The sequence below is a fragment of the Roseomonas sp. BN140053 genome, assembly GCF_047690175.1.
In the GTDB taxonomy this organism is placed as follows: domain Bacteria; phylum Pseudomonadota; class Alphaproteobacteria; order Acetobacterales; family Acetobacteraceae; genus Roseomonas.
This window is the reverse complement of sequence record NZ_JBLLEB010000002.1, coordinates 55,354-165,248: the sequence shown is the minus strand read 5'-3', so window position 1 is coordinate 165,248 and position 109,895 is coordinate 55,354. Positions and strand designations below refer to the sequence as shown.

Annotated in this window: 107 protein-coding genes (2 of these 107 only partly in view); 52 read left to right on the top strand and 55 right to left on the bottom strand. The window is 72.5% G+C overall.

Annotated elements, in window-relative coordinates; translation table 11 throughout:
* Positions 1 to 882: the 5' portion of a sensor domain-containing protein gene (locus tag ACLIBK_RS02930; RefSeq protein WP_415385721.1), read on the bottom strand. It extends 282 nt beyond the left edge of the window; only the first 882 of its 1,164 coding nucleotides appear in the window; its start codon is at positions 880 to 882; its stop codon lies off the left edge, out of view.
* Positions 883 to 1,036: 154 nt separating this feature from the next.
* Between ACLIBK_RS02930 and ACLIBK_RS02925 the strand changes: the two genes are divergently transcribed.
* From ACLIBK_RS02925 to ACLIBK_RS02895, 7 genes are all read left to right on the top strand, one after another.
* Positions 1,037 to 3,073, top strand: a complete 2,037-nt coding sequence (locus tag ACLIBK_RS02925) for a methyl-accepting chemotaxis protein (RefSeq protein WP_415385720.1) — start codon at positions 1,037 to 1,039, stop codon at positions 3,071 to 3,073.
* A 240-nt stretch (positions 3,074 to 3,313) separates the two neighbouring features.
* The gene (locus ACLIBK_RS02920; protein WP_415385719.1) at positions 3,314 to 4,429 is read left to right on the top strand and encodes an amidohydrolase family protein; all 1,116 of its coding nucleotides are present in this window, start codon (positions 3,314 to 3,316) and stop codon (positions 4,427 to 4,429) included.
* Positions 4,426 to 5,532, top strand: coding sequence for an amidohydrolase family protein (locus ACLIBK_RS02915; protein WP_415385718.1), 1,107 nt, complete (start codon positions 4,426 to 4,428; stop codon positions 5,530 to 5,532). The genes ACLIBK_RS02920 and ACLIBK_RS02915 overlap by 4 nt, the downstream gene beginning before the upstream one ends.
* Positions 5,529 to 5,984, top strand: coding sequence for a Rieske (2Fe-2S) protein (locus ACLIBK_RS02910; RefSeq protein ID WP_415385717.1), 456 nt, complete (start codon positions 5,529 to 5,531; stop codon positions 5,982 to 5,984). The genes ACLIBK_RS02915 and ACLIBK_RS02910 overlap by 4 nt, the downstream gene beginning before the upstream one ends.
* Before the next feature lie 40 nt (positions 5,985 to 6,024).
* Positions 6,025 to 6,354, top strand: a complete 330-nt coding sequence (locus ACLIBK_RS02905) for a non-heme iron oxygenase ferredoxin subunit (protein ID WP_415385716.1) — start codon at positions 6,025 to 6,027, stop codon at positions 6,352 to 6,354.
* The gene (locus ACLIBK_RS02900) at positions 6,351 to 6,758 is read left to right on the top strand and encodes a VOC family protein (protein ID WP_415385715.1); all 408 of its coding nucleotides are present in this window, start codon (positions 6,351 to 6,353) and stop codon (positions 6,756 to 6,758) included. The genes ACLIBK_RS02905 and ACLIBK_RS02900 overlap by 4 nt, the downstream gene beginning before the upstream one ends.
* 33 nt (positions 6,759 to 6,791) lie before the next feature.
* The gene (locus ACLIBK_RS02895; RefSeq protein ID WP_415385714.1) at positions 6,792 to 7,811 is read left to right on the top strand and encodes a Bug family tripartite tricarboxylate transporter substrate binding protein; all 1,020 of its coding nucleotides are present in this window, start codon (positions 6,792 to 6,794) and stop codon (positions 7,809 to 7,811) included.
* A 38-nt stretch (positions 7,812 to 7,849) separates the two neighbouring features.
* Here the strand turns inward: ACLIBK_RS02895 and ACLIBK_RS02890 are convergent, their stop codons facing one another.
* Positions 7,850 to 11,332, bottom strand: a complete 3,483-nt coding sequence (locus tag ACLIBK_RS02890) for a DUF3971 domain-containing protein (protein WP_415385713.1) — start codon at positions 11,330 to 11,332, stop codon at positions 7,850 to 7,852.
* 14 nt (positions 11,333 to 11,346) lie between these two features.
* Between ACLIBK_RS02890 and ACLIBK_RS02885 the strand changes: the two genes are divergently transcribed.
* The 4 genes from ACLIBK_RS02885 to ACLIBK_RS02870 all read left to right on the top strand — a co-directional run bounded on the left by ACLIBK_RS02885 (position 11,347) and on the right by ACLIBK_RS02870 (position 17,314).
* Positions 11,347 to 14,301: a bifunctional [glutamine synthetase] adenylyltransferase/[glutamine synthetase]-adenylyl-L-tyrosine phosphorylase gene (locus ACLIBK_RS02885; RefSeq protein WP_415385712.1), complete on the top strand. Its 2,955-nt coding sequence runs from the start codon at positions 11,347 to 11,349 to the stop codon at positions 14,299 to 14,301.
* A gap of 11 nt (positions 14,302 to 14,312) precedes the next feature.
* Complete coding sequence (gene bcp, locus ACLIBK_RS02880) at positions 14,313 to 14,759, top strand: thioredoxin-dependent thiol peroxidase (RefSeq protein WP_415385711.1); 447 nt, start codon at positions 14,313 to 14,315, stop codon at positions 14,757 to 14,759.
* Positions 14,760 to 14,857: 98 nt separating this feature from the next.
* Positions 14,858 to 16,699: an LCCL domain-containing protein gene (locus ACLIBK_RS02875; protein WP_415385710.1), complete on the top strand. Its 1,842-nt coding sequence runs from the start codon at positions 14,858 to 14,860 to the stop codon at positions 16,697 to 16,699.
* Between the two features lie 249 nt (positions 16,700 to 16,948).
* The gene (locus tag ACLIBK_RS02870; protein ID WP_415385709.1) at positions 16,949 to 17,314 is read left to right on the top strand and encodes an HPF/RaiA family ribosome-associated protein; all 366 of its coding nucleotides are present in this window, start codon (positions 16,949 to 16,951) and stop codon (positions 17,312 to 17,314) included.
* Between the two features lie 126 nt (positions 17,315 to 17,440).
* On the opposite strand, the gene ACLIBK_RS02865 is transcribed toward ACLIBK_RS02870, so the two are convergent.
* Together ACLIBK_RS02865 and ACLIBK_RS02860 are read right to left on the bottom strand one after the other, a co-directional pair.
* Positions 17,441 to 18,409: an ATP-grasp domain-containing protein gene (locus ACLIBK_RS02865; protein ID WP_415385708.1), complete on the bottom strand. Its 969-nt coding sequence runs from the start codon at positions 18,407 to 18,409 to the stop codon at positions 17,441 to 17,443.
* Positions 18,410 to 18,526: 117 nt separating this feature from the next.
* Complete coding sequence (locus ACLIBK_RS02860; RefSeq protein WP_415385707.1) at positions 18,527 to 19,279, bottom strand: creatininase family protein; 753 nt, start codon at positions 19,277 to 19,279, stop codon at positions 18,527 to 18,529.
* A 129-nt stretch (positions 19,280 to 19,408) separates the two neighbouring features.
* On the opposite strand from ACLIBK_RS02860, the gene ACLIBK_RS02855 reads away from it, so the two are divergent.
* The 3 genes from ACLIBK_RS02855 (at position 19,409) to ACLIBK_RS02845 (ending at position 21,127) form a co-directional block, all read left to right on the top strand.
* Positions 19,409 to 19,873: a hypothetical protein gene (locus tag ACLIBK_RS02855; protein WP_415385706.1), complete on the top strand. Its 465-nt coding sequence runs from the start codon at positions 19,409 to 19,411 to the stop codon at positions 19,871 to 19,873.
* A gap of 25 nt (positions 19,874 to 19,898) precedes the next feature.
* Positions 19,899 to 20,528, top strand: coding sequence for an arylsulfatase (locus ACLIBK_RS02850; RefSeq protein WP_415385705.1), 630 nt, complete (start codon positions 19,899 to 19,901; stop codon positions 20,526 to 20,528).
* Between the two features lie 131 nt (positions 20,529 to 20,659).
* Positions 20,660 to 21,127 (top strand): DUF5991 domain-containing protein, encoded by a 468-nt coding sequence (locus ACLIBK_RS02845; protein ID WP_415385704.1) that lies wholly within the window; start codon positions 20,660 to 20,662, stop codon positions 21,125 to 21,127.
* A 229-nt stretch (positions 21,128 to 21,356) separates the two neighbouring features.
* On the opposite strand, the gene ACLIBK_RS02840 is transcribed toward ACLIBK_RS02845, so the two are convergent.
* Together ACLIBK_RS02840 and ACLIBK_RS02835 are read right to left on the bottom strand one after the other, a co-directional pair.
* Positions 21,357 to 22,418 carry an amino acid ABC transporter substrate-binding protein gene (locus tag ACLIBK_RS02840; protein WP_415385703.1) on the bottom strand — a complete coding sequence of 354 codons (1,062 nt, stop codon included), beginning with the start codon at positions 22,416 to 22,418 and terminating at the stop codon, positions 21,357 to 21,359.
* Positions 22,419 to 22,520: 102 nt separating this feature from the next.
* Entirely contained in the window at positions 22,521 to 23,537 is a 1,017-nt protein-coding gene (locus ACLIBK_RS02835; RefSeq protein WP_415385702.1) for a LacI family DNA-binding transcriptional regulator, read from the bottom strand.
* Between the two features lie 99 nt (positions 23,538 to 23,636).
* Between ACLIBK_RS02835 and ACLIBK_RS02830 the strand changes: the two genes are divergently transcribed.
* The 6 genes from ACLIBK_RS02830 to ACLIBK_RS02805 all read left to right on the top strand — a co-directional run bounded on the left by ACLIBK_RS02830 (position 23,637) and on the right by ACLIBK_RS02805 (position 29,270).
* Entirely contained in the window at positions 23,637 to 24,521 is an 885-nt protein-coding gene (locus ACLIBK_RS02830; RefSeq protein WP_415385701.1) for a dioxygenase, read from the top strand.
* Positions 24,518 to 25,258, top strand: a complete 741-nt coding sequence (locus ACLIBK_RS02825; protein WP_415385700.1) for an SDR family NAD(P)-dependent oxidoreductase — start codon at positions 24,518 to 24,520, stop codon at positions 25,256 to 25,258. The genes ACLIBK_RS02830 and ACLIBK_RS02825 overlap by 4 nt, the downstream gene beginning before the upstream one ends.
* On the top strand, positions 25,255 to 26,244 hold the full coding sequence (locus ACLIBK_RS02820) for a quinone oxidoreductase family protein (RefSeq protein ID WP_415385699.1): 990 nt from the start codon (positions 25,255 to 25,257) through the stop codon (positions 26,242 to 26,244). Before ACLIBK_RS02825 ends, ACLIBK_RS02820 begins: the two co-directional genes overlap by 4 nt.
* Positions 26,241 to 26,597 carry a cupin domain-containing protein gene (locus tag ACLIBK_RS02815; RefSeq protein ID WP_415385698.1) on the top strand — a complete coding sequence of 119 codons (357 nt, stop codon included), beginning with the start codon at positions 26,241 to 26,243 and terminating at the stop codon, positions 26,595 to 26,597. Before ACLIBK_RS02820 ends, ACLIBK_RS02815 begins: the two co-directional genes overlap by 4 nt.
* Before the next feature lie 36 nt (positions 26,598 to 26,633).
* Positions 26,634 to 27,620 (top strand): tripartite tricarboxylate transporter substrate-binding protein, encoded by a 987-nt coding sequence (locus ACLIBK_RS02810; protein ID WP_415385697.1) that lies wholly within the window; start codon positions 26,634 to 26,636, stop codon positions 27,618 to 27,620.
* Positions 27,621 to 27,764: 144 nt separating this feature from the next.
* The gene (locus ACLIBK_RS02805; RefSeq protein WP_415385696.1) at positions 27,765 to 29,270 is read left to right on the top strand and encodes an amidohydrolase family protein; all 1,506 of its coding nucleotides are present in this window, start codon (positions 27,765 to 27,767) and stop codon (positions 29,268 to 29,270) included.
* 206 nt (positions 29,271 to 29,476) lie between these two features.
* Here the strand turns inward: ACLIBK_RS02805 and ACLIBK_RS02800 are convergent, their stop codons facing one another.
* The 7 genes from ACLIBK_RS02800 to ACLIBK_RS02770 form a co-directional block, all read right to left on the bottom strand.
* Complete coding sequence (locus ACLIBK_RS02800) at positions 29,477 to 31,168, bottom strand: amidohydrolase (RefSeq protein ID WP_415385695.1); 1,692 nt, start codon at positions 31,166 to 31,168, stop codon at positions 29,477 to 29,479.
* Positions 31,169 to 31,267: 99 nt separating this feature from the next.
* Positions 31,268 to 31,759 (bottom strand): aromatic-ring-hydroxylating dioxygenase subunit beta, encoded by a 492-nt coding sequence (locus tag ACLIBK_RS02795; protein WP_415385694.1) that lies wholly within the window; start codon positions 31,757 to 31,759, stop codon positions 31,268 to 31,270.
* Positions 31,756 to 32,982 (bottom strand): aromatic ring-hydroxylating dioxygenase subunit alpha, encoded by a 1,227-nt coding sequence (locus tag ACLIBK_RS02790; protein ID WP_415385693.1) that lies wholly within the window; start codon positions 32,980 to 32,982, stop codon positions 31,756 to 31,758. The genes ACLIBK_RS02795 and ACLIBK_RS02790 overlap by 4 nt, the downstream gene beginning before the upstream one ends.
* 138 nt (positions 32,983 to 33,120) lie before the next feature.
* Entirely contained in the window at positions 33,121 to 33,984 is an 864-nt protein-coding gene (locus tag ACLIBK_RS02785) for an IclR family transcriptional regulator (RefSeq protein WP_415385692.1), read from the bottom strand.
* Between the two features lie 81 nt (positions 33,985 to 34,065).
* Complete coding sequence (locus ACLIBK_RS02780; protein WP_415385691.1) at positions 34,066 to 35,637, bottom strand: hypothetical protein; 1,572 nt, start codon at positions 35,635 to 35,637, stop codon at positions 34,066 to 34,068.
* 12 nt (positions 35,638 to 35,649) lie between these two features.
* Positions 35,650 to 36,318: a cysteine hydrolase family protein gene (locus ACLIBK_RS02775; RefSeq protein ID WP_415385690.1), complete on the bottom strand. Its 669-nt coding sequence runs from the start codon at positions 36,316 to 36,318 to the stop codon at positions 35,650 to 35,652.
* 320 nt (positions 36,319 to 36,638) lie between these two features.
* On the bottom strand, positions 36,639 to 37,217 hold the full coding sequence (locus ACLIBK_RS02770) for a YqaA family protein (protein WP_415385689.1): 579 nt from the start codon (positions 37,215 to 37,217) through the stop codon (positions 36,639 to 36,641).
* A gap of 218 nt (positions 37,218 to 37,435) precedes the next feature.
* Here ACLIBK_RS02770 and fdhA point away from each other — a divergent pair, with 218 nt between their 5' ends.
* Positions 37,436 to 38,626: a formaldehyde dehydrogenase, glutathione-independent gene (gene fdhA, locus ACLIBK_RS02765; RefSeq protein ID WP_415385688.1), complete on the top strand. Its 1,191-nt coding sequence runs from the start codon at positions 37,436 to 37,438 to the stop codon at positions 38,624 to 38,626.
* Between the two features lie 149 nt (positions 38,627 to 38,775).
* Entirely contained in the window at positions 38,776 to 39,822 is a 1,047-nt protein-coding gene (locus tag ACLIBK_RS02760) for an SIS domain-containing protein (protein WP_415385687.1), read from the top strand.
* Between the two features lie 26 nt (positions 39,823 to 39,848).
* On the opposite strand, the gene ACLIBK_RS02755 is transcribed toward ACLIBK_RS02760, so the two are convergent.
* Positions 39,849 to 40,895 (bottom strand): Bug family tripartite tricarboxylate transporter substrate binding protein, encoded by a 1,047-nt coding sequence (locus tag ACLIBK_RS02755; protein WP_415385686.1) that lies wholly within the window; start codon positions 40,893 to 40,895, stop codon positions 39,849 to 39,851.
* Positions 40,896 to 40,935: 40 nt separating this feature from the next.
* The gene (locus tag ACLIBK_RS02750) at positions 40,936 to 41,805 is read right to left on the bottom strand and encodes an IclR family transcriptional regulator (protein ID WP_415385685.1); all 870 of its coding nucleotides are present in this window, start codon (positions 41,803 to 41,805) and stop codon (positions 40,936 to 40,938) included.
* Positions 41,806 to 41,889: 84 nt separating this feature from the next.
* On the opposite strand from ACLIBK_RS02750, the gene ACLIBK_RS02745 reads away from it, so the two are divergent.
* Positions 41,890 to 42,855, top strand: a complete 966-nt coding sequence (locus ACLIBK_RS02745) for a cupin (protein WP_415385684.1) — start codon at positions 41,890 to 41,892, stop codon at positions 42,853 to 42,855.
* Positions 42,856 to 43,005: 150 nt separating this feature from the next.
* On the opposite strand, the gene ACLIBK_RS02740 is transcribed toward ACLIBK_RS02745, so the two are convergent.
* From ACLIBK_RS02740 to ACLIBK_RS02665, 16 genes are all read right to left on the bottom strand, one after another.
* Complete coding sequence (locus ACLIBK_RS02740; protein WP_415385683.1) at positions 43,006 to 43,437, bottom strand: hypothetical protein; 432 nt, start codon at positions 43,435 to 43,437, stop codon at positions 43,006 to 43,008.
* Between the two features lie 8 nt (positions 43,438 to 43,445).
* Positions 43,446 to 43,817 (bottom strand): RidA family protein, encoded by a 372-nt coding sequence (locus ACLIBK_RS02735; protein WP_415385682.1) that lies wholly within the window; start codon positions 43,815 to 43,817, stop codon positions 43,446 to 43,448.
* Between the two features lie 65 nt (positions 43,818 to 43,882).
* Complete coding sequence (locus ACLIBK_RS02730) at positions 43,883 to 44,971, bottom strand: Rieske 2Fe-2S domain-containing protein (RefSeq protein WP_415385681.1); 1,089 nt, start codon at positions 44,969 to 44,971, stop codon at positions 43,883 to 43,885.
* A 4-nt stretch (positions 44,972 to 44,975) separates the two neighbouring features.
* Positions 44,976 to 45,206, bottom strand: coding sequence for a recombinase-like helix-turn-helix domain-containing protein (locus tag ACLIBK_RS02725; RefSeq protein ID WP_415385680.1), 231 nt, complete (start codon positions 45,204 to 45,206; stop codon positions 44,976 to 44,978).
* Positions 45,203 to 45,538, bottom strand: a complete 336-nt coding sequence (locus ACLIBK_RS02720; RefSeq protein WP_415385679.1) for a hypothetical protein — start codon at positions 45,536 to 45,538, stop codon at positions 45,203 to 45,205. Before ACLIBK_RS02720 ends, ACLIBK_RS02725 begins: the two co-directional genes overlap by 4 nt.
* A gap of 7 nt (positions 45,539 to 45,545) precedes the next feature.
* Positions 45,546 to 46,514, bottom strand: a complete 969-nt coding sequence (locus ACLIBK_RS02715; RefSeq protein ID WP_415385678.1) for a PDR/VanB family oxidoreductase — start codon at positions 46,512 to 46,514, stop codon at positions 45,546 to 45,548.
* Positions 46,515 to 46,540: 26 nt separating this feature from the next.
* Positions 46,541 to 47,368 (bottom strand): aspartate dehydrogenase, encoded by an 828-nt coding sequence (locus ACLIBK_RS02710; RefSeq protein WP_415385677.1) that lies wholly within the window; start codon positions 47,366 to 47,368, stop codon positions 46,541 to 46,543.
* A 1-nt stretch (position 47,369) separates the two neighbouring features.
* Positions 47,370 to 49,058, bottom strand: coding sequence for a thiamine pyrophosphate-binding protein (locus ACLIBK_RS02705; protein ID WP_415385676.1), 1,689 nt, complete (start codon positions 49,056 to 49,058; stop codon positions 47,370 to 47,372).
* Between the two features lie 11 nt (positions 49,059 to 49,069).
* Positions 49,070 to 49,855, bottom strand: a complete 786-nt coding sequence (locus ACLIBK_RS02700; protein WP_415385675.1) for an SDR family oxidoreductase — start codon at positions 49,853 to 49,855, stop codon at positions 49,070 to 49,072.
* A 5-nt stretch (positions 49,856 to 49,860) separates the two neighbouring features.
* A complete protein-coding gene (locus ACLIBK_RS02695) occupies positions 49,861 to 50,790 on the bottom strand; it encodes a VOC family protein (protein ID WP_415385674.1) in 930 nt (309 codons plus the stop codon).
* The gene (locus ACLIBK_RS02690) at positions 50,787 to 51,635 is read right to left on the bottom strand and encodes an IclR family transcriptional regulator (protein ID WP_415385673.1); all 849 of its coding nucleotides are present in this window, start codon (positions 51,633 to 51,635) and stop codon (positions 50,787 to 50,789) included. The genes ACLIBK_RS02695 and ACLIBK_RS02690 overlap by 4 nt, the downstream gene beginning before the upstream one ends.
* Positions 51,628 to 52,458: an alpha/beta fold hydrolase gene (locus tag ACLIBK_RS02685; RefSeq protein ID WP_415385672.1), complete on the bottom strand. Its 831-nt coding sequence runs from the start codon at positions 52,456 to 52,458 to the stop codon at positions 51,628 to 51,630. The genes ACLIBK_RS02690 and ACLIBK_RS02685 overlap by 8 nt, the downstream gene beginning before the upstream one ends.
* Entirely contained in the window at positions 52,455 to 53,246 is a 792-nt protein-coding gene (locus ACLIBK_RS02680) for an SDR family oxidoreductase (protein WP_415385671.1), read from the bottom strand. Before ACLIBK_RS02680 ends, ACLIBK_RS02685 begins: the two co-directional genes overlap by 4 nt.
* Before the next feature lie 11 nt (positions 53,247 to 53,257).
* Complete coding sequence (locus ACLIBK_RS02675; protein WP_415385670.1) at positions 53,258 to 54,112, bottom strand: ABC transporter permease; 855 nt, start codon at positions 54,110 to 54,112, stop codon at positions 53,258 to 53,260.
* Entirely contained in the window at positions 54,099 to 55,085 is a 987-nt protein-coding gene (locus ACLIBK_RS02670; RefSeq protein WP_415385669.1) for an ABC transporter substrate-binding protein, read from the bottom strand. The genes ACLIBK_RS02675 and ACLIBK_RS02670 overlap by 14 nt, the downstream gene beginning before the upstream one ends.
* 44 nt (positions 55,086 to 55,129) lie before the next feature.
* Positions 55,130 to 55,963 (bottom strand): ABC transporter ATP-binding protein, encoded by an 834-nt coding sequence (locus tag ACLIBK_RS02665; RefSeq protein WP_415385668.1) that lies wholly within the window; start codon positions 55,961 to 55,963, stop codon positions 55,130 to 55,132.
* Between the two features lie 318 nt (positions 55,964 to 56,281).
* Here ACLIBK_RS02665 and ACLIBK_RS02660 point away from each other — a divergent pair, with 318 nt between their 5' ends.
* Genes ACLIBK_RS02660 through ACLIBK_RS02625 form a run of 8 tightly spaced genes read left to right on the top strand, consistent with a single transcriptional unit; the run spans position 56,282 to position 64,539 of the window.
* Entirely contained in the window at positions 56,282 to 57,883 is a 1,602-nt protein-coding gene (locus tag ACLIBK_RS02660; protein WP_415385667.1) for an ABC transporter substrate-binding protein, read from the top strand.
* A 9-nt stretch (positions 57,884 to 57,892) separates the two neighbouring features.
* Complete coding sequence (locus tag ACLIBK_RS02655; RefSeq protein ID WP_415385666.1) at positions 57,893 to 58,870, top strand: ABC transporter permease; 978 nt, start codon at positions 57,893 to 57,895, stop codon at positions 58,868 to 58,870.
* Position 58,871: 1 nt separating this feature from the next.
* Positions 58,872 to 59,825, top strand: coding sequence for an ABC transporter permease (locus ACLIBK_RS02650; RefSeq protein WP_415385665.1), 954 nt, complete (start codon positions 58,872 to 58,874; stop codon positions 59,823 to 59,825).
* Entirely contained in the window at positions 59,822 to 61,519 is a 1,698-nt protein-coding gene (locus ACLIBK_RS02645) for an ABC transporter ATP-binding protein (protein ID WP_415385664.1), read from the top strand. The genes ACLIBK_RS02650 and ACLIBK_RS02645 overlap by 4 nt, the downstream gene beginning before the upstream one ends.
* Complete coding sequence (locus ACLIBK_RS02640) at positions 61,516 to 61,641, top strand: hypothetical protein (protein ID WP_415385663.1); 126 nt, start codon at positions 61,516 to 61,518, stop codon at positions 61,639 to 61,641. The genes ACLIBK_RS02645 and ACLIBK_RS02640 overlap by 4 nt, the downstream gene beginning before the upstream one ends.
* On the top strand, positions 61,641 to 63,098 hold the full coding sequence (locus tag ACLIBK_RS02635) for an FAD-dependent oxidoreductase (protein ID WP_415385662.1): 1,458 nt from the start codon (positions 61,641 to 61,643) through the stop codon (positions 63,096 to 63,098). Before ACLIBK_RS02640 ends, ACLIBK_RS02635 begins: the two co-directional genes overlap by 1 nt.
* A 14-nt stretch (positions 63,099 to 63,112) precedes the next feature.
* Positions 63,113 to 63,655, top strand: coding sequence for an L-2-amino-thiazoline-4-carboxylic acid hydrolase (locus ACLIBK_RS02630; RefSeq protein WP_415385661.1), 543 nt, complete (start codon positions 63,113 to 63,115; stop codon positions 63,653 to 63,655).
* Between the two features lie 53 nt (positions 63,656 to 63,708).
* Positions 63,709 to 64,539: an IclR family transcriptional regulator gene (locus ACLIBK_RS02625; protein WP_415385660.1), complete on the top strand. Its 831-nt coding sequence runs from the start codon at positions 63,709 to 63,711 to the stop codon at positions 64,537 to 64,539.
* A 277-nt stretch (positions 64,540 to 64,816) separates the two neighbouring features.
* Here ACLIBK_RS02625 and ACLIBK_RS02620 read toward each other — a convergent pair whose 3' ends face one another.
* Positions 64,817 to 65,305, bottom strand: a complete 489-nt coding sequence (locus ACLIBK_RS02620) for a cupin domain-containing protein (RefSeq protein WP_415385659.1) — start codon at positions 65,303 to 65,305, stop codon at positions 64,817 to 64,819.
* Between the two features lie 120 nt (positions 65,306 to 65,425).
* On the opposite strand from ACLIBK_RS02620, the gene ACLIBK_RS02615 reads away from it, so the two are divergent.
* From ACLIBK_RS02615 to ACLIBK_RS02575, 9 genes are all read left to right on the top strand, one after another.
* The gene (locus ACLIBK_RS02615) at positions 65,426 to 66,313 is read left to right on the top strand and encodes a LysR family transcriptional regulator (RefSeq protein ID WP_415385658.1); all 888 of its coding nucleotides are present in this window, start codon (positions 65,426 to 65,428) and stop codon (positions 66,311 to 66,313) included.
* Between the two features lie 204 nt (positions 66,314 to 66,517).
* Positions 66,518 to 68,821: a glycogen debranching protein GlgX gene (glgX, locus tag ACLIBK_RS02610; protein WP_415385926.1), complete on the top strand. Its 2,304-nt coding sequence runs from the start codon at positions 66,518 to 66,520 to the stop codon at positions 68,819 to 68,821.
* Between the two features lie 115 nt (positions 68,822 to 68,936).
* Positions 68,937 to 69,908 carry a glutathione S-transferase family protein gene (locus ACLIBK_RS02605; RefSeq protein ID WP_415385657.1) on the top strand — a complete coding sequence of 324 codons (972 nt, stop codon included), beginning with the start codon at positions 68,937 to 68,939 and terminating at the stop codon, positions 69,906 to 69,908.
* 148 nt (positions 69,909 to 70,056) lie between these two features.
* A complete protein-coding gene (locus tag ACLIBK_RS02600; RefSeq protein ID WP_415385656.1) occupies positions 70,057 to 71,229 on the top strand; it encodes a hypothetical protein in 1,173 nt (390 codons plus the stop codon).
* Positions 71,229 to 71,786 (top strand): exonuclease domain-containing protein, encoded by a 558-nt coding sequence (locus ACLIBK_RS02595; protein ID WP_415385655.1) that lies wholly within the window; start codon positions 71,229 to 71,231, stop codon positions 71,784 to 71,786. Before ACLIBK_RS02600 ends, ACLIBK_RS02595 begins: the two co-directional genes overlap by 1 nt.
* A 72-nt stretch (positions 71,787 to 71,858) precedes the next feature.
* The gene (locus ACLIBK_RS02590; protein ID WP_415385654.1) at positions 71,859 to 72,494 is read left to right on the top strand and encodes a histidine phosphatase family protein; all 636 of its coding nucleotides are present in this window, start codon (positions 71,859 to 71,861) and stop codon (positions 72,492 to 72,494) included.
* Between the two features lie 121 nt (positions 72,495 to 72,615).
* Positions 72,616 to 73,317 carry a lipid-binding SYLF domain-containing protein gene (locus tag ACLIBK_RS02585; protein WP_415385653.1) on the top strand — a complete coding sequence of 234 codons (702 nt, stop codon included), beginning with the start codon at positions 72,616 to 72,618 and terminating at the stop codon, positions 73,315 to 73,317.
* A gap of 112 nt (positions 73,318 to 73,429) precedes the next feature.
* Complete coding sequence (locus ACLIBK_RS02580) at positions 73,430 to 74,608, top strand: thiolase domain-containing protein (protein ID WP_415385652.1); 1,179 nt, start codon at positions 73,430 to 73,432, stop codon at positions 74,606 to 74,608.
* 3 nt (positions 74,609 to 74,611) lie between these two features.
* A complete protein-coding gene (locus ACLIBK_RS02575; protein ID WP_415385651.1) occupies positions 74,612 to 75,022 on the top strand; it encodes a Zn-ribbon domain-containing OB-fold protein in 411 nt (136 codons plus the stop codon).
* A gap of 31 nt (positions 75,023 to 75,053) precedes the next feature.
* Here ACLIBK_RS02575 and ACLIBK_RS02570 read toward each other — a convergent pair whose 3' ends face one another.
* Positions 75,054 to 75,878 (bottom strand): SPFH domain-containing protein, encoded by an 825-nt coding sequence (locus ACLIBK_RS02570; protein ID WP_415385650.1) that lies wholly within the window; start codon positions 75,876 to 75,878, stop codon positions 75,054 to 75,056.
* 208 nt (positions 75,879 to 76,086) lie between these two features.
* Here ACLIBK_RS02570 and ACLIBK_RS02565 point away from each other — a divergent pair, with 208 nt between their 5' ends.
* The 5 genes from ACLIBK_RS02565 to ACLIBK_RS02545 all read left to right on the top strand — a co-directional run bounded on the left by ACLIBK_RS02565 (position 76,087) and on the right by ACLIBK_RS02545 (position 80,480).
* A complete protein-coding gene (locus ACLIBK_RS02565; RefSeq protein WP_415385649.1) occupies positions 76,087 to 76,386 on the top strand; it encodes a hypothetical protein in 300 nt (99 codons plus the stop codon).
* Positions 76,387 to 76,563: 177 nt separating this feature from the next.
* Positions 76,564 to 78,039, top strand: a complete 1,476-nt coding sequence (locus ACLIBK_RS02560; RefSeq protein WP_415385648.1) for a protein adenylyltransferase SelO — start codon at positions 76,564 to 76,566, stop codon at positions 78,037 to 78,039.
* Positions 78,040 to 78,220: 181 nt separating this feature from the next.
* Complete coding sequence (locus ACLIBK_RS02555) at positions 78,221 to 79,000, top strand: hypothetical protein (protein ID WP_415385647.1); 780 nt, start codon at positions 78,221 to 78,223, stop codon at positions 78,998 to 79,000.
* Positions 78,997 to 79,392 (top strand): phage holin family protein, encoded by a 396-nt coding sequence (locus ACLIBK_RS02550; RefSeq protein ID WP_415385646.1) that lies wholly within the window; start codon positions 78,997 to 78,999, stop codon positions 79,390 to 79,392. The genes ACLIBK_RS02555 and ACLIBK_RS02550 overlap by 4 nt, the downstream gene beginning before the upstream one ends.
* Positions 79,389 to 80,480: a DUF3618 domain-containing protein gene (locus ACLIBK_RS02545; RefSeq protein ID WP_415385645.1), complete on the top strand. Its 1,092-nt coding sequence runs from the start codon at positions 79,389 to 79,391 to the stop codon at positions 80,478 to 80,480. Before ACLIBK_RS02550 ends, ACLIBK_RS02545 begins: the two co-directional genes overlap by 4 nt.
* Before the next feature lie 152 nt (positions 80,481 to 80,632).
* On the opposite strand, the gene ACLIBK_RS02540 is transcribed toward ACLIBK_RS02545, so the two are convergent.
* The 3 genes from ACLIBK_RS02540 to ACLIBK_RS02530 all read right to left on the bottom strand — a co-directional run bounded on the left by ACLIBK_RS02540 (position 80,633) and on the right by ACLIBK_RS02530 (position 84,188).
* Complete coding sequence (locus ACLIBK_RS02540; RefSeq protein WP_415385644.1) at positions 80,633 to 82,288, bottom strand: FAD-dependent monooxygenase; 1,656 nt, start codon at positions 82,286 to 82,288, stop codon at positions 80,633 to 80,635.
* A gap of 293 nt (positions 82,289 to 82,581) precedes the next feature.
* The gene (locus ACLIBK_RS02535; RefSeq protein ID WP_415385643.1) at positions 82,582 to 83,313 is read right to left on the bottom strand and encodes a class II aldolase/adducin family protein; all 732 of its coding nucleotides are present in this window, start codon (positions 83,311 to 83,313) and stop codon (positions 82,582 to 82,584) included.
* Between the two features lie 152 nt (positions 83,314 to 83,465).
* A complete protein-coding gene (locus ACLIBK_RS02530) occupies positions 83,466 to 84,188 on the bottom strand; it encodes an IclR family transcriptional regulator (RefSeq protein WP_415385642.1) in 723 nt (240 codons plus the stop codon).
* Between the two features lie 262 nt (positions 84,189 to 84,450).
* Between ACLIBK_RS02530 and ACLIBK_RS02525 the strand changes: the two genes are divergently transcribed.
* Positions 84,451 to 85,431 carry a Bug family tripartite tricarboxylate transporter substrate binding protein gene (locus tag ACLIBK_RS02525; RefSeq protein WP_415385641.1) on the top strand — a complete coding sequence of 327 codons (981 nt, stop codon included), beginning with the start codon at positions 84,451 to 84,453 and terminating at the stop codon, positions 85,429 to 85,431.
* Between the two features lie 168 nt (positions 85,432 to 85,599).
* On the opposite strand, the gene ACLIBK_RS02520 is transcribed toward ACLIBK_RS02525, so the two are convergent.
* From ACLIBK_RS02520 to ACLIBK_RS02485, 8 genes are all read right to left on the bottom strand, one after another.
* Positions 85,600 to 86,442, bottom strand: coding sequence for an ABC transporter permease (locus ACLIBK_RS02520; protein ID WP_415385640.1), 843 nt, complete (start codon positions 86,440 to 86,442; stop codon positions 85,600 to 85,602).
* Between the two features lie 6 nt (positions 86,443 to 86,448).
* On the bottom strand, positions 86,449 to 87,363 hold the full coding sequence (locus tag ACLIBK_RS02515) for an ABC transporter permease (protein WP_415385639.1): 915 nt from the start codon (positions 87,361 to 87,363) through the stop codon (positions 86,449 to 86,451).
* Positions 87,360 to 88,436 (bottom strand): ABC transporter ATP-binding protein, encoded by a 1,077-nt coding sequence (locus tag ACLIBK_RS02510; RefSeq protein WP_415385638.1) that lies wholly within the window; start codon positions 88,434 to 88,436, stop codon positions 87,360 to 87,362. Before ACLIBK_RS02510 ends, ACLIBK_RS02515 begins: the two co-directional genes overlap by 4 nt.
* Positions 88,437 to 88,467: 31 nt before the next feature.
* Entirely contained in the window at positions 88,468 to 89,646 is a 1,179-nt protein-coding gene (locus tag ACLIBK_RS02505; protein ID WP_415385637.1) for an extracellular solute-binding protein, read from the bottom strand.
* Positions 89,647 to 89,747: 101 nt separating this feature from the next.
* On the bottom strand, positions 89,748 to 90,467 hold the full coding sequence (locus ACLIBK_RS02500; RefSeq protein ID WP_415385636.1) for a ribonuclease activity regulator RraA: 720 nt from the start codon (positions 90,465 to 90,467) through the stop codon (positions 89,748 to 89,750).
* Between the two features lie 23 nt (positions 90,468 to 90,490).
* On the bottom strand, positions 90,491 to 92,287 hold the full coding sequence (gene araD / locus ACLIBK_RS02495; protein WP_415385635.1) for an L-arabinonate dehydratase: 1,797 nt from the start codon (positions 92,285 to 92,287) through the stop codon (positions 90,491 to 90,493).
* Between the two features lie 26 nt (positions 92,288 to 92,313).
* Positions 92,314 to 93,291 carry a 2-hydroxyacid dehydrogenase gene (locus ACLIBK_RS02490; RefSeq protein WP_415385634.1) on the bottom strand — a complete coding sequence of 326 codons (978 nt, stop codon included), beginning with the start codon at positions 93,289 to 93,291 and terminating at the stop codon, positions 92,314 to 92,316.
* Between the two features lie 118 nt (positions 93,292 to 93,409).
* The gene (locus tag ACLIBK_RS02485; RefSeq protein WP_415385633.1) at positions 93,410 to 94,393 is read right to left on the bottom strand and encodes a Bug family tripartite tricarboxylate transporter substrate binding protein; all 984 of its coding nucleotides are present in this window, start codon (positions 94,391 to 94,393) and stop codon (positions 93,410 to 93,412) included.
* A 73-nt stretch (positions 94,394 to 94,466) separates the two neighbouring features.
* Between ACLIBK_RS02485 and ACLIBK_RS02480 the strand changes: the two genes are divergently transcribed.
* A complete protein-coding gene (locus tag ACLIBK_RS02480) occupies positions 94,467 to 95,177 on the top strand; it encodes a GntR family transcriptional regulator (RefSeq protein WP_415385632.1) in 711 nt (236 codons plus the stop codon).
* Positions 95,174 to 96,103, top strand: coding sequence for a dihydrodipicolinate synthase family protein (locus ACLIBK_RS02475; RefSeq protein ID WP_415385631.1), 930 nt, complete (start codon positions 95,174 to 95,176; stop codon positions 96,101 to 96,103). The genes ACLIBK_RS02480 and ACLIBK_RS02475 overlap by 4 nt, the downstream gene beginning before the upstream one ends.
* A 20-nt stretch (positions 96,104 to 96,123) precedes the next feature.
* Here ACLIBK_RS02475 and ACLIBK_RS02470 read toward each other — a convergent pair whose 3' ends face one another.
* The 6 genes from ACLIBK_RS02470 to ACLIBK_RS02445 form a co-directional block, all read right to left on the bottom strand.
* A complete protein-coding gene (locus tag ACLIBK_RS02470) occupies positions 96,124 to 97,269 on the bottom strand; it encodes a helix-turn-helix transcriptional regulator (protein WP_415385630.1) in 1,146 nt (381 codons plus the stop codon).
* 224 nt (positions 97,270 to 97,493) lie between these two features.
* Positions 97,494 to 98,645 (bottom strand): molecular chaperone DnaJ, encoded by a 1,152-nt coding sequence (gene dnaJ, locus ACLIBK_RS02465; RefSeq protein WP_415385629.1) that lies wholly within the window; start codon positions 98,643 to 98,645, stop codon positions 97,494 to 97,496.
* A gap of 194 nt (positions 98,646 to 98,839) precedes the next feature.
* Positions 98,840 to 100,786 (bottom strand): molecular chaperone DnaK, encoded by a 1,947-nt coding sequence (dnaK, locus tag ACLIBK_RS02460; protein ID WP_415385628.1) that lies wholly within the window; start codon positions 100,784 to 100,786, stop codon positions 98,840 to 98,842.
* Between the two features lie 183 nt (positions 100,787 to 100,969).
* Positions 100,970 to 101,722: an alpha/beta fold hydrolase gene (locus tag ACLIBK_RS02455; RefSeq protein ID WP_415385627.1), complete on the bottom strand. Its 753-nt coding sequence runs from the start codon at positions 101,720 to 101,722 to the stop codon at positions 100,970 to 100,972.
* A 61-nt stretch (positions 101,723 to 101,783) separates the two neighbouring features.
* Entirely contained in the window at positions 101,784 to 102,287 is a 504-nt protein-coding gene (locus ACLIBK_RS02450) for a GNAT family N-acetyltransferase (RefSeq protein WP_415385626.1), read from the bottom strand.
* Entirely contained in the window at positions 102,284 to 102,865 is a 582-nt protein-coding gene (locus tag ACLIBK_RS02445) for a nucleotide exchange factor GrpE (RefSeq protein ID WP_415385625.1), read from the bottom strand. The genes ACLIBK_RS02450 and ACLIBK_RS02445 overlap by 4 nt, the downstream gene beginning before the upstream one ends.
* Before the next feature lie 182 nt (positions 102,866 to 103,047).
* Between ACLIBK_RS02445 and hemH the strand changes: the two genes are divergently transcribed.
* Genes hemH through hemJ form a run of 3 tightly spaced genes read left to right on the top strand, consistent with a single transcriptional unit; the run spans position 103,048 to position 105,331 of the window.
* Positions 103,048 to 104,187, top strand: coding sequence for a ferrochelatase (hemH, locus tag ACLIBK_RS02440; RefSeq protein ID WP_415385624.1), 1,140 nt, complete (start codon positions 103,048 to 103,050; stop codon positions 104,185 to 104,187).
* Positions 104,184 to 104,891: an HAD family hydrolase gene (locus ACLIBK_RS02435; RefSeq protein WP_415385623.1), complete on the top strand. Its 708-nt coding sequence runs from the start codon at positions 104,184 to 104,186 to the stop codon at positions 104,889 to 104,891. The genes hemH and ACLIBK_RS02435 overlap by 4 nt, the downstream gene beginning before the upstream one ends.
* Positions 104,888 to 105,331 (top strand): protoporphyrinogen oxidase HemJ, encoded by a 444-nt coding sequence (gene hemJ / locus ACLIBK_RS02430; protein WP_415385622.1) that lies wholly within the window; start codon positions 104,888 to 104,890, stop codon positions 105,329 to 105,331. Before ACLIBK_RS02435 ends, hemJ begins: the two co-directional genes overlap by 4 nt.
* Positions 105,332 to 105,371: 40 nt before the next feature.
* Here hemJ and ACLIBK_RS02425 read toward each other — a convergent pair whose 3' ends face one another.
* The 4 genes from ACLIBK_RS02425 to ACLIBK_RS02410 form a co-directional block, all read right to left on the bottom strand.
* Entirely contained in the window at positions 105,372 to 105,704 is a 333-nt protein-coding gene (locus tag ACLIBK_RS02425) for a hypothetical protein (protein WP_415385621.1), read from the bottom strand.
* 73 nt (positions 105,705 to 105,777) lie between these two features.
* Positions 105,778 to 106,614, bottom strand: a complete 837-nt coding sequence (locus ACLIBK_RS02420) for a substrate-binding domain-containing protein (RefSeq protein WP_415385620.1) — start codon at positions 106,612 to 106,614, stop codon at positions 105,778 to 105,780.
* Between the two features lie 35 nt (positions 106,615 to 106,649).
* Positions 106,650 to 107,372 carry an ATP-binding cassette domain-containing protein gene (locus ACLIBK_RS02415; protein WP_415385619.1) on the bottom strand — a complete coding sequence of 241 codons (723 nt, stop codon included), beginning with the start codon at positions 107,370 to 107,372 and terminating at the stop codon, positions 106,650 to 106,652.
* Complete coding sequence (locus tag ACLIBK_RS02410; protein ID WP_415385618.1) at positions 107,372 to 108,076, bottom strand: ABC transporter permease; 705 nt, start codon at positions 108,074 to 108,076, stop codon at positions 107,372 to 107,374. Before ACLIBK_RS02410 ends, ACLIBK_RS02415 begins: the two co-directional genes overlap by 1 nt.
* 279 nt (positions 108,077 to 108,355) lie before the next feature.
* Between ACLIBK_RS02410 and ACLIBK_RS02405 the strand changes: the two genes are divergently transcribed.
* Positions 108,356 to 109,099 (top strand): NTP transferase domain-containing protein, encoded by a 744-nt coding sequence (locus ACLIBK_RS02405; protein ID WP_415385617.1) that lies wholly within the window; start codon positions 108,356 to 108,358, stop codon positions 109,097 to 109,099.
* A 122-nt stretch (positions 109,100 to 109,221) separates the two neighbouring features.
* Here the strand turns inward: ACLIBK_RS02405 and ACLIBK_RS02400 are convergent, their stop codons facing one another.
* A protein-coding gene (locus tag ACLIBK_RS02400) for a 2-aminoethylphosphonate--pyruvate transaminase (RefSeq protein WP_415385616.1) crosses the window boundary here: on the bottom strand, positions 109,222 to 109,895 show its 3' portion. It continues 442 nt past the right edge of the window; 674 of the gene's 1,116 nt are visible here — the last part of the coding sequence; the start codon falls outside the window, past its right edge; the stop codon is at positions 109,222 to 109,224.

Here is a 109,895-nt window from a genome sequence, read left to right as displayed (position 1 = left end):
CTGCCGCGGGTTGAGGAACAGGCAGGGACGCGGCTGGAGGAGGAACTCGAAGACCTGGCTGCTGATGTCGCCGAGGTAGAGGTCGGCGCCGAGCAGGTAGGTCATGTCGATGCTGTTCTGGCTGCCGAGGTCGATGCGGATGTGGTCCAGCCCGGCATAGTCCCGGAAGGCGTCGAGGTGTTCGGCCGGCGGGTCGAACAGCCGCACGTGCGGGGCAAAGACCAGGTTGCGGTCGCGCCGCCCGGCGAAGAAGTCCAGCACCGCGTGGCCCATCGCCGGCCAGGAGGAGGTCGCCGCGCGGTGATGCGGGTTGTACAGCACGGTGGGGCGGTCGTTGGGGAACAGCCGCGGCCGCTGCATCCCCATGCGGCGCACGAGGTCCAGCTTGCTCGACCCCACCACCGCCGCGTGGCCGGGGCGGAGATTGCCGGCCGCGGCGATGCGGCGCAGGCGGCGAGCGCTGGGGGCCAGCAGCAGGTCGAAGCGGCGCAGCCGCGGGTCCTCGGCGCGGTCGTGCCCGCTGGGACCGTGGAAGCTGTGGATGAGTTTCGGCCGCGTCACGCCGAGGTATCGCAGCGCCAAGCTGGTGCGTTCCGGCAGCACCAGCGCGTCGCAGGCCGCGAGGCGGGCGCGGTTGCGCAGCAGCACGGCGAGCTTGTTGTGCCGGAAGCGGCCGGGCAGGGGGGCGGGGCGCAGCGCCTCGAAGCGCAGGCGGTGGCCGGGATAGAAGCCGGCCAGGCGTTCGGCCAGACCGCGCTGCGCCGCTTCGCGGTTGAGCACGACGACCTCGTGCCCGGGATAGAGGCGCGACAGCTCGCAGGCCATGGGCAGGGCGTGCAGGACCTGGTGGTCCTGTGCGTTGAACAGGAAGGCGATGCGCATGCGGCTTCGGCGAGGTTCGTGCCCCCCAGCATGCGGAGGGCGCGGCGCCGCGGCAACCCGGCCGGTGCGCGGGCGGGCGGCGGTGCGGCGTCGCGCTTACCGGCGGTTCACGTTTCCCGGTCAGGATCGGTCATTCCATCGGAGAATCATGTTCGTGGCGACCAGTCCTTTCCTGGCGGCGCGTCGGCGCCTGCAACGTATCGGCATCGTGCCGCGCCTCGTCACGGCATCGCTGCTGGCCGTCGTGCTGGCGGCGGTGGCCGTGCAGGCCTGGACGCTGCACATCGTGGAAGAGTCGCAGGCCGACACGGCGCAGCGCGCACTGAACACCAACATGGCTGAGCTGAAGGAGCTGCTGCGCCCCTACGGCAACGAGTGGCGGCTGGACGCGGAAGGCCGGCTGATCCTGGGCGACCAGGTGCTGAACGGACGCGCGGAGCTGGTGGACAGGGTGCGCCGGGTGGCTGGCGGTGCCGCCACCATCTTCGCCGGCGACACCCGCGTGGCCACCAACGTGACGCAGCCCGACGGGTCCCGCGCGGTCGGCACCAAGCTGGCGGCCGGCCCCGTGCGGGACGCGGTGATCGGCCGCGGCCAGACTTATCGCGGCACCGCCGACATCCTGGGCGTGCCGCACCTGACGATCTACGAGCCGGTCCGCGACGCTGCCGGCCGCCATGCCGGCATCCTGTTCGTGGGCGTGCCGCTGACGGAGGTGCACGCGGTGATGGGCCGACTGGTGCGCGAGAGCCTGCTGGCGGGGCTGGCGGTGATCGTGCTGGTGGGTGCGGTGCGCTGGTTCGCGCTGCAATCCACCATGCGGCCGCTGGGTGAGCTGGCGGCTTCGGTGCGCAGCATCGCCGCGGGCAAGCTGGACCAGCCCGCCCCCTGTGCCGACCGCACCGACCAGCTGGGCGAGATCGGCCGGGCGATCGAGGTGCTGCGCGAGGGCGCGCGGCGCACCAAGGCGCTGGAAGCCCAAGCGGAGGGGGAGCGCGCCGCCAAGGACCGGCGGCAGGTCGCCACGGAGCGGCTGACGCAGGATTTCGGCACCACCGTGTCGGGCGTGCTGGCCACGCTGGGCCGTTCCGCCGGCGAGATGCGCGGCGCCGCGGCCCGCATGGCCGAAGCTGCGGAGCGCACCCGGCAGGACATGGCCGCCACGGCGGCGGATGCCGAAGGCTCCTCGCAGAGCCTGTCCACCGTGGCGGCGGCCACGGAGGAGCTGACGGCCAGCGTGGGCGAGATCGCGCGGCAGGTGGCGCAGGCGGCGCGCTCGGCCGGGGAAGCGGTGGACCGGGCGCGCGCCACCGATGCCACGGTGCAGGGGCTGAGCGCCGCGGCCGGGCAGATCGGCGAGGTGGTGCGGCTGATCTCCGACATCGCCGGGCAGACCAACCTGCTGGCACTGAACGCCACCATCGAGGCGGCCCGCGCCGGCGAGGCCGGCAAGGGCTTCGCCGTGGTGGCGGGGGAGGTCAAGGCACTGGCCTCGCAGACCGCGCAGGCCACCAGCCGGATCGCCGCGCAGGTGACGGCCATCCAGTCCGCCACCGGCGAGGCGGTGGAGGCGGTGCGCGGCGTGGCGCGCGCCATCGACGAGGTCAGCGAGGTGGCCAGCGCCATCGCCGCAGCGGTGGAACAGCAGGGCGCCGCCACGCAGGAGATCGCGCAGCAGGTGCAGCACGTGGCGCAGGCCACGGACAACGGCACCCATGCCATGCGGTCCGTGTCCGTCACGGCGGAGGAATCCGGCGCCGCCAGCCAGGCGGTGCTGGGGGCCGCCGACCAGGTGGCCGGGCAGTCCGGCGCGCTGCGCGAGGAGGTGGACCACTTCCTGAAGGCGATGCGCGCCAGCCAGGACAGCGAGGAGCGCCGCCGCTACGAGCGCATCGCCGGGCGCGGCCTGCCTGTGCGGCTGCGCTGCGCCACCTATGGCGAGGCGCAGGGCAGCCTGCGGGACCTGTCCCTGGGCGGGGCGGCCCTGGCCTGCGACTGGCCCTGCGATGTCGGGGCGGAGGTGATGGTGGAGCTGCCCGGCAGCACGGAGATGGTGTCCGCCCGCGTGGTGGATTCCCGCGACCACGTGCTGGCACTGGCCTTTCGGCAGGACCCGGTGACGCTGAGCCGCCTGGGCCGCGCCATGGAACGGCTCTCGGCCGTGTCGGACGGGCAGTCCAGCGCGGCCTGACGCGCGAGGCCGCCGACGGGCCCGCGGGCGCCATGCCCCGGGCCCGGAACACCTTGCCGCCGCCGCGCAGGTGCCGTTTATTCCCCTCCGGGTCGCGCCGGGATCACACCGGCCGGGGCCGGATGCCCGTTCGGGCCGCCGGCCTCCCCCCGGTTCGCCGAACGCGAACCGGCAGATCGCGCCGGGCTGCCGCAACGGCGCACCGGGCGCAGCGGCCGGAAACACGGGGGAGGGTCGGGGATGCGGGTTCCGCGGCAAGGTGCCATCGACTGCGACGTCCACATCGCGCCGCCGGCCACGACGGCGCTGCTGCCCTTCCTGGACGAGTACTGGCGTGAGCAGCTGCTGAACCGCGGCCTGGACCGCACCGACTTCACCCTGACCAGCTACCCCCCGCGCTTGCCGCTCAGCGGCCGGCCGGACTGGCGGCCCGCCGAGGGTCAGCCCGGCAGCAGCCTGGAGATGCTGCGGCGGGAAGCGCTGGACGGGTTCGGTTCGCGCTTCGCGATCGCCACGGTGCTGCACGGCGCCCAGGCGCTGCACACGGAGGACATGGCGGCTGCACTCTGCCGCGCGGTGAACGACTGGGTCGCGGCGGAATGGCTGGACCGGGAGCCGCGGCTGCGCGGGTCGATCGTGGTGCCGGCGCAGAACATCGAGCTGGCGGTGGAGGAGATCGAGCGGAAGGCCGCCGATCCGCGCTTCGTGCAGGTGCAGCTGCTGGCGATGATGGACCAGCCGCTTGGGCGGCGCATGTACTGGCCGATCTATCGCGCCGCCGAGAAGCACGGGCTGGCCGTGTGCATCCACGCCGGCAGCCTGTACCGCCACGCCCCCACCGCCACGGGCTGGACCTCGTTTCACCTGGAGGATTATGTCGGCCAGGCGCAGGCCTTCGACGCGCAGCTGGCCAGCCTGGTGTGCGAGGGCGTGTTCACCAAGTTCCCGACGCTGAAGGTGGTTCTGGCCGAGAGCGGCTTCACCTGGCTGCCGACCTTTCTGTGGCGCATGAACAAGATCTGGCGCGGGCTGCGCGCGGAGGTGCCCTGGGTGCAGCGCCAGCCTTCCGAGATCATCGCGGAGAACGTGCGGGTGACGCTGCAGCCGGTGGACGCGCCGGCCGATCCGTCCGTGCTGGCGCGGACGATCGAGCATATCGGTTCCGACCGGATGCTGCTCTTCGCCTCGGACTTCCCTCACTGGCACTTCGACGGCGACGAGGTGCTGCCGGACGGGCTGCCGGAGGCGCTGCTCCAGCGCATCCTGGTGGACAACCCGCTGGACGCGTATCGCCGCCTGCCGCGCCCCGCGGCGGCGGAGGCGGCAACCCTGCAGACGGAGGAGAGCGCGCGATGAGCAGCAGCGTGCTGGAGCGCAAGTCCGCCGCGCAGGTGCCGCGGCTGAGCCTGATCGACTGCGACATCCACCCCAACATGCGGTCCGAAGCAGAGATGTATCCCTTCATGGAGCGCCGCTGGGTGGAGCACATGCGGGATTTCGGGCCGCACAACCACCAGGGCCTCGCCTATACGTTGCAGCACCCGCGCTTCAACCCGGGCGTGGCGCGAGCCGATGCCTGGCCGCCGGGTGGCGGGCCGCCGGGGTCGGATCTGGACTTCATGCGTTCGCATCACCTGGACGCGCTGGGAATCGAGCACGGCATCCTGATGGCGCTGCGGCCCAATGGCTGCGACGAGCGTAACCTCGACCTCGCCGCCGCGATCTGCGCCGCGGCCAATGACTGGCAGCGCGAGAACTGGGTGAAGCCGGAACCGCGGCTGCATGGCGGCATCATGATCCCGCAGGAGGATGCGGAAGCCTCGGTGCGCGAGATCGAGCGCTGCGCCGCCACGGGGGCCTTCGTACAGGTCAACATGCCGCCGCGTGCCGCCGATCCGCCGGGGCGCCGGCGCTACTGGCCGATCTACGAATGCGCGGCGCGTCTGGGCCTGCCGATCGGGCTGCACGTGTCGGGGGTGCCGGGGCATCCCACCACCGGTGCGGGCACGCCGACCTACTACATCCAGGAACATCACTCCAACATGCCGGGCATGCAGGCTGTCGTGTCCAGCTTCATCCTGGAAGGCGTGTTCGAGCGCATCCCCGACCTGAAGATCGTGCTGATCGAGGGCGGCTTCACCTGGGCGCCGGCGCTGGGGTGGCGGCTGGACAAGCACTGGGCGCGGATGCGCGGCGAGGTGCCGCACGTGAAGCGGCCGCCGTCGGAATACCTGCGCGAGCACGTCTGGTACACCACGCAGCCGATCGAGGAACCGGACCGCGCGGAGCACCTGAGCGAGATCATGGATTGGGTGGGCTGGGAGCGGATCATGTTCTCCACCGATTACCCGCATTGGGATTTCGACGACCCGCGCTACGCCTTCAAGGCGCGGCTGAGCGAGGCGCAGAAGGCGATGATTTTCCGGGACAACGCCCGCGCGCTGTACCGCCTTCCATGAGCGACACCGTCAAGCCCGCCGCCGCGCCGCGTCCCGCGCGCGGCCGTCACGTGGTCGCCAGCGTGAGCGAGATCGCGCCGGGGCAGTCCAAGCTGGTCACCGTCAAGGGACGGGAGATCGGCGTGTTCAACGTCAACGGCGAGTTCTTCGCGCTGCTGAACCGCTGCCCGCACGAGGGCGCCTCGCTCTGTGCCGGCAAGATCGTGTCGCTGGTGGAATCCGACGAGCCCGGGCAGTACCGCATGTCGCGCAGAGGCGAGCTGCTGCGCTGCCCCTGGCATGGCTGGGAGTTCGACATCCGCACCGGCCAGTCCTGGTGCGATCCGAAGAACACCTGGGTGAAGCAGTTCGCCGCGGCGGTGGAACCGGGCAGCGCCCTGGCCAAGGGACCCTACGTGGCTGAGACCTTTCCCGTTTCGGTGGAGCAGGACTACGTGGTGATCGAGCTGTGACGCGCGCGTGGCATCAGGATGGGATGCGGGACGAGAACCGATGAGCGACGAGAGCCTGATCCGCCTCTGCGGCAGCGGCGACGTGGAGCCCGACGGGGTGATCGCGGTGGAGGCGCCGGGCCTGCCGACGCTGGCGGTGTTCAACCTGGACGGTGAGTTCTTCGTCACCGACGACCTGTGCACGCATGGCGCGGCCTCGCTGGCCGACGGCTTCGTGGAGGATGGGCAGATCGAGTGCCCGCTGCATGCCGGCCGCTTCTGCATCCGCACCGGCGCGCCCACGGAAGCGCCCTGCGAGGAGCCGCTGCGGACCTACGAGGTGGTGCGGTCGGGCGACGACGTGCTGATCCGCCGGCCGCCGCAGCCATGACGATGCCAGCCATCCAGCTCGACCACTGCGTCGCGCACGTGACGGACTGGGAACGCTCCAACGCCTTCTACCGCGACGTGGTGGGGGCGGAGCTGGTGCGGACGCGGATGGGCTGGGCCTATCGCTTCGGCGACCAGCAGCTGAACCTGCACGGGCCGGGGGCGAAGGGCGAGCCGGTGGCGCGCATCCCCGTGCCGCCCGGCGGCAGCGACCTGTGCTTCCGCTGGCCCGGTCCCATCGAGGACGCGGTCGCGCACCTGCGGGCGCAGGGTGTGGAGCCGGAACTGGGGCCGATCCTGCGGGCCGGCGCCCGGGGCCGCGGCATGAGCGTGTATTTCCACGACCCGGACGGCTCGCTGCTGGAGTTCATCTCCTACGAGAGCCCGATCCCCGAGCAGAACTGAGCGCGGGAACCAGAAGAACAGGAGGAACGAGTTATGAGCGCGCAGCAACCGGGCGGGGCCACGCCGCCGAATCCCACCGCGGCCGGGCGTTTGTCCCGCCGCACGGCGCTGGCGCTGCCGGCGCTGCTGCTGGCCGGTCGGGCCTGGGCGCAGGGTGGCTGGCCGAACCAGCCGATCCGCATCGTCTCCGCGGGCTCGCCGGGCGGGTCCACCGACGTGATGGCGCGGCTGCTGTCGGAAGGCCTCGCGGCGCGGCTCGGCCGACCTTTCCCGGTGGACAGCCGGCCGGGGGCGGAGGGCGTGCTGTCGGCCCAGGCCTTCGTGCAATCGCCGCCGGGCACGGCGCTGTACTTCACCAACACCGGCACCATCACCACCACGCCGCTGCTGTTCGACCGGATGACCTACGACACCTGGACCGACCTGGTGCCGATCGCGCCGGTGGGGACGGATTTCCTGGCCTACGCCGTGCACACCGACTTCCCGGCGCAGAGCCTGGGCGAGGTGTTCGACCGCGTGCGCGAGAAGCCGGGCCAGTACAGCTGGTGCTCGGCGCCGGGGGCGACCTACCTGCTGACCCTGGCGCACCTGAAGCGCAACAACCTGGACATGTCCTTCATCTCCTATCGCACCACCGGGCAGGCGGCCACGGACACGGCGGCGGGGCGGGTGAACCTGACGGTGCAGCCGCTGACCACGACGCTGGGCCCGCTGGCGGAGGACGGCAAGCTGCGGGTGCTGGCCACCACGGCGGAGGTGGCGCCGCCGGGCTATCCCGCCATGCCCACCGTGCGATCCCTCGGCATGCCGGACCTGGAGGTGGCGGGCTTCCCCGGCCTGTTCGGCTGGAAGGGCATGCCCGACGAGCTGCGCGACCGCCTGAGCGTGATGGTGCAGGAGATCGTGGACACGCCGGAGGTGCAGGAGCGTTTCCGCACCCTGGGCATGCTCAAGCGCCCCTCCACCCCGGCCAGCTTCCACAAGGACCTGCGGGACCTGCACGAGCGGCTGGCCGACATCGCCCGCACCTACGGCGCCCGTCCGCCGGCCTGACGCTTTCGGGCGGGGGCTGCGTCGCACCCGGGCGCGGTTCAACGCGCCTGGGGCGGGCCCTCGATCGCGCCGAAGAGCTCGCGCAACGCCCCGGGGGTGAGGGCGGCGAGGGGGTTCACGGACACCGACGGGTCGGCGATCGGGCCGGTGGCGCGGAACGTCGCGGCGAAGAGGCCGCCGCCGCGTTCGGGGCTGAACAGGCGGCCCAGCAGCGGGATTCGGCCGGGCAGGGAGTTGAGGAAGTAGGAGGGGACGATGGTGCCCTCCAGCTCCAGCAACTCGCGCGCCCGCAGGATGCGGCCCTGCACCGTCAGCCCGAGCGAGGCCGAATAGGCCCGCACGCCGTCCAGCCCCAGCGCGTCGCGCGTCAGGGCGAAGGGCGCGTGGAGGCGGGCGAAGTGCAGACCCGGGCCGCGCAGCGCGTCGGGGATGCCGTAGATCGACAGCGCCTGCAGCACCTTGGCGATGGCGGGCGCGCCGGCGACGGAGAACTCCTCCATCTCGGCGACGCCCAGCAACGGCGCGTCCACACCGTTGCCGCGCCAGGCGCCGTCCACGCTCAGGCGGCCGCCGGCCAGTTCCTCCACCACCCCCGCGGCGCGCAGCAAGGCGCCGAGGTCGTCGGCGCGTACCCGCAGCGACCGCCCGGCCGGGCGGGGGGTCACCAGGGCCTCGAAGCTGCTCGCCCCCCCGGCGTTGCGGCCGAGGGCACGCAGGCTGCGCACCGCGCCGCGGCCGTCCAGGCTGCCGGCGAACTGCACCGCGTCCAGCGCGCCGGCCTTGAGCAGGATGCGGTCGAAGGCGACGTCCACGGTTAGCGGCGTGGAGCGGCCATTGTCACGGTCGCCGCTGCCGCCGAAGCCGCCCTCGGCCGCCGCGCGCAGGTCCAGCACCGGGCCGCGGGCGGCGATGCGCCAGGGATCGCCGTTGTTGGCGGGGGGCTCGATGGTGCCGGTGACGCGGGTGGCGCCGACCCGGCCTTCGGTGATCTCCAGCCGCTGGGCGCGCGAGCCGGGGGCGAAGGCGGCACGGCCGCGCACCGCCATTTCGGGCGCTTCCAGCAGGATGTTGTCGATGCCCTGGATGCTTTCGCCGCGCAGGCGGATCTCGGCCTCGGCGCGGCCGGGGGCGCCGGCGGGCTTGGACCAGTTCAGCGGCGCCAGGTTCAGCCGTGCCTCGCGCAGGTCGCCGCGGACGGACACGCGGCTGGTTCCGGCACGGCGCTCCTCCACCTGCACGGCCAGCCCGGCGAAGCCGCCGGCGCGGTCGCCCAGGTCGATCCCGGCGGCGCCGAGCCGGCCGAGATCGGCGCGGCCCTCGATCCGCTGGCGCGCCACCACCTGATCCGGCGGGCCGGAGCGGAAATCCATCTCCACCGCCAGCCGTGCGCGTTGCAGCGGGCCGAGATCAGCGGTGCCGTTGACCTGCAGCCCCTCGGCCGTGACCACCAGGTCCAGCTCGCCGCGTTCCAGCGACTGCCCGGCCACGAGGTCGGCCAGCCGGGCGCGGGCGACGTGGCCGGCGACGCGGATCTGCAGCTGGTCCAGCGGCAGGTCGTTCAGCAGCGGCAGGGTCAGGTCCAGCTGCGCTTCCACCTGCCCGCCGGGTTCCTTAAGATCCAGCGGCCGCTTGTCGAAGAGGTGCAGCCTGGGGTGGCGGATCAGCGTCACCACGTCGGCCAGGGGGCCGGTGATGCGGCCCGAGATGGCGGCGACCTGGCGCGGCTGGTCCAGCCCGGTGAAGCGGATGGTGGTGGCCGGCACCTGCAGGGCGGAGCCGCGCAAACGGCCGCCCTGCGCCTCGATCAGGATTTCCGCCGGGGACAGGAAGCGCACCGTGCCGGACACGTGCTCGATCGGCGGAATCGGGCGCAGCCAGTGGACGGTGATGTCCTCGGCTTCCAGCGTGCCGCTGGCGCTGTCCAGGCGGAGATCGGCACCGCCGGGCGGCAGCACGCCTTCCAGGTGCCAGCGCCCGTTCTGCGCCACCCCGGTGGTCAGGTTCTCCACCATCCAGCGGCGGGCGCCTTCGCCCACCCCCTGCGGCCAGTAGCCGCCGAGGTCCGCCAGGGCAGCGCGGTCCACGGCGAGATCCAGGGCGCCGCGCCACCCTTCCGGCGAGGCGCGCGCCGTGCCGCTGGCGGAGAAGGTCGGCGGCGGCGCGGTGGCGTTGGGCGGGGCGGCAAAGGCGATCCTGGCACTGTCCAGCCGCAGCGCTTCCGTGCTGCCCGAGAGCGCCGCTTCCACCGCGTGGAAGGCGACGCGCTGGCCATCCGGCAGCACCGCCGCCCCGGCACCCAGGCGCAGCAAAGCGCGGCCGGACAGGAGGCCGCCCAGTTCCGGTTCTTCCAGCTGCACGGACAGCCGCAGCGGCGGCCCGTCGCGCCCTTCCAACGCCAGCCGGGTGCCGCCGGGCAGGCCGATGCCGCCCGTGCCGGCCCGGAGCTCCGCGGTGATGGCGGTGTGGCCGCCGGGCTGGTGCTGCACCTGCACGGCGGCGGAGAGCGGAGCCTCGATGGCGGCGATGGGTGCCAGTCCCGGCACCGCGGCGGCCAGCGTGCCGGGCCGCAGTTCCGGCAGGGTCAGCTGAAAGTCCAGTGTGGCGGGCTGGCCCACGGCGCGACCGCTGAAGCGGAATTCGCCGGCGGCCTCGCCCAGCCGCAGCATGCCGCCGCCTTCGGCCAGGATCACCTCGTCGGGCGCGCGGCGCAGCAGCAGGTTGCCGGCTTCCAGCGTGGCTTCCAGCCCGCGCGACGGGTCCAGCACCCGCAGGGCGGCGGCGGAGATGCGCAGCTCCTGCAGCGCGGCGAGCGGCTTGCCGGGGGCCAGCTCGCGCAGCAGGGCGGTGACGGGGTCGTCCTCGCGGCGGGTGCTGCGGGCAGGCGCCGCGTTTCCGGGTTCCGGCGTCGTGGTCCCCGGTGCGGGTGCCGCTGTTCCGGGCGCCGGCTCGGTGCCCATCGCGCCGCCCAGGCTGGGTGTGCCGTCCGGCCCGACCGTCAGCACCAGGGACGGGGCGCGCAGGTCCAGCGTGGCGGGGATGAACTCGCCGCGCAGGATCGCCGAGGGGGAGAGCGTGGCCTCGGCCGCGGGCAGGGCGACGCGCACGGCACCGGACGCGTCGGGAAAGGTCAGGTCGCGCAGCTGCACCCGCAGAGGCGCGGGGGCGCCGTCCCGCCAGCCGTCCCAGCTCAGCGCCAGGTCGCCCAGGCGCAGCGCCACGCCGCCCCCGGCCGCCACCTCCTCCAGCAGTTGGGCCACGGGGGGCAGGGAAAGCGGCCCCTGTTGCAGCCGCCACAGCAGCACGCCCAGCCCGATGCCGAGGATCAGCGCGGCCGCGATCAGCCCGCGCGCCAGCAGGCGCAGCAGCGGCGCCCCGCCGCGCGCCAGCAGGAGCAGCGGCAGGGCCAGGAAGCGGCCAGGCGACGTGCGCGGCCCGTCCGGGAGCGGTCCCGGCGGAAGATCGGGTGGCGCGCCGGCGGGGGTGGCTGGCGGCAGGGCGGCTTGACCGGTGGCGGCACTCACGGGAGGAGTGGCCGATGCCGACGCCCGACTTGGTGACCCCTCCGGCCCCCTTCGACCCGGATGCTGCGGAACGGCTGCTGGCCGGCTTCGCGGAGCGCGGCACGGCGGAGCGCGCCTTTGCCGCCACGGCGGAAGGCCGCGCGATCCTGCTGGCGCTGGGCGGGCACAGCCCTTTCCTGGCGGACCTGGCGCTGCGCGAGGCCGGGACGCTGCTGCGGGTCTTCGACCGCGGCCCGGACGCCGCCTTCGCCACCGCGCTGGAGCCGATCAACCGCGTCGCCCCGGATGCGGAGCGCGGGCAACTGGGCGCGGTGCTGCGGCAGGCCAAGCGGCAGGGCGGGCTGGTGGTGGCGGCCGCCGACATCGCCGGGCTGTGGGGGCTGGACCGGGTGACGGGGGCGCTCTCCGCCCTGGCCGATGCCGCCATCGACGCCGCCACCGCGCTGCTGCTGCGCGACGCCGCGGCGCGGGGCGAGCTGGCGCCGGCGCGGAGCAACGGGCGCGGCAGCGGGCTGGTGGTGCTGGCGATGGGCAAGCTGGGCGCGCGGGAGCTGAACTATTCCTCCGACGTCGACCTGATGGTGCTGTTCGACCCGGAGGCCGCGCCGCACCCGGACCGCGCCCAGGCCGCCTGCGTGAAGCTGGCGCGCGACCTGGTGAAGCTGCTCGAGGAGCGCACCGCCGAGGGCTACGTGTTCCGCACCGACCTGCGGCTGCGGCCGGACGGGGCGGCGCAGCCGCTGGCGGTCTCGATCCCGGCTTCCGTGTCCTATTACGGCTCCATGGGGCAGAACTGGGAGCGGGCCGCCATGCTCAAGGCGCGGCCGGTCGCCGGCGACAAGGCGCTGGGCCAGAGCTTCCTGGAGGAGATCCGGCCCTTCGTGTGGCGCCGGCACCTCGATTTCGCGATGATCGCGGATATCCACTCCATCAAGCGGCAGATCCACGCCGTGCACGGCCACAAGGGCGCCGGCGCGGAGGTGGCGGTGGCCGGCCACGACGTGAAGCTCGGCCGCGGCGGCATACGCGAAATCGAGTTCACCGCCCAGGTGCTGGAGCTGATCTGGGGCGGGCGCGACCCGTCCCTGCGTGACCCCACCACGCTGGGCGCGCTGGCAGCGCTGGCCGGGGCGGGGCGGCTGGACCGGCGCGCGGCGGCCGATCTGGCGGATGCCTACGGCTTCCTGCGCGTGGTAGAGCACCGGCTGCAGATGGTGGCGGACCGCCAGACGCACCGGTTGCCGGAGGACCCGGAGGGGCTGGCGCGCATCGCCTCCTTCTGCGGCTTCGGCATGGGGGACGGGAATGGCGGGGTGGAGGCGTTCAGCGCCGCGCTGACCGGGCACCTGAACCGGGTGGCGCGGCACTACGGCAAGCTGTTCGAGAGCGCGCCGGACCTGACCGGCGATGCCGGTGGCAGCCTGGTGTTCACCGGCACGGAGGACGACCCGGACACGCTGCGCACCCTGGGGGAGATGGGCTATCGCAACCCGGCGGGCGTGTCGGCCACCATTCGCGGCTGGCATCACGGCCACCGCCGCGCCACCCGGTCGGAACGGGCACGGGAACTGCTCACCTCGCTCATGCCCTCCCTCCTGGCGGGGTTCGCGCGGCAACGGGAGCCCGATGCGGCGCTGGCCCGGTTCGACACGCTGCTGGAGAAGCTTTCGGCGGGCGTGCAGTTGCTTTCGTTGTTTCAGCGCAATCCGCAGCTGCTCGGCCGCGTGGCGGGAATCCTGGGGGCAGCGCCGGCCCTGGCGGACCACTTGGCGCGGGAGCCCTCGGCGCTGGAGGGGCTGTTGTCGGGCGGGGCGGGCACGGCGGCGGCCGCCTTGCCGGCGCTGGTGGCCTGCGCGCGGCACCCGGAGGAAGCGCTGGAGAATGCGCGCCGGCTGGTGACCGAGGGCCGCTTCGAGATCGACGCCGACGCGCTGGAAGGCATCCTGGACGTGGACGCGGCGGGCGAGGCGCGCGCCACCCTGGCCGATGCCGCCATCGCCGCCCTGTTGCCGGAGGTCAGCCGCGACTTCGCCGCGCGTCACGGCAAGGTGCCGGGCGGCGGCATGGCGGTGATCGCCATGGGCAAGCTGGGCGGGCGGGAAATGCTGCCGGGCTCGGACCTCGACCTCGTGCTGCTCTACGAGCACGCGCCGGACGCCACGGAAAGCCGCGGCGGCCCGCGGGCGATCCCGGCGGCGACCTATTTCGCGCGGCTGGCGGCGCAGTTCGTGGCGGCCCTCACCGCGCCGGGGGCGGAGGGGCGCCTGTACGAGGTGGACATGCGGCTGCGGCCTTCCGGCAACAAGGGACCCGTGGCCACCAGCATCGCTTCCTTCGAGCGCTACCACGCCGGCGGCGAAGCCTGGACCTGGGAACGCATGGCCCTGACCCGCGCCCGCCCGGTGGCGGGGCCGGCCGGGCTGCGGCGGCGCTTCGCCGCGGCGGCGCAGGCGGCGCTGGTGGCGCATGCCGGGCCGCGGGCGATCGCCGATGCGCGCGACATGCGGGCGCGGATGCTGCGCGACAAGCCGCCCGAGAATGCCTGGGACGTGAAGTCCATGCCGGGCGGGCTGGTGGAGGTGGAGTTCGTGGCGCAGGCGCTGCAATGCGCCCACGCCGCCACCCCGCGGCTGATCGCCCCCACCACGCGCGAGGCGCTGGCCCGGCTGGCGCGCGCCCGGCTGCTGCCGGCCGAGGATGCGGCCCGGCTGGTGCGGGCGGACCAGCTGTGGCGCACGGTGCAGTCGGTGCTGCGGCTGACGGTGGGGCGCAGCGTGCCGGAGTCGCTGCCGGAACCGGCGGTGACCGCGTTGCTGCGCGCCTGCTCGCCGGTGCTGGCGGCGGCAGGGGACGCGGCGCCGGTTGACCTCGCGGCGCTGCGTGGCAGTTTCGCGCGCACGGCCGAGGGGGTGCGCGCCGCTTTTGAGCGCCACATCGGGACCTTGCCGGCGGAAGGGGCGAGCCGATGATCGAGGCGGGCATGGCGACACCGGCATTCACGCTGCCGGCGAGCGGCGGGCGGACGGTGTCTGACGCGGCGCTGCGGGGGCGGCCCTTCCTGCTGTACTTCTACCCCAAGGCCGATACCTCCGGCTGCACGGTGCAGGCCTGCGGTATCCAGGAGGCCCTGCCGGCGCTGGGCAAGCTGGGGCTGGAGGTGATCGGCGTGTCGCCCGATCCGATGAAGGCGATCGAGAAGTTCGCGGCCAAGTACGCGCTGAGCTTCCCCCTGGCCTCCGACGCCGACCACGCGGTGGCCGAGCGCTTCGGCGTGTGGGTGGAAAAGTCCATGTACGGCCGCAAGTACATGGGCATGGAGCGCACGAGCTTCCTGGTGGGCGCGGACGGCACGGTGCTGCGGGTGTGGCGCAAGGTGAAGCCGGCGGAACATGCGGCCGAGGTGAGCGCCGCCGCGCGGGCGCTGTAGCGGCGGCAGGACCTCTTACGGAATCGTACCGTTCCGGCTAGACGGGTCGAGGGGGTGCCCCTCGTTCCGGAACGGTGCGGCGCCCGTTGGAGGATCGCATGCGGAACGTGTTCGCGGGGAAGCGGGTGGCCGGGGTGGCTGCCCTGCTGGTGCTGTGGTGCCTGGCCTGGGCGGGACCGGCCGCGGCGCAAACGGCGGCGGAGCCGCCCTCGCAATGTCCGGACGATTTCCGCGCCTATAACGGCACCAGCGAGCCCCTGGCCTGCCTGTGCCCGGCCGAGGCGACGGGGCGCGGGCCGCTGTGGGGCACGGACACCTACACGTCGGATTCCGCCGTGTGCAAGGCGGCGGTGCATGCGGGCATCATCCCGCGCAGCGGCGGCGCGGTGACGGTGCTGCCGCAGCCCGGGCGCAACGCGTATCCGGGCACGACCCGCAACGGGCTGTCTTCCTCCAACTACGGACGTTACGACGCGTCCTTCCGCTTCGAGCGCGCGACGGCGGGCGCGTCGCCCAGCGTGGTGGCGCAGGCGGAGCTGGCCGCGGCGGAAGCGCCGACGCAGTGCCCGGACGACTTCCGCGCCTATGGCGGCACCAGCGAGCCCCTGGCCTGCCTGTGCCCGGCCGAGGCGACGGGGCGCGGCTCCCTGTGGGGCACAGACACCTACACGGCGGATTCCGCGATCTGCAAGGCGGCGGTGCATGCCGGGGTGATCCCGCGCAGCGGCGGCGCGGTGACGGTGGTGCCGCAGCCCGGACGCAGTGCCTATCCGGGCACCACGCGCAACGGGCTGTCTTCCTCCAACTACCGGGCCTACGACGCGTCCTTCCGCTTCCTGCCCGTGGCCAGCGCGACCCCGGCGCAGGGGGCCTCGGTGCAGCCGGGGCTGGCGGCGGAAGCGCCTGCCCAGTGCCCGGACGATTTCCGCGCCTATGACGGCACCAGCGAGCCCCTGGCCTGCGCCTGTCCGGCGGAGGCGACGGGGCGCGGGTCGGTGTGGGGCACGGACACCTACACGTCGGATTCCGCCGTGTGCAGGGCGGCGGTGCACGCTGGGGTCATCCCGCGCAGCGGCGGCGCGGTGACGGTGCTGCCGCAGCCCGGGCGCAACGCGTATCCCGGCACGACCCGCAACGGGCTGAGTTCCTCCAATTACGGCGCCTATGGCGCGAGCTTCCGCTTCGACGCGCCGGTGCAGCGGCCGGTGATCGGTTCGGCGCCGGCCCAGGCCGCCGCGGCGGAGGAGCCGACGCTGTGCCCCGACAACTTCGTCGCCTTCAACAACACGACCGAGCCGCTGGCCTGCCTGTGCCCGGCGGAAGCGACGCTGCGCGGGTCGCTGTGGGGCACGGACACCTACACGTCGGATTCCGCGATCTGCCGGGCGGCGGTGCATGCCGGGGTGATCCCCCGCACCGGCGGCGCGGTGCGGGTGCTGCCGCAGCCCGGGCGCAACGCCTATCCGGGCACCACGCGCAACGGGCTGTCTTCCTCCAACTACGGCGCCTATGGCGCGAGCTTCCGCTTCGACGCGCCGGTGCAGCGGCCGGTGATCGGGGCGGCGCCGGTGCAGGCGCCGGTGGCGGAGATGCTGCGCACCACCGGCAAGGTGCAGCTCTACGTGACCTTCCGCACCGGCTCGGCCGACCTGGACATTTCCGCCGCCGGCACGCTGGGCCAGCTGCGCGAAGCGCTGGCCGCCGATCCCGGCTTGCGCCTGGTGCTGACCGGGCACACGGACAACACCGGAACGGCGCAGGGCAATATCGGCCTGTCCGCCCGGCGGGCCGAGGCGGTGCGGAGCTGGCTGGTGGCCCAGGGCATCGCCGCGGACCGGCTGCGCACCGAGGGCAAGGGGCAGACCGAGCCGGTGGCGGACAATACCTCCGAGCCCGGGCGGGCGCTGAACCGCCGGGTGCAGGCGGCGCGCATCCCGTGACCTGCGCGCCCCCGTGCGCGGGGCGGCGGGCCTCGAAGGCAGGGGGCGATGCGGGCCTGCCGGGCCGCGGCAGGCTGGCGGGCGGATCGGGCGCGGGCGGGGCAGCAAGCCTGGGCGCGGGGACCGGCCTGCCGGCGCGGCGAGCCGGGGCGAGGCTCTGTGCGGTGACGGATCGATGACAACGACCGCTATGCTCGGGCGTTGCTTCTGTTCCAGCCGGGACTGCCGGCAGCAACAGGGGAGATCGCCATGCAACCCATCACCGATGGTGCGGACGAGGGCCGGATCGTGGTGTCCGGCCATCAGACGGAAGTCGGCGAAGCCCTACGCGATCACGCCACCGAACAGCTGCGGCGGCTCTCGGCCAAGTATTTCGGCGGCGCCGAGGACCTCACCGCAACGTTTTCGCGCGGCGGCAAGGGGCATGGGTTCGAATGCAATGTCCGGGTGCATGCCGGGCGCGGGCTGTTCTTCGACGGCCAGGGTGACCATCCCAGCAACGCTTATACCGCCTTTTCCCTGGCGCTGGAGCGGGTGGACAAGCAGCTCCGCCGCCAGAAGCGCTACCTGCGCGAGGACAAGCCGGTGAACGCCACCAAGGCGTCCCTGCTGTAGGGGCCGGCAGCGTTCCGCCGCGGGGCGGCGGGACCTTCGGCTTTCCGGAAAGGAAGGGTGCGGCCCGGGGTCCTGCGACCCCGGGCCTTCGCCACGCCTGTGCCCCCGGAGGAGGGCAGGCCGAGGTCAGGCGGCCTGGGACAGGCGCCCGGCCAGTTCGGCGCCCAGGAAGGCCGCGATGGCGCCCGGCCCGGAGCGGTCGGTGCCGGCCAGCCCGGCCTTCTCCTCGGCTTCGGGATTGTAGTTGGTGTTGGTGTTGACGTCGTAGGTCAGCAGCCGCCCGTCGGTGCCGCGGATGAACTCGATGCCCGCGACCTCCGTGCCGTTGGCGGCCAGGAAGCCTTCCAGACGCTCGCGCAGCTCGGGCTCGATGCCGGCTTCCAGCACGCGGAAACGGGGAGCCGGGGCCTCGGCAGGGCAGAAAGCGTCCTCCACGGCGCAAACATCGGCCGGGCACAGTTCAAAGCCGGAGGAGGTGTCGACCTCCACGGCGTACAGGAAGCGGCCACCGACGAATTCGGCGCGGGTGATCACCGGGCGCTCGGCGCGAATGTGTTCCTGCAGCAGCCAGAGACCGTCGGCCGGGTGCTCATCCGCGGGCAGGGACTGGAGGTGGGCTTCCAGCGCTTCCGCCCCGGAAAAGAGCCGCACGCCCAGCCCCTTGCCGCCGCGGTTGGGCTTCAGGATCACCGGGCCGCCGCCGAAGGAGCGGCGCGCGGCGTCCACCACGGCCTCGTGCTCGCCCAGCACCAGCACGGTGCGCGGCACGGCGACGCCGGCGGCTTCCAGGGCGGCGTATTGCCGGGCCTTGCTGATCTCCAGGTCCAGGGCGCGAGGGCCGTTCACCACCCGGCGGCCATGCAGGGTCAGCCAGGCCAGCACGCCGGCCGTCAGCTCCGCGGCGTAGCGGTGGCCGCGGGTGTGCGAGGAGGCGCTCATGCGGTTGTAGAAGACGCCCTCCGGCGGCGGGCCGGCGAGGTCGAAGGTACCGGAGGACAGGTCCCAGGCGGTCCAGGGCAGGCCACGGCGGTCGAAGGCTTCGGCCAGCGGCGGCAGCCAGGCGGGGTTCTCGTGGATGACGTGGATCTGCGACATCGATGCGTCCTGTTGCGAGCCCTGGGGCGTCCGGGGCGCTGAGATGGGCATGCCGCGGCGCCAGGGAAGCCGCCCCGGCGCGATCAACGGTGCCGCCTGGGATGCGTCCGGCGCCGGTCAGGCTTCGCGCGGGTCGTGCCGCAGCCCGTCGCGCTCGAAGCGCGCCATGTAGTCGGCCAGATAGTCCACCACCGCGGCCACCACACGTCCCCCCTTCTCGGCGGTGGCCGCCTTGGGACCGCCGGTGGCGCCGTGGGCGGTCAGCTCCTCGAAGAGCCAGATTTCCTTCACCACCTCATCCACCTGCGGAACCATGCCGCGGGCCTCGGCCATGTTCATCAGCTCGGCAAACAGGGCGAGGCCAACGGAGCTTTCCACCTCGCCGGCATGGCCCCAGCCGTTCCACACGGCGAAGGTTTCGGGCGGCAGGAATTTCGGCACCACCGTCCACCAGTCCAGCACGGCCAGGGACATGGCGGGATGCGCCACCTTGACCTCGCGGGCGGCGAGCTCCGCAGGGGCAATGTTGCCGTCATGGCCGTTCAGGATCAGCACCCGCCCGATGCCCCAGCGCTGCAGGGACAGCAGCACGTCGCGCAGCACGCGGATCTGCGTGTCGGCCGACAGCGACACGCACATGGGCTGGTGGCGGTAGTGCTCGCTCATGCCGAAGGGCAGGGCGGGCAGCACCACCGTGCTGTCCAGGCGTTCGGCCACCCGCAGCGCCAGGGCATGCGCAGTCAGCGCGTCGGTGCCGAAGGGCATGTGGTCGCCGTGGCTCTCGCAGGCGCCGATCGGCACGATGGCGGCGGTGAAGCCGGCCTCGCGGAAGGCGCGGGTGTTGAGCTGTTCCAGCCTGATGGAGCGCATGGCGGTGTGACACCTTTCCGGGGAAACGCAGGGTTGACCCGCCACGGCGGCGGCCGCCCGACGCGCCCCCTGGACCCGCCGCCGCGCCGCGTGGCAAGGAAGTCGGGACCGGAGCAGGGAATGGCGGCGATGCGCAAGTGGCTGGTGATGCTGGGGCTGCTGATGCCCCTCGCGGGGACGCAGGCGCAGCAGCCGGGCCAGGTGCCGCCGGGCGGGCCGCCGCATGCCTTCCTGATGGGCTCCTGGACGGGGGGCATCTTTTCCGCCGCCGACAACGAGGGCGCAGCCTGCTTCGCCCAGCCCACGGTGATCTTCACCCGCGACGTGATCATGCGGGTGTCCTCGCTGGACGTCGCCTATCGCCAGCGCTTCATCGAGACGGCGGCCCCGGCGCCGAATGGCGGGGTGGAGTTCCGGCTGGCGCCGCCGCAGGCTTCCGTGCCGTCGGTGGGCGGGCGCATGCCGCCGGATGTGGGCTTCGGCTGCGCCGACCCCAGCCTGTTGCGGGTGGAGCGGCGCGGCGAGAACGAGATCGCCTTTCCCGACTGCGCCGAGTTCCCCGCTCCGCTGCGGCGCTGCGTGACGCCGCGCTGAGCCTGCCGGTCCGGGAACGACGCGCTTGCGCATCGCGCTGATCCACGCCCTCCGGCACTCGCCGCCGCCGGTGGAAGCCGCCTTCGCCGAGCTCTGGCCGGAGGCGGTGCTGATGAACCTGCTGGATGATAGCCTGGCGGCCGACCTCGCGCGCGACGGCGCGCTGACCCCGGCGATGACGGAGCGCTTCCTCCACCTGGCGCGCTACGCCGCCGGCACGGGGGCGCGGGGCATCCTGTTCACCTGCTCCGCCTTCGGGCCCTGCATCGCGGCCTGCAAGGCGGCGCTGCCGGAGATCCCCGTGCTGACGCCCAACGAGGCGATGCTGGAGGAGGCCGCCGGCTTCCGCCGCGTCGGGCTGCTGGCGAGCTTCGCCCCGACGCTGCGCAGCATGCCCCCCGAATTCCCGCCAGGGGTGGAGGTGGTGCCCTGCCTGGCCGAAGGCGCGCTGGCGGCGCTGGATGCCGGCCACGTGGCGACGCATGACCGGCTGGCGGCGGAAGCGTCGCGCCGGCTGACGGATTGCGATGCCGTGGCACTGGCCCAGTTCAGCCTGGCGCGGGCGGCGCCGGGGGTGCGGGAGGCCACCGGCCGCCCGGTGCTGACCACGCCGCATTCGGCGGTGCGCAAGCTGCGGCGGTTGCTGGGCGCCTGATCCGGGCTGGCCCCGCGGGCTGCCGGAGCTGATCCGCCCGGGCGAGGACGGCCGGGGCATCTGGATGTGCTCCTGGCTGACGCGGTCAGCGCGAAGCAGGTTCGGCCACGAGGGAGGAGGACGGCATCGACATGGCGGGATGGAAAGCATGGATCGCCCTGGCGGCGATGGCCGTGGCCGGCGCGGAGGGTGCGGCGGCGCAGGGCCCGTCGCGGAACCCGGCGCAGACCAACTGGGCCGGGCAATACCGCTACGAATGGTCGGGCGGGCGCACGGTGGGCGGCACCGGAATCGTGGTGACCTACGATCTCCGGGTCGGGCCGGGCGGCGCGACCGATTGCGCCCTGGATATCACGGGCTTCCAGAGCGACGAGCACATCCTGTGCGAAATCGGCGCCGATGCCGGAAACCTCTGGATCCGGTTCCGCAGCTACGCCGATGGCAGCCTGCTCAACAGCTATGGCCGGGCGCAGTACCGGCCGGGGCAGTCGCTGTTCCAACTGCGGCGGGGCAGGGGCAGCGCCCTCCAGACGGAATGGCAGTCCATGAGCCCGGAGGAAGGCAGGACTCGGCCGGCGACGCGCTTCCGCAAGGTGTGAGCCCCGGAACCTCCGGGCGCGGGGGGGGGGCTCGGCGCGGCGGCTCGGCCGGGCGCCTTCGTTCTCGCCTGCGTCGAGACGCCCGTCGTAGAAGGACAGGGCGTCGCGCTCGACGCTGCGGCCCAGCAGGGATACAGAGCGCCACCGTGCAGCAGCGTGAAGCTTCACGCGCCGCGTGTACCTCCCCGCTGCCGAACAGCCGTCACGGCTGCCGGAGGCGGGGCGGGTTTCAGCGGATCGGCGGAGCGTACATCAACCCGCCCTTGTTCCACAGGCGGTTGAGGCCGCGGTCGATGCCGATGGGCGTCAGGTTGCGCTCGAACATCTCGCCGAAATTGCCGACCTGCCGGATGGCCTGAAAGGCCCAGCGGTCGGGGATGCCCAGCATGGTGCCGAAGCCGCCGCTCACGCCCAGCAGGCGCTGCGTGTTGGGCGAGGCGCTGTTCAGCGCCGCTTCCACGTTGGCGGAGGTGAGGCCCTGTTCCTCCGCCTCGATCAGTGCGGCCAGGGTCCAGCGCACGATCTCCAGCCAGCGCACGTCGCCCTGCGCCACCACGGGTCCGTAGGGTTCCTTGGACACCACGTCGGACAGCAGCACGTAGTCGTCCGGGTTGGGCGCGCGCAGGCGCAGCCCGGCCAGCGCCGAACGGTCCCAGTTGAAGGCGTCGCAGCGGCCGGCAAAGAAGGCTTGCGTCAGCTCCTCCAGGGTCTGGAACACCAGGGGGCGCAGGGTGATGCTGTTGGCGCGGGCGAAATCAGCCACCACCACCTCGTTGGTGGAGCCGGCCTGCACGCAGACCGTGCCGCCGTCGAGGCCGCGGGCCTCGGTCAACCCGGGCGCCTTGCGGGCCAGGAAACCGGCGCCGTCGTAATGCGCGACGCCCGCGTATTCCAGGCCGAGCTGCACGTCTCGCTGAAAGGTCACGGTGGTGATGCGGGACAGGAGGTCTACCTCGCCCGATTGCAACGCGGTGAAGCGCTGCTGCGCGGAATAGGGCGAGTAGCGCACCGCGTCCGCATCCCCGAACACGGCGGCGGCCACGGCGCGGCAGAAATCCACGTCGAAGCCGTTCCAGCGGCCCTGGCTATCCGGCAGGGAGAAGCCGGCGACGCCCTGGCTGACGCCGCAGCGCAGGTGGCCGCGCGCCTTGACCGCGTCCAGCACGGGGGTGGCGCTGCGGCTGGCCGGGGCTGGCGCCGGGGCTTGTGCGGCGGCTAGGCCGGCGGTCACGGCCAGGGGCAGGGCCAGGGCGGCCGCGCGAAGGCGGCTGGTCCAGGGGAAGCGAGGCATGGCTGCGAGAAACTCCGGCCGGCGGTGGAAGGGTTATCCTCGCTGCGGTACGGGGCGCTGTCGAATGGATCGGTCCTGGTGGGAGGGGCGGGTGCCCGCCGGCTAGCGCCGCGCCGGGGCCGTGGAGGCGCGCACCACCAGCGTCGGCGCCAGCGTCACCCCCGCCGGGTGGCCACCGCCCAGGATGTCCAGCAGCAGTTCCGCCGCGCGCTGGCCCATCAGGGCGTGCGGGATGCGGATGGTGGTCAGGGGCGGCTCGATCAGGTCGGCCAGGGGCATGTCGTTGTGGCCGGTGATGGAGATGTCCTCCGGCACGCGGCGCCCGGCCTGCCGGCAGGCGTCGAAGGCGCCGAGGGCGAGCAGGTCGTTGGCGCAGGCCAGGGCGGTGAGGTCCGGGTGCTGCCCCAGCAGGCGCGATGCGGCCTCGGCCCCGGCCTCGCGCGTATAGGCGGTGGCGGTTTCGACAGCCGAATCCCCGGGCAGGCCGTGGGCGGCCATCGCGGTGCGGAAGCCGTCCAGGCGTAGCTGCCCGGTGGACAGGTTGGCGGGACCGGCCAAGTGGCCGATGCGGCGGTGGCCCAGACCGGCCAGGTGTTCCACCGCCAGCGCCATGCCGGCCCGGTCGTCCGACACCACCGCCGGGGCACCGTCGCCTGCGCGGTTGATCAGCACCACGGGGATGCGGCGCGCCAGGCAGGCGGCGAGGGCGGGATCGGCGTCGCGCGCCACGGTGGCCAGCAGCAAACCGTCCACCCGGCGGGACGCCAGCTCCGCCACGAACTCGGCTGCCCGCGCGGCGTCGTCGCCGGGGTCGGCCAGCAGCAGGGCGTGGTGGGCGGCCGACAGCACGGCGGCGGCGGCGGCCAGGATGGGGGGGAACACCGGGTTGGCGATGCCCGGCACCAGCGCGCCCACCAGGCGGGAACGGCCCGTGCGCAGCGCCGCGGCGGCGGCGTCGGGCCGGTAGCCCAGCCGGGCCGCGACCTCCCGCACCCGCTCGGCCACCGGCGCGGCGACGAGGTGCCGCGTGCGCGGGTTCAGCGCCCGCGAGGCGGTAGAGGGGTGGACGCCGGCTTCCGCGGCGACGAGCCGCAGGCCGGCGGGAGAGGCCGACGCCATCGCGCATCGATAATCGGTGTTGCGGCGGGAGGCGAGCAGTCTTACAAACGATTGTATGAATTCCGGGCGCACCGGATCACCCAAGGGGAGGGAGAAGCCATGATCATCGACGGCGAAGCCGCCGTGACCCCCGCCGTGCTGGAGGCCATGGCCGCCAGCCCCGACGCGCGGGTGAAGGACGTGACCGCGGCCCTGGTGCGGCACCTGCACGCTTTTATCCGCGAGGTCCGCCCCACCGAGGCGGAATGGGAATACGGCGTGGAGTTCCTGTGCCGCATTGGCCAGACCAACACCGCCACTCACAACGAGGGCGTGCTGTTCTCCGACAGCATCGGCATCTCCACCCTGGTCTGCCTGCTCAACAACGGCAACGAGGGATCCACCGAAACCGCCGCCGCGCTGCTGGGGCCGTTCTGGCGCGACAACTCGCCGCCGACGGAGAACGGCGGCAGCATCGTGCGCGGACCTACGCCGGGGCCGAAGCTCTTCGCCAGCTGCCAGGTGCTGGCGGGCGGCAAGCCGGTGGCCGGGGCGCGCGTGGATGCCTGGCATTCCTCGCCCGAGGGAGTCTACGAGAACCAGGACCCGAACATGGCGCCGATGAACCTGCGCGGGCAGTTCATCACCGATGCCGAGGGGCGGTTCCGCTTCACCTCGGTCAAGCCGGCCGGCTACCCGGTGCCGACGCATGGGCCGGTGGGCGACCTGCTGCGGGCGCAGCTGCGGCATCCCTTCCGCCCGGCGCACCTGCACTTCCTGATCCTCAAGGAAGGCTTCAAGACCCTGGTTACCCAGGTCTTCGTGGACGACGACGAGCACCTGGAGAGCGACGTGGTGTTCGGCGTCACCCAGGCGCTGGTCGGCGGCTATCAGCTGGGCCAGGGGCCCGCGCCGGATGGCTCCGAGGGCGAGTGGTGGAGCCTGGATTACACCTTCCACCTCGAACCCGGGGAGGCGCGCTTGCCGACGCCGCCGATCGCGTGAAGAACCTGCAGAACAGCACCGCCGTGATCCTCGGCGGGTCCGGGGGCATCGGCTCCGCCACGGCGCGGGCGCTGGCCGCGGCGGGGGCGTCCGTCATCGTCACCTATCGCGGCAACGAGGCGGCGGCGCGCGACCTGGTGGGTTCGCTGCCCGGCACCGGGCACGACGCCCTGCCGGCCACGGTGGAGGACAGCGCTTCGCTCGACGCGCTGGCGGCACGGGTGCGGGAAACGCGCGGGCGCTGCGACATCCTGGTCAACAGCGCCGGCTTCACCAAGGCCGTGCCGCATGGCGACCTCGACGCGCTGGACGACGATTTCCTCGACCGGATGTGGGCGGTGAACTGGCGCGGGCCCTTCGCGGCGGTGCGCGCCTTCCGCTCGCTGCTGGTGGAAAGCCAGGGGCTGGTGGTGAACGTGTCCTCCATCGGCGGGCTGAACGGGTCCGGCTCCAACCTCGCCTACGCGGCGCTGAAGGCGGCGACGGACAGCATGACCAAGTCGCTGGCCCGCGCCCTGGCGCCGGCGGTGCGCGTGCTGTCCGTGTCCCCCGGCGTGGTGGAGACCGGCTTCGTGCCGGGCCGCGGGCCGGAGGCCAATGCCAAGATCGCGCCCACCATCCCGCTCAAGCGCGTGGCGCTGCCGGAGGACGTGGCGGATGCCATCCTGGCCTGCGCCACGCTGCTGACCTACTCCACCGGCTCGGTGATCCTGGTGGACGGAGGGCGGGCGCTGTGAGCCGAGCCGGTTCCGCGCTGCGCGTCTCCGTGAAGGCACCGGGGCCCGAGGCGCTCGGCCTGTCGCTGGAGGAACGGACGCCCGAGCTGCCGCCGGGCTGGTGCCTGGTGGAGGTCGCGGCGGCGGGGGTGAATCCGTCCGACGTGAAGGCGCTGCTGGGCGCCATGCCCAAGGCGGTGTTTCCCCGCACGCCCGGCCGCGACTTCGCCGGCACGGTGGTGGAAGGGCCGCCGGAGCTGGTGGGGACGGAAGTCTGGGGTTCTGGCGGCGACGTCGGCATTTCTCGCGACGGCAGCCATGCCCGCTATCTGGCGCTGCCGGCAGAGGCGGTGTTCCGCAAGCCAGCCAGGCTGAGCATGCGCGAGGCCGCGGCGGTGGGCGTGCCCTTCGTCACCGCCGAGGTCGGGCTGCGCGAAGCGGGCGGCGTGAAGCCCGGACAGGTCGTGCTGGTGCTGGGCGCCAATGGCCGCGTCGGGCAGGCGGCCTGCCGCATCGCCGCGGCGGCCGGGGCGCGGGTCTTCGCTGCGGTGCGCCGGCCGGAAGCCACCGCTGCGGTGCGCGGGGCGGAAGCGGTGTTCGACAGCAGCGGCACCGACGTGGCGCAGGCCGTGCGCGAGGCCACGGGCGGCCACGGCGCCGACCTCGTGTTCAACTGCGTCGGTTCGCCCTGGTTCAGCACGGGCAACGCCGCCATGGCGCATGGCGCGACGCAGATCTTCATCGCGACGCAGGACCGCGCGGTGCCCTTCGACATCTTCGCCTTCTACCGCGGGCAGCACCGCTACGTCGGCATCGACACGCTGGCGCTGAGCGCGGCGGAGACCGGGGCGGTGCTGGACGGGCTGCGGCCCGGCTTCGAGAGCGGGGCGTTGAGCCCGTACGAGATCGAGCCGGACTACGTGTTTCCGCTGTCGCGCGCGGCGGAAGCCTATCGCATCGTGCTGGGCGGCGCGCCGCAGCGCGTGCTGCTGGAACCCGCGGCATGAACGTCACGCGCCTCGATGCCGCACCGGCCTACGAGGCGCCGGGGCATTTCGACATGCGAATGTTCCGCCTGCAGGGCCGCGAGGCCGGGCCGGCGGAGAGCCTGTGGCTGGGCCTGTCCTGGCTGCTGCCGGGCGGCCACACCACGCTGGACGCCTCGGGGGTGGAGAAGCACTACGTCGTGGTCGAGGGCGAGCTCTGCATCGTCGCCGAACGCGACGGTCGGCGCGAGGAAGCGACCCTCGGCCGGCTGGATTCCTGCCGCATCGCCCCCGGCGAGGCGCGGCAGCTGGAGAACCGCAGCAACCGGCCGGCAGCGGTGCTGCTGGCCATGCCGCTCGCGCCGCCCGGATAGCGGCTGCGCGACGACGTGCAGGGGAGGAGAAGCAAGATGAGACAACACCGCGCCGTCCTGGCCATCGCCGGGCTGCTGCTGCTCGGGCTGCAACCGCAGTCGGGCCACGCGCAGGGGCGCTTCCCCGACCGCCCGATCACCATCATCGTACCCTTCGCGGCCGGCGGTCCCACCGACGTGGTGGCCCGCCAGCTCGGCGAGGCGATGACCCGCGACCTCGGCGTATCCGTGGTGTCGGAGAACGTGACGGGCGCGGGCGGCACGCTGGGGGCGCAGCGCGTGGCGGCCTCGCGTCCCGACGGCAGCAACCTGCTGCTGGGCAATATCGGCGTGGCCACGGCGCCGTCGCTGTTCCGCCGCCCGCCCTATGACCCGCTCACGCAGCTGGACACGGTGGGGCTGATCACGCCGGTGCCGATGATCCTGGTGGGCCGCAGCGACCTGCCGGCCAACACCCTGCCCGAGCTGCTGGCCTGGCTGCGCCGCCCGAATGCCGAGGTGAACATCGCCCATGCCGGGCTCGGCTCGGCCAGCCATCTCTGCGCCACGCTGCTGCGCTCGATCCTGCAAACGCCGATGACGGCCGTGGCCTTTCGCGGCACCGCGCCCGTGATGACGGAGATGATGGCGGGGCGGATCGACATCACCTGCGACCAGACCACCAACGCGCTGCCCTACGTGCAGGACGGCCGGATCAAGGCCTTCGCCGCCACCACGGCGGAGCGGCTGGCGGCGCTGCCCAACGTGTCCACCACCGCCGAGGGCGGGCTGCCGCAGTTGCAGGTGACGATCTGGCACGGCTTCTACGTCGCGCACGGCACGCCGCGCCCGATCATCGACCGGCTGTCGCAGTCGCTGCGCGCAGCACTGGCCGACCCGGCCGTGGTGAACCGCTTCCGCGAACTGGCCACCGCGCCGGAGCCGCCGGAGCGCGCCACGCCGGAAGCGCATCGCGCGCTGCTGGAAAGCGAGATCACGCGCTGGAAGCCGATCCTGACAGCGGCCGGCGAATACGCCGACTGAGCCGAGCCCCGTGTCCGGCGCGCTCGCCGCGCCGGACGCGGGCAGGGGAGGGCCAGCCTCCTCCACCCAGGCGACCCAGCGCAGCGGTTCGATGCCCCCGACCGGCGCGACCCAGCAGAACGGGGCGTGAGGAAGCCGTTTCGCATGTCATCGCCCTCGTCGCGTCGCGCCCTGCTGGCCGGCGCTTCCCTGGCTGCCGCCTTGCCGGCGCTGGCCCAGGCGCCCGGCCAGGTCCCGCCAAGTCCGGCGCAGGCCGCCGGCGGCGTGCGGCCGACGCCGCGCGTGCCGGACAGTTTAGACCCGCGCCGTCCGCTGCTGATCCGCGGCGCCACCGTGGTCACCATGGACCCGGCCGTGCCCGACCTGCCGCGCGGCGACGTGCTGGTGCGCGACGGCGCCATCGCCGCGGTGGGCCGCGACCTCGCGGCGCCCGAGGGGACGCAGGTGATCGACGGCACCGGCCGCATCGCCATTCCGGGGCTGGTGAACGCCCATATCCATCTCGGCCAGGCGCTGCAGCGCGGCATGTCGGCGGACCAGACGCTGGCGCAGTACTTCGCCACGGTGGTGGGCAAGCTGTCCTCGCGTCTGTCGGCGGAGGATCTGCGGGCGGCGGATTATGCCGGCTCGCTGGAATTGCTGGATGCCGGCGTCACCACCGTGCTGGACTGGAGCCGGGAAACCACCAGCCCCGACCATGCCGACGCGGCGCTGGACGCCTTCGAGGCCGCGGGCATCCGCGCGATCTTCGCCTACGGCCTCGCGGGGTCGGGGGCGGGCAGCACGCAGAGCGCCAACAGCCCGCAGGCGGTGTCGGCCGATATCCGGCGCTTGCGTGCGGGGCGGATGGCTTCGCCCGGGCGGGTGCGGCTGGCGCTGGCGATCCGCGGGCCCGACTTCTCCACCCTGGAGGAAACCGCCGGCGACATCCGGCTGGCGCGGGAGTTCGAGCTGCTGGTGCAGTTCCATGCCGGCGCGCCGGTCTACGCCGGCCGAACCCGGCGCGGCATCGCCATGATGCGGGAGCGCGGGCTGCTGACGCCGCTGGTGTCGCTGGCCCATGCCAACGACCTGGACGAGGACGAGTACCGCATGGTGGCCGATGCCGGCGGCAGCACCGTGTCCACCCCGGAGGTGGAGATGCAGATGGGGCACGGCTTCCCCGCCGCGCCGCGCATGCTGCGGGCCGGTGGCATCGCCGCGGTGGGCAGCGACATCTCGGCCGGCGTCGGCGGCGACGTGCTGGTGCAGGCGCGCATCGCCCTGGCCGCGGCGCGCGGCCTGGCCAATGCCGCGGCCTTCCGGGATGGCGCCCCCGCCACGGCGGTGGCGGTGACCACGCGACAGGCGCTGGAATGGGCGACGCTGGGCGGGGCGCGGGCTGCGGGGCTGGGCGACGTGGCCGGCAGCCTGACGCCGGGCAAGCGCGCCGACATCGTGCTGCTGCGCGCCGACACGGTGGGCACCGCGCCGCTGCACGACCCGGTGGCCGCGGTGTTGATGCAGTGCGGCGTCCAGTCGGTGGACACGGTGATGGTGGACGGCCGGGTGGTGAAGCGCGACGGCAAGCTGCTGCACACCGATGCGACGCAGGCGGCGAGCGCGGTGCGCGAGCGTGCCGCGGCGCTGGAGGCCCGCAGCGCGGGATAGGCGCCGCCCGGCCTTTTCCGGCCGGGTGAAAGCAGGGAGCCGGGGGGAGGTATCCCCCCGGCTCCCTTCTATTTTCGGGAGTTTCTGGCACTTCCTCGGTCAGCAGCGCTGAAAAAAGGAGGGGGCCGGGGGAGTTCATTCCCCCGGCCTTTCCTGCCTCCTCACGTCAGCACATCGCCGCGCTGGCATGGGACGCGAGCGCTCGGTCAGCGCGCCGCCAGGGCGGAGAAGGGCCCGGCGGCGTGCACGACGTGGCCGCCCACCAGGGTCAGCAGGCTCTCGATACGGCCGATCTCCTCCACCGGCACTGTGGCGTAGTCCGCCGTCAGCACGGCGAGGTCGGCGTATTTGCCCGGTTCCAGCGAGCCACGGCTGTTCTCGGCCCGGGCCAGCCAAACGGCATTGATCGTGTAGAGGCGCAGCGCCTGCTCGCGGGAGATGCGCTCCGCCTCGCCCAGCACGCTGCGGCCGTCCATGGTCTTGCCGTCCAGGTACCAGCGCAGCGCGACGAAGGGGTTGTAGGAGGAGACGCGGTGCGCGTCGGTGCCGCCGGCGACGTGCAGGCCGATCTCCAGCGCGGTGCGGATGGGCGGGGAACGCGCCGCCACCTCCGCCCCGCGGGCCGCCGTGTAGCGGCCGCCCGAGAAGTAGAGGGAGTCCTGCACGCTCCAGGCGACGCCCAGGCGCTGCATGCGGCGCAGGTTCTCGGTGGAGGCGTCATGCAGGTGGTTGATCCACCAGCGCAGCCCGCCGATCGGCGTTTCGCGGTTCACCGCTTCCATCATGTCCAGCAGCGCGCCGACGCTGCGATTGGGATTCCAGTGGATCTGCAGTCCCTGGCGTTCCCGCGCCGCCCAGCGCAGCACCGCCTCCAGCTCCGCCATCGCCTCGGGCGTCGGATCATTGTCGGTCCAGGCGCGCCAGGTGACGATCTCGCCGATGCCGCCGAAGCGCAGCATGTCATCGCCGAAGCCGGCCGGCAGCAGCTGGGTGAGGTTGCGGTAGTCGTCCAGCTCCTTGCCCGGCGGCTGCTGCGAGGACAGGTAGTAGGTGACGCGCATGGTCAGCTCGCGGTCCTGCCACAGGCGCATCACCGGGCGGTAGCTGGCGGGCGGCACGCTGACGCCGGCCGGGTCGATCACCCCGGTGACGCCCAGGCGGTTCATCTCCGCGAAGAACTGCCGCGTGCCCTCGACCTCCTGCGCGAAGGAGGGGCGGGGCAGCTTGTTGAACAGTGCGCCCATCAGCAGGGCATCGCCGGTGATCTCCCCGGTCGGGCGGCCGTCGGGGCCGAGCACCAGCTTGCCGGGGCGCGGCAGGTCGGCCTCCGCGGCGATGCCGAGCTTTTCCATGGCGGAGGGGGAGAGCAGCAGCCATTCGTAGAGCTGCTGGATATAGACGGGGTGGTCGGGAACCGCGGCGACGATCTCCGCCTGGGTCGGCTTGCGGTTTTCGGCGAACTGGATCTCCATCCAGCCACCGGCGACGATGATCCAGGCGCCGGGCGGGGCGTGCTCGGCCGCTTCGCGCAGCCGGTCCAACGCCTGTTGCAGGGTGGGGATGCCGGTCCAGTTGGCTTCCACGGCGAAGGTCTGCGCCGCGCGCACGGCGTGGATGTGGCTGTCGTTGAGCCCGGGGATCACCGTGCGCCCGCCGAGGTCCACCACGCGCGTGCCGTCACCGCCCAGGGCGCGCATGGCTTCGGTGGTGCCGGTGGCCAGCACGCGGCCGTCGCGGATGGCCAGGGCCTCGCGGGTGGAGAAGTCCTGGTCCACCGTGAGGATCTTGCCGTTCAGCAGCAGCGTGTCGGCGGGCTGGGCCCGCGGGCTACCCGGCAGGGTGGCGAGCAGGGCGGCGAGCAGCGCGGCCCCGCCGGACCGCACGGTTTCTCGGAACATCGGCTTCCCCCATGCGCCGCGTCGGGGGCGGCGCTTGCGGGAAAGGCTGGCACGCCGGGCGCGCGCCTGTCGAGCGCGTTGCGCCCGGCGCGGCGAGGTTCAGGGCGGATAGATCAGGGAGTTCGGCACCATCTCGGAATCGAACACCACGATGCGTTCGCGGAAGCGCAGCCGTCCCTCGTCGTGCACGACGAGGTCGTGCGACACGCCGCAGAGCACGATCTCGGACTGCTTGTCGATCAGGGTCTGCACCATCAGTACGTTCTGCCGCACGCGCGTGCCCTCGGGGCCGTGCGACTTGATGCGCAGGCCCGACAGAAAGCGGCGGTAGTAGCGCGGCGCGTAGACCTGCGTTCGCACCAGCCCGGTCACGCGGTCCTGCAGCATGCCGCGGCTTTCGGCCTGCATGGTGCAGAGCGTGAAGCCGCGCTCGAAGTTCTCGCGCGGGATAACGCGGTACAGGCAGTCGCGCGTGAAGAACTCCGGCCACTCGTCCAGCCGCAACTCGTCCAGCGCTTCCACGTAGTCGTCGTAGAAGTCGCGCAGCGCCTCGCGGGTGGGCGGCGGCGCGAGGCCGAGGGCGGCGCTCACAGCCCCATCATCCCGCGCCAGTAGCGGTACATGCCGCGGATCGCGGTTTCCGTGACCATGTGCTCGGTGTTGGCGATGTCGCGCCCGCCCATGGTGACCAGTGCAGCCTCCTCGGGTGCGGAGGTGAAGCCTTGCTGCGAGAACTCAATCACCTCGCCATCGTCGGCAGACACGAAGCCGGACGGGCCGAAGAGGTTGGCCTGGCGGGTGCGGCGCAGGCGCATCTCCGGCGTGTCGTCGGCGTAGCACCAGTGCGTCCAGTGGAAGTCGAAGCCGTCCGGGCCGGTGGGCACGATCTGGCGGGTGGTCAGGCTGTTGACCTGCTGCTGCAGGATCACGCTGGGGAACACGGTGATCATGCCCACCGTTTCCTCGCCGGGGAACTCCTGCACCACGTCCAGGATGCGCGGGTCGGCCAGCTTCAGGTCGCCCTGGAAGTTCTTCATGTCGGAGGTGACGTCGTTCACCACCTGCTCGCCCTTGCGGGAGATCAGGATGCCGTGGCGGCCGTGCTCGTCCATCTCCACCGCGCTCTTCTGGTCGGCGCGGAACAGGCCGAAAGTGACGAAGAACACGTGCAGCAGCCCGGCGTGGTAGGGGTCCTTGATGTTCTCCTGCATCAGCTTCCAGTTGCCGGGGATGTGCTGGCGGTTGTAGCCGAGCACTTCGAGCTTCCGGCCGTCATAGACGCGCGTGTAGTGCTTCCAGAAGCGTTCCCCGAGGTATTCGCGGAAGGGCGGCGTGTCCTCGCTGAAGGTGGCCCAGACCACGCCGTTCACCGCTTCCACCCGCAGGCGGCGCAGGCCGTTCTGCTTGGGGTCGAAGTCGGCGGGCATGCCGCCCTGGCGGCGCACGCCGCGGCGGAAGGGCACGCCGATCAGGTTGCCCTTCAGGTCGTAGTTCCACTGGTGATAGGGGCAGAGCAGTTCCTTGGCCTGGCCGAAGCGGCTCTGGCAGAATTTCAGGCCGCGATGGGCGCAGCGGTTCTCCACGACGGAAATCTCGTCGGGGGCGCTGCGCAGCATCACCACCGGCTTCTCGCCCAGGGTGGTGGTCTTGTAGTCGCCGACTTCCGGGACCTCCGCCTCCAGCCCGGCATAGAGCCAGTGCGGGCCGTACCAGAGGCGTTCCAGCTCGGCCTTGTAGACCTCGGGGTCGCTGTAGACCCAGTAGGGCACCTTGCCGTCGGCATCCTCCGGCCAGCGATGGCGGATCGGGTCCATGCACCGTTTCTCCCGGGTTTCTGTTCCGGGATGTGGCATGAGGGACAACGCGTTGTCCAATGGGAAACGCTGGCGTGGGTGGCGGGGAAGTGCTGCCCGGGCTGGACAATAAGGGCCCAGCTTTGGCGGGCAGACGGGTTAGCTCCGGGGGGAGGAGCGCCGTGCCCCTGCGCGCCGCCGTGGCGGGCGGTCGGCCTCAGCCGACGCTTGCCTGGCCGATGCCTCCGGGCGCCGCGGGTCGAGCCCGCCGATGGCGGCGGTGACCTCGGCGCAGGCGGCATGCAGGGCGGCCGTCGCGGCCGGGTCACCGGAGGGATCGAAGGCCGGGGTGGCCAGGGCGGTGGCCACCAGCGACAAGCGCCCCTGCAGGTCGAAGACCGGGGCGGCGACGGCGCGCAGGCCGGGGATCAAGGTGCTGTCGATGGTGGCGGAACCCGCGGCCCACACGGCGTCGCGCAGGGCCTGCGCGGAAGCGGGCAGGCTGGCGCGGTCGCGGCGGGCTTCGCGCTCGGCCTGGGCGTCAGTGGCGGCACGGTCGCCGAAGGCCAGGAAGACCCGGCCGGTGGCGGAGCGCAGCAGCGGCAGCACGGAGCCGATGGCCAGCGAGGTGATCACCGGCGGATTGCCCGGAAACCAGCGCACCACCGTGGCCCCGGCATCACCCCACACCGCGAGGAGGCAGGTGCGGCCGGTGTTTTGCGCGAAGCCGGCAAAGGCGGTGTCGGCGCGGGCGAAAACGTCCAGCCGCGCCAGGGCCGCCAGCCCGAGGCGGATGGCCCCGGCATCGAGGTCGTAGAGGCCGGTGCCGGGCTCCTGCTTGGCCATGCCGGCGGCCATGAGGCTGCTGAGGTAACGATGGGTCTGGCTGGCCGAAAGGCCGGCGCGCCCGGCCAGGGTGGAAAGGGTGACCGCGCCGCCGCAACCGGCCAGGGCCGCCAGCACCCGCAGCCCCGTTTCCACCGACTGGATGCCGCGCCGCGGCGCCCCCACGCTGCCGTCCATGCAAACCCGCGGCGCTCCCTTGCCGCGGGAGTGATACGCCGCGGGCCGGGGCCACGACCAGCCCGCGGTTGGCCGGCCAGCCTATTCCGCGGGAGCGGTGGCGAGCGGCGCCCGCGCCGGCGCCAGGGAACGGCCGCAAGCGACGAGGAAGCCCGCCACCAGCGCGTAGGCCAGCGTCACGCCGAGGGAGTGGCCGATCCCCACGGCCTCGCCGTGCATGAAGCCGAAGAAGCTCAGCACGGCGCCGGCGCCGGCAAAGGCGGCGGCCTTGTCGTACTGCTTCTCGATCACGCAGACGGCGATGGCGCCCAGCACCAGCCCGGCCAGGATGGCGCCACCCCCCAGCACGGTCAGCCCGGGATACAGCACGCCCAGCCCGGCGAGCTTGTCCATGCCCACCGCCGCGGCGCTGGTGCCGGCCGCCGCGAGGGCGCCGTCCACCTGGTTCTTGCCCCAGGCCGCGAGATGCGGCGCGAAGGCCAGCACCACCGCCGGCGCGTGCGAGCGCGGCACCTCCTGGAAGGCCTGCGCGCCGATCAGCATGGCGATGTAGAGCAGGATGGGCGAGATCGCGACGGTGGGGATCAGGTCCAGCAGCACGGAGGCGATGCCGAGCCAGGTGAGCACCAGCACGGCGAGGCCGGTGACCAGGGAATAGCCGATCCGCCCGCCCATCGCCTTCCAGCCGGGGTGGCCGATGTAGACCGCGTTGATGAAGGGGTTGCCCATCAGGCAGCCGATCAGGCTGACCACGCCGTCCGCGGTCAGCACCCGCGTCGTGGGATAGTGGTCCCCCGCGGCTTCCGCGCTCTCCACGTTGTCCATGGCTTCCACGAGGTCGTAGATGCCGAAGGGGATCGCGGTGACCAGGATGATGCCGAGATACTCGAAGCCGCCGAAGACGTGGCCGACCGCGGGCAGCGGCACGGAGAAGCCGATACTGCCCAGCGCCGCCAGCAGCCGGCCTCCGTCCACCCCGCCCACTGGCAGGCCGATCGCGGCGCCGCCCCAGGCCACCACGATGCCGACGGCGATGGCGACCAGCCCGGCGGGGATGCCGCGGGGATAGCGCAGCCCGCCGAACCAAGCGGCCAGGATCACGCCGAAGCAGACCAACCCGATCACCGGCGTCATGAACACTTCCAGCGCCGGCCGCATGGCGATAAAGGTGACCGACACGCCGGCCAGCGTGCCCAGCAGCGCGGCACGCGGCGTAACACGGCGGATGAAGGGGGCGATGAAGCCGCCGATCATCAGGATGAAGCTCTGCACGAAGACCCAGGCCAGCCCGGCTTCCCAGCCGCGGATGGGATCGTTGGTCTGCGACGCGATCGGCAGCATGATCACCAGGGTCACGATGAACATGTGCGGCACGCTGATGCCGGAGGGCAGGGCGCAAACGTCGCTTCGCCCGGTCTGCCGCGCCAGGCGGTAGGCGAGCCAGGCGTAATAGGCGGTGGACAGGAACAGCATCAGCCCTACGGCCGGCAGGATGCGGCCGAAGGTGATGCTGTCGGGCATCTTGAGCACGAAGCGCAGCAGCACGCTCAGCGTCAGGATGTTGACCAGGATGTTGGTGCCGAAGCCGAACAGCGCGTTCCAGTCGCCCGGCGTCCAGAGTTTCGGCCGGAAACCCATCGTCGTCGCGGACATGCAGACCCCCTCCTATGCGCCGAGCGCCGCGACCGCGGCCGCCGAATGCGAGACCCAGCCGAAGATGCCGCCCTGGGCCTTGATCATGGCCAGGCCCGCAGCGTGGAATTCCGGGAAGTAGGAGGCGCAGCAATCCGCCAGCACGACGCAGCGAAAGCCGCGGTCGTTGGCCTCGCGCACGGTGGTGTGGACGCAGACCTCGGTGGTGACGCCGGCCACCAGCAGCGTGTCGACCCCGCGGTTGCGCAGCATCAGGTCGAGGTCGGTCTGGTAGAAGGCACCCTTGCCGGGCTTGTCGATCACCGGCTCGCCCGGCAGCGGCGCGAGGGCGGGGATTATGTCGTGCCCGGCTTCGCCGCGGATCAGGATGCGCCCCATCGGGCCCGGCGCGCCGATGCGGGCGGCGGGCTCGCCGCGCTCTAGCTTGGCGGGAGGCGCGTCGGACAGGTCGGGGCGGTGGCCCTCGCGCGTGTGCAGCACCAGCAGCCCGGCGGCGCGGGCGGCGTCTAGCACGGCGCGGCAGGGGCCGACCGCGGCGGCGAGGCGGGACACGTCGTTGCCCAGGCTCTCGCCGAAGCCGCCGGGCTCCAGGAAGTCGCGCTGCATGTCGATGATGAGGAAGGCGGTGCGAGCCGGGTCCAGGCCCAGCGGCGCCGGCTCCGCCTCGATCAGCCGCTGCATGGGGTATGCCCGATCCGTTGCCGGGGCGAACCGTTGCAAGCGCGATGCCAGTGCGGGGTTGCGGCGAGCGGCAGGGAACCGGGGCGCGCCCTGGAGGCGGCCGGGCACCGGATGCCGAGAAAGAAGGCAGGTCGCCGGGCTGGTGCGCTGGCGGGACGTGCCTGTGCAGGGAACTTCCCCTGGGACCCTTGATCCTACGGGCTTCGAGACGTGTCACTGGCCACGGGCACAACCGCAGACTCTCGGAAAGATAAGGGCATCGTGGGGATACGTCCGCCCGGCGGGACGCCTCTACCCGCCCGGAACGAGAGCCCGGTGGATCACACCAGCCGCAGCGCCAGGAAGCCCAGCACGATCCCCGCCGCGGTCAGCCCGGCGATCAGGTTCAGCCGCCCCTCGATGAAGCTGCGGGCGGCAGGGCCGTAGCGGCGCAGCAGCCAGGCGAGCAGGAAGAACCGCGCCCCGCGCGTCAGCACGGAGCAGGCGAAGAACACCGGCAGGGAGAAATGCGCCGCCCCCGCCGCGATGGTGACGATCTTGTAGGGAATGGGCGTCAGGCCCTTGATCAGGATCACCGCGGCGCCCCATCGCTCGAACCAGCCCGAGAAGGTTTGCAGCGCGTCGGCATGGCCGTAGGCAGCGAGCACGGGCAGCGCCACCGCCTCGAACAGGAAGGCACCGATGGCGTAGCCCAGCAGCCCGCCCAGCACGGAGGCCACGGTGCACCACAGCGCGTAGTGGTAGGCGCGCTCCGGCCGCGCCAGGCACATCGGGATCAGCAGAGCGTCGGGCGGGATGGGAAAGACGCTGCTTTCCGCGAAGGACACGGCGGCCAGCGCCGCCCCCGCGCGGGGATGGCCGGACAGGGCGAGGGTGCGGTCGTACAGGGCGCGCAGCATGGTCGCGGCGCTTCCCACGCCGGGCGGCCCGGCACAAGCCTGAACCGTCCAGGCGGCCGGCCCTGTGGGGCGGCTTGGCAAGCGGGCGCGCGGGGATGATGCTCCGCCCGCGCGTGCCGGGCTTCGCCGCGGCGCGCCACCTCCGGGGCCGCGGTCCCGGCAATCCCGAGCCGCCGCGCCGAGCCGCGGCGGCGAAGCGCGTGGAGGGAATGGAAGCGATGAGCGGCAACCGCGGCGTGGTGTATCTCGGCCCCAACCAGGTCGAGGTGCAGAACATCGACGACCCGAAGATGCAGGCCCCGGACGGCCGCAAAATCACCCACGGCGTGATCCTGCGCGTGGTGTCCACCAATATCTGCGGCTCCGACCAGCACATGGTGCGCGGGCGCACCACCGCGCCGGCCGGGCTGGTGCTGGGCCACGAGATCACCGGCGAGGTGATCGAGGCCGGCGAGGACGTGGAGATGCTGCGGAAGGGCGATCTCGTTTCCGTGCCCTTCAACGTCGCCTGCGGCCGCTGCCGCACCTGCCACGAGGGGCACACCGGCGTCTGCCTGCACGTCAACCCGTCGCGCGCCGGCGGCGCCTACGGCTACGTGGACATGGGCGGCTGGATCGGCGGGCAGTCGAAATACGTCATGGTGCCCTATGCCGACTTCAACCTGCTGAAGTTCCCCGACAAGGACCGCGCCATGGCGCGCATCCGCGACCTGACCATGCTGAGCGACATCCTGCCCACCGGCTTCCACGGCGCGGTCTCGGCCAAGGTGGGCGTCGGCTCCACCGTCTACGTCGCGGGGGCCGGGCCGGTGGGCATGGCGGCCGCGGCCTCGGCCCGCATCCTGGGTGCGGCGGTGGTGATGGTGGGCGACTTCAACGCCGAGCGCCTGGCCCATGCCAAGGCGATGGGCTTCGAGCCGATCGACCTCGGCAAGCACGACCGCCTGGGCGAGATGGTGGCCGAGGTGGTGGGCGTGCCGGAGGTGGACAGCGCCGTGGACGCGGTGGGCTTCGAGGCGCGCGGCCATGGCGGCGGCGAGCAGCCGGCGGTGGTGCTGAACCAGATGATGGAGATCACCCGCGCCGCCGGTTCCATCGGCATTCCCGGCCTTTACGTCACCGAGGATCCGGGCGCGGCCGAGCAGGCGGCGAAGCAGGGCAACCTCAGCCTGCGCTTCGGGCTGGGCTGGGCGAAGTCGCACTCCTTCCACACCGGGCAGACGCCCGTGCTACGCTACAACCGGCAGCTGATGCAGGCGATCCTGCACGGCCGGCTCAACATCGCCGAGATCGTCAACGCCACGGTGATCTCGCTGGAACAGGCGGCCGAGGGCTACGGGGAGTTCGACAAGGGCGCGGCCAAGAAGTTCGTGCTCGACCCGCACGGCGACCTGGCCAAGGCGGCCTGATCGGTCTGCGGCCCAGGTTCCGGCAGGTCCGCCCGACCGAAGCTGGGCGTCGTTCCGGCCCGGTGTGCGTCACGCGGAAGGGCGAACGGCCGCACCGGGGGCGCTAGGCCCTGGCGCCGGGCGGCCGGGCTCTGGCACGCTGCGCGCCGATGTTGCCGGATGATCCTGCCGACCCGCCCTCGCTCATGGCCCGGGAGGCCACGGAGGCGGGCGATGCCGTGCGCCGCTTCGGCGCGCGGAGCGCCGCCGCCCTGGCGGAGCTGGGCGCGAGGCTGCGCGCCGCCCCGCCGCCGGTGGTGGTGACGGGCGCGCGGGGCAGTTCGGACCACGCCTGCACCTTCGGCAAGCACCTGATCGAGACGGAGCTGGGTTGCCCGGTGGCCTCGGTGGGACCGTCCGTCGCTTCCGTCTACGGGCGGCCGCTGCTGCTGCGCGGGGCGCTGTTCGTGGCGGTGTCGCAGTCCGGCCGCAGTCCGGACCTGCTGGAACTGACGCGGGCGGCGCGCCGCGGCGGGGCGCTGGTGCTGGGCATGGTGAACGACCTCGACTCGCCGCTGCCGGAACTCTGCGACGCCGTGCTCCCGCTGGCCGCCGGGCCGGAGCGGAGCGTGGCAGCTACCAAGTCCTGCCTCGCCGCCATGGCGGCCTTCCTGCAGCTGGTGGCGCATTGGCGCGGCGATGCGGAACTGCGGCGGGCCGCGGACCAATTGCCGGACGCGCTGGATGCCGCACGCGGGATGGACTGGTTCCCGGCGCTGCGGGAACTGCGCGACGCCCGTGGCCTCTTTGTCATCGGGCGCGGTGCCGCGCTGGGCGTGGCGGCGGAGATGGCGCTCAAGTGGAAGGAAACCTGCCGCGTGCAGGCGGAAGCCTTCAGCAGCGCGGAACTGATGCACGGGCCGCTGGAACTGGTGCGCGACGGCTTCCCGGTGCTCGCCCTCTCGCAGCCCGACGCGGCGCTGGCGGGCGCCCGGCCGGTGCTGGAGCGGGTGTTGTCGCTGGGCGCCCGGCTGTTCACCGCCGGGGAGGAACTGCCGGGCGCCGTGGCGCTGCCCGTGCTGGCGGGACTGCCTGCCGTCCTGGCGCCGCTGGCTGCGCTGCAGAGCTTCTACCTCGCCGTGGCGCGGCTGGCGCGCGACCGGGGGCTGAACCCCGACGCGCCGGCCAACCTGCGCAAGGTGACGCGCACGGTGTGAACACCGCGCCGCCGGTTGCGCGGCGCCTAGAGCCCCGACTGGATGTTGCGGCTGCGGATGACCTCGGCCCACATCGCCGTTTCCGTGCGGATGCGCCGGCCGAATTCGTCCAGCCCCTCGTCGGTGATCGTCAACCCCTGGGCCGTCAGCGCGGCGCTGGTGGCGGGCGCGTGCAGCACGCGGCGCATCTCGGCATGGATGGCCTCCAGCACCGGGGCGGGCGTGGCGCGCGGCGCCAGCAGCCCGTACCAGGAGGTGATGTCGAAGCCGGGCACGCCGAGCTCCTCCAGCGTCGGGATTTCCGGCGCGATGGGGGAACGGGCGGCGGTGGTCAGGGCCATGGCGCGCACCTGGCCGCCGCGGATCGCCGTCAGCACCGCCGGCAGGTTGGTGAACAGCAGCTGCACCTGCCCGGAGATCACGTCCGTCACCGCTTGGCTGGAGCCGCGATAGGGCACGTGCAGCATGCCGATGCCGGCTTTCTGCGCCAGCAGCTCGCCGGCGAGGTGCAGCTGGCTGCCGACACCGGGGGAGGCGTAGGTCACGCCCTCCGGCCGACTCTTGGCGTAGCTCACCAGCCCGGGCAGGTCGCGCACCGGCAGGGCGGGGTCGCAGACGATCACGTTGGGCGCGGTGGCCAGCAGGCTGACCGGGGCGAGGTCGCGCTCCACGTCGAAGGGCAGGTTGCTCATCAGCGTGGGGTTGATGGTCAGGTTGCCGGCCGGCACCAGCAGCAGCGTGTGGCCGTCCGGCGCCGCGCGGCGCACCGCCTCGATGCCGATGTTGCCCTGGGCGCCGGTGCGGTTGTCCACCGTGGCGGGCTGGCCGGAGGCGGCCTGCACGCCCTGCGCCACCACCCGCGCCAGCACGTCCACCGGGCCACCGGGGGTGAAGGGCGCGATCACCGTGACCGGGCGGGTCGGCCAGGCATCCGCGGCAAAGGCAACTCCGGCGGAGCCGACCAGGCCAGCGGCCATCGGAAGGGCAGGGGCGGCGAAGCGGGCGAGAGCCGGGGCGGGGAACCCGCCCAGGGCGCGGAGCACGGCGCGGCGGGGAAACCGGGTGGCGGACATGGGAACTCCTCTCGGGTGGGGCGTGGACGTGGCGGGTCGGTCAGGGCGCGCCGCCCGGCCGGGGCGGGGCGGCGGGCGGCGCGACCCCGAGGGCGCGGGACAGGGTGGCGGCGGTGGCGGCCACTTCCGCGGACAGGGAACCGTGCAGCTCCTCGGGCGTGGTGAGCAGCGCGGCGGCGGAAATGTTCACCGCCGCCACCACCCGGCCGGACACGTCGCGCACCGGGGCGGCGACGCTGGCCACCCCGGGCTCGTAGCCGCCGTCATGCGCCACCACGCCGCCGGCCCGGTCGCCGCGTCGCTGTTCCAGCAGCGCGTCCAGGGTCATGCCCGCGGGCAGGGCGCCGGCGTAGAGGCGGCGCAGCTCCGCTTCCGGCAGGGCGGCCAGCAGCACCCGGCCCATGGTGGTGGCGTGGGCCGGCAGGCGGGTGCCGACATGCACCACGCTGGCCAGGCTGCGCCGGGTGGGCACGCGCGCGAGGTAGACCACCTCCGTTCCTTCCAGCACGCCGAGATGCGCCGACCAGCCGGTGCGGTCGCGCAAGCCTTCCAGCAAGGGCTGCGCCACCTCCACCAGGTCGCGCGAAGCGAGGTAACCGTAGCCGAGCCGCAGCACCTGCGGGCCCAGCGCGTAGGTCCGCGTGTTCGGGTCGTGCACGAGGAAGCCGAGCTGGTCGAGCGTATAGGCCAGCCGGAACACGGCGGAGCGGGTCACGCCCACGGCCGCGGCCAGTTCGCCCAGCGTCATCCGGCGGCGATCGGGCGTGAAGGCCTGCAGCGCCTGCAGGCCGCGCACGAGGCCAGGGACGAGGTAGCGGTCCTCCGCCGCCGTGCCGGGCGGGAGCGTTTCTCCCGATGCCGGTGGGGAGGCCGAAGCAGGGGGAGGCTCCGCCCGGCCGCGCCGCGTCACTTGTTTGCCCATAAAACAATGTATGGCAGGTGAAACGTAGGAATGCTAGACGCTCCGTACGCGACAGCGCCAGGAGTTCCGCCCGTGAACGTCATCACCCCCACCGTCGCCGAGGCAGCGCCGGCCTCACTGCAGCAGCAGATGCAGGCCCATATCGGCCGGCACGCCCAGAAGTCCTTCGACTGGGACGCTTTCCCGTCCAACCGCGGCTATCCCGAACTGGCGCGGGCACAGATGCGCTACATCGGCGCCGGCGGCTCGCCCAAGGTTGGCGACACCGCCACCATGAAGCCGGACCATTTCACGCTGAGCCTGATCCACAAGCCGGTGGGCAACTACGCCGCCTGCCACGCGCATGAGATCGAGGAATCCTTCCTGATCCTGGACGGCGTGCTGACCGTGGGTTGGGAACAGGAAGGCCAAGTGATCGAGGTGAAGCTCGGTCCCAAGGACATGATCCTGAACGCCCGCGACGTGCCGCACGGCTTCCGCAACGACGGCGTGGTGCCTGTCCTGATGAGCATCAGCGTGGATGTCGGCGCGCCGCTGCCGCCGCGCTACGTTTATCACCCCAAGAACACCGAGGCCGCGCTGGCCCGCGCCTTCGGCGCCCAGCCCGGCAAGACCGAGGCGCTGTCCGCCGCCGGCACGCACCCGCTGCAGCAGCTGATGGCGCACCACGTGATCCGCTTCAGCGAGCAGCCGATCGAGTGGCACCCGGCCGGCTTCTCCCGCAAGGTCTATGTCGGCGAGGGCGGGGTGCAGTCCACCACCGCGCACAAGGACATGATCGGCATCCCCCGCGGCGTGGGCGTGAAGCCCTACGCCCGCCCGGTGGAGGACGCCTTCCTGGTGATCGAGGGCGTGGTCACCGTGGGCTGGGAGGGTGACGATGGCGAGGTGGTGGAAGCCAAGCTCGGCCCGCTCGACGTGGTGAAGACCCCCGCCGGCCGCCGCCACTGGTTCCGCAACGACGACATGTCCGACGCCCAGATGTTCATGGTGGTGGGCGAGCCCGGTGCCGAGACGGTGCAGTTCGAGGCCGCGTGAAGCGTCGCCGGGACGGGTGGTTCCCCGTCCCGGCACTTCCGGCCGGCGATCGGCCCCGAGATTCGGCGATGGTCCCGCCGCTTCGATGGCGGCACAGGTCACGCCTTAACGCTGATCCGCGGCGGCCTGTCGCGGGCGGTGCGGACCGGCTCAGGCCCCCGCGTCGGCGGCCCGGGCGTAGAACTCGCCGCGCGAACCGGCCATCGCGTACTGGAAATAATCCGTGCCGACCGTGGGATACAGCGTCACGGAAGCACCGCCGCCGGCGCGGCCGGTGAAGTATTCGCCTGACACCGCATCGCGGCCGGAAAAGAACACGTCGCCGTCCAGCCGCAGTTCCACCGTGCTGCCATCCTCCAGCACGATGCCCGCCGGCTCCGAGCGCACCCGCAGCCCCGAGGCGAGGTCGTGAAAGCCATCGGGCGAGGCTTCCACGGCGAAGCTCTCGCCTGTGCCCAGCGCGTGCACGGTGGCCGGGCAACGGCCGGTGCGGCGGCGATGCGCCTCGACCGCGATGATGCGCCGGAGGTCGGGGTGCATGGTGACGCCTTCCTGCGAGGTCCAGGGGGAGAAAAGGGACATGCCTGCGTTCAGGCTGCGCCGGCGCCCAGCACCGCGACCGCGTCCACTTCCACCAGCAGGTCCGGTGCAGCCAGGGCGTTGACGCCCACCAGCGTGGAACAGGGCAGGGGATCGCGGAAGAACTCGCGGCGTGCGGCGCTGACCTCGGCCTTGCGGTCCATGTCCGCCAGGTAGACCGTCAGCTTGACGATGTCGGCGGCCGAGCCACCGGCGGCTTCCACCAGCGCCACCAGCTTGCGCAGCGCTTGCCGGGTCTGGTCCAGCACGCTGCCATCGCCCAGCAGACCGCCGCCGGGCGCGCCGGCGTGCTGGCCGGAAAGATACACCGTGCTGCCCACCACCAGGGCGTTGGAGAACAGCCCCGGCGGTGGCTCCGGCACCGCCGGGGCCGTCACCTGGCGCGCCGCGGACGGGGTGGCTCGCGATGGCGCCGTGGCGGGAAGGCTCACGCCTTGCCCGCCGCCTTCAGCTCCGTCAGCTGCTTGCGCGCCACCTGCGCGAGGTGCCGGCGCAGGCGGATCAGCCCGGCATCGTGCTGGTACAGCATCTCGTACTTTTCCAGGCCGGGCTTGCAGCCTTGCAGCATCTCGCGATCCTGTTCCAGCACCGCCCAGTGCCGCGGCTCCATGCGGGTGCGGTACAGGAAGCGCCAGGTGTCGCGCTGCCAGCCCTGCACCTTGCGGCAGCGGAAGAAGAAGCTGGCCGTGTTGTTGGCGTCGATCGGCGTGGCGAAGGCGATGATGCTGAAATTGCCGCCCGGGCCGCCGGAGGGCGGGTAGGGGATTTCCAGCCGCACGTAGAGCGCGCCATCATCCACCAGCTCCGACCAGTCGAAGTTCACGTCGCGCTGGCCTTCCTTCTCGAAGAAGAAGCCGGTGGGCGTGTCGCGGGTGACGAAATGGGCGGTGGTGTCGCCCTGGTACATCGTGTGCGAGTTGGCGTGCAGGAAGGTCCCGTGCATCGGGTCCATGGCGTTGTCCAGCGAGTAGCGCCAGAACATCTCCCAGTCCGCGTAGCAGGGAAAACGCTCCCATTCCGGGGAGGCCAGCTGCGGCGGGGGGACGAATTCCGGCGCTTCCTCGTGCAGGGCGTCGCCGAACCACACGAAGACGGCGCCGGCGACCTCCACCGAGGGATAGGTCTTGACCGCCTTCTTGCCTTCCAGCGGGCAGCCCGGCTGTCCCGGCACGCTGAGCACGGTGCCGTCGGGGCCGACCTCGACGCCGTGATAGTTGCAGCGCAGCCGGTCACCCTCGTTGACCCCGCGCGACAGCGGCACGGCGCGGTGCGGGCAGCGGTCGGTCTGGACGTGCAGCGCGCCGGCGCGGTCGCGCCACAGCACGATGGGCTCGCCCAGCCGGGTGATCCCCACCGGCTTGCCGCCGGCATGGACGTAGCGGGAGGGGAGAACCGGCCACCAGCGGTTGCGCACGCCGAGGGTCAGGTACTCGCGGATCTCCGCCTCGGTGACGGTGGCGCGGGCGGGGGCTGTCGCTGTCGCGGCGGCGGGGCGCTGCAGGGTGGTGGCGCTCATGCGGTCAGGCTCCCAGCTCGTGGATGGTGCTCTGGTAGTTCTCGGCGGTCCAGGCGCCGCCGCCGGGCGGGCGGACGCGCGAGCGGTTCAGGGCGGCCACGAGGTCGTCCAGCTCCCAGTTGCCCTTGGCGAAGGCCGCCTCGATGGCGTCGGCCAGGTCGTTCTCCCAGTCGGTGGGCAGGCGGCTGATGCTCTGGCGCACCTCGAGGGAGGGAAACCGATAGGTGTCGTTCACGCCGTCTTCTCCTCGCGATGGGAACGCCATTCCCGCGCCAGGCGCTCGCGCACGGGAACGAAATCGTAGGTGGGAAAGAACTCCGTGGAGAAAACACCCCAGGCGGAGCGCTCGATCTCGATATTGACCTTGTTCAGCAGCGCCGGCGGCAGGCGCAGCGTCACGATCTGCCCCAGCCCCATGGCCACCGTCCAGCTCACCACCTCGCAGCCCTCGGGCGGGAAGCGTTCCCACCAGGCGCGCTCGGCCAGCTTGCCCTGGATCTGGTCGATGTTCTGCGACTGGTCGTGCTTCAGGAAGATGGTCAGCAGGATCTTGGGTTCGTCGCTCATCTCTGCCTCACAGGTCCAGCACGAGCCGCGCGCCCTTGGCGCGGGACACGCAGCACATCATGGTCTGGTTGGCGGCCCGCTCGGCGGAAGAGAGGATGCTGTCGCGGTGGTCCACCTCGCCTTCCAGCACCGTCACCTCGCAGGTGCCGCAGATGCCTTGCTCGCAGGAACAGGGCACCTCGATGCCATGTTCGTTCAGCATCTCCAGGATGGAGCGGTCCGGCGGCACGGAAATGGTCATGCCGGACTGCGCGCATTCCACCTCGAAGCTGTCGGACACCTCGCCTTCCGGGCGGGCGCGCGGCGTGAACCATTCGAAGCGCACCGTGTCCGGCTGCCAATGGCCGGTGGCCGCTTCCACCGCGCTCATCAGCGCGTCGGGGCCGCAGCAATAGAGCAGCGTGCCGGCGGGCGCCTCGCGCAGCCGTTCCGCCACGTCCAGGCGGGTGCCTTCCTCGCTGGCATGCACCGTCACCTCGCCGCCGAGGGTGCGGGCTTCGGCCAGGAAGGGCGCCTGAGCCTCGCGCTTGGTGCAGAAGAGCAGGGTCCAGGGCGTGCCGGCGGCGCTGGCGGCGCGCATCATCGGCAGCAGCGGGGTGATGCCGATACCGCCGGCCACGAAGAGGTAGCGCGAGGCAGGATCGAAGCGGAAATTGTTGCGCGGCAGGCCGAGTGTCACGGTGACGCCCGGGCGCAGCTCGCCGCGATGCACGAAGCGGGATGCGCGGCCACCCTTCACGTCGCGCACGGCGATGCGGTAGGAGCGCCGCTCCGCCGGGTCGCCGCAGAGCGAGTATTGCCGCACCTGTCCGTCGGGCAGGGTCAGGTCGATATGCGAGCCGGGCTCGAAGGGTGGCAGCTCGCGCCCGTCCTCCGCCTCGAAGTCCAGGGACAGCACGCCCGGAGCTTCCCAGGTCATGCGGCGCAGCAGGGCGGTGAAGCTTTGCGCGCCGGCCTGTCCGGCTGCGGCGGTCACGGAGCCGGTATCCTGCATGTGGTCCATCAGATGGCGACCTTTCGCACGCGGTTCAGCACTTCGCGCGCCACGCTGTAGCCGGCGGTGAGGGAGGTCTTGGGGTTGCTCGGGGAAGGGCGGCCTTCGAGCTGGATGGTGAAGTTGGCAGCGGCGGAGCGGACGGAAACCTCGTGCAGGTTCCGCTGCGCCCCAGGGTCGGCCACCAGCCGCACGCGGGTGCTGTCCAGACCGGCGCCGGCCAGGGCCACGGCCGCCGCGACATTGGCGTTCTGCGGAAACTGGGTGGCGGCCTCGCGGGCGGTGCCCTCGAAAAAGATGGTCGCCTCCGTCAGCGCCGCGAGGTCCAGCAGCCGCTCCGCCGCCGTGCCGCGCCAGGCGAGCGGCGGCTTGCGACCGGTATAGGTGACCTCCTCCAGCCCGGACAGCTTGGCAGCGCCGAGCGCGTCGAGGCCGCCCACGGCGCCGGCGGGCAGCACCAGCCGGACACCGCCTGCCGCGGCGGCCGCTTCCAGCCGGGCAAGGGTGGCGTCATCCGCCAGGGCGCCCACGGAAATCACGATCAGGTCGATGCCCGCGGCCAGCACGGCATCGCCGTGCTCGCGCACTGCGCCGTGGCCGGCGCATTCCGCCACTGCCTCCGGCGCGTCGGCCAGGAAGGTCGCGCGATCGGTCCGGACGCTGCGAGAGGCGGCGAGGGCGGCGCCGAAGCGCGCCAGCAGCGCCTCTCCCTTGTCGGCGCTGCCCGGCGGCACCAGCACGGAGACGGCCTCCAGCGGCGCCGGCAGCGCCTCGGCCAGGGCCGAGAACACCGTTTCCGCCATGCCGCCCGCGCCGATCACGCCCAGGCGGCGCATCTCAGCGGACGCTCCCAGCCGCCCCGGCCGGCGGGCCGGCGAAGCTCTCGGCGAAGGGGCCGATGGCGGTCATGTCCACCTCCAGCACGCAAGGGCCTTCCGTTGCCAGGGCGCGATCCAGGGCGGCGCCGAACTCCGCCACGTCGGAAACCTTCTCATGCGGCAAGCGGATGGAGGCGCAGAGCAGGGAGAAGTCGGGGGTCAGCAGGTCGGCGTAGTGGCGCCGGCCGCCATACTGCGCGTCCTGGATGTTGCGGATCACGCCGTAGCCGCCGTCGTTCATCAGCACGAAAACCACGTTGGCACCCATGTCGGCGGCGCAGGCGAGTTCGCCGATCATCAGCATGGCGCCGCCGTCCCCCACCAGCGCCACGGTTTTCGCCGGCACGCCCGCCATGGACGCGCCGATGGCCATGGCGATGCCCTGGCCGATGCCGCCGCCCAGCGCGTGCACGCCCAGATGGGGAGCGGCGACCTGGACGTAGCGGTTGCCGAAGGTGCTGTTGCTCAGCGTCACGTCGCGCACGAAGGGATGGCCGCCGGGACCGACGCGGGCCAGCAGCTTGTCCGCCACCACCTGGTAGGGGCCGAGGCTGGAGCGCAGCGCGCCTTCCGAGGTGGCGCGGGCGATGGCGATGTCGTGCAGGAAGGCGGCATCGGTGGCGAGGCCCACGGGCAGGCGGGCCAGCAGCCCTTCCAGTACCAGCTTGCTGTCGCCGGCGATGAACATGTCCACGGGGTAGTTGCGCCCGGCCTGGGTGGCGTCGGCATCCACCTGCACCAGCGGCTGCGGCAGCGGCATGGCGTTGTTGCGCGTCTCGTTGCCGCGCAGGCGGGAACCCACCACGATCATCAGATCGGAACGGTCGTAGATACCCTGGGCCGCGGGCGTCATGTTGAAGGCACCCAGCGAGCGCGGGTGGGATTCAGGCACCACGGCGCGGCCCTGGGTGGTGGTGACGATGCCGAAGCCACGATCGGCCAGCGCCGTCGCCGCTTGCGCCGCGTGGCGGGCGCCGCCGCCGAGCCAGAGCATCGGGCGCTGGGCGCGCAGCACCATCTCCGCCAGCGCGTCCAGCTGCGCCGGGTCGGGCACGGCAGGGGCGATGTGGCAGCTCGCCGGCAGCAGGCGGCCGCGCACCTTCACGCGCTGCACGTCCACCGGGATTTCCAGCGTCACCGGCCCGGCCGGCGCGGTCTGCGCCGCGCGGGCGGCGGCCAGCAGCGCGTCCACCGCACCGGCCGCTTCCCACACCCGGATGTAGGATTTGGAGATCGCCTTCAGCATGTCCGGCTGCCGCGGCACGTCGTGGATGGCCGCGCGGTCGCGGTCCATGAAGGCGCGGTCCACCTGGGTTGTGATGTGCAGCACCGGCGAGCCGGCGGTCAGCGCCTCGACCTGGGAGCCGGCGGCGTTGCCCGCGCCGGTGCCGGTGGAGGTGATCGCCACGCCCAGCGAGCGGGAAACACGCGCGAAGGCATCGGCCATGTTCATGGCCCCGGCCTCGCCGCGCGCCGGCACGAAGCGGATGCGGCCCTGGCGCGCGATGGCGTCCAGGATCGGCAGGTTGTGGATGGAGATCACCCCGAACACAGTGGTGACGCCCAGGTCGGCCAGGGCGCGGGCGAGCAGGTCGCCCACCGGCTCCTCGGTGGCCAGGCGGGTCGCGGCGAGAGGGGCGTGGTCCATGGGATGGTCCGTCAGATGTGCCGCGACACGCCGCCCGAAACTTCGAGGCTGGCGCCGGTGACATAGCTCGCCGCGGGCGAGCCGAGGAATAGGATGGCGCGGGCGGGCTCCTCGGGGTCGCCGAGGCGGCCGAGCGGGATGCCCTTTTTCCGCGCGAGATCGCCGAACCAGCTGTCGCGGCTCTGCGCCTGGTCGGGACGCGCCTCGAAGCGGCGCTGCCACTGGCCGGAGTCCACCAGGCCCAGCAGGATCGAGTTTACCCGGATATGCGGGGCGAACTCGGTGGCCAGCGACTTCAGCAGGCTCTGCACGCCGGCGCGTGCCGCGGAGGTGCAGACCATGTGCGCTTCCGGCTGCACCGCTAGCAGCGAGTTGACGCCGACGATGGCCGGCGCGGCGGCGCGGTCCAGCAGCGGCTTGAAGGCGCGCAGCGGCAGGACCTGGGAGAAGAACTTTAGTTCCAGCTCCTCGTACCACGCCGCGTCGGTGGTCTCGGCGAAGGTGGACACGCGGCCCTGGCCAGCATTGTTGACCAGCAGGTCCAGCGCGCCGCCCCCCCACTCCGCCACGGCGGCGGCGAAAGCCTCGACCTCCTCGCGCCGCAGCACGTCGCACCGATGGGCGAACAGCTGGTCGCCGCCGCCCAGCGTGTCACGGGCGCGTTCCAGCCGCCCGGCGTCGCGGCCGCAGATCGCGACTCGCGCCCCCTCGGCCAGCAGCAGCCGCGCCGTGGCGAGGCCGATGCCCGAGGTGCCGCCGGTGACGACGGCGGTGCGTCCGGAATAGCCGAGGTCCATCGCCGTCAGGCCGCCGTTTGCCAGCCGGCATCGGGGCGGCCGGCCATCACCGTGCGCATGGCCGGCGTCGGCGGGCCGGCGGTCATCCAGGTGTCCATCTTCTCCGGCACGTCGCGCGGCCAGACTTCCGGCTGGTGCGTGGCTTCCTCGACCTTGTGCACCTCGGAGGTGAACTCGATCACGAAGCCGGAGGGCGAGACGAAATAGGCGAAGGGGTTGTTGCCCGGCCCGTGGCGCCCGGGACCCCAGGCCGGCGCCTGGCCGGCCTGCTTCATGCGGCCGATGCCGCGCATGAAGCTGTCGATCGAGGGCATCTCGAAGGCGACGTGGTTGGCGGAAGGGTACTGCGCCCGGTTCAGCGCGATGGAGTGGTGGTCGCTGAACTCGGCGTCGGTGGCGCAGCGCAGGAACACCATCATGTCCGCGGAATAGTCGGTGATGCGGAAGCCGAGATGCCGCTGGTACCAGTCGCTGGTGCTCTCCATCGCCGGGGTGTTCAGCACCACGTGCGACACCTTGCGCGGCATGGCGCGGCTATCGTCGGTGTCGGCGTGCTGCGCCACGTCGGCAGCGAAGCGCAGCCGGCGGCCCTCCGGGTCCAGCGCGGTGAAGCCGTAGCCGCCGCCGGGGGTGGAGAGCTCGGCGGGGGCGCCGCTCACCGCCACGCCGTCCGCGACGAGCTGGCGGTGCAGCGCGTCCACGCGGTCGCGCGTCAGCATGCCGAAGTTGATGTAGTCGATGCCGAAATCCTTGTCCTCGCGCAGCGCGTAGATCCACTGCTCCGGGCCGGTGCCGCGCAGGTAAAAGGTGCCGTCATTGCCCTGAGCCACCGTGCGCAGACCCCAGCTCTGCTCGTAGAAGCTGCGGGTCGCCGTCACGCCGGGGGCGCGCATCGCGATGCCGCGCATGAAGTCCACGGAAATCTTCTCGCTCATGCCACCACCTCGAGGTTCGTCGTGTTGCGCGGGCGGGCGGGGCCGGCCCAGCCCAGCCGGCGGGAAATCTCGTCCGCCGCATCGGCCACCGCGCGGCCGATGCGCTCGCGCCGCGCGGGGCCGTCGAAGATGGCGGTCTGACCGCTGACGTTCAACGCCGCCACCGGGGCGCCGGCCGCGTCGAACACCGCCGCGGCGACGGAGGTGATGCCGGCTTCGTAGAAGCCGTCGCTCCAGGCCAGGCCCGCGGCGCGGTCCGCGTCCAGCCGCTCGCGCAGCTGCTCCGGCGTCACCGGCGTGTGCGCCGTGCTGGCGGGCATGGCGGTTCCGGCGAAGAGCTGCCGCACGCGCTCCGGCGGCAGATGCGCCAGGATGACGCGGCCCATCACCGCGGCATGGGCGGGCAGGCGACTGCCGACGCGAATGTTGCTGACGAAGCGGCCGTGCTCGGGCGTGCGGCGGACGACATAGACCACCTCCACCCCGTCCAGCACGCCGAGGTGTGCCGAAAGGCCCACGGCATCCGCCAGCCGCGCCACCACGGGCACGGCGGTCTGCACGAGGTCCTCGGAAAAGAAAGCCTGCGCAGCCATGCCGATCAGCCCGAGCCCAACCTTCCAGCCACGGCCCTCGCCGCGGGATTCGATGAACCTCTCGGCTTCCAGGGTGCGGAGGAGGCGCAGCAGCGTGGTGCGATTGATGTCCAGGGCGCGCGCCGTGCGGGCCATGTTGATCACCGGGTCGCCCTCGGCGATGTGGCGCAGCAGCCGCGCCGCCCGCTGCACGGGGGGCGACAGGTAGGCGTCCTCTATCGCCTCGGGGGCGGTGTCCGGGGCGTCAGCCAAGCAGCGTTTCCCCCAGGATGGCGGCCAGGGCCTGCGGCATTTCCTGCGGCATGGCGTGGCCGGCATTGGGCAGTTCCGCGAGCCGGATGCCGTTGGGCAGGGCGTCGAAGAGCCGGCGGGCGTTGTCGGGCGGGGTCACCACGTCCTCCAGCCCTGTGGCCACCAGCACCGGCATGGTCAGGCGCGGCGCATCGGCCAGGAGGTCCCCGGCGCCCAGGGCGCGCACGGCCTGAGCATAGCCGGCCGGGTTCACCGCGGCCATCGAGCGGCGCACCCCGGCCAGGACCTCGGGCCGTTGGTCCGGCTGGAACACGAGGCGGGCGGCGCGCTTCGCCGCGAAGTCCTCCGGCCCGAGCTGGTCCAGGTCGTCGATGCGCGCCTGCACGACCGGCGGCAGCGGCGCCCCGGCCGGCACGCCGTAGCCCAGCGCGGGGGAACAGAGCGCCAGACGCGCCACGCGGTTCGGCCGGCTGGCGGCGAAGCGCGCGGCGAAGAGGCAGCCCAGCGAGTGCCCGACCAGCAGCACCGTCTGATGCCCCAGCGCGTCCAGCACCGCTTCCAGCGCAGCGGCGTAGTCGTTGGGGGCGGGCGAGGGCGCCGGTACCGGGCGGGAGTCGCCGTAGCCCGGCGCGTCCCAGGCCAGGGCTTCCACCGCCGGGTCCAGCACGCGCAGCAGCGGCGACCAGCTCTCGCTGTTGCTGCCGATGCCGTGCAGTAGCACCAGCGGCAACTCGGTGCCGGTTCCCGGGCGATGCAGCAGCGACACGCCGGCGACCTGCTCGCGCGGCAGGGGCGACACGGCGGGGAGGGGGAGGTCGCTCACGTGAACACGAAGCCCGCGTTGACGGGGATCACCTGCCCGGTCACCGCCAGGGCGCCCGGCGTGAGTAGGAAGGTCACGGTGCCCGTGATGTCCTCCGGCGCCTGCGGCCCGGGCACGGCGCGGCCGGTCTCGTAGAGCCGGTGGCGCTCGGCGGGGACATAGTCCGTGGCCTCGTTGCGCATGATGCCGGGCGCGATGGCCGTGATGCCGATGCCGCGCGGGCCGAGTTCGCGCGACAGGGAACGAGTCATGGACATCACGGCGCCCTTGCTGGCGGTATAGGCCAGCAGCCGCGGTGCGCCCCAGAGCGCGGTGTCGGAAGCGAGGTTGACGATGCGGCCGCCCTCCGGCCCCTCGGCCATGTGCGGCACCAGGGCGCGGGTCACCAGCCAGGTGCCGCGGACGTTGACCCGCATCACCCGGTCCCAGGTGTCGATGTCGATCTCGTCGAAGGTGATGCCGCCGATGCCGGTGGCGATGGCGGCGTTGTTGACCAGTCCATGCACCGTGCCCTCCTGGGCCGCGATGTCGCGGGCGAAGGCCGCGATGCTCTCGGGCTCGCCGAGGTCCAGCGGCAGGGCGCGCACCTGCGCCCCGGTCTCGGCCAGGGCAGCGGCGGTATCCTGCACCATCTCGGCCAGGATGTCGGCCAGCACCAGCCGGGCGCCGGCGGCGGCGCAGGCCTCGGCGATGGCGCGGCCGACGCCGCGGGCGGCGCCGGTCACCACCACGGTGCGGCCGGCCAGGATCTGCGGCATCGTGGCCATGCTCGCCGCATTTGCGCTCACCGGGCCCACCCTCACTGTGCCTTGGGCAGGTAGTGGAGGATGCGCGCCTCGGCGGCGGCGACGGCCCAGTAGAGCACGATGCCGATGGCCGTCAGCAGCAGGATGGCGTTGAACACCATGGCCGTGTTGGCCTGGCTCTCGCCGTAGGTGATGAGGTAGCCGAGCCCGATCTGCCCACCCACCAGCTCGCCCACCGTAACGCCGATCACCGCCAGGGTGGCGCCGATGCGCAGGCCGGCCAGCAGGTTGGGCATGGAGGTCGGGAACAGCACCTTCCAGAAGATCTGCGACCGGCTCATGGAATAAGCGCGGGCGAGGTTCACGAGGTCGCGGTCCGCGGTCTTCACCGACTGCAACACGTTCACCAGGATGGGAAAGAACACCACCAGCACGGTGACGATCAGCTTCGGCCAGGCATTGTAGCCGAACCACATGATGAACAGCGGCGCGAAGGCCACCTTGGGCGCGATCTGCAGCGCCAGGATGTAGGGGGAGAGCACCTTCTCCCAAAGCCGCGACAGGCCCAGCGCGTAGCCGCACACGGCGCCCAGCAGGCCGCCCGCCAGGAAGCCCAGCGTCGCCATGGTGGCGGTGGAGACGAGGTGGGTCAGCAGCCCTTCCTGCGTCCACATGCGGCCCATCTCCGCCACCATGTCGGTGACGGAGGGGATGATGTATTTCGGCACGCCCAGCGCCGCCGGCAGGAACTGCCAGGTCACCAGCACGGCCGCCGCCACCGCGAGGGTCGCGGCCGGCAGCAGCAGGCTGCCCGCCCAGTCGCGCCACACCGGGCGCAGCGCCTCCGTGCCGACGGGTGCCACCGCCGGCACGGCGTCGGGACGGGCCAGGGCCTCAGACGAAGGCATTGCTGTACAGGTCCTCGACCGGGGCGGCGGTCTGGATCACGCCGTTGTCCACGTAGAACTTCTGCACCACCCGCAGCCGCTCCGCGTCGAAGCGGCCGAGGTCCTCGGGTTTGGCGGTGGGGTACACGGTGGTGACGTAGCGGCGCAGGATGCGCTCGATCTCGGCTTCCTTGCCGGCCTGCTGCGGCACGGCTTTGCAGAAGTCGGCGGCCGCGGCGGCAGGGTCCTGCATGCAGGCGGACACGCCGCGCAGGATGCCGCGCACCACGCCGCGCACCGCCGCCGGCCGTTCCTGCGTCATCTTGTCGGAGGTCAGCACGGCCTGGGCGAGGGCGGGAAACACCCGGTCCAGGGCGTGGTAGTCCAGCGCGGTGCCGGCGGTCTCGATGTTGTCGGCCCAGTCTGGTGTGGCGGTGATGCCGTCCAGGTCGCCCGAGAGCATCAGCTGCACCATGCCGGCGGCGCCCACCGCCTGGATCTGCACGTCGTTCTTGCGGATGCCGCTGCCGGCCAAGGCGCCCAGCAGGGCGTAGTAGCCGGTGTCGCCGAAGGCGATCACGCCGATCTTCTTGCCGCGCAGGTCGGCCAGGGAGCGGATGTTGCGGTCCTTGCGGGTGGCGATCTGGTACAGCGAGCCGCCGCCCAGCAGCGCCACGCCGCGCACCGGCAACCCGTTGGCGCGCACGATCATGGCGGTGTCGCCGCTGCCGCCGCCGATCTCGGCATTGCCCAGCGCCACCTGCTTGGCCACGTCGGCGCCGCCGCGGCCGAGCTGGAAGGTGACCTCCACGCCCTCGGCGGTGAAGTAGCCGCGCGACTGGGCGAGGTGGTGCGGCACGAAGGCCGGCAGGAAGGAGGGGGCGGGGAACAGGTAGTTCACCTTCTCCGCCGCGACGGCGCGTCGGGAACCCGCGGCCAGCAGGCCGGTCGCCAGCGCCGCCTTGCCCAGGCCACGTCTCGTCAGTGACAGCATCGCCCTGTTCTCCTCGGATCGGCCGGCATCGTGCGGCATGGTTCTCAGGCCTCGCGCTCGGCGAGGTGCAGCGACTGGAAGAGATGCGCGATGATCTCGCGCGCCCGCGGCGTGCCCTGCCGCGCGATCGGGTCGTCGCGGTACGGCAGGTCCACCGCGATCTCCTCGACGATGCGGCCGGGCCGCTCGCTCATCACCAGGATGCGGTCGGACATCGCGGTGGCTTCCGCCAGGTCGTGGGTGATCAGCAGGGTCGTCACGCCGGAAGCGTGGATGGTTTGGGCGAAGGAGCGCTGCAGCAGCAACTTGGTCTGAGCGTCCAGCGCCGAGAAGGGCTCGTCCAGCAGCACCACGTCGGGCTGGATCGCCAGCGTCCGGGCCAGCGCCGCGCGCTGCCGCATGCCGCCCGAGAGCTGGAACGGGTAGTGGTTGGCGAAATCCGCCAGCCGGCAGCGGTCCAGCTCGCGCAGCGCCCGCTGCCGGCGCTCCTCGCGGCCGATCGGGCGGGCTTCCAGGCCGAACTCGACGTTGCGCAGGATGGTGCGCCAGGGCAGCAGCAGATCCTTCTGCAGCATGAAGCCGACCTGCATGTTGGGACCGGCCACTTCCGCGCCGCTGAGGCGGATCGCGCCCTCGCTGGGGCGGTCCAGCCCGGCCACCAGGTTCAGCACCGTGCTCTTGCCGCAGCCGGACGGGCCGACGATGGACACGAACTCGCCGGCCCGCACGTCGAAGGAGAGTTGGCTGACGGCGGTGAAGGGCGTCGTGCCGCGTCGCGCGCCGCCGAAGCGCTTGGTGACGCCGGCGAATTCCAGCACCGTGGCAGCGGAGGAGGCGGGCGCTGCAGGCCGCGGGGCCGTGGCCAGATCAGCGGTCATGGTCTGGACTTCCAAGGCAGCACCCCGTTCATATGTGAAACAGGTGTTCAGGACGTGGCAATGTGGCGTCCTCACGCCCTCGATGTCAAAGGCGTTTTCACGCGATCTTCAGGAAATTGCGCTATCCCTGCCCAGCAACCCCACAAGTGCTCTCCAAAGTGGCAGCGGCTTCGGTCGTGTGCAGAAAGCACGATTCAATTTCGTATTATGTCGGGGTCGGCCCGTTGTTCACCCGTTGGCGGATGCGACAATACTGACGCCGACGCATCGGCAGGCTATCGTGCCGCGACGCCCCCTTCCTGTTCCGGATTCGCCACGATGATCAACCGCCGCGACCTCCTCCTGTCCGCCTCCGCCCTGGCGGGGGCCGGGGCGCTGCCGCGCGCGGCCTGGTCGCAGGACGCGCCGCGGCGCGGCGGCGTGCTGACGGTACATATGCTGAGCGAGCAGCGCATCCTGAACCCGGCGCTGCGGGCTTCCACCGGCGTCTACGTCATCACCAGCAAGATGATCGAGGGGCTGGTGGACCTGGACGCGGCGGGCAAGCCCGCCCCGGTGCTGGCCACGGCCTGGGACGCGGCGCCGGACGGCAAGACGATTACCTTCCGGCTGCGCCAGGGCGTCACCTGGCACGACGGCAAGCCCTTCACGGCGGCCGACGTGCAGTACAGCGCCATGGAGCTGTGGAAGACTCAGCTGAACTACAGCACGCAGCTGCAGCAGTACCTGACGGCGGTGGAGACGCCGGACGAGCACACGGCGGTGTTCCGCTATTCGCAGCCCATGCCGCTGGACCTGCTGCTGCGCGCCCTCTGCGACCTCGGCTACGTCGTGCCCAAGCACGTCTTCGCCGGCACCAACGTGCTGGAGAACCCGGCCAACACCGCCCCGGTCGGCACCGGCCCCTTCAAGTTCGTGCAGTACGAGCGCGGTCAGTACGTCACCGCCGAGCGCAATCCGAACTACTGGCAGCCCGGCGAGCCGCTGCTGGACCGCGTGGTCTGGCGGTTCATCACCGACCCGGCCGCGGCCGCGGCGGCGCTGGAAACCGGGCAGGCGCAGGTGTCCTCCTACAACGCGCTGTCGCTGGCGGACCTCGACCGGCTGAAGGACGACCGGCGCTTCACCGTGTCGACACGCGGGCTGGAAGCCAACGCCTTCAACAACACGCTGGAGTTCAACCACCGCCGCAAGGAGCTGGCCGACGTGCGGGTGCGGCGCGCCATCGCCCACAGCATCGACGTGCCCTTCTTCCTGGAGAACTTCCTCTACGGCCAGGGCAAGCCGGCCACCGGGCCGATCCCCTCCTCCTCCCCGGCCTTCTACCCGGAAGGGGCGCGGCAGCCCTATCCCTTCGACAAGGCCCGCGCCGAGGCTCTGCTGGACGAGGCCGGCTACCGTCGCGGCGCCGGCGGCATCCGCTTCAGCCTGCGCCTCGTGCCGCTGATGAACGGCGAGGACGTGCCGCTGCTGGCCACCTTCATCCAGCAATCCTTGCAGAATGTCGGCATCCGTGTGGAGATCGTGAACCTCGACATCGCCGGGGCGCTGTCCACCATCTACCGCGACTGGAACTTCGACATCGCCACCGGCTGGCACCAGTACCGCGGCGACCCCGCGGTTTCCACCACCGTGTGGTACCGCTCCGGCTCGCCCAAGGGCGCGCCCTGGACCAACCAGTGGGGCTGGCAGTCCGACCGTGTCGACCAGCTGACCGACCGTGCCGCGGCGGAGCTGGACCCGGCCAAGCGCAAGGCACTCTACGCGGAATGGACGGCGGCGGTGAACGAGGAATTCCCGATCTGGATGATCACGGAGCGCCAGTTCTATTCCGCCACCAGCAAGCGCCTGCGCAACGACCACAACACGCCGCGCTGGCCCTCTGCCTCCTGGCACGACACCTGGCTGGCGCCCGCCTGAGCCGGGGGTATGCGCGTCCTCGGTCTCGCCCTGCGGCGGCTGCTGTCCAGCCTGCCGACGCTGCTGATCATCCTGGTCGGGCTGTTCCTGCTGCTGCAGCTGGCGCCCGGCGACACGGTGGACGCCCTGGTGGCGCAGATCGGCGGCGGCGACCCCGGGCAGATCGCGGCGCTGCGCCAGTTCTACGGGCTGGACGTGAGCGTACCGGTGCAGCTCGGGCGCTACCTGTGGCGGCTGGTGCAGCTCGACCTCGGCCAGTCCGCCATCTACGGCAAGCCGGTGGCGGAGGTGATCGCGGAGCGGTTGCCGGTGACGCTGCTGCTGATGGGCTCCTCGCTCAGCTTCGCCTTTGCCGGCGGGCTGGCGCTGGGGGTGGTCGCGGCGCGCCGGGCCAATCGTTGGCCGGACACGCTGATCTCCACGGTGGGGCTGATCTTCTACGCCACGCCGTCCTTCTGGTTCGGGCTGATGGGGATCGTGCTCTTCGCGGTGAACCTGGGCTGGTTGCCGGCCGGCGGCTTCGAGGAGATCGGCGCCGGGCTGACGGGCTGGCGCCGAGCGGGCGACATCGCGCTGCACCTGGCGCTGCCCACGGTGACGCTGGCGCTGATCTTCCTGGCGACCTACCTTCGCATCATGCGCGCCTCCATGCTGGAGGTGATGACGCAGGACTTCATCCGCACCGCCCGCGCCAAGGGTCTGGGCGAGATGGGCGTCACCGTGCGTCACGCCCTGCGCAACGCGCTGCTGCCGGCGGTGACGCTGGTGGGGCTGCAGGCCGGCACCATGCTGGGCGGCTCGGTGGTGGTGGAGAGCGTCTTCGCCCTGCCAGGGCTGGGGCGGCTGGCCTATGAATCCGTGGTGCAGCGGGACCTGAACACGCTGCTGGGGATCACCTTCGTGTCGGCGCTGCTGGTGATCGCGGTGAATTTCTGCGTCGACCTGCTCTATGCCCGGCTGGATCCGCGCATCCTCAGGAGCCGCTGAGATGGCGGCGGGCGAGGGCGCGGCGGCCGCACCGGGAACGGAGCTCGCCGCGGACGGCGGAGCTGCCGGAACCGGCGGATCACCCGGCACGGCTGGGACGGTGCGGGCAGGGGTGCGGCGCCCTGGCTTCTGGCGCCGCTATCTCCGCAGTCCCGTGGCGGTGATCGGGCTGTTCCTGCTGGTGCTGGTGATCGCGGCCGCGCTGGCGGCGCCGCTGCTGTTTCCCAGCGACCCGCTCGGCCTGGCCGGGCGGCCGCTGCAATGGCCCAACGCCAATCCGCGCTTCCCGCTGGGCACCGACCCGCGCGGCCGCGACATTGCCGCGCAGATCTTTCACGGAGCGCGGGTGACGCTGCTGATCGGGCTGGTGGCCACGGGCGTTTCCGTGCTGATCGGCATCTGCGTCGGTGCCCTGGCCGGCTACTACGGCGGCTGGGTGGACGACGTGCTGATGCGCGTCACGGAGGCGTTCCAGACCCTGCCCAGCTTCCTGCTGCTGCTGGTGCTGGTGGCCGTGTTCGGCTCCGACATCCGCACGGTCACCCTGGCGATCGGGCTGGTGTCCTGGCCGGCCACGGCGCGGCTGTGCCGGGCGGAGTTCCTGACCCTGCGCGAGCGGGAGTTCGTACAGGCCTGCCGCACCCTGGGCATGGGGGATGCGCGGATCATCTTCCGGGAGATCCTGCCCAACGCCCTGCCGCCGGTGATCGTGTACAGCAGCGTGGTGATGGCCACCGCCATCCTGCTGGAAAGCGCCCTGGCCTTTCTCAGCCTCTCGGACCCCAACATCGCCTCCTGGGGCAACCTGATCGGCTCGGGCCGCACGGTTCTGCGGGTGCAGTGGTACGTGTCGGCTATCCCGGGCCTCGCCATCCTGCTGACCGTGCTGGCGGTGTCGCTGGTGGGGCAAGGGCTGAACGACGCGCTGAACCCGCGCCTGAAGGCCCCGGCATGAGCGCGCTGCTGGAAGTGCGCGACCTGTCGGTGCGCCTGCCGCCCGGGGCCGACCGCGACTTCGCGCTGCGCGGCGTGTCCCTGTCCCTGACCGCCGGCGAGGTGCTCTGCGTCGTGGGCGAGAGCGGCTCGGGCAAGTCGATGCTGGCCAGTACGCTGATGCGCCTGCTGCCGCCGGAGGTGCAGGTGGCCGGGGGCGAGGCACGGCTGGCGGGCGAGGACCTGCTGGGCGCCACGGAAGCCGCGATGCGGCGCATCCGCGGCGCGCGCATCGGCATGATCTTCCAGGAGCCGATGACGGCGCTGAACCCGCTGCACCGCATCGGCGACCAGGTCGGCGAGGTGTTCCGCATCCACACCGACCTGCCGCGGGCCGAGATCCGCCGGCGCAGCCTGGCGCTGCTGGAGGAAGTGCGCCTGCCCGACCCGCCCGCGGTGCTGCGCGCCTTTCCGCACCAGCTGTCCGGCGGCCAGCGGCAGCGGGCGGTGATCGCCATGGCGCTGGCGCTGGAACCGCAGCTGCTGATCGCGGACGAGCCGACCACGGCGCTGGACGTGACCACGCAGGCGCAGATCCTGGCGCTGATCCGCGACCTGCAGCGGCGCCGTGGCACGGGGGTGCTGTTCATCACCCACGATTTCGGCGTGGTGGCGGAGATCGCCGACCGCATCGCGGTGATGCAGGGCGGCGTGCTGGTGGAACAGGGCGCGGCGGAGGCGGTGCTGAACCGCCCGCAGCACCTCTATACCCGCGCCCTGATCGCCGCCGTGCCGCCCTTATCGGTGGCCGTGGCGGCGAAACCGGCGGCGCCGCGGGATGCGCGCGCCGCGGTGGGGCGGGACGCGACCACCCCGGGGGCGCCGGAGGCAGGGACCGCACCGCCGATCCTGGTGGTGGAGGGCGTTTCCAAGACCTTCGGCCGGCGCGGGCTGCTCGGGCGCGGCCGCGTGGTGCGGGCGGTGTCCGAGGTCAGCCTGAGCCTGCCGCGCGGCAGCACCCTGGGCATCGTGGGCGAGAGCGGCTCGGGCAAGTCCACACTGGCGCGCTGCATCATCCGCCTACTCGACCCCGAGGCGGGCAGCATCCGGCTGGGCGAGGTCGACCTGGCGAAGCTGTCGCGCCGCGCCATGCGGCGGGAAACCGGCCGCGTGCAGATGGTGTTCCAGGACCCCTACGCCTCGCTGAACCCGCGCCGCCGGGCGGGGGAGCTGGTGGCGCAGGGGCCGATGGTGCACGGCGTGCCGCGGGCGGAGGCGATGGCCCGGGCGCGGGAGCTGTTCGAGCTGGTGGGGCTGCGGCCGGAATCCGCCGACCGCTTCCCGCACGAATTCTCCGGCGGGCAGCGGCAGCGCATCGGCCTGGCCCGCGCCCTGGCGCTGCGGCCGGAACTGCTGGTGGCCGATGAGGCGGTGTCCGCCCTGGACGTGTCGGTGCAGGCCCAGGTGCTGCGGCTGCTGGCGGAGCTGCGCGGCCGGCTCGGCCTGTCCATGCTGTTCATCACCCACGACCTGCGGGTGGCGGCGCAGATCTGCGACCGCATCGCCGTGATGCGCGAGGGCGCCGTGGTGGAACAGGGCACGGCGGCCGAGGTCTTCGGCGCCCCGCGGCACGAATACACCCGGGCGCTGCTGGCCTCCGTGCCGGGGCGGGGCTGGACGCCACCGGCCGGGCTGGTGCCGGGGGCGGGGGCGTGACGCGGCGTCCGGGCATGGTGGCAGGCGGCGGCCGCGCCCCGGTGATCGCGCCGGGCACCGGGGAGGGCGCGGCCGCGGCGCCGGATCGCGGCGGCCGGGCAGCGATCGCGGGGGTGGGCTGATGGACATCGCGGCCCCGACCGGGCTGGACGCGCTGCGGGCGGAGATCCGTCGCGACCTGGAACGGCTGAACCACCCGCCGCCGAACTGGCCGCTGGGCGCCGCGGGACCGGACGGCCGCCCGGCGCTGGAGGTGCTGGTGGTGGGCGGCGGCATGTTCGGCCAGACCGCCGCCTTCGCGCTGCAGCGCGACGGGGTGCGGAACCTGCGCGTGGTGGACCGCGCCGCGCGGGGCGAGGAGGGCCCCTGGGGCACCTATGCTCGCATGCCGACGCTGCGTTCGCCCAAGCAGCTGAACGGGCCCGACCTCGGCATTCCCTCCCTGACTTTTCGCGCCTTCTTCGAGGCGCAGCACGGCGCCGCTGGCTGGGACGCACTGTACAAGATCGACCGGCTGGACTGGCGCGACTACCTGCTGTTCCTGCGCGACGTGCTCGGCATCCCCGTGGAGAACGGCGTGACCCTGGTGGCGCTGGAACCCGCCGGCGACCTGATCCGCGCCACCCTGCAAGGGCCGCGGGGCGAGGAGGCGGTGTTCGCGCGGCAGGTGGTCCTGGCCTCGGGGCGGGAAGGCAGCGGCGGCCGCAACATGCCGGTGTTTCCCTCCCTGCCGAACCGCGAGGCCGGGGGCGACCGGGTGTTCCACTCCGCCGAGGTGATCCCCTTCGAGCGCTTCCGTGGCGGCCGCATCGCCGTGCTGGGCGCCAATGCCTCGGCCTTCGACAATGCCGCCACGGCGCTGGAAGCCGGGGTGGCAGAGGTGGTCATGTCCGCCCGGCGCCCCTTCCTGCCGCAGGTCAACAAGACCCGCGGCATGAGCGCGGCCTTTCAGCGCGGCTTCGCCGGGCTGGACGACCGGACCCGCTGGCAGATGCTGACCCTGCTGGCCGGGGTGTCCTCGCCGCCGCCGCATGAATCCGTGCTGCGCTGCCTGCGCCATCCCGGCTTTTCCCTGCGCTTCAGCGACGCCTGGACGGACCTGGTGCCGGGGCCGGAGGGGGTGACGGTGGTGACCGCGACGGAGCGCCGGCCGGCGGATGCCGCCATCCTGGCCACGGGCTTCGCCGTGGACCTGGGTCGCCGCCCGGAACTGGCGGCCTTCGCGCCGCACGCCCTGTTGTGGCGCGACCGCGTCGACCCGGAGGAAGCCGCCCGCTTTCCCGAACTGGCGCGCTATCCCTATCTCGGCCCGGGCTACGAGCTGGTGGAGCGCGAGCCCGGCGCCTGCCCGGCGCTGGCACGGCTGCGGCTGTTCAACGGCAGCGGCGCGATCAGCCACGGCGTGCTGACGCCGGACATTCCCGGCCTGGCCAGCGGCGCGCTGCGGGTGTCGCAATCGGTCAGCCAGGCGATCCTGCAGGAGGAGCTGGACCGCCACCGCGAGGCGCTGCTGGCCTTCGAGGAGCCGGAACTCCTGCCCACCCCCTTCTTCGTGCCGCCGGACCAGCGGCGCCGCTGAGGACGCATCCGCGCATGACCCAGCCCCTGCCGATCATCGAGCGCCGCCGCATCGAGGCCGAGCTGCTCAGGGAGGTCTACGAGACGCTGCGCGCCGCGCACGGCACCGCCGAAGCGCGGCGGGTGATCGCGGAATCCGTCCGCCGTTCCGCGATCGCCCAGGCGGCGCGCTTCGCGGCGGAAGCGCCCGGCGGCACCAGCCTGCAGAGCTTCGTGGACATCCAGTCGCACTGGACCGCGGAGGACGCGCTGGAGATCGAGGTGGTCGGCCGCGACGAGACGCATTTCGACTTCAACGTGACGCGCTGCCGCTACGCCGAGATGTACCGCGAGATGGGGCTGGCGGAGATCGGCCCGCTGCTGTCCTGCCAGCGCGACGGCGCCTTCTGCGAGGGCTACGACCCGCGCCTGCACATGCGCCGCACGCAGACCATCATGGGCGGCGCCAGCCACTGCGACTTCCGCTACCGCTACGCGGCGGCCGAGGACGGCAGCGCCGCGGCGACACCGGTGCCGCCGCCCGGCCCGGCGCCGGACAACGAGCCCGGGGCGCCCTGACGCGGCGAGGCCGCCCGGTTGACGCGGGCCGGGCGCCGGGCGAGGAGGGATGCATGAGCCGAGATGCCGGGATCGAGGATGATGGCCCCGCCGAGGCGGCCGACAGCCGCTCCGTCCGCTCGATCGTGGCGGGCTTCGGGCTGATCCGCGCCCTGGAAGCGCATCCCGGGCCGATGCCGCTGAAGGACCTGGCCGCCGCGGCCGGCATGGCGCCGAGCCGGGCGCACGCGCATCTCGTGTCCTTTCGCGCCGTCGGGCTGGTGATGCAGGAGGCCGGGGGCGAGCGCTACGCCCTGGGTCCCTACGCGCTGAAGCTCGGCCTCGCCGCGCTGGGCCGGCTGGACGTGCGCGAAGCGGCGCGCGAGCCGATGCGGCTGTTCCGCGAAAGCACGGGCGAGGCGATCCACCTGTCCGTCTGGTCCGGCAGCGCGCCGGTGATCGTGGCGCGGGTGGATGGCAGCCATCCCGTGCCGCTGACCATCAAGCTGGGCTTCGCGTTGCCGCTCGGCTCCTCCGCCAGCGGGCGCATCTTCCTGGCCTTCCTGCCGGGCTCGGAGAAGCAGCTGCCGTCGCGCGGCCTGTCGGCCGAGCTGCGCGGGGTGGTGGAGGACACGCGCCGGCAGCGCCTCGCGCGCACGGACAGCCTGGTCTATGCCGGCACCGTGGCGGTGTCGGCGCCGATCTTCGACCACGAAGGCGTGCTGGCGGCGGCGCTGACCGCCCTGGGTTCGGCCGGCGTGCTGGACACCGGGCCGGAGGGCGAGGTGGCGCAGGCCCTGGCCGGGGCGGCCGCGGCGGCTTCCGCCGCCATGGGCTACGGCCAGGAGGCCGCGGCGCCGGCGGGCCCTGCGGTTCCGAAGCGCGGCAGCCGCCGGGCCGGCTGAGCGCCGGTCGCCAGCGGGCGGTTCGCCTTACTTCCTTACTTCCTTACCATCTTACTTCCTTACCGGACGTCCCGATCCGGCCCGTTTCTCCGGATAATAATCCTATCAATCCAGCGGCTTGCCCGTCAAGCGCAGCGTGCGATGTGGCAGAAACGCGCGAATCTGACACGCCGCGTCGGGCCCGCCCGCCGCCGCCCCAGGCAGGCAGCGTGGCCTTGGGTCGCAGGGCCTTGTCCCGCGGGGGGCTGCGCGCCGGGCAGGGGCCATGGCGGCGGCCTCAGCCCATCTCGACGCCGTACTGCGCGCAGATCGCGATGATCTCCGGCGGCGTCAGGCCACCGGGTGCCGCCCGTCCGGCCCGGTCGAAGTGGCGGAACATCTCCGCCGTTTGCAGCCCCGGCCGGGCCATCACCAGGAAGCGCACGGCCGCTGCCGTGTCGTTGCGGAAGCCGTGGCGCGAGCCGCCGGGCAGCTGCACCGTGTCCCCCGGCCCGACGCGCCGCTCGACCGCCGCGCCGAGAAGGGTCAGCTCCCCGTCCAGCACGAAGAACAGCTCGTCATCCCCGGCATGGACGTGCGGCGGCACGGCGTAGCCGGGCGGGACGACGTGCTCGCCCAGGAACAGCCCGTGCCGGGTGGGGTCCGCCTTGACCACCATGCTCCCGCCGAACACGTCCAGCACCTCGCCACTCCCTGCCTCGGTGACGCCGGCCTCGATCGGGCCGGCCTCCGGCACCCTGGCCTTTCCTTCGGTCGCGTGCGGCATTCCCCGCTCCTTCCACCGTGATGGGGCCCGTTGCCCCGCCCCGCCATCTTCCCGATTTGCCCGCGCCGGGGCAGGCGGTGTTCGTGGACAGGATGTTCGCCGGGGCGAACATTGCGCCCCATGCGACCCTTTCTCGGCATCGAGGCCTTCGTCCGGGTGGTGGAAACCGGCAGCATCACCGCCGCCGCCGGGCGCCTGCAGACCGCCAAATCCTCCGTCAGCGAGACCGTGCGTGCCCTGGAGGAGCGCCTGGGCGTGCGGCTGCTGGACCGTTCCGCGCGCAAGGTCCGGCCCACCGAGGCCGGGCAGGCCTTCTATCTCCGCTGCTGCCGCCTGCTGGCGGAGGAAGCGGCGGCGCGGCTGGAAGCCCAGGCCTGGCAGGCCGCCCCGGCCGGGCGGCTGCGGATCGCCTCGCCGGAATGCTTCACCGCCCGCCACCTGATGCCCGGGCTGCCCGCCTTTCTCGCCGCGCACCCGGCGATCGAGGTGGAGTTCGTCGAGGCCTCCGGCTCCGCCCGGCTGGTCGAGGACGGCTTCGACCTCGCCATCCGCGTCGCCGAGGCACCGGCGCCCGGCCTGGTCGTGCGGCGGCTGGCCACCTCCCGCGTGGTGCTCGCCGCCTCGCCCGGCTACCTCGCGGAGCGCGGCGTGCCGGGGGAGCCGGCGGAGGTGGCGGCGCATCGCTGCATCGGCTTCTCGCCGCTGCCCTGGCGGGACACCTGGCGGATCGGGGAGGCGGTGGTGCCGGTCCGCCCGGTGCTGCTGACCGACAACGCGGAATCGCTGCGCGCCGCGGCGCTGGCCGGCGTCGGCCTGGTCGCCATCCCGGATTGGGCGGTGTCCGACGCCCTGGCCGCCGGCAGCCTGCGGCGCGTGCTGCCCGGCCACGAGTTGCCGGCGAGCGGCATCTTCGCCGTCTACCCGACCAATCGGCTGATGGCCCCCAAGGTGCGGGCCTTCGTGGACCATGTCGCGGCCATGCTGCGGGACCGCGGCCTGCCGGCCTGAGCCGCCGTTCCGCTCCCCGCCGCCGTTCCGCCGCCCGCCCAGGCCTCCGCTGCGCGGGCGGATGGCGGGGCGCCGCGCGCGGCATCCGCGCGCGGTGGACGGGCTACGCTGCACCGCAACCCTCGGCGGCCCGGACGGTTCTTCGCTCGCTGGCACCGTGTTCCCCGGCGCGGCCTGCCTCCCTCCGAATAGGTCCCCATGCCCATGTCCGATGCCAAGCCGTCCATCGGTCGCGCCAGTCTCGCGACCGCCGCCGTCAACCGCGAGCTCCGCATCCGGGAAGGCCGGCCGCACCCGCTGGGGGCGACCTGGGACGGGCTGGGGGTGAACTTCGCGCTGTTCTCCGCCAACGCCACCAAGGTCGAGCTGTGCCTGTTCGACAGCAAGGGCGAGACGGAGCTGGAGCGGATCTCGCTGCCGGAATACACGGACGAGGTTTGGCACGGCTACCTGCCCGATGCGCGTCCCGGCACGGTCTACGGCTACCGCGTGCACGGGCCCTACGACCCCGCCAACGGGCATCGCTTCAACCCCAACAAGCTGCTGCTGGACCCCTACGCCAAGGGACTGGTAGGCGAGCTGCGCTGGGACCCCTCGCATTTCGGCTACCAGATGGAGAGCGGTGAGGACGGCACCTATGACGAGCGCGACAGCGCGCCCTTCATGCCCAAGAGCCGCGTGGTGGACCCCGCCTTCACCTGGGGCCAGGACCGCTCGCCCTCCGTGCCCTGGAGCGAGACGATCTTCTACGAGACCCACGTTAAAGGCTTCACCCGCCTGCACCCGGCCGTGCCGGAAGCGCTGCGCGGCACCTATGCCGGGCTCGGGCAGAAGGAGGTAGTGGACTACATCAAGGCGCTCGGCGTCACCTCGGTGGAGCTGCTGCCGGTGCACGGCTTCGTGCAGGACCAGCACCTGACGGACAAGGGGCTGGCCAACTACTGGGGCTACAACACGATCTCCTTCTTTGCACCGGAGCTGCGCTATTCCGCGACCGGCAGCCTGAGCGAGTTCAAGGAGATGGTGGCGCGGCTGCACGATGCCGGGCTCGAGGTCATCCTGGACGTGGTGTACAACCACACCGCCGAAGGCAACGAGAAGGGGCCGACGCTGTCCTTCAAGGGCATCGACAATGCCAGCTACTACCGGCTGATCCCCGACGACAAGCGGTACTACATCAACGAGACCGGCACCGGGAACACGGTGAACCTGTCGCACCCGCGCGTGCTGCAGATGGTCACGGATAGCCTGCGCTACTGGGTGCAGGAGATGCACGTGGACGGGTTCCGCTTCGACCTCGCCACCATCCTGGGCCGCGAGCCCTACGGCTTCGACGAGGGTGGCGGCTTCCTGGACAGCTGCCGGCAGGACCCGATCCTGAGCTCGGTGAAGCTGATCGCCGAACCCTGGGACATCGGCCCCGGCGGCTACCAGGTCGGCGGCTTCCCGCCGGGCTGGGCGGAATGGAACGACAAGTTCCGCGACACCGTGCGGGAATACTGGAAGGGCGACGAGGGCAAGCTGCCGGAGCTGGCCACCCGCATGACGGCGTCGGGCGATGCCTTCAACAAGCGCGGCCGGCGGCCCTGGTCCTCGGTGAACTTCGTCACCGCGCATGACGGCTTCTGCCTGCACGACCTCGTCTCCTACAACGAGAAGCACAACGCGGCGAACGGCGAGGACAACCGCGACGGCCATTCCGACAACAAGTCCTGGAACTGCGGCGCCGAGGGGCCGACCGACGACCTCGGGATCAACGCGCTGCGCGAGCGGCAGAAGCGCAACCTGCTCGCCACGCTGATGCTGAGCCAGGGCACGCCGCTGCTGCTGGCGGGCGACGAGCTGGGGCGCACGCAGGGCGGCAACAACAACACCTACTGCCAGGACAACGAGCTGAACTGGATCGATTGGGAGAACCTGTCGGAGGACGGGCAGAACCTGATCGGCTTCACCCGCAAGGTGATCGCGCTGCGCAAGACGCTGCCGATCCTGCGCCGCGGCCGCTTCCTGACGGGGCGGGTGAACGAGGAGCTGGACGTCAAGGACGTCGAGTGGATCTCCCCCAGCGGGCAGCCGATGGAGTCCGGCCACTGGGAGGACCCCAGCGCGCGTTGCCTGGGCATGCTGCTGGACGGCCGGGCGCGGGCCACCGGCATCCATCGCCCGGCGATGGACACCACGGCGCTGCTGATCGTGAACGCGCACCACGACGTGGTCAGCTTCCGCCTGCCGGAGGTGGTGGGCGGCAGCACCTGGCACTGCCTGATGGACACCAACCTGCCCAACGGCCTGGAGGTGGAGCTGTTCGAGAGCGGCGACGAGTACCTCGTCACCGGGCGTTCCGTGCTGCTCTTCGCGCTGGAACTGGACGAGGGCACCTCCATCGCCCTGCGCCGGGCGACGCGGGCGCTGAACCGGCTGAACGAGGCGCCGGCGCCGGTGCCCTCCGCCAGCACCGAGGAAGCCGTGCCGGCCGAGGATGTGCCGGTCGCGGGCCAGGAGGACTGACGGGGCGAGGGGAGGGCGCCACCGCTTCGGCGGTGCCCTTTCCGGCGCGCCCAGCCCTGCGGCATCCTGCCGCGCGGCCGGGTGCGCCCAGCGGCGAGGGCGAGGAGGCCGGTGTATGGGCGTGCTGGTGGACGGCGAGTGGCGGGACCAGTGGTACGACACGAAGGGCAGCGGCGGCCGCTTCGTGCGCTCCGAGAGCCCGTTCCGCAACTGGATCACGCCGGATGGCAGCCCCGGCCCCACCGGCGAGGGCGGCTTCCGCGCGGAGCCCGGGCGCTACCACCTCTACGTCGCCCGCGCCTGTCCTTGGGCGCACCGCACCACGATCCTGCGGGCGCTGAAGGGGCTGGAGGACGCGATCTCCCTGTCCGTCACGCACTGGCTGATGGGGGAACGGGGCTGGACCTTCGACGCTGGCGAGGGCGTGATCCCCGACGCGGTGAACGGCGCCACCGCTGTGTACGAGCTGTACCAGAAGGCCAGGCCGCACCACAGCGGCCGCGCCACCGTGCCGATCCTGTGGGACAAGCAGCGGAACACGATCGTCAGCAATGAATCCGCCGACATCGTGCGGATGCTGAACAGCGCTTTCGACGGCGTCGGCGCGCGGGAGGGCGACTACTACCCCGTCGAGCTGCGGGGCGAGATCGACGCGCTGAACGCCCGCATCTACGACACGGTGAACAACGGCGTGTACAAGGCCGGCTTCGCCACGAGCCAGGAGGCCTACGAGGAAGCGGTGCGGCCGCTCTTCGCTTCGCTGGACTGGCTGGAGGGCATCCTGTCCCGGCGTCGCTACCTGTGCGGCGACCGTATCACCGAGGCCGATTGGCGGCTGTTCACCACGCTGCTGCGCTTCGACCCGGTCTACGCCGGGCACTTCAAGTGCAACCTGCGGCGGGTGGTGGACTACCCGGCGCTGTGGGGCTTCACGCGCGAGCTGTTCCAGTGGCCGGGCCTGCGCGACACCGTGGATTTCGACCACATCAAGCGGCACTACTACATGAGCCACGCCACGGTGAACCCGACGGGCATCGTGCCGCTGGGACCGATGCTGGACTTCGACGCGCCGCACGCCCGCGGCTGAGGGCAAGCAGGCGAGGGCGGCCGGACGGAGCCCGACGAGGAGGGCCGGTCGGGCACGGGCAAAGGCGGCAGCGCGGGCACGGCCGGCGGCGGGCACCGGGGGAGAGGGGGTCGAGGCCGGCAGCCGGGCCTGTTATCCTGCGGCGGTGATGTCGGACACTTCGGGCTTTGCCGTCTGCATTTCCGGCCAGGCGAGGAACTGGGCCGCTTCCGCCCGGCGGCTGCACGGGATGCTCGGGGGGCCGGGCACCCGCTACTTCGTCAGCCTGTGGCGGCGGCGCGGCACCAAGCGTCACGGCACCATGAACCATCACCAGGTCGCCCGGCGCTTCGACGCGGCGGCCGGCTTCCTGCTGCCGCCCAGCTTCCAGGCGGAGTTCCTGCACCTGCGCCTCCCCGCGCTGGGCGCGATGCTGGAGGCCGAGGAAGCCCGCGCCGGCGAGGTGTCCGCGGAGGAGGTCCGCGACCTGCTGCCGGGGGCGGAGGCGGAGATCGAGGCGGATGCGGTGCTGGCCGACCCGCCGCCCCTGCGCGGGCCGCGGCGCGACGGCGGCTTCACCCGGCACTACGACGGCAACAGCACCCGCATGGTGTGGCGCTGGTGGCACTGCGACCTGCTGCGCCAGCGGGCCGAGATCCGGGCGGGGCGGCCCTTCGCCGCCGTGCTGCGCAGCCGGCCGGACATGGAGTTTGGGCGGCTGGCCCGTCCCGACCCGCTGCCCGCGCGCACGGTGCTGGTGCCCGAGCTGCGCGCCGGGGACGAGGTGGCCGACATGTTCGCCCTGGCCGATGCGGACAGCATGGCCCGCTGGTGCGATGCCCGCGCACTGCTGCTGCCCTATGCCCCCGGCGGGCTGCCCTGGCGCAACATCCACCGCGCGCTGCACGAGCACGCGGCCCGGCAGGGGCTGCAACTGCAACAGGCGGACTGGGCCGGCGACATGGCGGCGGAGGAACGGCTGCCCGTGGGGCTGCTCCGCGCGGCGGCGGAAGCCTCGGTGCCGCTGCTGCCGCCGGAGCTGCGGGGCGAGACGGAAGCGCTGGCGCTGAGCCTGCGGGTGCTGGAGGCGGGGCCGGCGGAGCGGGACGCGCTGTTGCGCCGCGCGGCGGAGGTCGCGCCGGGCTCGGCGGCGCCGGCGCTGCTGCGGCTGCTGCTGGCCCGCGAGCGGGCGGGGGCCGAGGGGGAGGCGGCGGAGGCGCTGCTGCGGGCGGCGCGGTGCTGCGGCCCGGCCCTGCGCCGGCGGCCCGACTTGGTGGCATTGCTGCGTCCCCTGGCCGCGCGCGACGGGCGCGCCGCGGCCCTGTTGGCGGAGGTGGCGTGATGCGCCTGCCCCCCGGCACCGAGGCGGTGGTCTTCGACACGGAAACCACCGGCTGCACGGCCGAGGACCGCGTGGTGTCCCTGGGCGCGGTGCGGCTGGACGAGGCGCTGGACCCGGTGGCGACGCTGCACCTGGTCTTCGCGCCGGGCCGGCGCTGCCATCCCGGCGCCGCCCGGGTGCACGGGATGAGCGACCGGTTCCTGGCGCGGCAGCCCGCCTTCGCGACGCATGCGGCGGAGATCGCCGCCTTCTTCGCCGGGGCGGTGGCCTGCGCCCATAACCTCGCCTTCGACCGCCGCATGCTGGGGGCGGAGTTCGGCCGCGCCGGCCTGCCGCGTCCCTGGACGGCGGAATACTGCACGCTGCGCGCCTGGCGCCGCCACCGGCCCGGCGAGCGGGCGGGGCTGGACGCCGCCACCGCCGCCGTCGGCCTGCGCCGGGCCAGTGCCCTGCACGGTGCGCTGGAGGATGCGGCCCTGGCGGCGCAGCTGCTGCGGGTGCTGCACGGGATGCCCACCGGGCCGATGCGCCTGCACGACCCCACCAACCTGCGCTGAGCGTGCCGGACGCGCGGCGGGGATGCCCGGGCGCCCCTGGCCAAGCCCCGCGACGCGCGCCAGAACGGGCGCATGACGCCGACCCGCCTGTTCCTGATCCGCCACGCCATCGTGGAGCCTTCCGCCCGGCTGACCGTCTACGGCGACATGGACGTGGCGCTGTGCGGCGTGGCCCTGGCGGCCGAGGTCGCGGCCCACACCTGGCTGGCCGAGCGCCTGCCGCGGCCGGCACGCTGGTTCTGCACCCCCCTGGCCCGCACCCGCGCCACGGCGGCCGCCATCTTCGCCGCCGGCTACCCCGAGAGCGAGCCCACCGTGCTGCCCGCGCTGCGGGAACAGAACCTGGGCGAATGGCAGGGGCTGACGCACGAGGCTTTCACGGCGCTGCTGCGCGACCCGCCGCACCCCTTCTGGCCGCATTCCGCCGATGAGCGCCCGCCGGGCGGCGAGAACGTCGCCGACGTGGTGGCGCGGGTCGGGCCGGTGCTGGACGGTTTGGTGCGCGACCATCCCGGCGAGGACCTGGTGATCGTGGCGCATGGCGGGTCGATCCGCGCCTGCCTCGCCCATGCCTGCGCGATGACCGGGCACCAGGCGCTGCAGTTCTCCGTGCGCAACCTGTCGCTCACCCGGCTGGAAAGCCTGGGAGGGCATTGGCGCGTGGGCACGGTGAACGAGGAGCCGCCGGGCCTGACGCCGATGCCCTGACGCGGATGCCCCAACACGGATACCCCGACGCGGCGCTTGGTTCGGGCGCCCGCGCTGGGGTAGAAGCGGGGCGGGGGATGGCCAAAACCGCCCCCGCACAAGGGTTTGGGGGATGATACTCATGCGACGCGCGATGTTGCTGCTGGCGGGTGCTGCGGCCCTTTGCGGCTCCCTCCTGCCGGGACGGGCATGGGCGCAGGCGGAGGAGCAGGCGCTGGTGGACCGCGCCACCCTGACCGTGCAGGAGATGCTCGGCGTCGGCGACCCCAACATCCTGCGCGACGCCCAGGACGCGGCCCGGCGGGCGCGGGCGGCGATGATCTGCCCCCGCGTGTTCCGCGCCGGCTTCCTGATCGGCGGCCAGGGCGGGCCCTGCGTGCTGGTGGCGCGCGACGGCGCCGGGTCCTGGTCCGGCCCGGCCTTCTACGGCATGGGCGCCGGGTCCATCGGGCTGCAGATCGGCATCCAGGACATGCAGATCCTGATGCTGATCATGACCGACCGCGGCCTGCGCGCGATCATGGAGAACCAGTTCAAGCTGGGCGCTGATGCCTCCGTCGCGGTGGCCACGATCGGCGGCGGCATCAACGGGTCGACGACCTCGGCCGTGGGGGCGGATGTTGTGGCCTATGCGCGGTCGCGCGGGCTGTTCCTGGGCATCGCGCTGGAAGGCTCGATCTTCACCCGCGATGCCGAGAGCAACCGGAACTACTACGGCCGCGACGTGGTGGCGCGGCAGATCGTGGTGGAGATGCAGGCCTACAACCCCGGCTCCGACCCGCTGCGCGCCGCGCTGATGCAGCATTCCGCCCGGGCGAACTGAGGCGCCGCGCACAGGGGGGCGGCCTTGCGCGATCCGGCCCCGATGCCGTTAGCTCCCGGCCGGATTCGGCTCGCCATGCGGCGCCGGTAAACGGGGGCGGGGAGGAACAGGGGTGGCGCGGTCCAGGGCCTACGTCATGGGAGCCTATGAGCACCCGCTGCGCCATGCCGGCGACCGCTCGCTGATGCAGCTACATGCGGAGGTCGCGGCGGGCGCCCTGGCCGATGCGGGCCTGAGCAAGGACGACGTGGACGGCTTCTTCTGTGCCGGCGACGTGCCGGGCTGGGAAGCGCCGGGCACCGGGCCCTTTTCCATCGTGGACTATCTCGGGCTGCGGCTGCGGCACCTGGACACCACGGAGTCCTGGGGGTCGGCCTACATCAACCACGTGTCGCACGCGGCGGACGCCATCGCCGCCGGCCGCTGCCGCGTGGCGCTGATCACGCTCGCAGGGCGGCCACGCGCGGACGGGCTGGCCACCGGCACGGCCGTGCGCAGCGGCAGCACGGCGGCGGAAGCGCCGTTCGAGGAACCCTACCGGCCCGTGGTCACCAGCATGTACGCCATGTGCGCGGCCCGGCACATGCACCAGTACGGCACCACCTCCGAGCAGCTCGCCTGGATCAAGGTGGCGGCGTCGCACCACGCGCAGCACAACCCGCACGCCATGCTGCGCGACGTCGTGACGGTGGAGGACGTGCTGAACTCGCCGATGATCGCCGACCCGCTGCACCGGCTGGACTGCTGCGTGATCTCGGACGGCGGCGGGGCGCTGGTGGTGGTGCACCCGGATATCGCCCGCTCGCTGAAGCGGCCGCTGGTGGGCGTGCGCGGCTCCGGCTACGCGATCAAGCACCAGATGGGCGGGGATGTGGACCTGACCTTCTCGGGCGCCGCCTGGTCGGGGCCTGCGGCCTTCGCCGAGGCCGGGGTAACGCCTGATGACATCAAGTACGCCTCCATCTACGACAGCTTCACGGTCACCGTGCTGATCCAGCTGGAAGACCTCGGCTTCTGCGCCAAGGGGGAGGGTGGCCGCTTCGTGGCCGACGGCAACCTGATCTCCGGCGTCGGCAAGCTGCCCTTCAACACGGATGGCGGGGGCTTGTGCAACAACCACCCGGCCAACCGTGGCGGCATGACCAAGGTGATCGAGGCGGTGCGGCAGCTGCGCGGGGAGGCACACCCGGCGGTGCAGGTGCCCAACTGCGACCTCGCCCTGGCGCACGGCACGGGCGGGCAGCTCGGCTCGCGCCACGGCAGCGCCACCCTCGTGCTGGAGCGGGAGTGAACCATGGCAGCCCCCACCGACGAGAAGACCGCCGCCATCGACCCTGAGCTGGCGCCGTATTTCGAGGGCGCCGCGGCCGGCGTGCTGCGCGTGAAGCAGTGCGGCGCGTGCAGTCGCTTCTTCACCTATCCGCGCAAGTTCTGCCCCTTCTGCTTCAGCGACGACACGCATTGGCGCGACGCCTCGGGGCGCGGGACGATCTATTCCTGCAGCGTGCTGCGGCGCACGCGCGAGCCCTACTGCATCGCCTACGTGACGCTGGAAGAAGGGCCGACGATGCTGAGCAACATCGTGGACTGCGACCTGGACGCGCTGCGCATCGGCCAGCCCGTGCGGGCCGTGTTCCGCCCCGCGGGGGACGGCAAGGTGGTGCCCTTCTTCACCGCCGCCCCCGGGGATGCCGCGCCCGGCTGAGGCGGGGCTGCCGGACGAGCGCGCGGACGGATCACGGCGCGGCGGCGGCGCGCTGCTCGGAGCGCGGCGGGGCGACGTTGCCGGGCGTGTCGTTGTTGCCGGCCAGGTTCGGCATGGTGCCGCGGCCGTCCCAGCGGCGGATGCGCTCTAGCTCCAGCGCGTTGGGGTTGGTCGAGGTCAGGGCCGGGGAGCCGGCCACGGAGGCCGCCCGCGCCTTGCCCAGCTCGCGTTCCGCCACGACCTGCCGGTAGCTGTCGCCCGGCTCCAGCCCGGTGACGGCGAAGGACACCACCTCCACCCGGAGCAGCGCGCGGGCGCGGTTCTTCAGCTCCTCCGTCAGGGCGGCCTGGAGCTCGGCGTTGCGGTGGATGATGTCGTCCATGGCGTAGCGGCCCAGCACGGCCTGCACGGAACTCGCCATCAGCGCCTGCATCACCTCGGTCTGGCTGCGGATATGGGCGAAGCGCCAGCGCAGGTCGGCCTCGTTGCCCTCGTGCCAGAAAGCGACGCCGAGCAGCGTCAGCGGATGCCCCTCGGCGCTCAGCCCGGGCATGGCGCGGCTGGCGGCGGAGCGGTCGGAGGCGAGCAGCGCCGTGTCGTAGGCGGTTCGGGTGTGGGTCCAGGGGTTGATGAAGCCGACCTGGCCGGGGCCGAAGATGCCCGTCACCTCACCGCCGCGGCTGACCACCACCATCTGCGCCGTGCCCGGCCGCACCACGACGGCGCGTTCCACCGCCATCCAGGCCAGCGCCGCCACCACCAGCCCCACCAGGGCGATCGCCACCCGGGAGCGCCGGGGCGAGATCTTCCGTTCCGTGTCGGAGGCCTGCGGGGCGGGAGTGTCGTCGCTGCTCATTCCGGGTTCCGGTCATTGTGGCGCGGCAGGATGCCTCACATTGGCGGCATTTCGAAGGCGTGCGGGTGAGGGAGCCAGCCGCGCGTGGCGGGCCGAGCGGCATCCATCACGGTTCCGTGAGTTCCGGCCTGCCGGGGAAATGCGGTGCAGAACCGCACGGACCCGAGAGGTAGGGTGTGGATAAAACCCGCGCCGGGAGGAGCAAACCATGAAACAACTGGTCCCGAGCGGCCACGAGGAATGGCAGGATCGCGCCGTGGCGGCGGTCCACACCGCGAGCTATGCCCTGAACCACCGGTTGAGCCACCTGGCCCTGGCCGGTGCCCGGGAAGCCGCCCGCGCCGCCCTGCTGGCCCTGGCCGCCAAGACCCCGCGGCCTACCGGGTCCGACGTGGCGCGGTTGCAGGAGCTGGCTTCCGCCTCCGCCGACCATCTCGCCGGCCGCCCGGCGGAAAGGGATGCCATGATCCGCGCCAGCCTGTCGGCAGTGACCCGGCTGATCCAGTAGCGCGCCGGGTGGCCTCGGTGCCGCGGTGTTGTTCCGCGGTGCCTTGTTCTCGCGCGGCGATGGGCCGATCTCCGCGGCGCCATCGTCGCGCCGCAGCCGTGCGGGAAGGCGGCACACCGGGCCGGTCCGGCCGCCGCCCGGCACGCCGCGGCGCGATCCAGTTCGGGGACCCTTCGCATGCCTCTCGGCTTCCGCTTCGACAACAGCTACGCGCGCCTGCCGGAGCGGTTCTTCGAGCCCTGCCTGCCGACGCCGGTGGCCGCGCCGCGGCTGGTGCGGGTCAATGCCGCGCTGGCCGACACGCTGGGGCTGGACGCCGCCGCGCTGGCGGGGCCGGAGGGCGTGGCGGTGCTGGCGGGCAACCGCGTGCCGGAAGGCGCCGCGCCGATCGCGCTGGCCTATGCCGGGCACCAGTTCGGGCAGTTCGTGCCGCGGCTGGGCGACGGCCGCGCCGTGCTGCTGGGCGAGGTGGTCGGGCGCGACGGGCTGCGGCGTGACATCCAGTTGAAGGGGTCCGGGCCGACGCCGTTTTCCCGCCGCGGCGACGGCCGCGCCGCGCTGGGGCCGGTGCTGCGCGAATACCTCGTGAGCGAGGCGATGGCGGCGCTGGGGCTGCCCACCACCCGGGCGCTGGCCGCGGTGACCACGGGCGAGGTGGTGCAGCGCGAGGAAGCGCGGCCCGGCGGCGTGCTGACGCGCGTCGCGGCGAGCCACCTGCGCGTCGGCACCTTCCAGTTCTTCGCCGCCCAGGGGGACGTGGAGGGCGTGCGGACCTTGGCCGACTACGCCATCGCCCGCCACTACCCGGAGCTGGCCGGGGCGGAGCACCCGTATCGCGCGCTGCTGGAAGCGGTGGTGGCGCGGCAGGCGGACCTCGTGGCGCGCTGGCTGCTGATCGGCTTCGTGCACGGCGTGATGAACACCGACAACACCGCGATCTCCGGCGAGACCATCGATTTCGGGCCCTGCGCCTTCATGGAGGCCTACGACCCCGGCACGGTGTTCAGCTCCATCGACTATGCCGGGCGCTACAGCTACGGCAACCAGCCGCGCGTGGCGCAGTGGAACCTGGCGCGGCTGGCGGAAACCCTGCTGCCGCTGCTGGCTGCGGAGGAGGAGCCGGCGGTCGCGATGGCGCAGGAGGTGCTGGCCGGTTTCGGCCCGCGCTTCGAGGCCGCCTATGGCGGCGGGCTGGCGCGCAAGATCGGCCTGGGCACGGCCCGCGAGGGCGACGGGCCGCTGGTGCAGGACCTGCTGCGGCGCATGGCGGAGAACGGGGCCGATTTCACGCTGCTGTTCCGCAGCCTGGGCGATGCCGCGATGGAGCCGGAGGCCGCCGGGGCGCGGGCGCTGTTCGCGGATCCCGCCGCCTTCGACGGCTGGGCGGAAGGCTGGCGCCGCCGCCTGGCGGAGGAACCCGGGGGGGCGGAAGCGAGCCGCGCGGCCATGCTGCGGGTGAACCCCGCGGTGATCCCGCGCAACCACTTGGTGGAGGCGGCGATCGACGCGGCGGTGGAGCGGCAGGATTTCACGTCCTTCGAGGCGCTGCTGGACGCGCTGTCGCGGCCTTTCGACCACCGCCCGGGCCTGGAGCGCTTCACCCTGCCGGCGAAGCCCGAGGAGCGGGTTCTGCAAACCTTCTGCGGCACCTGAAGGACGGGCCGGACGGCGCCGCCATCCGTCACGTATCCGACAGGAATGCCGGGCCGCCCACCGCGCGGCAGCGCATCGCGGGGGCGGGTGGCCCGGGCGGTCCCAACCAAACCGCTGCCCAGCAGTTCTTCTGCCACGGCGCGAGGGGTTCAACCGCCCGCGCACCAGCAGGAGGCACGCGATGAGCCACGAAACGGGAGCCTCGCCTCCCTCACGCGATCCGCTCGGTCAGGTCCGCGACGACGCCCAGGCCATTGCCGCCGCGGTCCGGACCCGCACCAGCGAGGCCGTGGACGGCATCCAGGGCAAGGTGGCCGGGGCGACGGAGGAGGTGAAGGCGCAGGGCGCCGAGATCCTCGGCACGGCGCGCGAACGCGCTGAGGGGATCGTGGAGGACGGCAAGGCGGCCGGGGCCGAGCAGGCCTCGGGCTTCGCCAGGGCGATCCGCCATGCCGCCGACGACCTGGAGGGTTCCTCGCCGGAAGTGGCGCGGCACGTCCGGGCGGCGGCGGATTCCGTGCAGGGCATCTCCGCGGCGCTGCGCGACCGCACGGCCGGGCAGTTGTTCCAGGACGTGGCGGATTTCGCGCGGCGGCAGCCGGCGGCCTTTTTCGGTGCCGCGGCCCTGGCGGGCTTCGCCCTGGCGCGCTTCGCCAAGAGCTCGACCGACGGCGTCGCGGGCGGGTCGGGCCACGCGTCCGGCCCGGGCAGCGCGGCGATCAACCCCAATGCCGCGCCCGGCTGGGTGCCGGACAGTCGCGGCCACACGGCGCGGCCGGCCACCACCGCGGCGGCGAGCCTCGGCGGCGCCGTGGCGCACCGCGCGGGCGACGCGGCGCCGGGCAGCATGCCCACGGCATCGACGGACGTGACGCCGCCGGCCGGCACGGCGACGCCGCCCGCTTCCGGCGGCCATCAGTCCAGCCCGGTGCCGAACGAGCGCACGGGAACGCCGCTGTGAGCGGCGACGCCAACCGGTCCATCCCGGACCTGCTTGGGGATCTGGTGGACCAGACCTCGACGCTGGTACGCAAGGAGGTCCAGCTGGCCCGGGCCGAGCTGGGCGAGAAGGTGTCGCATGTCGGCGCCGCCGGGACGTCGCTGGGGCTGGGCGGGGCGCTGTTGCTGGGATCGCTGATCCTGCTGCTGTTCGCGGCCGCCGCCTTCCTGGTGCAGTTCCTGACGCTGTCCTGGGGCGTGTCCTACCTGATCGTGGCCGTGGTCGCGGGCGTGATCGGGTATTCCGTGCTGCGCGGCGGCGTGAGCCAGCTGAAGGCTTCCAACCTTTCACCCGACCGGACGATCGCGCAGCTGTCGCGCGACGCCGAGGTCGCCAAGGAGCAGGTGCGATGAGCGGGACCAGCATGGATCCGGGCGAGAAATCCGCCGCGCAGATCGAGGGCGAGGTCGAGCAGACCCGAGCCAACGTGTCCGGCACGCTGGACGCCCTGCGGGCCAAGCTGGCGCCCAGCCAGATGATGGACCAGGTGGTGGAACAGATCAGCGACTACGCGCGGGGTTCGGGCGGCACCGAGTTCATGCGCAACCTCGGCACCTCCGTGCGGGAGAACCCGCTGCCGGTGGCGCTGATCGGCGCGGGGATCGCCTGGCTGCTGCTGTCCAAGGGTGGCTCCGCCGGCGGCACGGCTTCGGTGGGGACCAGCACGGGCCACCGGCTGCAGCCGACGCCGCAGATCGGCTCCACCCGGCCGGGGCTGGCCGACACCGCCGCGGAGATGGCGGGGTCGGCGCGGGTGCGCATTTCCGGTGCGATGGACGCCACGCAAGAGCGGGTGGGCCAGGCGGCCGGCGCGGTCAGCGGCGCGGCCTCGCAGGCCGCGGCCGCGGTGGGCGACGTGGCCTCGCAGGTGGCGCAGGCGGGGTCGGACCTCGCCGGGCGCGCGTCCGAGGCGGCGGGCAGCCTGGTGCAGAGCGTGGCCGCGCTGGGCCACGACGCGCGTGACGCGGCGCAGGGCGGTGCGGTGGCGGTGCGCGACCGCGTGTCTTCCGCCGCGCAGGGCACCGGCATGCTGGACGGGCTGGCCCAGGCGCAGCCGCTGCTGTTCGGGGCGCTGGGCCTCGCGCTAGGCGCGGCGCTGGGCGCGGCGCTGCCGCGCACCCGGGCCGAGGACGAGCTGATGGGCGAGGCCCGCGACGAGCTGGCGGAGCGCGTCGGCGCGGCGGCCCGCGACGGCTACGAGGGCGTCCGCTCGGCGGCAGGCGAGCAGCTGCAGCGCGCCAAGGAAGCCGTGGCCAACACTTACGCCGAAGCCAAGGACAAGCTGGACCAGGGTGGCCTGTCCAGCCTGGGCGACACGCTGGGCAAGGCGGCGGGCGACGTGTCCCGGGCTGCGGGCGAAGCGTTGCAGGGCGTGGCGGAAGGCGCCAAGCGCGGCATCGCCGAGGCCGGGCAGCCGCCGGAGCGTCCTGCCGGCCGGTAGCAGCACCGCCGGGTCCGGCTTCGCGCCGGGCCCGCAGGGGAAAGCGCGGCGGCCGGAACCGGGGTGAAAGCACCCGGTTCCGGCCGTTGCCGTTCCGGTCCCCGGCCGGCCCGGGAATCAGGGCCGGGTGGCGCGGCGGACGGCGCGCGTGGTCAGTGCGCCGGGGCCGCCGCGACGGCCTGGGCCGAGGCGCTTCGCGCCATCGCTGCGTGGCCGGTCGCGGTGGCGGCGAGCTGGCGGAGGTCGTCGGGCAGGTGCTGGCCGCGCCACACCACGTGCATGTCCGGGCGCAGCAGGATCAGATCGTGGCCGTAGATGTCCCGCGCTGCCTCGTCCCGCACTTCCAGCGCGGCGAAGGGGGCGCCGAGGGCGGAGAATTCCCGCGCCAGGCCGGTGCCATCCTGCGCCACGCCGCCCAGGCGCAGCAGCGTGTAGCCCGTGCCGATCAGGTCCTGCATCGCCGTGCCGTCCGCCAGCCAGGCATGCGGCAGGCGGGCGCCCGGATAGGTGCTGGGGGTGTAGCGGCGGTAGTCGTGTTCCGGCGGCTCGCTGTCCTCGCGGATGAGGATGGGGGATTCGATGTAGCGGTAGCCCAGCTCGGCGCCGATCATCTCGTTGGTCTTGCGCTGTTCCACGTCGGCGACGCGGGCGAGGTTGGCGCGGACCTCCGCGCCCTCCGGCGTGTCGTCGCGCAGGTTCGGCTTCCACATGGAACGCCAGGCCCGCCGCCCGCGCGAGGCGTAGCGCGAGGCGGCGACGTTGTGCTCGCCGACCTGCCGGCGCTCGATGGCGTAGGAGCGCAGCAGCTCCGGCCCGCCCCAGCCCTGCAGCGTGCCGGCCAGCTTCCAGCTGAGGTCGATGGCGTCGCCGACGCCGGTGTTCATGCCCAGGCCGCCGGTGGGGATCACGAGGTGGCAGGCATCGCCGGCCAGGAACACGCGGCCGTCGCCGTAGCGGTCGGCCAGCAGCAGGTGCTGCGTCCACTGGCCGACATGCAGCATCTCGTACTGCACGGGCATGGCCACCGTCTTCTCGAACATGGTGCGCATGTCGTCGTCGGTGTCGACCACGGAGTGCAGGGTGAAGTGGCGCGTGTCGTCCTGCACGATCAGGAAGGTCGCCTGCCCGTCGGCCACGTGGTAGTGCCGGCCCTTGCCGATGGGGATGCGGGCGAAGAGCTCGGGGCAGTGGTACAGCGCCTGCCGCAGCTTGAGCAGGTTGCCGTCGCCGTTCAGCGCGATGCCCAGCGACTTGCGCACGATGCTGGAGCCGCCGTCGCAGCCGGCCATGAAGGCGGCGCGGATGGTGTCGGTGCTGCCGTCGGCGCGGCGGATCTCGGCACTGACGCCGCCGGCATCCTGGGTGAAGCCCACCAGTTCGTGGCCGAAGCGGACATCCACGGTGGGCAGCTTGTCCGCCACCGACTTCAGCAGCGGTTCCAGCGTGTACTGCGAGATCAGCTGATAGGCTTCCAGCGGCAGCGTGCCGTCATTGCTGGAGGCGATCTCCGCCTGCGCCTCGGCCACCGAAGGGTAGGGCAGGTGCAGCAGCGGCGGCTCCACCACGGAGGTGACGATGAACACGTCCATCGGCACGTCGCGCGGGAAGCCGGCGGCGCGGATGCGCTCCGACAGGCCGAGGCGGCGGTAGATCTCCATGGTGCGGGCGTTGCACCGCTCCATCTTCGGCCAACGGGCCGGGGCGGGCTTCTGCTCGATCAGCGTGCAGCGGATGCCGCGCAGGCCCAGGTCGATGGCCAGGGTCAGGCCGGTGGGGCCGGCGCCGACGATGAGAACCTGCGTGTCCATGCTGCGAAACGTCCCTGCCCGGAAAGGGCCCGCGAAGGAGTGGGGCGGCGGGCCGGGCACTCGATCCCATCCCGGCAGGGCTGCTGTCAATGCAAAATGCCGTAAAATCCTGCATGGTGGGATTTTACCGGTGTAGGCGCGACCCGACAGGCGGGAAAAGCTGCGCATGCAGGGCATGGTGCCCGGGGGCGGCACGCCGGAAGCGTTTCGCGAACAGATGTCGCGCGACATGCGCTACGGAGCCGGGGTGATCCGCGAAGCAAGATCACCGCCGATGGAGCCGGCCCGGGCGCTCACTCCGGGGCTACGGCGATCCCGGCGCGGCGGCACCAGTAATCCCAGGCGCGGCCGTAGCCCTCGCCGGGCTTGCCGTGGCTGAGGCGCTCGTTGATCTGCGCGATCTCGCCAGGGGACAGGAAGGTGACCTCGCCCATGCGGCTGGCCTGCATCTGCAGGTTGGCGTTCACCTCCAGGTAAACGGCCGTATAGACCGCTTCCTTGATGGAACGGCCGGCGACGGTGGAGCCGTGGCCGCGCATCAGGGCGGCGTTGCCGTCGGCCAGGGTGCAGGCGAGGTCGCGGCCCATGGCCATGTTCGACACCAGCAGGGTGGTGTCGCCGAAAACGCGGCGTGCGTCCCAGACCGGCACCTCGGCGCCGATGGTGGCGCAGGAGTGCATGATCGGGCGGATGCGCTGGCCCACCACGCTGAAAGGCACCACGGAGCGGCTGTGGCTGTGCACCACGGACTGCACCTCGGGGCGCTTCTCGTAGATGGCGCCGTGGATGAAGCGCTCCAGGTAGGGCTTGGCGCCGTGCGGGTCGACGGGCGTGCCGTCCAGCTCAAACTCCAGGATGTCCGCGGCCTCGATCAGTTCCGGCGAGCGGGCGCGGGACAGGAGGTAGCGGCCGGGGTTGTCGGGGTGGCGGACGCTGACATGGCCGAAGGCGTCCACCACGCCCTCGGCGGCCAGGATGCGGTTCGCTGCCACCAGCTCGGCCACGAGGGCCTCCGGAAGGGCCATGGTGCTTCCTCCTTTGCCCGGCATGGCGGCCGGAACGCTGTTGCCGCGACCCGGCCCGGACGGGTGGGGAGCGCCGGCCGGTACGGGCCGCGCTGGGTGTTGCGCGGGGGAATGTCCGGCGTCAAGTCCCAGGATGTGGGACGGGGCTAGTCTTAGCCCGCCAGCGTCTTGTTCACGATCCCGGCGCAGAAGGTCACGCGCTCGGCGATGCGGGCGGTTTCGTCCGGCGAAAGGCCGGTGCGGCCCAGCGTCACGCTGAGGCTGCCCAGCACCTCGCCGCGGCTGTCGGACAGGGCGGCGGCGATGCCGGTGACGCCGGGGGTGACCTGGCCTTCCGTGACGTCCCAGCCGCGCTGGCGGATGGCGCGCAGGGCGGCCCGCAGGGGTTGCAGGGCGGTGGGGAGTCCGGACTCCGCCAGGGCCTCGGCCTGGCTGGTCTGCAGGCGGGCGATCGCCGGGCCGGGCAGGTGCGCCAGGATCACCCGCGAGGCGGCGCCGCGAAACAGCGGCCGCGCCAGGCCGCGTTCGTAGGTGCTGCGAAAGGCGTTGGTGCCGCGCTCCTGGTGGACGCAGAGCACGCGGTCGCCGTAGCGGCGGCACAGCAGGGCGATGCCCGCGGTGGCCTGGGCCAGTTCCGCCATCACCGGGCGGCTGGCGGTGATCAGCGGGTCGTGCTGCCGCATGCGATAGTCGAGTTCGGTGATGCGCGGGCCGATGCTGAAGCCGGCTTCCGGGCTGGAGGCCACCAGCCCCGCATCGGTCAGGATCTTGAGGTAGCGGTACAGGGTGGAGCGGGTGAAGCCGAGCCGGCCGTGCAGCGCGTCGAAGCCCAGCGGGGCGCTGTTCTCGCCCAGCACGTCGAGGATGCGGAGCATCTTGCGGGGGCTGGTTTCCGTTTCCGTCACGGCGAAGCCACCCGCCGGGCCGAGGCTGGCGTGGGATCACGAACGGCCTGGACCCCGGCTTCTAGTCGCACCATACTGGATTTCGCCCCATCTGCCTTCCGTCGCCGTGCCTGGCCCACCGGTCGCCTTCCTAGCAGGACCGGTTTCCGGACGGCACCCGGCCGGGGGGACGGGAAAGAAGGCCCGGCAGTCCCGCCGCTGCGGGAACCGGGCGCAGGAGGAAAACACCGCCATGCCGCATCGCCGGAGCCTGCTCGGGGCCGCCGCGCTTCCCTTCCTCGCGCCGCTGGTGCGTCCGGCCGCGGCGCAGGCGCCCTGGCGTCCGGACGGGCCGGTGAGCTTCATCGTCCCCTACACGCCCGGCACGGCGCAGGACGTGATGGCGCGGCTGCTGTCGCCGGCGCTGGGCGAGAGCCTGGGACAGGCGGTGGTGGTGGACAACCGCGCCGGTGCTAGCGGGCTGATCGGCACGCAGTTCGTGTCGCGCGCGGCCCCGGACGGGCGGACGCTGATGATCCAGGGCGTACCCTTCGCCATGAGCCCGCCGCTGATGCCGAGCCTGCCCTACGACCCCGCCAGGAGCTTCACCCCGATCATCCGGCTGGCCGAGGGCCACGTGGTGCTGGCGGTGCGGCCGGACCTGCCGGCCCGCGACCTCGGGGCCTTCGTGGCGCTGGCAAAGGCCAAGCCGGGGGATCTGGACTACGCCTCGCCCGGCAACGGCACGGCGCAGCACATGACCATGGCGCTGTTCAACCTCGCCGCGGGGATCGAGCTGAACCACGTGCCGTATCGCGGCACCGCGCCGGCGGTGCAGGACCTGATCGGGCAGCGGCTGGCGGCGATGATGCTGCCGGTGGCGGTGGCGCTGCCGCTGGCGCGGGCGGGACAGGTGCGGCTGCTGGCGATCGGCAGCGACACCCGATCCGCCGAGCTGCCCGACGTGCCGACCCTGGCCGAGAGCGGCTATCCCCGGGCCAGCGTGACGCTGTGGTACGGCATCTTCGGCCCGGCCGGCCTGCCCGCCCCGGTGGCCGGGCGGCTGAACGAGGTGCTGAACGCCTGGCTGGCGCGGCCGGACACGCGAAACGTGCTGCACGGCCAGGGTCTGATCCCCGGCGGCGGCACGCCGGGCGAGTTCAACACGCTGGTGCAGGGGGAACTGGTGCGCTGGGCCGGCGTGGTGCGCGAGGCCCGCATCACCGCGGACTGAGCGGTGGAGCCCAGTGGGAGCAAGCCGGGGGGAAGTATCCCCCCGGACCCCCTTCTATTTTCGGGAGTTTGAGGGTGCCGCGAAGGGCACCCCTAACTCCCGAAAGAAGGAGGGGGGCTGGGGGAGTTCACTCCCCCGGCCTTTCCCGTCTGCCCAGGTCCGGCCGCCTCAGTGCTGCGAAGGCTGCTTGGCGCGGGCCACGATCTGCGTCGGGCTGACGAAGCGCAGGGCGATCAGCAGCCAGACCAGCGTGGTGATCATGTAGATCACCGCCATCGCGTCCACCGACTGCGTCGCCCGTACCCCGGCCGCGAAGACCGAGTAGTAGAGCGCCACCACCAGAGTCTGGCTGCCCGGGCCCGCGGTGAGGAACGTCAGCTCGAACATCGCGATGGTGCGCACCAGCACCAGCAGCAGCGCCGCCAGCACGCCGGGCAGCAGGATCGGCGTCAGGACGTGCAGGAACAGCTGAAAGGTGTTGGCGCCGAAGACGCGAGCCGCGGCCTCGATGCGCGGGTCCACCTGCTCGATGAAGGGGATCATCACCAGCACCACGAAGGGCACGGTGGGCACGAGGTTGGCCAGCACCACGCCCGCCATCGTGCCGCCCAGGCCGGACTGGTACAGCACGGTGGCCATCGGGATGCCGTAGGTGATGGGCGGCACCAGCAGCGGCAGCAGGAAGAGCAGCATCAGCAGCCGCTTGCCCGGGAAGTCCCGCCGCGCCATGGCGTAGGCCGCCGGGACGCCGAGCAGCCCTGCCAGCAACACCACGGCGAAGACCACCTGGAAGGTGACGGTGAGGACGTCGCCGAGCTGGAACTCCTCCCAGGCGGAGAAGTACCAGCGCGTGGTCCAGCCGGCCGGCAACCAGGTGCCGATCCAGCGGGTGGCGAAGGAGTTGGTCACCACCGATCCGATCAGCCCGAACAGGTTCAGCACGAAGAAGCCGACCAGCAGCCAGAGGGCGGCGGCCCAGAGGCGGGTGGAAACGCTGGGATTGCTGTTCATGGTTGCTCAGCCCTTCGTGCCGCCGACGGGGCCACGGTAGAAGAGTTGCCGTCCCGCGAGCACGGCGGCCACCACCGCCAGCTGCGTCGCGCCCATCACCATCGCGACCGCCGAGGCGAGGGAATAATCGTATTCCTCGAAGGCGGCCTGGTAGGCGGCGATGGAGATCACCCGCGTGGTGCCGGCCGGTTCGCCCACCAGCACGGCGGAGGGGAACACCGAGTAGGCCTGCACGAAGCTGAGGCAGAAGGTGATCGCCAGCCCGGGGGCCAGCAGCGGCAGCATCACGTTGGTGAAGCGCTCGCGCGGGCCGGCGCCCAGCGTCGCCGCCGCCTGTTCCAGCGCCGGGTCCACGCCGGTGACGTAGGACAGTGTGAGGAGGAAGGTGAAGGGGAAGCCGGTGATCAGCAGCGACAGGAAGACGCCGATGTAGTTGTTGGTCAGCTTCACCGGGCCGGACAGGATGCCGAGGGACATCAGCGTGCGGCTGAACCAGCCCTGGGCGCCGAAGTAGAACAGCATGCCTTCCGCCACCAGCACGGTGCCCAGCGTGATCGGCAGGATCAGGATGGTGGTCAGCAGGCGCTGGTGCCGCAGCAGCCGCACCCGGAAGGCGATGGGAATGGCCAGCAGCAGGTTCAGCAGCGTCACCGGCACCGCGAGGCGCATGGTGGTCCAGATGGTGTCGTAGAGGTAGGGGTCGCTGAAGAAGCGAGCGTAGTTGCCCAAGGTGCTGCCGTCCTTGGGACTGAAGGATAGGAAGAAGCCGTACAGGAACGGGTAAAGGAACAGCCCGGCCAGCATGAGGGCGGCGGGCAGCACCAGCAGCGTCACCCCGTCCAGCCCGCGCGCGGCGAGGCGCAGGCCGAGGGAGGGGCGCTCCGCCGCGGGGAGGGGCGTGTGCTCGGCGACGGCGCTCATGCGCGGGCCTCCGGGAACACCAGGGCGCGCCTGGGATCGGCGGCGAGGCGCACGGGGGCACCCACCGCCACCGGCTCCTCGGAGCGGAAGAAGAGTTCCAGCCCGCCCGGGCCGGCGGCGAGGCCGTGGAACTCGCGGCCGCGGTACTCGATGGCCTGCACGGTGGCGGGCACGCCGGGGGCGGCGGCGTCGGCGGTGGCGGACAGGTCGTCCGGGCGCACGGCGATCACCGCGTCGCCGGGCAGCGCGTCGCGCGCCGTGCCGGTGAGCACCGCGCCCTCGCCCATGTCGAGGGTGACGAGGTCGCCTTGGCGGTTTACCACGCGGCCGGGCAGGCGGTTGCGGTAGCCCATGAAGTCCGCGACATCGAGGTGCGCGGGGCGGGCATAGAGCTCCTCCGGCGTGCCGGTCTGGCGGATCTCGCCGTCGCGCATCACCACGATGCGGTCGGCCAGGGACAGCGCCTCTTCCTGGTCGTGGGTGACGTAGATGGTGGTGGCGCCGAGCCGGTCGTGGATGCGGCGGATGTCGGCGCGCATCTCCAGCCGCAGCTTGGCGTCAAGGTTGGAGAGCGGCTCGTCCATCAGGATCAGCGGCGGCTCGATCACGATGGCCCGTGCGATGGCGACGCGCTGCTGCTGCCCGCCCGAGAGCTGGCCGGGCAGCTTCTCCGCCTGCGCCTGGAGGCGCACCATGGTCAGCGCCTCGTCGATGCGGCGCGCCGCCTCGGCGCGGGGGACGTTGCGCATCTTGAGGCCGAAGCCGACGTTGCGGCGGACGCTCATGTGCGGAAACAGCGCGTAGCTCTGGAACACCATGCCGAAGCCGCGCTGTTCCGGGCGCAGCGTGTCGACGCGGCGCTCATCCAGCCAGATGCGGCCGCCGGTGATCGGCAGCAGCCCGGCCAGGCAGTTCAGCGCCGTGGTCTTGCCGCAGCCGGAAGGGCCGAGCAGGGCGATGAACTCGCCCTGCTCGATGCGGAGGTCGATCCCCTTCAGGGCGCTCAGCGTGCCGAAGTCGCGGCGTATTCCTTCCAGGCGCAGTTCCCGGAACGGAGCGGAATGAATGGCCATGGAAGTTCGTCCTGAAAGGGGCGTGCGTTCTTTAGCGGGACCGGCGGGCGCCGATCTCCTCGTCCCAGCGCCGGAAGGCGATGACGAGCTTGTCGGGATCGAGCGGCAGTTCCTGCGGGTTGTCGGCGATCAGGCGGTCGTATTCCGGACGGCCGAACTCGCGGATCGCGTCCTGGCTTTCCTTGGGCGCCATGTCCAGCGTCACGCCCTGCACGGCCGGGCCGGGATAGAAGTAGCCCTCGTCAAAGGTGTAGGCCTGGCTTTCCTTGGTCAGCAGGTGTGAGGTCAGGTCCAGCAGCACCGCGAGGCGTTCGTCGCTGACGCCCTTGGGGATCACGAGGTAATGCGCGTCCGCCACCCAGCGGAAGTTGCGCAGCGTGGTCACCGCCGCTTCCTTGGGCACGATGCCGAGGACGCGCGGGTTGATGTCCCAGCCGGTGGTGGTCACCACGATGTCGCGCGTGCCCTCGCCGAGTTCCTTCATCACCACGGCGGTGCCGCTGGGATAGTTCTCGACGTACTGGCCGATCTCGCGCAGGAAGCTCCAGGTCTTGCTCCAGCCGTTCACCGGGTCCTTCGGGTCGCTGTCACCGAGGATGTAGGGCAGGCCCATCAGGAAGGTGCGGCCGGGGCCGGAATTGGCGGGGCGGGCGTAGGAGAAGCGGTTGGGGTTCTGCTTCGCCCAGGCCAGCAGCTCCTCGGCGCTGGTGGGGGGCGTGCGGACCTTGTTCGGCATGTATTCCAGCAGCGGGCCGGAGGGGTAGTAAGACACCACCACGCCGAAGCCGCGCGCCAGACCCTGCATGCGCCAGGCGGTTTCCTGGTAAATGCCCTGCAGGTTGGGCAGCTTGCTGGCATGCGCCGTGGTCAGCTCGGTCCACAGGTTCTGCTCGAGCCCGGCGGAGAGCGCGTCGGTGCCGACGATCACCATGTCGATGTCGACGCGGCGCGCGTCCTGCTGTGCCTTGATCTTGCCCGGCACTTCCGGCGAGGGCGCCTTGGTGAACACCATGCGGGACACCATTTCCGGCTTGGTGCGGCGGTAGTTGTCGAAGGCGCGTTGCGTCAGCGCGAGGTTGCCGGCGGCGTCGATGATGTTGAGGGTCAGCGGGCTGCGCGGGCGCGGCACCTGGGCGAGGGCCGGCAGGCCGGAGGCTGCCAGGGCGGCGGTGGTGCCCGCCAGCACGCTGCGCCGGGAGAAGCTGTTCATTCGTTCCGTTTCCTCGTTGTGTGTGTTGTCCCGGTGTCGCCGGGCCGATGAGCGGAACCCTTTCGCGAGGCGGCGTCCGCGCCGCCCGCGCCGGTTCCTCGCTAGCGCCCGTTGGCGGCCCGCCAGTTCTGGAAGACCTGCAGGTTGCCCTCGTCGGTCGGGGGATAGAGGCCCAGGATGGACTGGCCGCCGCGCACGCGCTCGGCGACGAAATCCTCGAAGGCCGTCATCTCCACCGCTTCCGCCGCGATCGCGTCGGCGATGTTGGCGGGGATGATGATCACGCCGTCATTGTCGCCCACCACCACGTCGCCGGGAAACACCGGCGCGTCGCCGCAGCCGATCGGCACGTTGATGTCGATGGCCTGGTTCAGCGTCAGGTTGGTGGGGGCGGAGGGGCGCTGGTGAAAGGCGGGGATGTCCAGCGTCGCGATCTCCGCCGCATCACGGAAGCCGCCATCCGTCACCACGCCGGCCACGCCGCGCACCATCAGCCGCGTCACCAGGATAGAGCCGGCGGAGGCGGCGCGGGCGTCCTTGCGGCTGTCCATCACCATCACCGCGCCGGGCGGGCATTGTTCCACGGCGGCGCGCTGCGGGTGGCTGCGGTCGCGGAACACCTCCAGGCCGTTCAGGTCCTCGCGCGCCGGCATGTAGCGCAGGGTGAAGGCCTCCCCGACCATGCTTTCCTTGCGGGGGCTGAGCGGCTGCACGTCCTGGATGAACTGGCTGCGCAGCCCGCGCTTGAACAGCGCAGTGGCCAGCGTCGCCGTGCTGACGGTCTTGAGCTTGTCCCGGGTTTCGGGGCTGAGCGTGGGCATGGTTTCTCGGCGCTCCGGTGCGGTCAGTAGATCACGGGTTCGGACACGGGCGCACCGAAATCCGTGCGCAGGAAATCGAAGTCGCAGCCCTCGTTGGCCTGCTGGATGTGCTGGGTGAAGACCCAGCCGTAGCCGCGCTCGAAGCGCTTTTCGGGCGCCTTCCATTCGGCGCGGCGGCGCGCCAGCTCCTCGTCGGAAACTTCCATGCGGATGGAGCGCGCTTCCACGTCCACGGTCACGATGTCGCCGGTGCGCAGCAGCGCCAGCGGGCCGCCGATGTAGCTTTCGGGGGCCACGTGCAGCACGCAGGCGCCGTAGGAGGTGCCGCTCATGCGCGCGTCGGACATGCGCATCATGTCGCGCAGGCCCATCTTCAGCAGCTTCTTGGGCATCGGCAGCATGCCCCATTCCGGCATACCCGGCCCGCCCTGCGGCCCGGCATTGCGCAACACCATCACCGTGTCGGGGGTGAAGGGGTACTCCTCGTCGTCCACCGCCTTCTTCATGGAGGGGTAGTCGTCGAACACCACGGCCGGGCCGGAATGCTTCAGGAAGCGCTGGTCCATCGCCGCGGGCTTGATGACGCAGCCGTCCGGCGCGAGGTTGCCCTTCAGCACCGCCAGCGAGCCCTGGCCGTAGATCGGGTCGGCGGTGGTGCGGATGACGTCGTCGTTGAAGACCTTCGCACCCTCGATGTTCTCGCCCAGCGTGCGGCCGGTGACGGTGAGGCAGTCCAGGTGCAGGTGCTCGCGGATGCGGTTCATCAGCCCGCGGATGCCACCGGCGTAGAAGAAGTCCTCCATCAGGTAGGTGTTGCCGGAGGGGCGGACGTTGCCGATCACCGGCACGCGGCGGGAAAAGCGCTCGAAGTCTTCCAGCCCGATATCCTGGCCGGCACGCCGTGCCATGGCGATCAGGTGGATGATGGCGTTGGTGGAGCAGCCCATCGCCATGGCCACCGCGATGGCGTTCTCGAAAGCCTCGCGCGTCTGGATCTTCTGCGGCGTCAGGTCTTCCCACACCATGTCCACGATGCGCCGCCCGGACTCCGAGGCGAGGCGGATATGGCCGGCATCGGCCGCGGGGATGGAGGAGCCGCCGGGCAGCACCATGCCCACGGATTCCGCGATGGCGGTCATGGTGGAAGCGGTGCCCATGGTCATGCAGGTGCCGTAGGAGCGCGCGATGCCGCCCTCCACGCCCAGCCAGTCCTGGTCGGTGATCTTGCCGGCGCGCAACTCGTCCCAGTACTTCCAGCTGTCGGAGCCCGAGCCCAGCACCTTGCCCTGCCAGTTGCCGCGCAGCATCGGGCCGGCGGGCAGGAAGATGCAGGGAATGTCCATGCTGGTGGCGCCCAGCAGCAGGCCCGGCGTGGTCTTGTCGCAGCCGCCCATCAGCACCGCCCCGTCCACGGGGTGGGAGCGCAGCAGCTCCTCACACTCCATGGCCAGGAAGTTGCGGTACATCATGGTGGTCGGCTTGACGAAGCTCTCGCTGACCGAAATCGCCGGTAGCTCCACGGGGAAGCCGCCCGCCATCAGGATGCCGCGCTTCACGTCCTCCACGCGCTGCTTGAAGTGCACGTGGCAGGGATTGAGGTCGGACCAGGTGTTGACGATCGCGATGACCGGCTTGCCCGTCCATTCCTCCGGGCTGTAGCCCATCTGCATGGCGCGCGAGCGGTGGCCGAAGGAGCGAAGGTCGGCGGGGCCGAACCAACGCGTCGAGCGCAGCTCGCCCGGTTGCTTACGCTTCGCCAGCGGCTGCGCAGGAATATCGCCGGGTTCCAGGGCGTCGGGGGGAAGGGGATCCTGGGGCATCGGAAGGTCCTGCGAAATCGCGTGTGTCAGACGGCGTCGGGCGGCGCGCGCCCGGCCAGCACGGCGGCGACGTTGTCCAGCGCGCGGAAGCCCATGGCATCGCGCGTCTCGACGGTGGCGCTGGCCACGTGCGGGGTGAGGAAGGTGTTGGGCAGTTCCGCCAGGCGCCGATCGAAGTCGGGCTCGGAGCGGAACACGTCGAGGCCGGCGGCAAAGAGCTGGCCGGATTGCAGCGCCTCGATCAGCGCGTCCTCGTCCACCAGGGAGCCGCGGGCGGCGTTCACGAACACCGCGCCCCGGGGCAGCAGGGCGAAGGTGTCGCGGTTCATCAGCGCGCCGGCTTGCGGGCTGGCCGGCAGGTGCAGCGACAGGATCTCGCTGCGCGGCAGCAGGTCTTCCAGCCGGGCCACGTATTCCGCGCCCGCTTCCAGTTCCGCCGGCAGGCGGTGGCGGTTGTGGTAGAGCACGCGCATGCCGAAGCCGCGTGCCCGCTGCGCCACGGCCTGGCCGATGCGGCCCATGCCAACGATGCCCAGGGTGCGGCCGGACACGCGCTGGCCCAGCAGGTCCGGCATGCCGTAGGGCTTGCGCCAGCCGTCGCGCATGATGGCCGCGTATTCGCTGGCGCGGCGGCAGGCGTTGATGATCAGCATCATCGTCAGGTCCGCCGTGCAATCCGTCAGCACGTCCGGGGCGTTGGTGACGAGGACGCCGCGGTCGCGGCAGGCGGCGACGTCCATGTGGTCGTAGCCGACGCTGGCATTGGCGATGACCCGCAGCCCGGGCGGCAATTCGGCGGCATGGGCGGCCGTCAGCTTCACCTTGGGGCCGGTGAACAGCGCCGGGACGTCCAGTTCGCGCAGCGCCCGCAGGGCTTCCTCCGCGTTCATGTCCTGCTCCACCACCACGGCGCCGAATTCGCGCCGGGCGCGTTCCGCCACCGCCGGCGGCACGCGGCGGGCTACCAGCAGCTGCGGCCGCGCCGCGGAACCGGCGCCGCTCACGGCTGCGACGCCCGGGGGAGGTGGGTGGGGCTGGACGGAACGGACATGCGGGTGCTCCTCGGCCTGTTGCTGCGGTCCGGTGTCAGTCCGTGCCGGGGCACGGTGCGTCCGGACGCGCTCAATCCAGGCTGATGTTGGCTTGCCGCGCCACGGCGCCCCAGCGCTCGGTTTCGCTGGCCACGAAGGCGCGGAAGGTATCGGGCGAATTGCCGACGGGGGTGATGCCGAGATCGGCGAAGCGGCTGGACACGCTGGGCTGGGCCAGGGCAGCCACGGCCTCGCGGTTCAGGCGCTCGATGATCGCGGGCGGGGTGTTGGCGGGGGCGAAAAAGCCGTGCCAGCTCAGGCTCTCGAAGCCCGGCACGCTCTCGGCGACCGTGGGGATGTCGGGCGCGGTGGGCGAGCGCTGCAGCGAGGTGACGCCGAGGATGCGCATCTTGCCTTCCCGCGCGAAGGGCCAGACGGAGGAGAAGTTGTCGAAGGCCATCGGCAGCTCGCCGCCCAGGATCGCCGTGGTGATCTGGGCGCTGCCGCGATAGGGCACGTGCTCGATCTGCGTGCCCGTCAGCTGCGCGAACAGCGTGCCGGCGAGGTGCACGGAGGTGCCGACACCGGAGGAGCCGTAGTTGATCTGCCCTGGCCGCTGCTTCAGCAGCGCTACCAGCTCGGGGATCGTGCGGGCGGGGAAGTTCTCGCCCACCGCCAGCGCGTTGGGCTGGGCGGCCAGCTGGGTGATCGGGGCGAAGTCGCGCAGGTTGTTGTAGGGGATGCGCGGATAGATCGCCGGGTTGATGGCGTGCGAGGAGATGGTGCCGAGGCAGATCGTGTAGCCGTCCGGCGTCGCCCGCGCGCAGGCTTCCGAGCCGAGGTTGCCGCCGGCCCCGGGGCGGTTCTCCACCACGAAGGGCTGGCCCATCGCCTTGCTCATCTCCTGGCTGACCAGGCGGGCGACGGTGTCGGAGGTGCCGGCGGAAAAGGGCACGATCACCCGGACCGGCTGCGTCGGATAGGCGCGGTTCTGGGCCAGGGCCGGCAGTGCTGCGGGCGCGAGGGCCAGGGACAGCAGGGCGGCGGCGACGCTGCGCTTGGTGAGATCCGGCATCCTCGGTTCCTCCTCAACCGGTGTTCGGCACCGGACGTTGATCGAAGGCTACCATCTGCTATAGCAGTCCGCAATGACCCAGTCCGCGGCCCCTCCGATCGAGCAGTTCGCCGCCGAGGAGCTGCTGTCCCTGGCCGAGCGGGCTTATCGGCGGCTGCGCGACGCCATCATGCGCGGTTCCCTGCCAGGGGGCAGCCGGATTTCGGAGCGCTCGCTGGGGCAGAGCCTGGGGATTTCCGCGCAGCCCGTGCGCGAGGCCCTGTGGCGCCTGGAGGCCGAGGGGATGGTGATCACCTCGCCCCGCCGCGGCACGGTGGTGGTGGAGTTCGATGCCAACAAGCTAGCGGAGATGAGCCAGATCCGCGCCGCGCTGGAAGGCAGCGTCGCGGCGCTGGCGGCCCGCAAGGCGACGGAGGCGGATGTTGCGGCGCTGCGCGCCCAACTGGTCGCCATGCGCGACGCCACGGGGGGCGGCGACATCGCCGCGGTGGCAGCTGCCAACGAACGCTTCCACGGCCTATTGCGGGAGGTGGCGGGCAACGTGTTCCTGACGCGCTCGCTGGAAACGCTGCGGGCCTATGACCACGTCGCGCGGCGGCGGACCCTGGCCAGCTCGCCGCGCGAGCCCGCCCAGGCACTGCGGGAACATGCCGCCCTGCTGGCGGCGCTGCGCCGCCGCGACCCCGAGCTCGCCGAGAACCGCATGCGGGCCCACGTGGACCGTTCCCTGCGGGCGGGCGGCGTGGCCGAGACTTCCCACCGTGAGAGGAAACAAACCCAATGAGCACCACGCGGCCGACCCTGCGGGAGAGCCTCAACGGCATCTCCGGCATCCTGGTGACGCCCTTCGACGCCGCCGACCGCCCGGTGCCGGCGCGGCTGGCGCCGATCGTGGACCGCGCCGTGCGCGCCGGCGTCCACGTGCTGGTGGCCAACGGCAACACCGGCGAGTTCTACGGCCTGACCACGGCCGAGGCGGAAGCCATGGTGCACGGTGCCGCCGAGCAGATCGCCGGCCGGGTGCCGCTGCTGGCGGGCGTGGGCCGCTCGATCGGCGATGCCTGCGCCCTGGCGCGCGCCTCGCACGCCGCGGGGGCCAGCGCGCTGATGGTGCACCAGCCGCCCGACCCCTTCGTGGCGCCGCGCGGGGTGGTGAGCTACGTGCAGCGCGTCGCGGAAGCGGGGCAGGGGCTGCCGGTGGTGCTGTACCTGCGCGACGATGGCATCGGCTTCGAGGCGATCGAGGCGCTGTGCAACCTGCCCGAGGTGGTTGGGGTGAAGTGGGCCAGCCCGACCCCGATGAAGCTGGCCGAGTCGATCCGCCGCACCGAGGGGCGCGACATCGCCTGGGTCGGCGGCCTGGCGGAAACCTGGGCGCCGCCCTTCTACGCCGTGGGCTCGCGCGGCTTCACCTCCGGCCTGATCAACGTGTGGCCGGAGCATTCGGTGGCGATCCACGCCGCGCTGGAAGCGGGCGACTATGCCAAGGCGGCGTCGCTGATCCGCACCATGGCGCCCTTCGAGGAACTGCGCGCCGAGGAGCGCAACGGCACCAACGTCACGGTGGTGAAGACCGCGCTGCAGCTGATGGGCGAGGATTGCGGCCCGACGCGGCCGCCCTCCGCCTGGCCGCTGGTGCCGCGCGCGGCGGAGGAGCTGCGGCGTTGCCTGGGCGAATGGGGCGTGACCCGCCCGGCCGCGGCGGAATAGCCGCCCCGCGCTGCGGCGCGTCAGACCGCCACGCGGCTGATCAGGGCGACGAGATCGGCCTGCCGCCGGCAGCCGGTCTTGCGCCGGATGCTGGCCAGGTGGGTGCGCGCGGTTTCCACCGACAGGCGCCGGGCAGTGGCGTAGCTGGCCAGGGTTTCGCCGCGGGTCAGGGCGACGGCCAGCGCCGCCTCGGCCGGGGTGAGGTCCAGCAGGTGACGCAGCAGCGCCGGGGAGGGCGTCGCGCGGTTGCCGGCATCGCTGACCAGCAGCATGGCCCCCGAGAAGCCGGCCAGGGCGCCGTGCTCGCCGCGGCGCAGCGGCAGGACCTGCACGATCCAGGGCGCGGCCTCGGACGGGCGGGAAATCGCGAGGCTGCCGTTCTCGTGCAGGAAGCGCAGCTGGCCGCGGGCGGCGGCCAGGGCGGCCGTGATCGCGTGCCGCAGGGCGCGGCGGGCGCGGGCAACGGGGCAGTACAACCCGTTGCGGTCCAGCACGAAGCCGTCGGCCTGGGCGGCCATGTCCCGCAGGGCGGCGTTGCTGAACAGCAGGCGCCCTTCTTCGGACAGCACCGCCACGCCCTGCCGCAGCGCGTCCAGCCCCGCCGTCGCCGCGGTGCCCTGCCCGGCGCCGGCGAAGAGCCGGGCCCGGGCGGCCAGGGCCCGGCGGAGATGCGGGTAGATGCCCTGCAGCAGCGCTTCCTCCCGCGGGCCGAAGGGTTCCCGGTCGCGGGAGCGATAGGCGGAGAAGCAGGAAGCGATGTCCCCGGGCACCTCGATCTTGGCGGTGAGGCAGTGGAAGGAGCCGACGCGCTTGCGGGTGAACTCGTTCCAGATCGGCGTACGGGCATAGTCGGGCGGCGGCAGCACGCGGGCAAGGTTCAGCACCCCCGGCCTGTGCTGCACGATCTGCCGCATGCGCACGTCCAGCTGCCACCAGTGCGCCTGGTATTCCGGGATCATGCCGCGGTCGACGTTCAGGCTGGCGAGCTCGTCGCCGTAGATCACGCCGCAGCCGTCGAAGCCGACGGTGTAGGTGATCTGCTGTTCCCCCCCGAGCAGGCGCGTGAGGTTCTCCAGCGGCTTCTCGGGGCTGCCATCGTCCAGCACCGCGGCGTAGAGCTCCAGCGCCAGGGCGTCGGGCGTCATGTCGGATGCGGCGGCACTCATTACGCGACTGTTATCGCGCGTCGCCGGTGGGGCCAAGCATCACCTTCGGCCGCTCGGGATCAAAGCGACCGATGCGCAGCCTCGCGTGGCCGTCATGCCGCAGTTGCCTTCTCAGGCGGTCCTGGCGAGGGCCGCCGCGCCGGGGGCAGGGTCAGGGGCGCCCGGGGCAGGGGCTGCTGCGGCCGGGCCCTATGGTGGCCCGGCCGTGGTGGAGCGGGGAAGCGCTAGCGGCCCAGCCCGTCCCAGAACTCCTTCACCTTGGCGAAGAAGCCGTCGCTTTCCGGGCTGCCCTGGCCTTCCGCCTCGGCCTCGAACTGTTCCAGCAGCTCGCGCTGCCGGGGCGAGAGGGACTGCGGCGTTTCCACGCTGACCTGGACATACATGTCGCCCCGCGCCGCCGAGCGCAGCACGGAGAAGCCCTTGCCGCGCAGGCGGAACTGGTCGCCGGCCTGCGTGCCCTGGGGAATGGACACGCGGGCGCGGCCGCCGTCGATGCTGGGCACCTCGATGTTGCCGCCCAGCGCCGCCTGCGTCATGCGCAGCGGCACGCGGACGAAGATGTTGTTGCCGTCGCGCTGGAAGATCGGGTGCGGCTTCACGCCCACATCGACGTAGAGGTCGCCCGCCGGGGCGCCGCGCAGCCCGGCCTCGCCCTCACCGCTGAGGCGGATGCGGTTGCCGTCCTCGACGCCGGCGGGGATGGACACGTTGAGGTTGCGGTCGCGCTGCACGCGGCCGGCGCCCTGGCAGACCTTGCAGGGGTTCTTCACCGTCTGGCCCTGGCCGCCGCAGGTCGGGCAGGTGCGCTCGATCAGGAAGAAGCCCTGCTGCGCCCGGACCTTGCCGGCGCCCTTGCAGGTGGCGCAGTTCTGGGTCTGGGCCTTGCCGCCTTCGGCGCCGGAGCCCTCGCAGGCCTCGCAGGTCACGGAGCTCGGTACGCGCAGGGTCTTCTTGACCCCGCTGAAGGCTTCCTCCAGCTCGATCTCGACGGTCATGCGCAGGTCGGCGCCGCGACCGGCGGCCGCACCGCCGCCACGCCCGCCGCGGCCGCCGAAATTGCCGCCGAACATCTGCTCGAAGATGTCCTCGAAGGGCGAGCCGCCGCTGCCGAAGCCGCCGCCGAACCCGCCGGGGCCGCCACCGCCGCCGCCCTCGAAGGCGGCATGGCCGTAGCGGTCATAGGCGGCGCGCTTCTCGCCGTCCTTGAGGACCTCGTAGGCCTCGTTGATTTCCTTGAACCGGACCTCGGCGGTCGCGTCGCCCTGGTTGCGGTCCGGGTGATACTTCATGGCGAGCTTGCGATAGGCCTTCTTCAGGTCCTCGTCGCTCGCATCCCGGCTGGTGCCCAGCACCTCGTAGTAGTCGCGCTTGGCCATCTCTGGTCCCGTCGGGTGTGTCCCTGTGCCCCGGAGCAGGGCGCGGGGACACCCCTCGCGCGCGCCTGCCGGCCTTCACCAGTGCAACGAAGGGCGCGCCCACGGCCCCCACAGCGAAGCGCCCGGCCCGGGGGTGAACCCCGGAACCGGGCGCCAGCGCCGGTGCGAGCCGCGGAGCGCCCTTTGCGCCCCGGTCAGCCCTTCTTCTTCTCGTCCACGTCCTCGAACTCGGCGTCGACCACCTTGCCGCCAGGACCGGCGCCGGGGCCGCCCTGGTTCGCCTCGGGGCCGCCCTGCGAGGACGGGCCGCTGGCACCCTGGGCTGCCGCGGCCTCCTGCTGGGCCTTGTACATCGCCTCGCCGATCTTCATCGACGCGGCACCCAGCTGCTCGGTCGCCTGCTTCATGGCGTCCACGTCGCCGCCGTCGCGGGCGGACTTCGCGGTGTTCAGCGCGGCCTCGACCTCGCCCTTTTCCGCCGCGCCGATCTTGTCGCCGTTCTCGCTCAGCGACTTCTCGGTCTGGTGGATCAGCGCTTCCAGGCTGTTGCGGGTCTCGACACCCTCACGCCGCTTCTTGTCGGCCTCGGCATTCGCCTCGGCGTCCTTGACCATGCGCTCGATGTCGGATTCCGACAGGCCGGAGCGGGCCTGGATCTTGATGTTCTGCTCCTTGCCCGTGGCCTTGTCCTTGGCGGACACCGACACGATGCCGTTGGCGTCGATGTCGAAGGCCACCTCGATCTGCGGCATGCCGCGCGGCGCCGGCGGGATGCCCTGCAGGTCGAAGTTGCCCAGCAGCTTGTTGTCGGCCGCCATCTCCCGCTCGCCCTGGAAGACCTTGATGGTCACCGCCGTCTGGTTGTCGTCGGCGGTGGAGAAGGTCTGGGACTTCTTGGTCGGGATGGTGGTGTTGCGGTCGATCAGGCGCGTGAACACGCCGCCCAGCGTCTCGATGCCGAGGCTCAGCGGGGTCACGTCCAGCAGCAGGACGTCCTTGACCTCACCCTTCAGCACCGCGCCCTGGATGGCGGCGCCGATGGCGACCACCTCGTCGGGGTTGACGTTGCGGGCAGGCTCCTTGCCGAAGAACTGCTTCACCGTCTCGATGATCTTGGGCATGCGGGTCATGCCGCCGACCAGGATCACCTCGTCGACTTCGTTGGCCTGCAGGCCGGCGTCCTTGAGCGCGTTGCGGCAAGGCTCCAGCGTGCGCGTCACCAGGTCGTCCACCAGGGACTCCAGCTTCGCGCGGCTGAGCTGCATCACCAGGTGCTTCGGCCCGGTGGCGTCGGCGGTGATGAAGGGCAGGTTGATCTCGGTCTGCTTGGCGCTCGACAGCTCGATCTTGGCCTTCTCGCCGGCCTCCTTCAGCCGCTGCAGGGCGAGCTTGTCGCCGCGCAGGTCGATGCCGTTCTCCTTCTTGAACTCGTCCGCGAGGTAGTCGATCACCCGCTGGTCGAAGTCCTCGCCGCCCAGGAAGGTGTCGCCGTTGGTGGACTTCACCTCGAAGACGCCGTCGCCGATCTCCAGGATCGACACGTCGAAGGTGCCGCCGCCGAGGTCGTAGACCGCGATGGTGCCGGTGTTCTTCTTGTCGAGGCCGTAGGCGAGCGCCGCGGCCGTCGGCTCGTTGATGATGCGCAGCACGTCGAGGCCGGCGATGCGGCCGGCTTCCTTGGTGGCCTGGCGCTGGGCGTCGTTGAAGTAGGCCGGCACGGTGACCACGGCCTGGGTGACGGTCTCGCCGAGATAGGCCTCGGCGGTTTCCTTCATCTTGCCCAGGACATAGGCGCTGATCTGCTGCGGCGCCTGCTTCTCGCCGCGCGCTTCCACCCAGGCGTCGCCGTTGTCGGCGCGCACGATGTGGAAGGGGGCGAGGCCCTTCTCCTTCTGCACCATCGGGTCGTCGAAGCGACGGCCGATCAGGCGCTTCACGGCGTAGAGCGTGTCGGTCGGGTTGGTCACCGCCTGACGCTTGGCGGCCTGGCCGACCAGCCGCTCGCCGGACTTGGAAAAGGCGACCATGGAGGGCGTGGTGCGCGCGCCCTCGGCGTTTTCGAGCACCTTGGCGTCGCCGCCCTCGAGGATCGCCACGCAGGAATTCGTGGTGCCGAGGTCGATGCCGATGACTTTGCTCATCCGTGGCTCCTGTTTGGCGGACCGGGGCAGCCCTGTTCGAGGCGCTGCGCCGGCCCCCGTGTGTTGATCGGATGGGGGTTGGTGGGATCGGACCCTCAAGGGGCCGTGGCGGGGATGTATTCAGCGGAGCGCGCCGCAACAAGAGGGGAACGACGCGAGCCGTGCCCGGCGGGGTCGGTTCCGTTATGCGAAACCGGCAAGCAGCGCGGCCAGCTCCTCCGGCGCGTCCAGCATCACGTCGTGGCCGGAGGCGATCCGGAAGCACTGCCAGCCCGGCTTCGCCGCGCAGGCGTCGTGGTAGGCGTGGAAGCGCGGATTCGGGTAATTCCCGGCCAGGATATAGGCCCTGGCCGGCACGCGGTCCCGTGCCCCGGTCAGGCGCACCGGTTCCGTGAGGGTGCCGGGGGGATGCGGCGTGCAACTCGCGTCGACCCAGTCGCGGTCGCGCTCGTTGACCCCGAAATGCGCGGCGGGAAAGGCCGGCACGCCGGTGCCGGTGCGGATGGCCTCCTCGACCTTCAGCCGCAGCGGCTCGGGCGCGTAGCCGATCTGCGCCTGGCCATCCTCGGGCACGAAGGCGTCCAGGAAAACGATGGCGCGGGTGAGCTCCTCCAGCGCTTCCACGGCCTGGGACACCACCATGCCGCCGTAGGAATGGCCCACCAGCACCACCCCGCCGGCCGCGGTGCCGTCCGACACGGCGTCGCGCACGGCTTCCACCACGTCGGCCACGTGGGTGGACAGGTTCACCGCCGGGGACAGGAGGTGCGCCCGCTCCGCCAGCCCGGTCAGGGTGGGGGCGACCACGGGAAAGCCGCGGTCGCGCAGCAGCCCGGCCACCCGGTCCCAGCACCAGGCGCCGTGCCAGGCCCCGTGCACCAGCACCATGGCCGGTTTGGGGGAGCCGCTTCCCGCATGCCCCGTCTGTTCCGTCATTCCACTCGCCCTTCTGCCAGGGTGCAGCATACCGCCGGGACGGGGGCGGGGTGGAGCGGGCTCAGGCCGGCCGGGCGAGGTAGCGCACCAGCTTGCCGTTGCGGGGGTCGCGCGCGTCCGCCAGGGCGCGGAAGCCCAGGGCAGCGTGCAGCGCCAGGCTGGTGGGGTTGGGCGGGTCCAGGTTGACCTCGCAGCCGACCCAGCCCAGCCCGGCGGCGCGTGCCCCGGCGGCGAGGTCGGCGTGCAGCCGGCGCGCCAGCCCCTGACGCCGGGCCTCGGGCGCCACGGCAATCCGGTCCAGATAGGCGAGGTCCGGCAGCTGGTTCCGGAAAAATGCGTGGTTGGGGCCGCGGCAGGTACCGCGTCCGTCGAAGGCCAGCAGGAAGGCGAGGGGAGCGCCTTCCGAGCCGATCACCCGGGCCCGGAAGGCGCCGCGCCACAGCTCTTCCAGCCCGGCGGGGCCCACGGCGTTCACCGCCGGGGCCTGGGCGTCGTTCAGCGCCGCCACGGCCGGGAGGTCGCCGCGCCGGATGTCCCGGATGGCGAACTCCCCCGCCGCGCTCACGCCGCGGGCTTGCCCGCCACCACCACCATGGCCGGGCGCAGCAGGCGGCCGTTCAGCGTCCAGGCCGGGGTCCAGGCCTGGATCACCGTGCCGGGCTCCACGCCGGGCGGAGCGGGCTGCTCGCTCATCGCCTGGTGCAGGGCGGGGTCGAAGGGCTGGCCGGCCGCTTCCACCCGCTTCACGCCGTGCCGCTCCAGGATACCCAGGAAGGAGCGCTCCACCCCCTCGAAGCCGCCGCGCAGCTTGCCCAGCAGCTCGGACTCGTCCGAGGCCGGGGGCGGCAGGGCTTCCAGGCCGCGGCGGAGGTTGTCGGCCGCCTCGGTAATGTCGGTGGACAGCTTCTGGACGGCGTAGTTGCGCGCATCCTCCAGCTCTTTGCGGTGCCGGTTGCGGGCGTTCTGGGCCTCGGCCTCGGCGCGCAGCCACTTTTCACGCAGCTCCTCGACCTCGGCTTCCAGGGCGGCCAGCCGGTCGGCTTCGGGGGCAGGCTCCGGCCCGGCCTCGCTGGCGGGCTGGGGGGCGTCGTGGAGGGAGGCGCCGGCCTCGGTCTGGGGCCAGTGTCGTGCGTCGTCGCTCATGGGAATCCGCGTATGCCGTGTTCGATGGAGGATCCGGGCGAGCCCGGAAAAAGGGTTGCCCACCACCTAGGGGCCGCATGCGCCCGGAACAAGCCGCGCCAGCTGCCCCGACCGGCACAGGTGCCCTGCCGGCAGCGGGGTCCTTGACGGTTCCCGCGCACATGTCATGTCCGGGCCATACCATGAACGCTCCCCCCCCCCGACCCCGTGCCGCGCCCCGCGTCGCGGTGGTGCTGCTCAACCTCGGCGGCCCGGATTCGCCGGAAGCGGTGCGGCCCTTCCTGCGCAACCTGTTCACCGACCCGGCCATCCTGCGGGTGCCGGGCTTCCTGCGCGGCTGGCTGGGGCGCTTCATCGCCGACCGCCGGCACAAGGCGGCCACCGCGAACTACGCCATCCTCGGCGGCAAGTCGCCGCTGCTGGAACTGACGCGGGACCAGGCCGCGGCGCTGGAAGCGGTGCTGGCGCCGGAGATGGACGCGCGCTGCTTCATTGCCATGCGCTACTGGCACCCCTTCGCGGCCGATGTGGCGCGCGAGGTCGCGGCCTGGGCGCCGGACGAGGTGCTGCTGCTGCCGCTCTACCCGCAATTCTCCACCACCACGACGGGGTCGAGCCTGGACGACTGGCACGCCGCCGCCGCGGCTGCCGGGCTGGACCGGCCCACCACGGCGCTGTGCTGCTGGCATTCCGATGATGGCTACGCCGATGCCACCGCCGCCATCGTGCGCCGCGCCTGGGACGCCGCGCGGGCGGAACTGCCGGCGGAAACCCCGCTGCGGCTGCTGCTGTCCGCCCACGGCCTGCCCGAGAGCATTGTCAAGCGCGGCGACCCCTACCAGTGGCAGGTGGAGCGCACTGCCGCGGCGGTGGTGTCGCGGCTGGGGATCGAGGGGTTGGACAGCGTGGTCTGCTTCCAGTCCCGCGCCACGCCGCAGAAATGGATCGGCCCCTCCACCGACGCGGAGATCGCCCGTGCCGGCGCGGAGAAGGTGGGGGTGCTGGTCTGCCCCATCGCCTTCGTGTCGGAACATTCCGAGACGCTGGTGGAGCTGGACGTGGAATACCGCGAGCTGGCCCACGCCAAGGGCGTTCCCGGCTATTTCCGCGTGCCGGCGCAGAATTCCGATCCGGACTTCATCGCCGCTCTGGCCGGGCTGGTGCGGCGCGCCCGCGCCCCGGCCCGCGGCGGCGCGACCCCCGGTCGGGCTGCGTCGCCGGAGGACGAGCGGCTGTGCTCCTGGGCCGGTGGGCGGCAATGCCCGAAGCCCTGGGGCGATTGCCCGCACGTCAAGCGGGCCGCCGAGAAGCGCGCGGCATGAGCCTGCCCTTTCCCGACCCGTCCCTGGCCGTGCTGTTCGATTGCGACGGCGTGCTGGCGGATAGCGAGCACCTCGTGGACATCCTGGTCGCGGAGGAGCTGGGCGCGCGCGGCTGGACGCTGACCCCGGAGGAAGCGGGCCGGATCTTTCTGGGCAAGTCGCTGCCCGACATGGTACCGATCATCGAGGCCCGGCTCGGCCCGTTGCCGGCGGACTGGCCCGCCACCTTCGCGGCGCGCGTGGCCTGGACCATGGAGCGCCAGGTGCCGCCGATCCCCGGCGCGCCCGAGGCGGTGGCGGCGGTGCGCGCCGCCGGGCTGCCGGTGGCGGTGGCCTCCAATTCCGGGCGGGCGGAGCTGATCGTGAAGCTGCGGCGCCTGGGGCTGACGGAGGCTTTCGCGGGGCGGGTCTTCTCCTTCCAGGACGTGCCGCGGCCCAAGCCGCATCCGGACATCTACCTGGCGGCGGCCGCCGCCTGCGGCGTGGCCCCGGCCCGCTGCGCGGTGATCGAGGACAGCGCCGTGGGCGCCCGCGCCGGGGTGGCCGCCGGCTGCCGCGTGCTGGGCTTCTGCCGCGACACCGATCCGGCCGTGCTGCGCGCCGCCGGCGCCTCGGCCGTGTTCCGCGACATGGCCGAACTGCCGGCCCTGCTGGGGCTGGAAGCCGTGATCCCCGAACGGCCGGTTCAAGGAGCGCCCGCGTGACCCTCGCCGCCCTGTATCCCTGGACCAAGTCGCTGCACCTGATCTCGGTGTTCGCCTGGATGGCCGGGATGTTCTACCTGCCGCGGCTCTACGTGTACCACACCGCCGTGGCGCCGGGTTCCGAGAGCAGCGAAACCTTCAAGGTGATGGAGCGGCGGCTGCTGCGGGCCATCATGAACCCCGCCATGATCGCCGCCTGGATCTTCGGCATCACCCTGGTGCTGACGCCGGGCGTGGTGGACTGGTCCGCCGGCTGGTGGCACGGCAAGATGACGGGCTTCCTGCTGATGTCGGCGCTGCACGGCTACCTCGCCGGGGCGCGCAAGAGCTTCGAGCGCGACGAGCGGCGCCATTCCGGCCGCTTCTGGCGCATCCTCAACGAGGTGCCGACGCTGCTGCTGGTGCTGATCGTGGTGATGGTGATCGTGAAGCCGTTCTAGGCGGCGCGATCCCGCCCGGGGAAGCCGGGCGGGCCGGCGTTCAGCCGCGGCGCTTCGGGGCGCCGCCCATCTTGGCGAAGACCTGCTGGTCCTTGTTCTCCTGCATCAGCATGGAGAAGCTGGGGATCTTCTCGAAGCCCAGGCCCTGCGGCACTTCCGTGTCGGGGTCGGGCTGGATCTTGTTGTAGGCCTCGCCCGAGATCTTCTCCCATTTCCCCGCGGGCTTCTTGACCTCCAGGTTCACCACGGTGGTCTTGAACACCATCCGCACGATGGCTTCCTTGGGGTTGGAGGGCTTGGTGAGGCTCGGGCACCCCGCCATCACCTGCCAGCCGTTCTTCAGGGCCCAGGCGGTCAGTTCGTCCTTGTCCATCGCGGCGGACCCTTTTTCCGGAATACTCGTCCTAGAGCAGGCCCACCCGTCGCGGCAATCTGCCGGCGCCGATTCAGGCGCCGGGGTCACCGGCATTGGGGAAGAACAGCTGCTCTCCGTTGATCCTGTAGCCGGCGATGGCGGCCTGGCCGGCGGGCGAGACCAGCCAGTCGATGAAGCGCTGCCCGTCCGCGGCCTTGACGTGCGGATGGCGCTGCGGGTTCACGAGCATCACGCCGTACTGGTTGAACAGCCGCGCGTCGCCCTCCACCAGGATCCGCAGGTCCTGGCGGTTGCGGAAGGCCAGCCAGGTGCCGCGCTCGGACAGGATATAGGCGCCCTGCGCCGCCGCCATGTTCAGCGCCGGGCCCATGCCCTGGCCGACCTCGCGATACCATTGCCCGCGGCCCCGGGTGGGATCGAGCCCGGCCAGCTGCCACAGCCGCAGCTCGGCCGCGTGCGTGCCGGACCGGTCGCCGCGGCTGATGAAGGGGGCGGCGGTGTCCGCGATGCGGCGCAGCGCCGCGGTGGAGTCGCGCCCGCCCGCGATGCCCGCCGGGTCGGCCGCCGGGCCGGCGATGACGAAGTCGTTGAACATCACGGGGCGGCGCGGGCCGCCGGCGCCCTCGGCCACGAAGGCTTCCTCGGCCGGGCGGTCATGCACGAACAGCACGTCGGCGTCGCCGCGGCGGCCGACATCCAGCGCCTGGCCGGTGCCCAGCGCCACCACGCGCACGGTGATGCCGCTGTCCCGCGTGAACAGGGGCAGCAGGTAGCCGAACAGGCCGGACTGTTCCGTCGAGGTGGTGGAGGCCACGGTGATGAAACGCTCCTGCGCCGCGGCCGGCAGGGCCAGGGGAAGCAGCGCCGCCAGGGCGAGCAGGGAGCGGCGGGGGGTGCGGAACTGCATCGGCAGGCCTCTGCTGGGGTGGATGGGGGGGCGCGTCACCACACCAGCTCGCCGCGCAGGAAGGCGGCGGCCTCGGCGGTGGCGGGCGCGGTGAAGAAGGTGGCGGCGGGGGCCTGTTCCAGCACCCGGCCGCGCTGCAGGAACACCACTTCGCCCGCCAGGCGCCGGGCCTGGCCGAGGTCGTGGGTGGTCATCACGATCTTGGTGCCGGAGGACGCGATGTCGGCGATCACCGCTTCCACCGCCCGGGTGGCGGCCGGGTCCAGGCTGGCGCAGGGCTCGTCCAGGAACAGCACCTCGGGAGCCAGGGCCGAGGCGCGGGCCAGGGCGAGGCGCTGCTGCTCGCCGCCGGACAGGCGCCGCGCCGGACGGTCGGCCAGGGCGGCCAGCCCGACCCGATCCAGGGCGGCGCGGGCGCGGGGCAGGCGCTCGGCCCGCGGCACCCCCGCCAGGGCCAGGGGATAGGCGGCGTTGGCTAGGGTGGAGCGGCGCAGCAGCACCGGGCGCTGGAACACCATCGCCTGATGCCGACGCGCCGCCTGCTCCTCCACCGCCCAGCGCAGCCGGCCGGCGGTGGGGCGCAGCAGGCCGTGCAGGAGGCGCAGCAGCACGCTCTTGCCGGCGCCGTTGGGCCCGATCACCAGCGTGGGCGGCCCGGTCTCGACCCGCAGGGACACGTCGCGCAGGATCTCCACCCCGCCGGCGGCGAAGCCCAGGCCTTCCACCCGCAGCGGCAGCACGCCCCCGCCCGCCTGCATCAACCCGCCCAGCGGGAGGCCGCGTCGCGCACCAGCTGCACGGCGGCGTTGACGCCCAGCACGATGGCCATCAGCACCAGCCCGAGGGCGAGCGCCAGCGGCAGGTCGCCCTTGCTGGTTTCCAGCGCGATGGCGGTGGTCATGACGCGGGTGAAGCCCTCGATGTTGCCGCCCACGATCATCACCGCCCCGACCTCGGCGCTGGCCCGGCCGAAGCCGGCCAGCAGCACGGTCAGCAGGGCGAAGCGCCCGTCCCAGAGCAGGGTGGGCACGGCGCGCCAGGCGCCCACGCCGAAGGAGCGCAGCTGTTCGGCGTATTCCTCCCACAGGCCTTCCAGCACCTGCCGGGTCAGGGCGGCCATGATCGGGGCGATCAGCACCGCCTGCGCCGCCACCATGGCCGCGGGGGTGAACAGCAGCCCCAGCGGGCCCAGCGGCCCGGCGCGCGACAGCAGCAGGTAGATCAGCAGCCCGGCCACCACCGGCGGCAGCCCCATCAGCGCATTCAGCGCTACCACCACCGCGTGCCGTCCGGGAAAGCGCGACACCGCCAGCAGCGCGCCCAACGGCAGCCCCACGATCGCGGCCAGGGCCACGGCCAGCAGGCTGACTCGCAGCGACAGGCCGACGATGCGCAGCACCGCCGGATCGGCGGCGGACACCAGGCCGAGCGCCTGCACCAGGGCGGCGCTGAAATCGTGCATCGGGCCTCCCCCGGGAACCGGCCGGGGCCGGCCGGTGCGCCGCCGCCACGCCCCGGCCGCCGGCCGGGGGGTCAATGCCGTCTTTGCGGGCGCCTGCCAACCGCCTGTGGCCGGGTGCTGCCGGTGGTTCCGCGGCACGTGAAGCCGCGGTGGCGCGGGGCTGGCGGCGCCGCGACGCCGTGCGGGCCGATGGTGGCGCCGGTCCATGGGGCCGGCGAAGCCGCCCCCGCGCCGCTTCGGCCCTTGCGCGCGGCGCGGGCTGCGGCGAGAGATGCCGCCGTGCACGCAGTGATCCTCAGCGCGGGACAGGGCAAGCGCCTCCTCCCGCACACGGCCGAGCGGCCGAAATGCCTCCTGCCCCTGGCCGGGCGGTCCATCCTGGAATGGCAGCTGCGGGCGCTGGCCGCGGCCGGCGTGTCCGGCGCCACCGTGGTCACCGGCTTCGCGGCGGGGCTAGTGGAGGCGGAGGCCGCGACCCTGGCCGGCCCGCTGGGCCTGACGGTCGGGACGCGGTTCAACCCGTTCTTCGCGGTGGCCGACAACCTCGGCAGCTGCTTCATGGCGCGCGACCTGCTGCGCGGCGACGTGCTGCTGCTGAACGGCGACACGGTGTTCGAGCCGGAGGTGCCGCGCCGCGTCCTGGCCGCCCCCGACGCCCCCGTGGCCGTGACCATCGACCGCAAGTCCGCCTATGACGAGGACGACATGAAGGTGTCGCTGTCGGGCGAGCGGGTGACGGCCATCGGCAAGACCCTGTCGGCCACCGCCACCCAGGCGGAATCCATCGGCCTGCTGCGCTTCAACGCCGAGGGCTCGGCGGCCTTCGTGGCCGGCGCCGAGGCCGCGCTGCGCCGGCCGGACGGCCTGCACCGCTGGTACCTGAGCGTGGTGGACGCACTGGCCGGGCAGGGGCTGGTGCGCGCCAACTCCATCGAGGGGCTGGGCTGGAGCGAGGTGGACTTCCCTCAGGACATCCCGCGCGCCACCCGGCTGGCGGAAGGCTGGATCGGCGGCACTACCTGACGTCCGGGCTGCGGGACGCCGCAGCCCGACGGTCCGCCGCTGGAACGCCACCCCCCGACGGCCCGCCGGCATGGCCCGCGGCGCCTACCGGCCGGTGCGGGCGGCGCGCGCGACGTCCGGTGTCAGGCCGCGGCGGGCAGGGGCAGGCCGAGTTCCCGCAGCGCCTCGCCCAGGGCCGCCACCGCGCCGCGCATCTCGGCCGGGGTCACGGCGCCGATGCAGCCGATGCGGAAGGTGGGCCGCGCCGTGGTCCAGAAGTTGCTGATCAGCACCCCCCGCCGCTTCAGCGCGTCCACGAGGTGCTGCAGCTCGAAGCCCGGCCGCTTCGGCTGGTGGAAGGTGGCGATGATCGGCCCTTGGTGCCGCGCTTCCAGGTAGGGGCGCATGCCCAGCGCCGCGGCGCCGTCCAGCAGCACCCGGGCATTCTCCTGATAGCGCCGTAGCCGGGCGGGCTGGCCGCCCTCGGCTTCGTAGAGGTCCAGCGCCACGCCGAAGGCACGCAGCGCCTGCACCGGCGGGGTGAAGCGGAAGGAACCCCAGCCCGAACGTTCCGCGTGGAGCAGCACATCGCCGAGATCCAGGCTCCAGGACCCGGCCTGCCCGGCGCCAGCGCGCACCGGGGCATCCCGGCACACCGCGAAGCCGAGGCCCGGCAGGCCCTCGATGCACTTGTTGGAGGTGAACACCGCGGCGTCGCATTCCGGGTGGTCGGCCATGCGGAAGGGCAGGGCGCCGAAGCCGCTGACGCTGTCCAGGATCATGCGCCGCCCCGCCGCCCGCACCGCCGGCCCGAGCA

Bases quoted from the DNA above. Each gene is read 5' to 3' on its own strand.
- ACLIBK_RS02920 (WP_415385719.1), top strand. From the start codon at position 3,314: ATGCGGGTTCCGCGGCAAGGTGCCATCGACTGCGACGTCCACATCGCG.
- ACLIBK_RS02915 (WP_415385718.1), top strand. From the start codon at position 4,426: ATGAGCAGCAGCGTGCTGGAGCGCAAGTCCGCCGCGCAGGTGCCGCGG.
- ACLIBK_RS02910 (WP_415385717.1), top strand. From the start codon at position 5,529: ATGAGCGACACCGTCAAGCCCGCCGCCGCGCCGCGTCCCGCGCGCGGC.
- ACLIBK_RS02905 (WP_415385716.1), top strand. From the start codon at position 6,025: ATGAGCGACGAGAGCCTGATCCGCCTCTGCGGCAGCGGCGACGTGGAG.
- ACLIBK_RS02900 (WP_415385715.1), top strand. From the start codon at position 6,351: ATGACGATGCCAGCCATCCAGCTCGACCACTGCGTCGCGCACGTGACG.
- ACLIBK_RS02895 (WP_415385714.1), top strand. From the start codon at position 6,792: ATGAGCGCGCAGCAACCGGGCGGGGCCACGCCGCCGAATCCCACCGCG.
- ACLIBK_RS02885 (WP_415385712.1), top strand. From the start codon at position 11,347: ATGCCGACGCCCGACTTGGTGACCCCTCCGGCCCCCTTCGACCCGGAT.
- bcp (WP_415385711.1), top strand. From the start codon at position 14,313: ATGGCGACACCGGCATTCACGCTGCCGGCGAGCGGCGGGCGGACGGTG.
- ACLIBK_RS02875 (WP_415385710.1), top strand. From the start codon at position 14,858: ATGCGGAACGTGTTCGCGGGGAAGCGGGTGGCCGGGGTGGCTGCCCTG.
- ACLIBK_RS02870 (WP_415385709.1), top strand. From the start codon at position 16,949: ATGCAACCCATCACCGATGGTGCGGACGAGGGCCGGATCGTGGTGTCC.
- ACLIBK_RS02865 (WP_415385708.1), bottom strand. From the start codon at position 18,409: ATGTCGCAGATCCACGTCATCCACGAGAACCCCGCCTGGCTGCCGCCG.
- ACLIBK_RS02860 (WP_415385707.1), bottom strand. From the start codon at position 19,279: ATGCGCTCCATCAGGCTGGAACAGCTCAACACCCGCGCCTTCCGCGAG.
- ACLIBK_RS02855 (WP_415385706.1), top strand. From the start codon at position 19,409: ATGCGCAAGTGGCTGGTGATGCTGGGGCTGCTGATGCCCCTCGCGGGG.
- ACLIBK_RS02845 (WP_415385704.1), top strand. From the start codon at position 20,660: ATGGCGGGATGGAAAGCATGGATCGCCCTGGCGGCGATGGCCGTGGCC.
- ACLIBK_RS02840 (WP_415385703.1), bottom strand. From the start codon at position 22,418: ATGCCTCGCTTCCCCTGGACCAGCCGCCTTCGCGCGGCCGCCCTGGCC.
- ACLIBK_RS02835 (WP_415385702.1), bottom strand. From the start codon at position 23,537: ATGGCGTCGGCCTCTCCCGCCGGCCTGCGGCTCGTCGCCGCGGAAGCC.
- ACLIBK_RS02830 (WP_415385701.1), top strand. From the start codon at position 23,637: ATGATCATCGACGGCGAAGCCGCCGTGACCCCCGCCGTGCTGGAGGCC.
- ACLIBK_RS02815 (WP_415385698.1), top strand. From the start codon at position 26,241: ATGAACGTCACGCGCCTCGATGCCGCACCGGCCTACGAGGCGCCGGGG.
- ACLIBK_RS02810 (WP_415385697.1), top strand. From the start codon at position 26,634: ATGAGACAACACCGCGCCGTCCTGGCCATCGCCGGGCTGCTGCTGCTC.
- ACLIBK_RS02805 (WP_415385696.1), top strand. From the start codon at position 27,765: ATGTCATCGCCCTCGTCGCGTCGCGCCCTGCTGGCCGGCGCTTCCCTG.
- ACLIBK_RS02800 (WP_415385695.1), bottom strand. From the start codon at position 31,168: ATGTTCCGAGAAACCGTGCGGTCCGGCGGGGCCGCGCTGCTCGCCGCC.
- ACLIBK_RS02790 (WP_415385693.1), bottom strand. From the start codon at position 32,982: ATGGACCCGATCCGCCATCGCTGGCCGGAGGATGCCGACGGCAAGGTG.
- ACLIBK_RS02785 (WP_415385692.1), bottom strand. From the start codon at position 33,984: ATGGACGGCAGCGTGGGGGCGCCGCGGCGCGGCATCCAGTCGGTGGAA.
- ACLIBK_RS02780 (WP_415385691.1), bottom strand. From the start codon at position 35,637: ATGTCCGCGACGACGATGGGTTTCCGGCCGAAACTCTGGACGCCGGGC.
- ACLIBK_RS02775 (WP_415385690.1), bottom strand. From the start codon at position 36,318: ATGCAGCGGCTGATCGAGGCGGAGCCGGCGCCGCTGGGCCTGGACCCG.
- ACLIBK_RS02770 (WP_415385689.1), bottom strand. From the start codon at position 37,217: ATGCTGCGCGCCCTGTACGACCGCACCCTCGCCCTGTCCGGCCATCCC.
- fdhA (WP_415385688.1), top strand. From the start codon at position 37,436: ATGAGCGGCAACCGCGGCGTGGTGTATCTCGGCCCCAACCAGGTCGAG.
- ACLIBK_RS02760 (WP_415385687.1), top strand. From the start codon at position 38,776: ATGTTGCCGGATGATCCTGCCGACCCGCCCTCGCTCATGGCCCGGGAG.
- ACLIBK_RS02755 (WP_415385686.1), bottom strand. From the start codon at position 40,895: ATGTCCGCCACCCGGTTTCCCCGCCGCGCCGTGCTCCGCGCCCTGGGC.
- ACLIBK_RS02740 (WP_415385683.1), bottom strand. From the start codon at position 43,437: ATGTCCCTTTTCTCCCCCTGGACCTCGCAGGAAGGCGTCACCATGCAC.
- ACLIBK_RS02730 (WP_415385681.1), bottom strand. From the start codon at position 44,971: ATGAGCGCCACCACCCTGCAGCGCCCCGCCGCCGCGACAGCGACAGCC.
- ACLIBK_RS02720 (WP_415385679.1), bottom strand. From the start codon at position 45,538: ATGAGCGACGAACCCAAGATCCTGCTGACCATCTTCCTGAAGCACGAC.
- ACLIBK_RS02710 (WP_415385677.1), bottom strand. From the start codon at position 47,368: ATGCGCCGCCTGGGCGTGATCGGCGCGGGCGGCATGGCGGAAACGGTG.
- ACLIBK_RS02705 (WP_415385676.1), bottom strand. From the start codon at position 49,058: ATGGACCACGCCCCTCTCGCCGCGACCCGCCTGGCCACCGAGGAGCCG.
- ACLIBK_RS02700 (WP_415385675.1), bottom strand. From the start codon at position 49,855: ATGGACCTCGGCTATTCCGGACGCACCGCCGTCGTCACCGGCGGCACC.
- ACLIBK_RS02695 (WP_415385674.1), bottom strand. From the start codon at position 50,790: ATGAGCGAGAAGATTTCCGTGGACTTCATGCGCGGCATCGCGATGCGC.
- ACLIBK_RS02675 (WP_415385670.1), bottom strand. From the start codon at position 54,112: ATGCCTTCGTCTGAGGCCCTGGCCCGTCCCGACGCCGTGCCGGCGGTG.
- ACLIBK_RS02670 (WP_415385669.1), bottom strand. From the start codon at position 55,085: ATGCTGTCACTGACGAGACGTGGCCTGGGCAAGGCGGCGCTGGCGACC.
- ACLIBK_RS02665 (WP_415385668.1), bottom strand. From the start codon at position 55,963: ATGACCGCTGATCTGGCCACGGCCCCGCGGCCTGCAGCGCCCGCCTCC.
- ACLIBK_RS02660 (WP_415385667.1), top strand. From the start codon at position 56,282: ATGATCAACCGCCGCGACCTCCTCCTGTCCGCCTCCGCCCTGGCGGGG.
- ACLIBK_RS02655 (WP_415385666.1), top strand. From the start codon at position 57,893: ATGCGCGTCCTCGGTCTCGCCCTGCGGCGGCTGCTGTCCAGCCTGCCG.
- ACLIBK_RS02650 (WP_415385665.1), top strand. From the start codon at position 58,872: ATGGCGGCGGGCGAGGGCGCGGCGGCCGCACCGGGAACGGAGCTCGCC.
- ACLIBK_RS02645 (WP_415385664.1), top strand. From the start codon at position 59,822: ATGAGCGCGCTGCTGGAAGTGCGCGACCTGTCGGTGCGCCTGCCGCCC.
- ACLIBK_RS02635 (WP_415385662.1), top strand. From the start codon at position 61,641: ATGGACATCGCGGCCCCGACCGGGCTGGACGCGCTGCGGGCGGAGATC.
- ACLIBK_RS02630 (WP_415385661.1), top strand. From the start codon at position 63,113: ATGACCCAGCCCCTGCCGATCATCGAGCGCCGCCGCATCGAGGCCGAG.
- ACLIBK_RS02625 (WP_415385660.1), top strand. From the start codon at position 63,709: ATGAGCCGAGATGCCGGGATCGAGGATGATGGCCCCGCCGAGGCGGCC.
- ACLIBK_RS02620 (WP_415385659.1), bottom strand. From the start codon at position 65,305: ATGCCGCACGCGACCGAAGGAAAGGCCAGGGTGCCGGAGGCCGGCCCG.
- ACLIBK_RS02615 (WP_415385658.1), top strand. From the start codon at position 65,426: ATGCGACCCTTTCTCGGCATCGAGGCCTTCGTCCGGGTGGTGGAAACC.
- glgX (WP_415385926.1), top strand. From the start codon at position 66,518: ATGTCCGATGCCAAGCCGTCCATCGGTCGCGCCAGTCTCGCGACCGCC.
- ACLIBK_RS02605 (WP_415385657.1), top strand. From the start codon at position 68,937: ATGGGCGTGCTGGTGGACGGCGAGTGGCGGGACCAGTGGTACGACACG.
- ACLIBK_RS02600 (WP_415385656.1), top strand. From the start codon at position 70,057: ATGTCGGACACTTCGGGCTTTGCCGTCTGCATTTCCGGCCAGGCGAGG.
- ACLIBK_RS02595 (WP_415385655.1), top strand. From the start codon at position 71,229: ATGCGCCTGCCCCCCGGCACCGAGGCGGTGGTCTTCGACACGGAAACC.
- ACLIBK_RS02590 (WP_415385654.1), top strand. From the start codon at position 71,859: ATGACGCCGACCCGCCTGTTCCTGATCCGCCACGCCATCGTGGAGCCT.
- ACLIBK_RS02585 (WP_415385653.1), top strand. From the start codon at position 72,616: ATGCGACGCGCGATGTTGCTGCTGGCGGGTGCTGCGGCCCTTTGCGGC.
- ACLIBK_RS02575 (WP_415385651.1), top strand. From the start codon at position 74,612: ATGGCAGCCCCCACCGACGAGAAGACCGCCGCCATCGACCCTGAGCTG.
- ACLIBK_RS02570 (WP_415385650.1), bottom strand. From the start codon at position 75,878: ATGAGCAGCGACGACACTCCCGCCCCGCAGGCCTCCGACACGGAACGG.
- ACLIBK_RS02565 (WP_415385649.1), top strand. From the start codon at position 76,087: ATGAAACAACTGGTCCCGAGCGGCCACGAGGAATGGCAGGATCGCGCC.
- ACLIBK_RS02560 (WP_415385648.1), top strand. From the start codon at position 76,564: ATGCCTCTCGGCTTCCGCTTCGACAACAGCTACGCGCGCCTGCCGGAG.
- ACLIBK_RS02555 (WP_415385647.1), top strand. From the start codon at position 78,221: ATGAGCCACGAAACGGGAGCCTCGCCTCCCTCACGCGATCCGCTCGGT.
- ACLIBK_RS02545 (WP_415385645.1), top strand. From the start codon at position 79,389: ATGAGCGGGACCAGCATGGATCCGGGCGAGAAATCCGCCGCGCAGATC.
- ACLIBK_RS02540 (WP_415385644.1), bottom strand. From the start codon at position 82,288: ATGGACACGCAGGTTCTCATCGTCGGCGCCGGCCCCACCGGCCTGACC.
- ACLIBK_RS02535 (WP_415385643.1), bottom strand. From the start codon at position 83,313: ATGGCCCTTCCGGAGGCCCTCGTGGCCGAGCTGGTGGCAGCGAACCGC.
- ACLIBK_RS02530 (WP_415385642.1), bottom strand. From the start codon at position 84,188: ATGCTCCGCATCCTCGACGTGCTGGGCGAGAACAGCGCCCCGCTGGGC.
- ACLIBK_RS02525 (WP_415385641.1), top strand. From the start codon at position 84,451: ATGCCGCATCGCCGGAGCCTGCTCGGGGCCGCCGCGCTTCCCTTCCTC.
- ACLIBK_RS02520 (WP_415385640.1), bottom strand. From the start codon at position 86,442: ATGAACAGCAATCCCAGCGTTTCCACCCGCCTCTGGGCCGCCGCCCTC.
- ACLIBK_RS02515 (WP_415385639.1), bottom strand. From the start codon at position 87,363: ATGAGCGCCGTCGCCGAGCACACGCCCCTCCCCGCGGCGGAGCGCCCC.
- ACLIBK_RS02510 (WP_415385638.1), bottom strand. From the start codon at position 88,436: ATGGCCATTCATTCCGCTCCGTTCCGGGAACTGCGCCTGGAAGGAATA.
- ACLIBK_RS02505 (WP_415385637.1), bottom strand. From the start codon at position 89,646: ATGAACAGCTTCTCCCGGCGCAGCGTGCTGGCGGGCACCACCGCCGCC.
- ACLIBK_RS02500 (WP_415385636.1), bottom strand. From the start codon at position 90,467: ATGCCCACGCTCAGCCCCGAAACCCGGGACAAGCTCAAGACCGTCAGC.
- araD (WP_415385635.1), bottom strand. From the start codon at position 92,287: ATGCCCCAGGATCCCCTTCCCCCCGACGCCCTGGAACCCGGCGATATT.
- ACLIBK_RS02485 (WP_415385633.1), bottom strand. From the start codon at position 94,393: ATGCCGGATCTCACCAAGCGCAGCGTCGCCGCCGCCCTGCTGTCCCTG.
- ACLIBK_RS02480 (WP_415385632.1), top strand. From the start codon at position 94,467: ATGACCCAGTCCGCGGCCCCTCCGATCGAGCAGTTCGCCGCCGAGGAG.
- ACLIBK_RS02475 (WP_415385631.1), top strand. From the start codon at position 95,174: ATGAGCACCACGCGGCCGACCCTGCGGGAGAGCCTCAACGGCATCTCC.
- ACLIBK_RS02470 (WP_415385630.1), bottom strand. From the start codon at position 97,269: ATGAGTGCCGCCGCATCCGACATGACGCCCGACGCCCTGGCGCTGGAG.
- dnaJ (WP_415385629.1), bottom strand. From the start codon at position 98,645: ATGGCCAAGCGCGACTACTACGAGGTGCTGGGCACCAGCCGGGATGCG.
- dnaK (WP_415385628.1), bottom strand. From the start codon at position 100,786: ATGAGCAAAGTCATCGGCATCGACCTCGGCACCACGAATTCCTGCGTG.
- ACLIBK_RS02455 (WP_415385627.1), bottom strand. From the start codon at position 101,722: ATGACGGAACAGACGGGGCATGCGGGAAGCGGCTCCCCCAAACCGGCC.
- ACLIBK_RS02445 (WP_415385625.1), bottom strand. From the start codon at position 102,865: ATGAGCGACGACGCACGACACTGGCCCCAGACCGAGGCCGGCGCCTCC.
- hemH (WP_415385624.1), top strand. From the start codon at position 103,048: ATGAACGCTCCCCCCCCCCGACCCCGTGCCGCGCCCCGCGTCGCGGTG.
- ACLIBK_RS02435 (WP_415385623.1), top strand. From the start codon at position 104,184: ATGAGCCTGCCCTTTCCCGACCCGTCCCTGGCCGTGCTGTTCGATTGC.
- ACLIBK_RS02425 (WP_415385621.1), bottom strand. From the start codon at position 105,704: ATGGACAAGGACGAACTGACCGCCTGGGCCCTGAAGAACGGCTGGCAG.
- ACLIBK_RS02420 (WP_415385620.1), bottom strand. From the start codon at position 106,614: ATGCAGTTCCGCACCCCCCGCCGCTCCCTGCTCGCCCTGGCGGCGCTG.
- ACLIBK_RS02415 (WP_415385619.1), bottom strand. From the start codon at position 107,372: ATGCAGGCGGGCGGGGGCGTGCTGCCGCTGCGGGTGGAAGGCCTGGGC.
- ACLIBK_RS02410 (WP_415385618.1), bottom strand. From the start codon at position 108,076: ATGCACGATTTCAGCGCCGCCCTGGTGCAGGCGCTCGGCCTGGTGTCC.